The organism is Bacillus sp. VA15 (assembly GCF_055721145.1).
Genome location: NZ_JBVQPQ010000001.1, coordinates 744945 through 856427 on the forward strand (window position 1 = coordinate 744945; position 111483 = coordinate 856427).

132 protein-coding genes, 1 other RNA gene, 1 pseudogene and 1 riboswitch (2 of these 135 running past the window's edge) are annotated in these 111483 nt (G+C 43.1%); of the genes and pseudogenes, 101 read left to right on the top strand and 33 right to left on the bottom strand.

Annotation, left to right across the window (positions count from 1 at the left end; translation table 11 throughout):
• The 11 genes from panB to AC0DBE_RS04115 all read left to right on the top strand — a co-directional run.
• A protein-coding gene (panB, locus tag AC0DBE_RS04065; RefSeq protein WP_472961159.1) for a 3-methyl-2-oxobutanoate hydroxymethyltransferase crosses the window boundary here: on the top strand, nucleotides 1–804 show its 3' portion. Its footprint begins 30 nt before the window's first position; the window shows 804 of its 834 coding nt (coding positions 31–834); its start codon lies beyond the left edge, outside the window; the stop codon is at nucleotides 802–804.
• 1 nt (nucleotide 805) lies between these two features.
• Complete coding sequence (gene panC / locus AC0DBE_RS04070) at nucleotides 806–1666, top strand: pantoate--beta-alanine ligase (protein ID WP_072566473.1); 861 nt, start codon at nucleotides 806–808, stop codon at nucleotides 1664–1666.
• Between the two features lies 1 nt (nucleotide 1667).
• A complete protein-coding gene (gene panD / locus AC0DBE_RS04075) occupies nucleotides 1668–2051 on the top strand; it encodes an aspartate 1-decarboxylase (protein ID WP_423397066.1) in 384 nt (127 codons plus the stop codon).
• A 125-nt stretch (nucleotides 2052–2176) separates the two neighbouring features.
• Entirely contained in the window at nucleotides 2177–4972 is a 2796-nt protein-coding gene (gene dinG, locus AC0DBE_RS04080) for an ATP-dependent DNA helicase DinG (RefSeq protein ID WP_472961161.1), read from the top strand.
• Between the two features lie 141 nt (nucleotides 4973–5113).
• Nucleotides 5114–5284, top strand: a complete 171-nt coding sequence (locus AC0DBE_RS04085; protein WP_003225588.1) for a YpmA family protein — start codon at nucleotides 5114–5116, stop codon at nucleotides 5282–5284.
• A gap of 8 nt (nucleotides 5285–5292) precedes the next feature.
• A complete protein-coding gene (gene tseB / locus AC0DBE_RS04090; RefSeq protein ID WP_014114185.1) occupies nucleotides 5293–5778 on the top strand; it encodes a cell wall elongation/penicillin-binding protein regulator TseB in 486 nt (161 codons plus the stop codon).
• Between the two features lie 22 nt (nucleotides 5779–5800).
• Nucleotides 5801–6982 carry an aspartate transaminase AspB gene (gene aspB, locus AC0DBE_RS04095; RefSeq protein ID WP_014114184.1) on the top strand — a complete coding sequence of 394 codons (1182 nt, stop codon included), beginning with the start codon at nucleotides 5801–5803 and terminating at the stop codon, nucleotides 6980–6982.
• A gap of 141 nt (nucleotides 6983–7123) precedes the next feature.
• Nucleotides 7124–8416: an asparagine--tRNA ligase gene (gene asnS / locus AC0DBE_RS04100; RefSeq protein WP_472961164.1), complete on the top strand. Its 1293-nt coding sequence runs from the start codon at nucleotides 7124–7126 to the stop codon at nucleotides 8414–8416.
• 94 nt (nucleotides 8417–8510) lie between these two features.
• Nucleotides 8511–9209, top strand: coding sequence for a DNA replication protein DnaD (gene dnaD, locus AC0DBE_RS04105; RefSeq protein WP_003225592.1), 699 nt, complete (start codon nucleotides 8511–8513; stop codon nucleotides 9207–9209).
• A gap of 18 nt (nucleotides 9210–9227) precedes the next feature.
• Nucleotides 9228–9887, top strand: a complete 660-nt coding sequence (gene nth, locus AC0DBE_RS04110) for an endonuclease III (protein ID WP_472961166.1) — start codon at nucleotides 9228–9230, stop codon at nucleotides 9885–9887.
• Nucleotides 9884–10378: a YpoC family protein gene (locus AC0DBE_RS04115; protein ID WP_079287895.1), complete on the top strand. Its 495-nt coding sequence runs from the start codon at nucleotides 9884–9886 to the stop codon at nucleotides 10376–10378. Before nth ends, AC0DBE_RS04115 begins: the two co-directional genes overlap by 4 nt.
• A 73-nt stretch (nucleotides 10379–10451) precedes the next feature.
• Here the strand turns inward: AC0DBE_RS04115 and AC0DBE_RS04120 are convergent, their stop codons facing one another.
• Nucleotides 10452–13193 carry a transglycosylase domain-containing protein gene (locus AC0DBE_RS04120; protein ID WP_472961168.1) on the bottom strand — a complete coding sequence of 914 codons (2742 nt, stop codon included), beginning with the start codon at nucleotides 13191–13193 and terminating at the stop codon, nucleotides 10452–10454.
• A 21-nt stretch (nucleotides 13194–13214) separates the two neighbouring features.
• Entirely contained in the window at nucleotides 13215–13835 is a 621-nt protein-coding gene (gene recU / locus AC0DBE_RS04125) for a Holliday junction resolvase RecU (RefSeq protein WP_014114180.1), read from the bottom strand.
• A 40-nt stretch (nucleotides 13836–13875) separates the two neighbouring features.
• On the opposite strand from recU, the gene AC0DBE_RS04130 reads away from it, so the two are divergent.
• Nucleotides 13876–14838 carry a DUF2515 domain-containing protein gene (locus tag AC0DBE_RS04130; RefSeq protein WP_014114179.1) on the top strand — a complete coding sequence of 321 codons (963 nt, stop codon included), beginning with the start codon at nucleotides 13876–13878 and terminating at the stop codon, nucleotides 14836–14838.
• Nucleotides 14839–14862: 24 nt separating this feature from the next.
• On the opposite strand, the gene sspM is transcribed toward AC0DBE_RS04130, so the two are convergent.
• A complete protein-coding gene (gene sspM, locus AC0DBE_RS04135; RefSeq protein WP_003225606.1) occupies nucleotides 14863–14967 on the bottom strand; it encodes an acid-soluble spore protein SspM in 105 nt (34 codons plus the stop codon).
• 198 nt (nucleotides 14968–15165) lie between these two features.
• On the opposite strand from sspM, the gene AC0DBE_RS04140 reads away from it, so the two are divergent.
• Nucleotides 15166–15411 (top strand): DUF5446 family protein, encoded by a 246-nt coding sequence (locus tag AC0DBE_RS04140; protein ID WP_061187652.1) that lies wholly within the window; start codon nucleotides 15166–15168, stop codon nucleotides 15409–15411.
• A 45-nt stretch (nucleotides 15412–15456) separates the two neighbouring features.
• A complete protein-coding gene (locus AC0DBE_RS04145) occupies nucleotides 15457–15828 on the top strand; it encodes a YppE family protein (protein ID WP_003225610.1) in 372 nt (123 codons plus the stop codon).
• Between the two features lie 39 nt (nucleotides 15829–15867).
• Here the strand turns inward: AC0DBE_RS04145 and AC0DBE_RS04150 are convergent, their stop codons facing one another.
• Nucleotides 15868–16056 (bottom strand): YppF family protein, encoded by a 189-nt coding sequence (locus tag AC0DBE_RS04150; protein ID WP_003225611.1) that lies wholly within the window; start codon nucleotides 16054–16056, stop codon nucleotides 15868–15870.
• A 186-nt stretch (nucleotides 16057–16242) separates the two neighbouring features.
• Here AC0DBE_RS04150 and AC0DBE_RS04155 point away from each other — a divergent pair, with 186 nt between their 5' ends.
• Entirely contained in the window at nucleotides 16243–16611 is a 369-nt protein-coding gene (locus AC0DBE_RS04155; RefSeq protein ID WP_014114177.1) for a YppG family protein, read from the top strand.
• Between the two features lie 20 nt (nucleotides 16612–16631).
• Here the strand turns inward: AC0DBE_RS04155 and AC0DBE_RS04160 are convergent, their stop codons facing one another.
• Nucleotides 16632–17051, bottom strand: a complete 420-nt coding sequence (locus AC0DBE_RS04160; RefSeq protein WP_072566467.1) for an Hsp20/alpha crystallin family protein — start codon at nucleotides 17049–17051, stop codon at nucleotides 16632–16634.
• A gap of 137 nt (nucleotides 17052–17188) precedes the next feature.
• Between AC0DBE_RS04160 and AC0DBE_RS04165 the strand changes: the two genes are divergently transcribed.
• The 9 genes from AC0DBE_RS04165 to AC0DBE_RS04205 all read left to right on the top strand — a co-directional run bounded on the left by AC0DBE_RS04165 (nucleotide 17189) and on the right by AC0DBE_RS04205 (nucleotide 24560).
• Nucleotides 17189–17695, top strand: a complete 507-nt coding sequence (locus AC0DBE_RS04165) for a PTS sugar transporter subunit IIA (RefSeq protein ID WP_061187822.1) — start codon at nucleotides 17189–17191, stop codon at nucleotides 17693–17695.
• Between the two features lie 102 nt (nucleotides 17696–17797).
• Nucleotides 17798–20047, top strand: coding sequence for an ATP-dependent helicase MrfA (gene mrfA, locus AC0DBE_RS04170; RefSeq protein ID WP_072566466.1), 2250 nt, complete (start codon nucleotides 17798–17800; stop codon nucleotides 20045–20047).
• Between the two features lie 15 nt (nucleotides 20048–20062).
• Nucleotides 20063–21313 (top strand): ribonuclease H-like domain-containing protein, encoded by a 1251-nt coding sequence (locus tag AC0DBE_RS04175; RefSeq protein WP_072566465.1) that lies wholly within the window; start codon nucleotides 20063–20065, stop codon nucleotides 21311–21313.
• A gap of 99 nt (nucleotides 21314–21412) precedes the next feature.
• Nucleotides 21413–21541 carry a hypothetical protein gene (locus AC0DBE_RS04180; protein ID WP_014114173.1) on the top strand — a complete coding sequence of 43 codons (129 nt, stop codon included), beginning with the start codon at nucleotides 21413–21415 and terminating at the stop codon, nucleotides 21539–21541.
• A gap of 83 nt (nucleotides 21542–21624) precedes the next feature.
• A complete protein-coding gene (gene cotD / locus AC0DBE_RS04185; protein WP_003225625.1) occupies nucleotides 21625–21849 on the top strand; it encodes a spore coat protein CotD in 225 nt (74 codons plus the stop codon).
• A gap of 88 nt (nucleotides 21850–21937) precedes the next feature.
• Nucleotides 21938–22483, top strand: coding sequence for an SLOG family protein (locus AC0DBE_RS04190; protein WP_003225627.1), 546 nt, complete (start codon nucleotides 21938–21940; stop codon nucleotides 22481–22483).
• 75 nt (nucleotides 22484–22558) lie between these two features.
• Nucleotides 22559–22855, top strand: a complete 297-nt coding sequence (gene gpsB / locus AC0DBE_RS04195) for a cell division regulator GpsB (protein ID WP_003225629.1) — start codon at nucleotides 22559–22561, stop codon at nucleotides 22853–22855.
• 65 nt (nucleotides 22856–22920) lie between these two features.
• Nucleotides 22921–23302, top strand: an RNA gene (gene rnpB, locus AC0DBE_RS04200) — RNase P RNA component class B.
• Between the two features lie 100 nt (nucleotides 23303–23402).
• Nucleotides 23403–24560 (top strand): THUMP domain-containing class I SAM-dependent RNA methyltransferase, encoded by a 1158-nt coding sequence (locus AC0DBE_RS04205; RefSeq protein WP_242733880.1) that lies wholly within the window; start codon nucleotides 23403–23405, stop codon nucleotides 24558–24560.
• 54 nt (nucleotides 24561–24614) lie between these two features.
• Here the strand turns inward: AC0DBE_RS04205 and AC0DBE_RS04210 are convergent, their stop codons facing one another.
• Nucleotides 24615–24767: a YpzG family protein gene (locus AC0DBE_RS04210; RefSeq protein ID WP_010327933.1), complete on the bottom strand. Its 153-nt coding sequence runs from the start codon at nucleotides 24765–24767 to the stop codon at nucleotides 24615–24617.
• Between the two features lie 162 nt (nucleotides 24768–24929).
• On the opposite strand from AC0DBE_RS04210, the gene AC0DBE_RS04215 reads away from it, so the two are divergent.
• Complete coding sequence (locus AC0DBE_RS04215; protein ID WP_014114171.1) at nucleotides 24930–25121, top strand: hypothetical protein; 192 nt, start codon at nucleotides 24930–24932, stop codon at nucleotides 25119–25121.
• Between the two features lie 103 nt (nucleotides 25122–25224).
• Entirely contained in the window at nucleotides 25225–27150 is a 1926-nt protein-coding gene (locus tag AC0DBE_RS04220; protein ID WP_061187659.1) for an ATP-dependent DNA helicase, read from the top strand.
• Nucleotides 27151–27192: 42 nt separating this feature from the next.
• On the opposite strand, the gene kduD is transcribed toward AC0DBE_RS04220, so the two are convergent.
• Together kduD and kduI are read right to left on the bottom strand one after the other, a co-directional pair.
• Complete coding sequence (kduD, locus tag AC0DBE_RS04225) at nucleotides 27193–27957, bottom strand: 2-dehydro-3-deoxy-D-gluconate 5-dehydrogenase KduD (protein ID WP_061187660.1); 765 nt, start codon at nucleotides 27955–27957, stop codon at nucleotides 27193–27195.
• Nucleotide 27958: 1 nt separating this feature from the next.
• Nucleotides 27959–28786, bottom strand: coding sequence for a 5-dehydro-4-deoxy-D-glucuronate isomerase (gene kduI / locus AC0DBE_RS04230; RefSeq protein ID WP_079287889.1), 828 nt, complete (start codon nucleotides 28784–28786; stop codon nucleotides 27959–27961).
• 221 nt (nucleotides 28787–29007) lie between these two features.
• On the opposite strand from kduI, the gene kdgR reads away from it, so the two are divergent.
• The 14 genes from kdgR to exnP all read left to right on the top strand — a co-directional run bounded on the left by kdgR (nucleotide 29008) and on the right by exnP (nucleotide 43647).
• Nucleotides 29008–30027 carry a pectin utilization transcriptional regulator KdgR gene (kdgR, locus tag AC0DBE_RS04235; protein ID WP_072566461.1) on the top strand — a complete coding sequence of 340 codons (1020 nt, stop codon included), beginning with the start codon at nucleotides 29008–29010 and terminating at the stop codon, nucleotides 30025–30027.
• Between the two features lie 37 nt (nucleotides 30028–30064).
• A complete protein-coding gene (gene kdgK, locus AC0DBE_RS04240) occupies nucleotides 30065–31039 on the top strand; it encodes a 2-dehydro-3-deoxygluconokinase (RefSeq protein ID WP_472961175.1) in 975 nt (324 codons plus the stop codon).
• A gap of 1 nt (nucleotide 31040) precedes the next feature.
• Nucleotides 31041–31631 carry a bifunctional 4-hydroxy-2-oxoglutarate aldolase/2-dehydro-3-deoxy-phosphogluconate aldolase gene (eda, locus tag AC0DBE_RS04245; protein WP_061187663.1) on the top strand — a complete coding sequence of 197 codons (591 nt, stop codon included), beginning with the start codon at nucleotides 31041–31043 and terminating at the stop codon, nucleotides 31629–31631.
• A 43-nt stretch (nucleotides 31632–31674) separates the two neighbouring features.
• On the top strand, nucleotides 31675–32667 hold the full coding sequence (kdgT, locus tag AC0DBE_RS04250; protein WP_472961177.1) for a 2-keto-3-deoxygluconate transporter: 993 nt from the start codon (nucleotides 31675–31677) through the stop codon (nucleotides 32665–32667).
• A 112-nt stretch (nucleotides 32668–32779) separates the two neighbouring features.
• Nucleotides 32780–34285, top strand: a complete 1506-nt coding sequence (gene ypwA, locus AC0DBE_RS04255) for a carboxypeptidase (protein ID WP_472961179.1) — start codon at nucleotides 32780–32782, stop codon at nucleotides 34283–34285.
• A gap of 142 nt (nucleotides 34286–34427) precedes the next feature.
• Nucleotides 34428–34527, top strand: a riboswitch (purine riboswitch).
• A gap of 89 nt (nucleotides 34528–34616) precedes the next feature.
• Nucleotides 34617–35201, top strand: coding sequence for a xanthine phosphoribosyltransferase (gene xpt, locus AC0DBE_RS04260; protein WP_268391547.1), 585 nt, complete (start codon nucleotides 34617–34619; stop codon nucleotides 35199–35201).
• The gene (pbuX, locus tag AC0DBE_RS04265) at nucleotides 35198–36514 is read left to right on the top strand and encodes a xanthine permease PbuX (protein WP_472961181.1); all 1317 of its coding nucleotides are present in this window, start codon (nucleotides 35198–35200) and stop codon (nucleotides 36512–36514) included. The genes xpt and pbuX overlap by 4 nt, the downstream gene beginning before the upstream one ends.
• Nucleotides 36515–36586: 72 nt before the next feature.
• The gene (locus AC0DBE_RS04270; protein ID WP_236827497.1) at nucleotides 36587–37684 is read left to right on the top strand and encodes a type III polyketide synthase; all 1098 of its coding nucleotides are present in this window, start codon (nucleotides 36587–36589) and stop codon (nucleotides 37682–37684) included.
• 3 nt (nucleotides 37685–37687) lie between these two features.
• Nucleotides 37688–38194, top strand: a complete 507-nt coding sequence (locus AC0DBE_RS04275) for an isoprenylcysteine carboxyl methyltransferase family protein (protein ID WP_061187668.1) — start codon at nucleotides 37688–37690, stop codon at nucleotides 38192–38194.
• A 70-nt stretch (nucleotides 38195–38264) separates the two neighbouring features.
• Nucleotides 38265–38354 (top strand): Fur-regulated basic protein FbpC, encoded by a 90-nt coding sequence (gene fbpC / locus AC0DBE_RS04280; RefSeq protein WP_109491777.1) that lies wholly within the window; start codon nucleotides 38265–38267, stop codon nucleotides 38352–38354.
• 177 nt (nucleotides 38355–38531) lie between these two features.
• Complete coding sequence (gene dynA / locus AC0DBE_RS04285; RefSeq protein WP_472961184.1) at nucleotides 38532–42113, top strand: dynamin GTPase; 3582 nt, start codon at nucleotides 38532–38534, stop codon at nucleotides 42111–42113.
• A 64-nt stretch (nucleotides 42114–42177) separates the two neighbouring features.
• On the top strand, nucleotides 42178–42435 hold the full coding sequence (locus AC0DBE_RS04290) for a YpbS family protein (protein WP_003218262.1): 258 nt from the start codon (nucleotides 42178–42180) through the stop codon (nucleotides 42433–42435).
• 74 nt (nucleotides 42436–42509) lie between these two features.
• Entirely contained in the window at nucleotides 42510–42656 is a 147-nt protein-coding gene (locus tag AC0DBE_RS04295) for a hypothetical protein (protein ID WP_003230761.1), read from the top strand.
• A gap of 100 nt (nucleotides 42657–42756) precedes the next feature.
• Nucleotides 42757–43647, top strand: coding sequence for a 5'-3' exonuclease ExnP (gene exnP / locus AC0DBE_RS04300; protein WP_061187824.1), 891 nt, complete (start codon nucleotides 42757–42759; stop codon nucleotides 43645–43647).
• Between the two features lie 5 nt (nucleotides 43648–43652).
• Here exnP and sspL read toward each other — a convergent pair whose 3' ends face one another.
• From sspL to AC0DBE_RS04315, 3 genes are read right to left on the bottom strand one after another with little or no spacing between them, the layout of a single operon-like run.
• A complete protein-coding gene (sspL, locus tag AC0DBE_RS04305) occupies nucleotides 43653–43781 on the bottom strand; it encodes a small, acid-soluble spore protein L (RefSeq protein WP_003218255.1) in 129 nt (42 codons plus the stop codon).
• Complete coding sequence (locus tag AC0DBE_RS04310; protein ID WP_003218254.1) at nucleotides 43765–44220, bottom strand: reverse transcriptase-like protein; 456 nt, start codon at nucleotides 44218–44220, stop codon at nucleotides 43765–43767. Before AC0DBE_RS04310 ends, sspL begins: the two co-directional genes overlap by 17 nt.
• Nucleotides 44220–44909 carry a queuosine precursor transporter gene (locus AC0DBE_RS04315; protein WP_003218253.1) on the bottom strand — a complete coding sequence of 230 codons (690 nt, stop codon included), beginning with the start codon at nucleotides 44907–44909 and terminating at the stop codon, nucleotides 44220–44222. The genes AC0DBE_RS04310 and AC0DBE_RS04315 overlap by 1 nt, the downstream gene beginning before the upstream one ends.
• 82 nt (nucleotides 44910–44991) lie before the next feature.
• Here AC0DBE_RS04315 and AC0DBE_RS04320 point away from each other — a divergent pair, with 82 nt between their 5' ends.
• Entirely contained in the window at nucleotides 44992–45672 is a 681-nt protein-coding gene (locus tag AC0DBE_RS04320; RefSeq protein WP_061187671.1) for a ribonuclease H family protein, read from the top strand.
• Nucleotides 45665–45847: a zinc-finger domain-containing protein gene (locus AC0DBE_RS04325; RefSeq protein ID WP_004397944.1), complete on the top strand. Its 183-nt coding sequence runs from the start codon at nucleotides 45665–45667 to the stop codon at nucleotides 45845–45847. The genes AC0DBE_RS04320 and AC0DBE_RS04325 overlap by 8 nt, the downstream gene beginning before the upstream one ends.
• Before the next feature lie 28 nt (nucleotides 45848–45875).
• Here the strand turns inward: AC0DBE_RS04325 and AC0DBE_RS04330 are convergent, their stop codons facing one another.
• Nucleotides 45876–46145: a DUF2564 family protein gene (locus AC0DBE_RS04330; protein WP_072182324.1), complete on the bottom strand. Its 270-nt coding sequence runs from the start codon at nucleotides 46143–46145 to the stop codon at nucleotides 45876–45878.
• Nucleotides 46146–46300: 155 nt separating this feature from the next.
• On the opposite strand from AC0DBE_RS04330, the gene degR reads away from it, so the two are divergent.
• Nucleotides 46301–46483 carry a transcriptional regulator DegR gene (degR, locus tag AC0DBE_RS04335; protein WP_003218247.1) on the top strand — a complete coding sequence of 61 codons (183 nt, stop codon included), beginning with the start codon at nucleotides 46301–46303 and terminating at the stop codon, nucleotides 46481–46483.
• A 51-nt stretch (nucleotides 46484–46534) separates the two neighbouring features.
• Here degR and cspD read toward each other — a convergent pair whose 3' ends face one another.
• From cspD to metA, 4 genes are all read right to left on the bottom strand, one after another.
• Nucleotides 46535–46735 (bottom strand): cold-shock protein CspD, encoded by a 201-nt coding sequence (cspD, locus tag AC0DBE_RS04340; protein ID WP_003153604.1) that lies wholly within the window; start codon nucleotides 46733–46735, stop codon nucleotides 46535–46537.
• Nucleotides 46736–46750: 15 nt separating this feature from the next.
• On the bottom strand, nucleotides 46751–46897 hold the full coding sequence (locus tag AC0DBE_RS04345) for a hypothetical protein (RefSeq protein WP_120698826.1): 147 nt from the start codon (nucleotides 46895–46897) through the stop codon (nucleotides 46751–46753).
• An 80-nt stretch (nucleotides 46898–46977) separates the two neighbouring features.
• The gene (locus tag AC0DBE_RS04350) at nucleotides 46978–48126 is read right to left on the bottom strand and encodes a diglucosyl diacylglycerol synthase (protein ID WP_014114151.1); all 1149 of its coding nucleotides are present in this window, start codon (nucleotides 48124–48126) and stop codon (nucleotides 46978–46980) included.
• A gap of 230 nt (nucleotides 48127–48356) precedes the next feature.
• Nucleotides 48357–49262, bottom strand: a complete 906-nt coding sequence (gene metA / locus AC0DBE_RS04355; RefSeq protein ID WP_041520985.1) for a homoserine O-acetyltransferase MetA — start codon at nucleotides 49260–49262, stop codon at nucleotides 48357–48359.
• 355 nt (nucleotides 49263–49617) lie between these two features.
• Here metA and AC0DBE_RS04360 point away from each other — a divergent pair, with 355 nt between their 5' ends.
• The 11 genes from AC0DBE_RS04360 to AC0DBE_RS04410 all read left to right on the top strand — a co-directional run bounded on the left by AC0DBE_RS04360 (nucleotide 49618) and on the right by AC0DBE_RS04410 (nucleotide 58684).
• Nucleotides 49618–50100 carry a glutathione peroxidase gene (locus AC0DBE_RS04360; RefSeq protein WP_014114149.1) on the top strand — a complete coding sequence of 161 codons (483 nt, stop codon included), beginning with the start codon at nucleotides 49618–49620 and terminating at the stop codon, nucleotides 50098–50100.
• 12 nt (nucleotides 50101–50112) lie between these two features.
• Nucleotides 50113–50730 carry an HD domain-containing protein gene (locus AC0DBE_RS04365; protein WP_014114148.1) on the top strand — a complete coding sequence of 206 codons (618 nt, stop codon included), beginning with the start codon at nucleotides 50113–50115 and terminating at the stop codon, nucleotides 50728–50730.
• A 59-nt stretch (nucleotides 50731–50789) separates the two neighbouring features.
• The gene (locus tag AC0DBE_RS04370; RefSeq protein ID WP_472961190.1) at nucleotides 50790–51923 is read left to right on the top strand and encodes a conserved virulence factor C family protein; all 1134 of its coding nucleotides are present in this window, start codon (nucleotides 50790–50792) and stop codon (nucleotides 51921–51923) included.
• Between the two features lie 290 nt (nucleotides 51924–52213).
• Complete coding sequence (gene ilvD, locus AC0DBE_RS04375; RefSeq protein WP_014114146.1) at nucleotides 52214–53890, top strand: dihydroxy-acid dehydratase; 1677 nt, start codon at nucleotides 52214–52216, stop codon at nucleotides 53888–53890.
• Nucleotides 53891–53995: 105 nt separating this feature from the next.
• Nucleotides 53996–54430, top strand: a complete 435-nt coding sequence (gene brxA, locus AC0DBE_RS04380; protein WP_472961192.1) for a bacilliredoxin BrxA — start codon at nucleotides 53996–53998, stop codon at nucleotides 54428–54430.
• 41 nt (nucleotides 54431–54471) lie between these two features.
• Nucleotides 54472–55257: a class I SAM-dependent methyltransferase gene (locus tag AC0DBE_RS04385; RefSeq protein WP_472961194.1), complete on the top strand. Its 786-nt coding sequence runs from the start codon at nucleotides 54472–54474 to the stop codon at nucleotides 55255–55257.
• Nucleotides 55258–55516: 259 nt separating this feature from the next.
• Complete coding sequence (locus AC0DBE_RS04390; protein WP_041520984.1) at nucleotides 55517–56131, top strand: YpjP family protein; 615 nt, start codon at nucleotides 55517–55519, stop codon at nucleotides 56129–56131.
• Nucleotides 56132–56148: 17 nt separating this feature from the next.
• A complete protein-coding gene (locus AC0DBE_RS04395) occupies nucleotides 56149–56682 on the top strand; it encodes a phosphatidylglycerophosphatase A family protein (protein ID WP_472961197.1) in 534 nt (177 codons plus the stop codon).
• A gap of 83 nt (nucleotides 56683–56765) precedes the next feature.
• Nucleotides 56766–57560 carry a thymidylate synthase gene (locus AC0DBE_RS04400; protein ID WP_014114142.1) on the top strand — a complete coding sequence of 265 codons (795 nt, stop codon included), beginning with the start codon at nucleotides 56766–56768 and terminating at the stop codon, nucleotides 57558–57560.
• A complete protein-coding gene (dfrA, locus tag AC0DBE_RS04405; RefSeq protein WP_061187677.1) occupies nucleotides 57557–58063 on the top strand; it encodes a dihydrofolate reductase DfrA in 507 nt (168 codons plus the stop codon). Before AC0DBE_RS04400 ends, dfrA begins: the two co-directional genes overlap by 4 nt.
• Nucleotides 58064–58684, top strand: coding sequence for a 1-acyl-sn-glycerol-3-phosphate acyltransferase (locus AC0DBE_RS04410; protein WP_472961200.1), 621 nt, complete (start codon nucleotides 58064–58066; stop codon nucleotides 58682–58684).
• Between the two features lie 33 nt (nucleotides 58685–58717).
• On the opposite strand, the gene trhA is transcribed toward AC0DBE_RS04410, so the two are convergent.
• Both trhA and AC0DBE_RS04420 read right to left on the bottom strand, forming a co-directional pair.
• Nucleotides 58718–59359, bottom strand: a complete 642-nt coding sequence (gene trhA / locus AC0DBE_RS04415; RefSeq protein WP_014114139.1) for a PAQR family membrane homeostasis protein TrhA — start codon at nucleotides 59357–59359, stop codon at nucleotides 58718–58720.
• 20 nt (nucleotides 59360–59379) lie between these two features.
• On the bottom strand, nucleotides 59380–60375 hold the full coding sequence (locus tag AC0DBE_RS04420; protein WP_061187678.1) for a sigma 54-interacting transcriptional regulator: 996 nt from the start codon (nucleotides 60373–60375) through the stop codon (nucleotides 59380–59382).
• A 247-nt stretch (nucleotides 60376–60622) separates the two neighbouring features.
• On the opposite strand from AC0DBE_RS04420, the gene ilvA reads away from it, so the two are divergent.
• The 7 genes from ilvA to AC0DBE_RS04455 all read left to right on the top strand — a co-directional run bounded on the left by ilvA (nucleotide 60623) and on the right by AC0DBE_RS04455 (nucleotide 65997).
• The gene (ilvA, locus tag AC0DBE_RS04425) at nucleotides 60623–61891 is read left to right on the top strand and encodes a threonine ammonia-lyase IlvA (protein WP_014114137.1); all 1269 of its coding nucleotides are present in this window, start codon (nucleotides 60623–60625) and stop codon (nucleotides 61889–61891) included.
• 86 nt (nucleotides 61892–61977) lie between these two features.
• Nucleotides 61978–62229: a DUF2535 family protein gene (locus AC0DBE_RS04430; protein WP_472961203.1), complete on the top strand. Its 252-nt coding sequence runs from the start codon at nucleotides 61978–61980 to the stop codon at nucleotides 62227–62229.
• A gap of 151 nt (nucleotides 62230–62380) precedes the next feature.
• Nucleotides 62381–62962, top strand: a complete 582-nt coding sequence (gene scuA / locus AC0DBE_RS04435; protein ID WP_327816363.1) for a cytochrome c oxidase assembly accessory protein ScuA — start codon at nucleotides 62381–62383, stop codon at nucleotides 62960–62962.
• Between the two features lie 77 nt (nucleotides 62963–63039).
• On the top strand, nucleotides 63040–63807 hold the full coding sequence (locus tag AC0DBE_RS04440) for an SGNH/GDSL hydrolase family protein (protein ID WP_472961205.1): 768 nt from the start codon (nucleotides 63040–63042) through the stop codon (nucleotides 63805–63807).
• 9 nt (nucleotides 63808–63816) lie between these two features.
• Complete coding sequence (locus tag AC0DBE_RS04445) at nucleotides 63817–64380, top strand: YpmS family protein (RefSeq protein WP_014114134.1); 564 nt, start codon at nucleotides 63817–63819, stop codon at nucleotides 64378–64380.
• Between the two features lie 12 nt (nucleotides 64381–64392).
• Nucleotides 64393–64587, top strand: a complete 195-nt coding sequence (gene ypmT, locus AC0DBE_RS04450) for a protein YpmT (RefSeq protein ID WP_003218204.1) — start codon at nucleotides 64393–64395, stop codon at nucleotides 64585–64587.
• Between the two features lie 72 nt (nucleotides 64588–64659).
• Nucleotides 64660–65997, top strand: a complete 1338-nt coding sequence (locus AC0DBE_RS04455) for an MATE family efflux transporter (RefSeq protein ID WP_472961207.1) — start codon at nucleotides 64660–64662, stop codon at nucleotides 65995–65997.
• A gap of 51 nt (nucleotides 65998–66048) precedes the next feature.
• Here the strand turns inward: AC0DBE_RS04455 and AC0DBE_RS04460 are convergent, their stop codons facing one another.
• Nucleotides 66049–66474, bottom strand: a complete 426-nt coding sequence (locus AC0DBE_RS04460; RefSeq protein WP_003241533.1) for a MarR family transcriptional regulator — start codon at nucleotides 66472–66474, stop codon at nucleotides 66049–66051.
• A 131-nt stretch (nucleotides 66475–66605) separates the two neighbouring features.
• On the opposite strand from AC0DBE_RS04460, the gene msrA reads away from it, so the two are divergent.
• Both msrA and msrB read left to right on the top strand, forming a co-directional pair.
• Nucleotides 66606–67139 carry a peptide-methionine (S)-S-oxide reductase MsrA gene (gene msrA, locus AC0DBE_RS04465; RefSeq protein ID WP_014114131.1) on the top strand — a complete coding sequence of 178 codons (534 nt, stop codon included), beginning with the start codon at nucleotides 66606–66608 and terminating at the stop codon, nucleotides 67137–67139.
• Nucleotides 67140–67574 carry a peptide-methionine (R)-S-oxide reductase MsrB gene (gene msrB / locus AC0DBE_RS04470; protein ID WP_472961209.1) on the top strand — a complete coding sequence of 145 codons (435 nt, stop codon included), beginning with the start codon at nucleotides 67140–67142 and terminating at the stop codon, nucleotides 67572–67574. It begins immediately after the preceding gene.
• Between the two features lie 43 nt (nucleotides 67575–67617).
• Here the strand turns inward: msrB and AC0DBE_RS04475 are convergent, their stop codons facing one another.
• Nucleotides 67618–68643, bottom strand: a complete 1026-nt coding sequence (locus tag AC0DBE_RS04475) for an SDR family NAD(P)-dependent oxidoreductase (protein ID WP_014114129.1) — start codon at nucleotides 68641–68643, stop codon at nucleotides 67618–67620.
• Between the two features lie 368 nt (nucleotides 68644–69011).
• Here AC0DBE_RS04475 and AC0DBE_RS04480 point away from each other — a divergent pair, with 368 nt between their 5' ends.
• A complete protein-coding gene (locus AC0DBE_RS04480) occupies nucleotides 69012–70160 on the top strand; it encodes a phytase (protein WP_014114128.1) in 1149 nt (382 codons plus the stop codon).
• 69 nt (nucleotides 70161–70229) lie between these two features.
• Here AC0DBE_RS04480 and AC0DBE_RS04485 read toward each other — a convergent pair whose 3' ends face one another.
• Together AC0DBE_RS04485 and cgeA are read right to left on the bottom strand one after the other, a co-directional pair.
• Entirely contained in the window at nucleotides 70230–71183 is a 954-nt protein-coding gene (locus tag AC0DBE_RS04485; protein ID WP_014114127.1) for a CgeB family protein, read from the bottom strand.
• 6 nt (nucleotides 71184–71189) lie between these two features.
• A complete protein-coding gene (gene cgeA, locus AC0DBE_RS04490; RefSeq protein WP_014114126.1) occupies nucleotides 71190–71582 on the bottom strand; it encodes a spore crust protein CgeA in 393 nt (130 codons plus the stop codon).
• Nucleotides 71583–71788: 206 nt separating this feature from the next.
• Here cgeA and cgeC point away from each other — a divergent pair, with 206 nt between their 5' ends.
• From cgeC to AC0DBE_RS04560, 14 genes are all read left to right on the top strand, one after another.
• On the top strand, nucleotides 71789–72094 hold the full coding sequence (gene cgeC, locus AC0DBE_RS04495; RefSeq protein ID WP_061188126.1) for a spore maturation protein CgeC: 306 nt from the start codon (nucleotides 71789–71791) through the stop codon (nucleotides 72092–72094).
• 65 nt (nucleotides 72095–72159) lie between these two features.
• Nucleotides 72160–73440, top strand: coding sequence for a glycosyltransferase family 2 protein (locus AC0DBE_RS04500; protein ID WP_087986967.1), 1281 nt, complete (start codon nucleotides 72160–72162; stop codon nucleotides 73438–73440).
• Nucleotides 73441–73468: 28 nt separating this feature from the next.
• Entirely contained in the window at nucleotides 73469–74248 is a 780-nt protein-coding gene (gene cgeE / locus AC0DBE_RS04505; protein ID WP_087986968.1) for a spore maturation N-acetyltransferase CgeE, read from the top strand.
• A 43-nt stretch (nucleotides 74249–74291) separates the two neighbouring features.
• Nucleotides 74292–74441 (top strand): YjcZ family sporulation protein, encoded by a 150-nt coding sequence (locus AC0DBE_RS04510; RefSeq protein WP_371864098.1) that lies wholly within the window; start codon nucleotides 74292–74294, stop codon nucleotides 74439–74441.
• On the top strand, nucleotides 74416–74589 hold the full coding sequence (locus tag AC0DBE_RS04515) for a hypothetical protein (RefSeq protein ID WP_152024366.1): 174 nt from the start codon (nucleotides 74416–74418) through the stop codon (nucleotides 74587–74589). Before AC0DBE_RS04510 ends, AC0DBE_RS04515 begins: the two co-directional genes overlap by 26 nt.
• On the top strand, nucleotides 74570–75904 hold the full coding sequence (locus AC0DBE_RS04520; RefSeq protein ID WP_461718903.1) for an aspartate aminotransferase family protein: 1335 nt from the start codon (nucleotides 74570–74572) through the stop codon (nucleotides 75902–75904). Before AC0DBE_RS04515 ends, AC0DBE_RS04520 begins: the two co-directional genes overlap by 20 nt.
• A gap of 6 nt (nucleotides 75905–75910) precedes the next feature.
• Nucleotides 75911–76600, top strand: coding sequence for a CoA transferase subunit A (locus tag AC0DBE_RS04525; protein WP_014114121.1), 690 nt, complete (start codon nucleotides 75911–75913; stop codon nucleotides 76598–76600).
• Entirely contained in the window at nucleotides 76585–77238 is a 654-nt protein-coding gene (locus AC0DBE_RS04530) for a 3-oxoacid CoA-transferase subunit B (RefSeq protein WP_014114120.1), read from the top strand. Before AC0DBE_RS04525 ends, AC0DBE_RS04530 begins: the two co-directional genes overlap by 16 nt.
• 8 nt (nucleotides 77239–77246) lie before the next feature.
• Nucleotides 77247–78557, top strand: coding sequence for a peptidase (locus tag AC0DBE_RS04535; protein ID WP_114150443.1), 1311 nt, complete (start codon nucleotides 77247–77249; stop codon nucleotides 78555–78557).
• Entirely contained in the window at nucleotides 78535–79362 is an 828-nt protein-coding gene (gene ablB, locus AC0DBE_RS04540) for a putative beta-lysine N-acetyltransferase (RefSeq protein WP_326229783.1), read from the top strand. The genes AC0DBE_RS04535 and ablB overlap by 23 nt, the downstream gene beginning before the upstream one ends.
• 29 nt (nucleotides 79363–79391) lie before the next feature.
• Nucleotides 79392–80807: a lysine 2,3-aminomutase gene (gene kamA / locus AC0DBE_RS04545; RefSeq protein WP_472961214.1), complete on the top strand. Its 1416-nt coding sequence runs from the start codon at nucleotides 79392–79394 to the stop codon at nucleotides 80805–80807.
• Nucleotides 80804–81082 carry a YokU family protein gene (locus AC0DBE_RS04550; protein ID WP_014114116.1) on the top strand — a complete coding sequence of 93 codons (279 nt, stop codon included), beginning with the start codon at nucleotides 80804–80806 and terminating at the stop codon, nucleotides 81080–81082. The genes kamA and AC0DBE_RS04550 overlap by 4 nt, the downstream gene beginning before the upstream one ends.
• An 86-nt stretch (nucleotides 81083–81168) precedes the next feature.
• Complete coding sequence (locus AC0DBE_RS04555; protein ID WP_014114115.1) at nucleotides 81169–81393, top strand: YozE family protein; 225 nt, start codon at nucleotides 81169–81171, stop codon at nucleotides 81391–81393.
• A 150-nt stretch (nucleotides 81394–81543) separates the two neighbouring features.
• On the top strand, nucleotides 81544–82224 hold the full coding sequence (locus AC0DBE_RS04560) for a hypothetical protein (protein WP_014114114.1): 681 nt from the start codon (nucleotides 81544–81546) through the stop codon (nucleotides 82222–82224).
• Here AC0DBE_RS04560 and AC0DBE_RS04565 read toward each other — a convergent pair.
• The gene (locus tag AC0DBE_RS04565; protein WP_268393499.1) at nucleotides 82221–82364 is read right to left on the bottom strand and encodes a hypothetical protein; all 144 of its coding nucleotides are present in this window, start codon (nucleotides 82362–82364) and stop codon (nucleotides 82221–82223) included. The two genes, AC0DBE_RS04560 and AC0DBE_RS04565, sit on opposite strands and share 4 nt — an antisense overlap.
• 121 nt (nucleotides 82365–82485) lie before the next feature.
• Between AC0DBE_RS04565 and AC0DBE_RS04570 the strand changes: the two genes are divergently transcribed.
• The 3 genes from AC0DBE_RS04570 (at nucleotide 82486) to yodL (ending at nucleotide 83728) form a co-directional block, all read left to right on the top strand.
• Nucleotides 82486–82662: a YozD family protein gene (locus AC0DBE_RS04570; protein ID WP_003241581.1), complete on the top strand. Its 177-nt coding sequence runs from the start codon at nucleotides 82486–82488 to the stop codon at nucleotides 82660–82662.
• A gap of 79 nt (nucleotides 82663–82741) precedes the next feature.
• Nucleotides 82742–83353 carry a phosphatase PAP2 family protein gene (locus tag AC0DBE_RS04575; RefSeq protein ID WP_472961217.1) on the top strand — a complete coding sequence of 204 codons (612 nt, stop codon included), beginning with the start codon at nucleotides 82742–82744 and terminating at the stop codon, nucleotides 83351–83353.
• Between the two features lie 60 nt (nucleotides 83354–83413).
• Nucleotides 83414–83728, top strand: coding sequence for a shape determination protein YodL (yodL, locus tag AC0DBE_RS04580; protein ID WP_003218144.1), 315 nt, complete (start codon nucleotides 83414–83416; stop codon nucleotides 83726–83728).
• A 38-nt stretch (nucleotides 83729–83766) separates the two neighbouring features.
• On the opposite strand, the gene AC0DBE_RS04585 is transcribed toward yodL, so the two are convergent.
• Nucleotides 83767–83892 carry a hypothetical protein gene (locus AC0DBE_RS04585; protein WP_003218142.1) on the bottom strand — a complete coding sequence of 42 codons (126 nt, stop codon included), beginning with the start codon at nucleotides 83890–83892 and terminating at the stop codon, nucleotides 83767–83769.
• Nucleotides 83893–84094: 202 nt separating this feature from the next.
• Between AC0DBE_RS04585 and deoD the strand changes: the two genes are divergently transcribed.
• Entirely contained in the window at nucleotides 84095–84796 is a 702-nt protein-coding gene (gene deoD, locus AC0DBE_RS04590) for a purine-nucleoside phosphorylase (protein WP_003241589.1), read from the top strand.
• Between the two features lie 82 nt (nucleotides 84797–84878).
• The gene (ldcB, locus tag AC0DBE_RS04595) at nucleotides 84879–85700 is read left to right on the top strand and encodes an LD-carboxypeptidase LdcB (protein WP_072183147.1); all 822 of its coding nucleotides are present in this window, start codon (nucleotides 84879–84881) and stop codon (nucleotides 85698–85700) included.
• Nucleotides 85701–85782: 82 nt separating this feature from the next.
• Here ldcB and AC0DBE_RS04600 read toward each other — a convergent pair whose 3' ends face one another.
• Nucleotides 85783–86034 carry a KOW domain-containing RNA-binding protein gene (locus AC0DBE_RS04600; RefSeq protein ID WP_014114110.1) on the bottom strand — a complete coding sequence of 84 codons (252 nt, stop codon included), beginning with the start codon at nucleotides 86032–86034 and terminating at the stop codon, nucleotides 85783–85785.
• Between the two features lie 87 nt (nucleotides 86035–86121).
• A complete protein-coding gene (locus AC0DBE_RS04605; RefSeq protein ID WP_472961221.1) occupies nucleotides 86122–86823 on the bottom strand; it encodes a class I SAM-dependent methyltransferase in 702 nt (233 codons plus the stop codon).
• A gap of 152 nt (nucleotides 86824–86975) precedes the next feature.
• On the opposite strand from AC0DBE_RS04605, the gene ctpA reads away from it, so the two are divergent.
• On the top strand, nucleotides 86976–88376 hold the full coding sequence (gene ctpA, locus AC0DBE_RS04610) for a carboxy-terminal processing protease CtpA (protein WP_072566437.1): 1401 nt from the start codon (nucleotides 86976–86978) through the stop codon (nucleotides 88374–88376).
• A gap of 33 nt (nucleotides 88377–88409) precedes the next feature.
• Here the strand turns inward: ctpA and AC0DBE_RS04615 are convergent, their stop codons facing one another.
• Both AC0DBE_RS04615 and AC0DBE_RS04620 read right to left on the bottom strand, forming a co-directional pair.
• Nucleotides 88410–89900 carry a sodium:solute symporter family protein gene (locus tag AC0DBE_RS04615; protein WP_003220083.1) on the bottom strand — a complete coding sequence of 497 codons (1491 nt, stop codon included), beginning with the start codon at nucleotides 89898–89900 and terminating at the stop codon, nucleotides 88410–88412.
• Nucleotides 89900–90100: a DUF3311 domain-containing protein gene (locus AC0DBE_RS04620; protein WP_014114107.1), complete on the bottom strand. Its 201-nt coding sequence runs from the start codon at nucleotides 90098–90100 to the stop codon at nucleotides 89900–89902. Before AC0DBE_RS04620 ends, AC0DBE_RS04615 begins: the two co-directional genes overlap by 1 nt.
• Nucleotides 90101–90283: 183 nt before the next feature.
• Between AC0DBE_RS04620 and AC0DBE_RS04625 the strand changes: the two genes are divergently transcribed.
• Nucleotides 90284–91195, top strand: coding sequence for a ring-cleaving dioxygenase (locus AC0DBE_RS04625; RefSeq protein ID WP_114150448.1), 912 nt, complete (start codon nucleotides 90284–90286; stop codon nucleotides 91193–91195).
• A 15-nt stretch (nucleotides 91196–91210) separates the two neighbouring features.
• The gene (locus AC0DBE_RS04630; protein ID WP_061188141.1) at nucleotides 91211–91813 is read left to right on the top strand and encodes an alpha/beta hydrolase; all 603 of its coding nucleotides are present in this window, start codon (nucleotides 91211–91213) and stop codon (nucleotides 91811–91813) included.
• A gap of 43 nt (nucleotides 91814–91856) precedes the next feature.
• On the opposite strand, the gene AC0DBE_RS04635 is transcribed toward AC0DBE_RS04630, so the two are convergent.
• Nucleotides 91857–92465, bottom strand: a complete 609-nt coding sequence (locus AC0DBE_RS04635; RefSeq protein ID WP_472961225.1) for a nitroreductase family protein — start codon at nucleotides 92463–92465, stop codon at nucleotides 91857–91859.
• 129 nt (nucleotides 92466–92594) lie between these two features.
• Here AC0DBE_RS04635 and yodB point away from each other — a divergent pair, with 129 nt between their 5' ends.
• Nucleotides 92595–92933 (top strand): transcriptional regulator YodB, encoded by a 339-nt coding sequence (gene yodB, locus AC0DBE_RS04640; RefSeq protein WP_004399427.1) that lies wholly within the window; start codon nucleotides 92595–92597, stop codon nucleotides 92931–92933.
• Between the two features lie 328 nt (nucleotides 92934–93261).
• Here yodB and AC0DBE_RS04645 read toward each other — a convergent pair whose 3' ends face one another.
• Entirely contained in the window at nucleotides 93262–93651 is a 390-nt protein-coding gene (locus AC0DBE_RS04645) for a tautomerase family protein (protein WP_061188142.1), read from the bottom strand.
• Nucleotides 93652–94004: 353 nt separating this feature from the next.
• Here AC0DBE_RS04645 and AC0DBE_RS04650 point away from each other — a divergent pair.
• Together AC0DBE_RS04650 and AC0DBE_RS04655 are read left to right on the top strand one after the other, a co-directional pair.
• Nucleotides 94005–95339, top strand: a pseudogene (locus tag AC0DBE_RS04650) (gluconate:H+ symporter).
• Nucleotides 95340–95424: 85 nt separating this feature from the next.
• Nucleotides 95425–95661, top strand: coding sequence for a hypothetical protein (locus AC0DBE_RS04655; protein WP_014114099.1), 237 nt, complete (start codon nucleotides 95425–95427; stop codon nucleotides 95659–95661).
• 32 nt (nucleotides 95662–95693) lie between these two features.
• On the opposite strand, the gene AC0DBE_RS04660 is transcribed toward AC0DBE_RS04655, so the two are convergent.
• Entirely contained in the window at nucleotides 95694–96155 is a 462-nt protein-coding gene (locus tag AC0DBE_RS04660) for an Hsp20/alpha crystallin family protein (protein ID WP_014114098.1), read from the bottom strand.
• A 98-nt stretch (nucleotides 96156–96253) separates the two neighbouring features.
• On the opposite strand from AC0DBE_RS04660, the gene rarD reads away from it, so the two are divergent.
• From rarD to bshB2, 4 genes are all read left to right on the top strand, one after another.
• On the top strand, nucleotides 96254–97150 hold the full coding sequence (rarD, locus tag AC0DBE_RS04665; RefSeq protein WP_014114097.1) for an EamA family transporter RarD: 897 nt from the start codon (nucleotides 96254–96256) through the stop codon (nucleotides 97148–97150).
• Nucleotides 97151–97225: 75 nt separating this feature from the next.
• Nucleotides 97226–97504, top strand: a complete 279-nt coding sequence (locus AC0DBE_RS04670; protein ID WP_003220095.1) for a hypothetical protein — start codon at nucleotides 97226–97228, stop codon at nucleotides 97502–97504.
• Complete coding sequence (locus AC0DBE_RS04675; RefSeq protein WP_014114096.1) at nucleotides 97501–97851, top strand: YojF family protein; 351 nt, start codon at nucleotides 97501–97503, stop codon at nucleotides 97849–97851. The genes AC0DBE_RS04670 and AC0DBE_RS04675 overlap by 4 nt, the downstream gene beginning before the upstream one ends.
• Nucleotides 97852–97869: 18 nt before the next feature.
• Nucleotides 97870–98535 carry a bacillithiol biosynthesis deacetylase BshB2 gene (bshB2, locus tag AC0DBE_RS04680; protein WP_003220099.1) on the top strand — a complete coding sequence of 222 codons (666 nt, stop codon included), beginning with the start codon at nucleotides 97870–97872 and terminating at the stop codon, nucleotides 98533–98535.
• Between the two features lie 25 nt (nucleotides 98536–98560).
• Here bshB2 and rsbRC read toward each other — a convergent pair whose 3' ends face one another.
• Together rsbRC and AC0DBE_RS04690 are read right to left on the bottom strand one after the other, a co-directional pair.
• Complete coding sequence (gene rsbRC / locus AC0DBE_RS04685) at nucleotides 98561–99409, bottom strand: RsbT co-antagonist RsbRC (RefSeq protein ID WP_014114095.1); 849 nt, start codon at nucleotides 99407–99409, stop codon at nucleotides 98561–98563.
• A 15-nt stretch (nucleotides 99410–99424) separates the two neighbouring features.
• Entirely contained in the window at nucleotides 99425–100783 is a 1359-nt protein-coding gene (locus AC0DBE_RS04690) for an MATE family efflux transporter (RefSeq protein ID WP_014114094.1), read from the bottom strand.
• 265 nt (nucleotides 100784–101048) lie between these two features.
• Between AC0DBE_RS04690 and cdaS the strand changes: the two genes are divergently transcribed.
• From cdaS to odhB, 8 genes are all read left to right on the top strand, one after another.
• Nucleotides 101049–101672 carry a cyclic di-AMP synthase CdaS gene (cdaS, locus tag AC0DBE_RS04695; protein ID WP_072183469.1) on the top strand — a complete coding sequence of 208 codons (624 nt, stop codon included), beginning with the start codon at nucleotides 101049–101051 and terminating at the stop codon, nucleotides 101670–101672.
• Between the two features lie 234 nt (nucleotides 101673–101906).
• Nucleotides 101907–103124, top strand: a complete 1218-nt coding sequence (locus AC0DBE_RS04700) for a macrolide family glycosyltransferase (RefSeq protein ID WP_014114093.1) — start codon at nucleotides 101907–101909, stop codon at nucleotides 103122–103124.
• A 381-nt stretch (nucleotides 103125–103505) separates the two neighbouring features.
• Entirely contained in the window at nucleotides 103506–104741 is a 1236-nt protein-coding gene (cwlS, locus tag AC0DBE_RS04705; RefSeq protein WP_014114092.1) for a D-gamma-glutamyl-meso-diaminopimelic acid endopeptidase CwlS, read from the top strand.
• Between the two features lie 93 nt (nucleotides 104742–104834).
• On the top strand, nucleotides 104835–105425 hold the full coding sequence (locus AC0DBE_RS04710) for a superoxide dismutase family protein (protein ID WP_472961231.1): 591 nt from the start codon (nucleotides 104835–104837) through the stop codon (nucleotides 105423–105425).
• Nucleotides 105426–105512: 87 nt separating this feature from the next.
• Nucleotides 105513–106403: an AAA family ATPase gene (locus AC0DBE_RS04715; RefSeq protein WP_003220117.1), complete on the top strand. Its 891-nt coding sequence runs from the start codon at nucleotides 105513–105515 to the stop codon at nucleotides 106401–106403.
• A 10-nt stretch (nucleotides 106404–106413) separates the two neighbouring features.
• The gene (locus AC0DBE_RS04720; RefSeq protein ID WP_014114090.1) at nucleotides 106414–108330 is read left to right on the top strand and encodes a vWA domain-containing protein; all 1917 of its coding nucleotides are present in this window, start codon (nucleotides 106414–106416) and stop codon (nucleotides 108328–108330) included.
• A gap of 228 nt (nucleotides 108331–108558) precedes the next feature.
• The gene (sucA, locus tag AC0DBE_RS04725) at nucleotides 108559–111393 is read left to right on the top strand and encodes a 2-oxoglutarate dehydrogenase E1 component (protein ID WP_061188149.1); all 2835 of its coding nucleotides are present in this window, start codon (nucleotides 108559–108561) and stop codon (nucleotides 111391–111393) included.
• A gap of 15 nt (nucleotides 111394–111408) precedes the next feature.
• Nucleotides 111409–111483, top strand: partial view of a 2-oxoglutarate dehydrogenase complex dihydrolipoyllysine-residue succinyltransferase gene (gene odhB / locus AC0DBE_RS04730; RefSeq protein WP_019714643.1) — the beginning only. The gene runs 1179 nt beyond the window's last position; the window shows 75 of its 1254 coding nt (coding positions 1–75); the start codon lies at nucleotides 111409–111411; the stop codon falls past the right edge of the window.

Consider the following 111483-nt stretch of genomic DNA (forward strand, 5'->3'; position numbering starts at 1 on the left):
AAGGAGAATGAAGAACCGATTGTGATGCTGACCGCTTATGATTATCCGGCAGCTAAGCTTGCTGAACAAGCGGGAGTTGACATGATTTTAGTCGGTGATTCACTCGGAATGGTCGTCCTCGGCCTTGATTCAACTGTCGGTGTGACAGTTGCGGACATGATCCATCATACAAAAGCTGTTAAAAGAGGCGCGCCGAATACTTTTATTGTGACAGACATGCCGTTTATGTCTTATCACCTGTCCAAGGAGGATACGCTGAAAAATGCAGCGGCTATCGTTCAGGAAAGCGGAGCTGACGCACTGAAGCTTGAGGGCGGAGAAGGCGTGTTTGAATCCATTCGCGCATTGACGCTTGGGGGCATTCCGGTAGTCAGTCACTTAGGCCTGACACCGCAGTCAGTCGGTGTATTAGGTGGGTATAAAGTACAGGGCAAAGACGAACAAAGCGCCAAAAAATTAATAGAAGACAGTATAAAATGCGAAGAAGCAGGAGCTATGATGCTTGTGCTGGAATGTGTGCCTGCAGAACTTACAGCCAAAATTGCCGAGATGCTAAGCATTCCGGTCATCGGAATCGGGGCTGGTGTGAAAGCAGACGGGCAAGTTCTCGTTTATCATGATATTATCGGCCACGGTGTTGAGAGAATACCTAAATTTGTAAAGCAATATACGCGAATTGACGAAACAATCGAAACAGCAATCAGCGGATATGTCCAGGATGTAAGACATCGTGCTTTCCCTGAACAAAAGCATTCCTTTCAAATGAATCAGACAGTGCTGGACGGCTTGTACGGAGGAAAATAAGATGAGACAGATTACAGATATTTCACAGCTAAAAGAAGCCATAAGACAATATCAGTCAGAGGGGAAGTCAATCGGATTTGTTCCGACGATGGGATTTCTGCATGAGGGGCATTTAACCTTGGCAGACAAAGCAAGACAAGAAAATGACGCCGTCGTTATGAGTATTTTTGTGAATCCTGCGCAATTTGGTCCTAATGAAGATTTTGAGGCATATCCGCGAGATATTGAGCGGGATGCGGCTCTTGCAGAAAACGCCGGAGTCGATATTCTTTTTACGCCTGATGCTCATGATATGTATCCCGGTGAAAAGAATGTCACGATTCATGTCGAAAGACGCACAGGCGTTTTATGCGGACGCTCAAGAGAAGGACATTTTGACGGTGTTGCAATTGTACTGACGAAGCTGTTCAATCTTGTGCAGCCGACCCGCGCCTATTTCGGTTTAAAGGATGCACAGCAGGTAGCAGTTGTTGATGGCTTAATCAGCGATTTCTTCATGGATATTGAATTGGTTGCTGTCGATACGGTCAGAGAGGAAGACGGCTTAGCCAAAAGTTCCCGTAATGTATATTTAACAGCTGAGGAAAGAAAAGAAGCGCCTAAGCTGTATCGGGCCCTTCAAACAAGTGCGGAGCTGATCAGAGCCGGCGAAAGAGACCCTGAAGCGGTAATAAAAGCTGCGAAAGAAATCATTGATACGACAAGCGGCACCATTGACTATGTGGAGCTTTATTCCTATCCGGAACTCGAGCCTGTGAACAAAATTGAAGGAAAGATCATTCTGGCTGTAGCAGTTGCTTTTTCAAAAGCGCGTTTAATAGATAATATCATTATTGATATTCGAGAAATGGAGAGAATATAATATGTATCGCACGATGATGAGCGGCAAGCTTCACAGGGCAACCGTTACGGAAGCAAATCTGAATTATGTGGGGAGCATTACAATTGATGAAGATCTCATTGATGCGGTGGGAATGCTTCCTAATGAAAAAGTGCAAATTGTGAATAATAATAATGGAGCACGTCTGGAAACGTATATTATTCCTGGTAAACGCGGAAGCGGCGTCATCTGCTTAAACGGTGCAGCCGCACGCCTTGTGCAGGAGGGAGATAAGGTCATCATTATTTCCTACAAAATGATGTCTGATCAAGAAGCGGCAAGCTACGAGCCGAAAGTGGCTGTTTTGAACGATCAAAACAAAATTGAACAAATGCTGGGGAACGAACCAGCTCGTACAATTTTGTAGAAGAAAAGCCCCCTTTATCGGGGGTTTTCTTTTAAGATTTTGGGAGTAAAACGGTTTTGCCGCTCCATTTCCGTACAAAACGTGTTACACTTTTGTCGTATGCAAGAATTGAGGTGTCCATTTTAATGAATAAGCAACGGTTCGTTGTTATAGATGTAGAAACAACAGGGAATTCGCCGAAGAAAGGCGATAAAATCATACAAATCGCAGCGGTTGTAATCGAAAATGGACAAATTACTGAGCGGTTTTCAAAATATATTAATCCAAATAAATCCATTCCTGCTTTTATTGAGCAGCTTACTGGAATCTCTAATCAAATGGTAGAGCATGAACAGCCGTTTGAGGCTGTCGCTGAAGAAGTGTTCCATTTGCTTGACGGCGCTTATTTTGTCGCCCACAATATCCATTTTGACCTTGGGTTTGTCAAGTATGAGTTACATAAGGCGGGCTTTCATCTCCCAGATTGTGAAGTGCTGGATACTGTCGAGCTCTCCCGTATTGTTTTTCCGGGATTTGAGGGATATAAGCTGACCGAATTAAGCGAGGAGCTTCAACTGCGGCATGATCAGCCGCATCGGGCTGACAGCGACGCTGAAGTGACAGGGCTTATTTTTTTGGAAATCCTTGAAAAGCTGCGGCAGCTTCCTTATCCGACATTAAAGCAGTTAAGAAGGCTTTCGCAGCATTTTATCAGTGATCTGACGCATTTGTTGGATATGTTCATTTATGAAAACAGACATACCGAAATACCGGGTTATGCGCGCTTTTCCTCTTTTTCTGTCAGAGAACCCCAATCAATCGATGAACGTGTTAATGAAGAGGGGAACTTCTCATTTGAGATCGAAAATTGGGAAGCGGGAAATGAAAAAGCGCTGTCAGAGTTAATGCCTGGGTATGAAAAAAGAGAAGGCCAAATGATGATGATGAAAGAGGTAGCAGAAGCGTTTGCCAATCGTGAGCATGCGCTGATTGAAGCTCCTCCGGGAATCGGAAAAACGATTGGCTATCTTATTCCGGCTGCGCTTTTTGCCAAGAAATCAAAAAAGCCGGTCATTATCAGTACGTATTCAACGCTTTTGCAGCAGCAGATTCTGACAAAGGATTTGCCGGTTGTCCAAGATCTGTTTCCATTTCCGGTAACAGCGGCGATTTTAAAAGGGCAATCGCATTATTTATGCCTTTATAAATTCGAGCAGGTGCTTCATGAAGACGATGATAATTATGATGCCGTACTGACAAAGGCACAGCTCCTCGTTTGGCTGACAGAGACTAACACAGGAGATGTAGCTGAACTGAATTTGCCTTCAGGAGGAAAATTGCTGTGGGACAGATTGGCTTATGACGATGAATCCTATAAAAGAAGTCTCAATGAGAATGTGACCGGCTTTTATGAGCGGGCCAAACAGATTGCTATGCGTTCCGATTTGGTGATCACCAACCATTCTCTTTTGCTGACCGATGAAGGCAGCCAGAAAAAAAGGCTCCCTGAAAGCGGCACATTTATTATCGATGAAGCACATCATTTTGAACGTGCGGCAAGCGAACATTTAGGAAAAAGAGCCACGTACATAGAATTGCATACTAAATTGAGCAGAATCGGCACTTTGAAGGAGCAGGGACTTCTAAAAAAGATGAGACAGCTATTCCAGCGAAACAGCCTGCCGGTTGATTCCTTCTTCGAATTGGAAGAGTGGATTCAGCACATTCAAGCAGAAAGTGATGCTTTCTTCAGCTCAGTGCATTCTTTTGTTAAACGAAGAAAACCTAAAGAAGACTTAAACCGTCTAGTTTTTAAGGTGAACAAAGAAAGCCAAGATAAAAGCTGGTCGATTTTAACGGATGGAGCGGAGAGGCTTTGTTCTATGCTGACACATTTGCAGCAGCTGTTTGAGGCACAGTCGGCCCTGATGGAAAAACATCTGACGAGTATGAAGAGCAAAACCGTCTTTTTAGCGGATGAATATCAAAGAAGCATGAAAGGCTTGCAGCAGTACTGTCAGACGTTGCAGAAACTGTTCTTTGAGTCTCAAGACGATGAAGCCGTTTGGATTGAAATAGACGCAAAGGGAGCGAAAAATGCGGTGGCCATTTACGCACAGCCGCTTGAACCTGGTGAACTTCTGGCTGATCAGTTTTTCGCGCGCAAAAACAGTGTGGTGCTTACATCTGCAACCCTTACAGTCGAAGATTCTTTTCAATTTATGATTGAACGACTGGGGCTGGGTGACTTTTTCCCGCGGACAATGAGAATTGAGTCGCCTTTTTCTTACGATGAGCGCATGCGGGTGTTGATTCCAAAAGAAATGAAATCAATCCAAGATACGGGGCAAGCTGAATTTATACAGGATACTGCCCGTTATATTGAACTGATGGCAAAGGAAAAACAGCCTAAAATCCTTGTGCTGTTAACATCCCATGATATGCTGAAAAAGGTTCATCAGGAACTTAAGCACGTGATGAGCGCTTCCGGCATTCAGCTCTTAGCGCAAGGAATTACAGGCGGAAGTCCTGGAAAACTGATGAAGACTTTTAAAACCTCTAATCAGGCGATCCTGCTTGGTACGAATCACTTTTGGGAAGGCGTTGATTTCCCTGGTGATGAGCTGACAACGGTAATGATCGTGAGGCTTCCATTCCGGTCCCCTGATCATCCGCTTCATGCTGCAAAATGTGAGCTTGCCCGCAAAAAAGGGCGGAACCCGTTTCAAACAGTATCACTTCCGGAAGCTGTGCTGACCTTCAGACAAGGAATCGGCCGCTTGCTGCGGACAGCCGGAGACAAAGGGACGATTGTCATATTGGACCGACGGATTAAAACGGCTGGTTACGGCCGGCTGTTTCTTGATGCCTTGCCGACAACCTCCGTATCTGAAATGACTGACAGCGAGCTTGAGGCTTACGTTGCCGGGGAAAATGAATAAAAGCCGCATAAAGCGGCTTTCCGGTGTGGGAGTAGGATGGTGTTTTATTTAAAAGCGGTTTTGCCGCTCTGTGATACTAGTATGGCGTGTCCTGAAATGGAGTATGACTAACAATATTTGTTCAAACTGGAGGATGAAAAAATGGAAAGCAAAATCGAAATTCTTTCAACAATTAACGTAGAGCATTCTGATGACTTGTATAAAATTGTAGACACACTGAATCGGACACTGAAGAGAGACAATCTGATGTTCGGCCTTGCGCTGGATGAAGAAAACAAAAACCAAGCCGTTTTTACTATTTATCGTACGTAGGTGAGAAGATGAGAAAAAAAGCATTAATATTTACCGCCATTTTTGGTATTATTTTTTTAGCAGTACTTCTTGTCTCGGCAAGTATTTATAAATCAGCCATGGCACAAAAGGAAGAGGGGCACGAAGCAGCAGCTGCTGAAGCTAAAAAAGAAACCGATCTCGCCAACGTTGATCAAGTCGAAACATTTGTCGGAAAAGAAAAATATTATATCGTAAAGGGAACGGACAAAAAAGGCACTACATTATATGTCTGGGTTCCTGCTGATAAAAAAGCAAAAATTCTCTCAAAAGAAGCAAAAGAGGGTATCTCGGAAGACAAAGCGGCAAAAATCATACAGGATGAAGGGCTGGTTTCAAAGCAAAAAGAGGTTCACCTGGCAAGAGAAGGAAATGTCCTGCTTTGGGAAGTGACGTACTTAGACAAAGAAGGTCAATACAGTTTAAGTTATGTGGACTTTACAACTGGAAAGATTCTCAAAAATATCACGCCTTAAGACGAATTAGGGGGAGTTCAAGTTGAAACTGGCAAAAAGAGTATCCGCATTAACACCATCTACCACACTGGCAATCACAGCGAAAGCGAAAGAACTGAAAGCGGCGGGCCATGATGTCATCGGCTTAGGAGCAGGCGAACCTGACTTCAATACACCGCAGCACATTATTGATGCCGCTGTACGTTCAATGAACGAAGGCCATACGAAATATACGCCTTCAGGTGGTCTGGCTGAACTGAAAAACAGCATTGCAGAGAAATTTAAACGTGACCAGAATATTGAATACAAACCGTCTCAAATTATTGTCTGCACTGGTGCCAAACATGCTCTGTACACCCTTTTCCAAGTGATTTTGGATGAAGGAGATGAAGTCATTATTCCAACGCCTTACTGGGTAAGCTATCCGGAGCAGGTGAAACTCGCTGGCGGAAAGCCTGTTTATGTAGAAGGGCTTGAGGAAAATCATTTCAAGATTTCTCCTGAACAGCTGAAAAATGCGATCACGGATAAAACAAAAGCGATCGTCATCAACTCTCCAAGCAACCCGACTGGTGTCATGTATACGGAAGAAGAATTGGCAGCGCTTGGTGAAGTGTGCCTTGAACATGACATCCTGATTGTGTCTGATGAAATTTATGAAAAACTTACATACGGCGGAAAGAAACACGTTTCCATTGCACAGCTGTCTGACAGTCTGAAAGAGCAGACGATTATTATTAACGGCGTGTCGAAGTCACACAGCATGACGGGCTGGAGAATCGGTTATGCAGCTGGGTCTGAAGACATTATTAAAGCGATGACGAACCTTGCAAGCCACAGTACGTCAAATCCGACATCAATCGCACAGTACGGAGCAATTGCTGCTTATAACGGGCCTTCTGAGCCATTGGAGGAAATGAGAGAAGCATTTGAACATAGATTACATACAATCTATGCAAAGCTCGTAGAAATCCCTGGGTTCAGCTGTGTGAAGCCAGAAGGTGCTTTTTACTTGTTCCCGAATGCAAGAGAAGCAGCCCAATCTTGCGGATTCAAAGATGTAGATGAATTTGTTAAAGCGCTTCTTGAGGAGGAAAAAGTTGCGATTGTTCCTGGATCTGGCTTTGGCTCTCCTGATAATGTCCGTCTGTCTTACGCAACATCGTTAGAGCTTCTTGAAAAAGCGGTTGAAAGAATCAAGCGTTTTGTCGAAAAACATAGCTAACAGATTAAAAAGCGGCTGAAAGAAAAGCCGCTTTTTATCTGCATTGACCCGGTTAGTTAAGAGCGGGTATAATAAAGTGATGATAATAGAGTTCGGGGCAATGGGCTTCCGAATGTCTTTCTTGTTTTGGAGGGAAATATGTTGAAAACAACAATCAACCAAGTGTACAAGCACGTAGGTGAGGAAGTAATGATCGGAGCTTGGGTCGCTAATAAGCGTTCAAGCGGGAAAATCGCGTTTTTACAGCTGCGGGACGGTACCGGATTTATTCAAGGTGTCGTAGTAAAAGCGGAAGTGGAAGAAAGCATTTTCCAAACAGCTAAATCAGTGACGCAGGAAACGTCACTCTATATAAAAGGGATTGTCAAAGAGGACGAGCGTTCTCCGCTTGGGTATGAACTAGCTGTGACAGGTATTGAAGTCATTCACGAAGCGACTGATTATCCAATTACGCCAAAAGAACACGGCACGGAATTCTTGATGGATCACAGACATTTATGGCTGCGTTCAAAACGCCAGCATGCGATCATGAAAATCCGTAATGAAATCATTCGCGCGACTTACGAATTCTTTAATAATGAAGGCTTCGTAAAAGTCGATCCGCCGATTCTGACTGGAAGCGCACCTGAAGGAACAACAGAGCTCTTTGCGACAAAGTACTTTGATGAAGATGCTTACCTGTCTCAAAGCGGTCAGCTTTACATGGAAGCTGCGGCAATGGCTTTAGGAAAAGTATTCTCCTTCGGACCGACATTCAGAGCGGAAAAGTCTAAAACAAAGCGCCACTTGATCGAATTCTGGATGATCGAACCGGAAATGGCGTTTGTAGAATTTGAAGAAAACCTTCAAGTACAGGAAAATTACGTTTCATTCATTGTGCAATCAGTTCTTAAGAATTGCAAAATTGAATTAAACACATTAGGAAGAGACATGTCAAAACTTGAGCAAATCAAAGCTCCGTTCCCAAGAATCACGTATGACGAAGCGATTGATTTTCTGAAAGAAAAAGGCTTTGATGATATCGAGTGGGGAGATGACTTCGGAGCGCCTCATGAAACAGCGATTGCCGAACACTATGACAAACCGGTTTTCATCACCCGCTACCCGACGTCCTTAAAACCATTCTATATGCAACCTGCCTCTGACCGTGATGATGTCGTGCTTTGCGCTGACTTGATTGCGCCGGAAGGCTATGGAGAAATCATCGGCGGATCTGAACGGATTCACGATATGGAACTTTTGGAAGCTCGTCTTAAAGAACATGGACTGGATTCTGACGCATATAAATGGTATGCTGAACTTAGAAAATATGGATCAGTTCCTCATTCCGGCTTCGGCCTTGGATTAGAGCGGACAGTAGCTTGGATCAGCGGAGCGCCTCACGTTCGTGAAACCATTCCGTTCCCAAGACTATTAAACCGCCTGTATCCATAATACATTCAAATGAAACAAGAAAAAGAGTCTCCTGCAAGGGAGACTTTTTACAGTAAAGGGGAATTCGTGATCCTTTACAGTAAGAGGTGTGACAATGAAAAAACATCAATTTATTGACATGCAGGAGCAGGGAACGTCAACAATCCCTAATCTTCTGCTCACGCATTATAAACAGCTCGGGCTTAATGAAACAGAACTTATCCTGCTGTTAAAAATCAAAATGCATTTAGAAAAAGGCTCTTATTTTCCTACACCGAATCAGCTGCAGGAAGGGATGTCAATTTCTGTTGAGGAATGTACAAACAGATTGCGGATGTTCATTCAAAAAGGTTTTCTGTTTATTGAAGAATGCGAAGACCAAAACGGCATCAAATTTGAAAAATACTCTCTTCAGCCTTTATGGGGCAAGCTGTACGAGTATATACAGCTTGCACAGACTCAAACACAGGAAAGAAAAGCAGAAGGGGAACAAAAAAGCCTTTATACCATTTTTGAGGAAGAGTTCGCCAGACCCTTATCACCTTTGGAGTGTGAAACACTGGCCATTTGGCAGGACCAAGATCAGCACGACGCACAGCTGATCAAACACGCGTTAAAAGAGGCTGTACTCTCAGGGAAACTCAGCTTCCGCTACATTGACCGGATTTTGTTTGAGTGGAAGAAAAACGGGCTGAAAACTGTAGAACAGGCTAAAATCCACAGCCAAAAATTCCGGAAGGTACAAGCAAAGCAGAATGAACCGCAAAAAGAGTATAAAAGGCAGGTTCCTTTTTACAATTGGCTTGAACAATAAAGTGAAAAGGTGACAATCGTGTTAAATCTAAAACAAATTAAATTCTGTTTAGACAAGATAGGCGACATGTTTCCCCACGCAGAGTGTGAATTGGTTCATTCCAATCCTTTTGAATTAGTGGTGGCAGTCGCTTTATCTGCGCAATGTACAGATGCACTTGTAAACAGAGTGACCAAAACATTATTTCAAAAATATAAACGGCCGGAAGACTATTTGGCTGTTTCGCTGGAAGAGCTTCAGCAGGATATTAAATCAATCGGTTTGTATCGCAATAAAGCGAAAAACATCCAAAAACTAAGCAAAATGATTATTGAAGATTACGGCGGGGAAGTGCCGCGAGACCGTGATGAGCTTGTCAAACTGCCAGGTGTCGGAAGAAAGACCGCTAACGTCGTGGTATCCGTTGCCTTTGGCGTGCCGGCCATCGCCGTAGATACCCATGTGGAGAGAGTCAGCAAGCGTTTGGGAATCTGCCGTTGGAAGGACTCGGTGCTGGAAGTGGAAAAGACGTTGATGCGCAAGGTTCCGAAAGAAGACTGGTCCGTTACGCATCACCGGCTTATTTTCTTCGGCAGATATCATTGTAAGGCCCAGTCACCGCGCTGTGCGGAATGCCCGCTGCTTTCTCTGTGTAGAGAAGGGCAGAAGAGAGATAAAAAAGGACTGGTGAAACGATGACGCAAGCGAAAGAAGTGCTGGCTTCCTATGAGCAATACTTGCGCAGTCTTGGCCAGATGAGCTCCTCGGATATGAAAGAAGCCTTGCAGATCAACCCAGTGTATTTTGATTTCTGCACGGAATCTCAAGGCATTTTGCCATGGGAGGACAGCGGTAAGTATGTTCCGCTATTATTTAATGTGTGGGAAGACATTAAAGCATCACTTCTCCCTGTTTTTCAAACACGAAAATCGAGATGCGACCAAAACGATATGCTGAAGGGCATTGTGTGTTTGCTGGCTTCGCTTCACTGGACAGCAGGTGAGCGGGTGAAATCGCTTGATTGGGCAGAACTGACGGAGAAATCATTCCCCGCCAAGCCGATCAATTGGGCTGAACGAGTAGAATTTATTCTTCTAAAGCCGACCCAATACCATTGCTTTATTCAGCTTGATGAGCTGTTTACTGAAATGAAAAAGCATTTTTATAAATACCATGCGATGAATCGATAAAACCTCTCCATAAAAGGAGAGGTTTTTTATTATGAAGAGAAAAGCCATCACCCAAAAGGTGATGGCTTTTTGTTTAATTTGTTTTTTCAGTTGTTGATGATGAGTTCGTTTGTGTTTCTGTTTTGTTTTTATTTGTATCAGAGCCTGATGAATCATTCGTATCTGAGTTCGTATCACCATCCGACGTATCTTGGTTGTTGCTGTTGTTGTTATTGTTGTTGTTATTGTTAGGTTGGTCTTGGTTATTGTTGTCGGGCGGATTGGTGTTCGTGTTGTCTTGTTTTTTGTCTTGGTCGTTTGTTGAATCATCTGTCTTATCTTTATCTGTCTGACTGTCATCTGTTTGAGAATCATCAGTTTGTGTGTCATCCTGAGTCTTCTCATCATCTTTATTTTCATCATCCGTTTGTTGCTGATCTTCTTTATCTTCATCATCTTCAGCTTTTGGTACTTCATAGGATGTGGAAGCTGTACTTTTGCCATCATCACTGACGGCTGTTACTTCGAATTTGTATACAGATCCTGGCTGCACGCCCGAAATGACTGCCTCTTTTGCAGAGCTGTTTTGAATTTCTGAGTAGCTGCCGCCATCAACAGATTGCTTAACAGCAAAGGTCGCATCTCCATCGTAATTCCAGCTTAATGTCAAAGATTGATTGTCTTTATCATATTTCACGTTTAAACCAGACAGTTTTTCTGTTTCTTCTTTTTCTTCTTTCTCATATGTTTTAGAAACAGTAGAAGGAGCTGTGCCATTTACAAAGTACTCTGTGAGCTTTTTATCGCTCGGCGTATTTGGTCCTGCCAGTTTTGCCGGGTTAGAGCCTTTTTCTACAGTGGCTTCCACTACGCTGTCAGGCTTCTCAAATGATCCGCTTCCGTCATCGACGTCGGCAATGAGTTGGGCGAAAATGCGCTTTGCAACTTTTTGCTCTTCAGCTGAAAGAGATTTCTTTCCAGCTTCGTTTTCTCCCATACCTGTCCAGACTGCTGCTGTATATTGCGGTGTGTAGCCGACAAACCAAGAATCTCGGGCACCGCCGCTTGCGATATTGTACCTTTGGACTTCATTTTCATCAAAGTTTGTTGTCCCTGTTTTTCCTGCTACTTCCACACCGGGTACTTGTGCAAGCTGTCCAGTTCCTGTCTTAACAGCTGTTTTCAGCATATCTGTAATCATAAACGCAGTATAATCGCTCATTGCTGATTTTGATTTCGGTGTTAAGTCAAGCTTCGTGCCATCGTTAAATTCAATAGACTTTACAAAATGTGGTGCATTATACGTTCCGTTATTTCCAAACGCGCTGTATGCGCCTGCCATTTTTAGAGGAGAAACACCATCGTCTCCACCAAAACCGCCAATTGAATAGGCCTCTGATACATTATCTTTTGTTAATCCAAGTCCAAGTCCATTTGCAAAGTCTACAGCAGTATCTTTACCGACTGCCTGGAATGCTTTTAAAGCTGGGATATTTCTTGATTGTGCAAGAGCGTAACGCATAGAGATAGACCCTAGATATTTACGGTCCCAATCACGGATTGGTTTTCCATTCGAATACGTATAAGCTGAGTCATCAATTTGTTCGTACGTGGACCATTTTTTGTTTTCGATAACTGGGCCGTAGTCCAAAATCGGCTTTATGGTTGAACCAGGCTGTGCCTCAGTTTGAGTTGCATAGTTAAAGCCTCCGACAGGCTGATTGCGTCCTGCACCAATCGCGCTTACTTCTCCAGTTTTTGTATCGAGAAGCGTAACGCCGCCCTGCATGCCTTCAGTAAATCCGACGGTGTCTCCGTTCATTAATTCATCTAGTTTGTCTTGTGCTTTTGTATCTAATGTCGTATAAATTTTTAATCCGTCAGTACCTGGGTTGACATCAGATTTTTCTTCAATTTCTTTCATGACTTCTTCAATAAACGCGCTGTATTTATTTGAATTTGTTTTTTCATATTCCTTCTGTGACACAACGCCTTCGTCTTTCACTGCCACTTTTTTCGCTTTGTTATATTCAGAATCAGAAATAAATCCTTGCTTTTTCATCAGACTGAGTACAATATTCCGCCGTTTTTCCGCTTTATCCGGGTTTTTAACGGGATTGTACGCTGTCGGGCTTTGCGGCATACCCGCAAGTGTCGCAGCTTGTTCCACAGTCAATTTGCTTAAATCTGTGACGCCGAAAAATTCTTCCGCCGCTTTTCCGATTCCGTATGCTCTAGGAGAAAAATAAATCCGGTTTAAATACATTTCTAAAATTTCATCTTTAGAGTAATTGCGTTCAAGCTGAATCGATAGCCAAACTTCCTGCACTTTCCGTTTCAGCGTCTTCTGATGAGAAAGAAGGGAGTTCTTGACGACCTGCTGTGTGATTGTACTTCCGCCTTCAGCCCCGAAGCCATCTGTAAAGTTGGCGACTAAGGCGCCTCCGATACGGACAGGGTCAATCCCGTGGTGCTCATAAAAACGGGCGTCCTCTGTCGCAATAAAGGCTTCTTTTACAACATCGGGAATTTCATCTATCGAGACGTAGGTCCGCTTTTCGGAGCCGTATTCAGCGATTTCTTTTCCGTTTTTATCATAAATTGTCGATGAATAAGGCGTCTTTAATTTGTTTTCATCCAATGATGGAGCATCTGAAACCATGACGGCAAATGTTACCGCACCGCCGACTACGCCTAAAACAAACAGAATGAGTAAAGTAAAAAGGGTCTTTTTAAACAATCCGCCTTTTTTTCGTTTCTTGCCTTTTTTCGGTGAAGGACTCGATTTGCTGTTCGCTTTTCGTCGAGCTTCACGGCTGTTAAATTGATCTGACATAACATCTCAACCTTTCGTTAATCAACCTTTCGCACTAGAAGATGGCGAAAAATAAAGCTGTTCAATAATACTAATATAATCAATTCTAGGTGCGTATCCAAGAGAAATCGGATATGCTGATTCCTCTAACTCATCTTTTCGAATTGATTTTCTGCCGTTTTTTTCTTTTCTGTCCCAGAAAAAAAACAGCTTATCGGCTTCCAAAAAATAAACCTGGTCGAAAGCGGATATAATAACAAAACAAATACCGTCTTGAGCCTTTACCTGCTTCATATGCTCGATTTGATGGTCATGGAAATTCTGCAGGGGGAAAGAGGTCTTGTTTTTCGTTTCTTTCGCCTCAAAATCAATATACCGCCCTTTGTAAATCCCGTTATAATCTGTTGTCGATGATTGTTTAAAGTAAGCTTCTTTAATCACTGCGGCGCTTCTTTTTGGATAATGGACATTTACAATTTGAACTGGTGTCGGCTTTTTGTGTATGACGGCAATTTGGTTTGTCAGATAATACTTATTCGTTTCGTTTAAGTCATCTTCGAGGGTCATCCCGCGATTACTGTAAGACGGGGCCCTTTTCTGACTGTTTTGGGATGAAACCGAATGTTTCGGCTGGAACGTTTTTCCGTTAGGATAACGAATCACTTTCTCATCCTCCTTATTAAACTATTCATGACGGAAGTGAATGAACGTGCAAGAACAACAGACCATCAGAAAGCTTCTGTGCCGGATTGAGCGGCAGACAAAATCAAAAAACGCAGATAACATTTCAAGAACGAACGCATATAAAGCGTTTTATGACCGTCATCCGGAAATTAAATGGTCGCTTTTGGCATCCTTCGTTTCTCGCAATGCCGGCTGGTCAATGACTGACTTAAAAGGCAGTCTGTTTCAGCTTGGACTCCGTGAGAGACAGCAAAAGTGGTTCTTTTTAGCCTATGAAAGAGCGAACTGGCTTATTTTTTCGGATGCCTATCCGCAGCTTCTTTTGTACCACTGGTCAAAAAAAATCGGGAAACCGCTGTTCCATCACCTGCATGTGTTTGGGGTCTCGCAATTTATGACGGAAGAATGGGCCCGTTTTTGGCATGAGCGAAACACGGAGCGGCTGATGTATGCCCTCATTATAAATGAACAAAACACTATCCAAACACCTATTATACAAAATCCTTCGTTTAAAAAGAATGTTTTTGACACGATTCCTTTTTATTTAAGTGATTGGTTTCATTTTAACACGGTTATTTTTCCTTCTTCAGACGGGTTTCTTTACGGCATTTCAGTGAAACGCTTTTCAAAGACAGAGGAAAGGGTAAGGCTGGGAAAGCAGCTGTCTCAATTGCTGTTCAGTCCGGAATTGTTCTCCTCTTTTTATCACTTTTTGCATACAGTGCCGCACACAGGCTCCCGTTTTGATATGGAAAAAATGATCGGGATCACAAAAAGAACATCTCCTATGTTAAGGACATGCTATCCTGAGGTAATCCACTCATTAGACGGAGAGAAGACAGATTGGTTTCATGGAAAGATCAAGAAAGCGTTCTTTAGGCGTGAGGAATTGCCGAAGCAGATTGAATTGACAGACTGGTATTTACATAAAAAACGCCAGCTTCATGCGCTTTTTGCGTTGGAGCATTGGCTGAAAAAATAAAGAAGCAAGGAATTTCCTTGCTTCTTACGTAGAAGGGCGGTTCGGGCCGCCTAGTTTTTTATCTAAAGAATCGATTGCTTTTGATTCCGTCTTTTTTTGCTGGCCGGCTTTTTTCGGTCTTGTTTTCATACGGCACCTCCTCACAAGTATCGTTTGCATTAAGGGAGAGGATCATACAATTTTTGCGGGTCTTTTTGTCGAAAACTTCAGCTTTTCGTGGAATGCCTGTTTGTTTGGCGATTTGCTTCTAGTTTTGTCATGAGGAAGGAAAGAGCCTGAAGAGCAAAGAATGTTAACCGGGAGAGACGAGGAAAGGGAGGTACACGAATGTCCGGTTATGTAAGCAAAACAGATATTCTCCGTATGCTTTCTGATATAGAAGATGAATTAATCCGAGCTGAGCAAAGCCTGAATCATTCTGTAATTGCCTTTGAGGCTGAGATGCGGGAAACGGAAAACGATCGCCTGAGTGTGCTGGAAGAAGAACTCATGGACCTTCATATTTGTATAAACGAGCTTTGTCAATCGCCTCAACACAGGTATGCGTTTGAAAAGGTATACCGTATCGGCTGAATTTGCGAGTGAAATTTGGTACGATATGCATTGAGGTGAAGGGTATTGCAATCACAAACGTTGCTGGAAATGACCGAGCAAATGATTGAAGCTGCTGAAAAAGGTGCTGATCGATATCAGGAAGGAAAAGACAGTGATCTTTCTTATGATTTTTTTGAGACGATAAAGCCTGCAGTTGAAGAGAATGATGATCTGGCGGCTCGCTGGGCGCAAGGGGCGCTTGAATTGATAAAAGCCCGCCGTCCGAAATATGTGCATAAAGAGCAAATCGAGACCGTAAAGGATAATTTTCTGGAATTGGTCCTTCAATCATATGTTCATCATATTCATAAAAAACGATTCAAGGACATCACTGAGTCAGTCCTTTATACATTGCACGCAGTAAAGGATGAAATTGCAAGAGAAGACAGCCGGTAAAGGCTGTCTTCTTTTAAGTTTGTTATAGGGGGCCGGACGTTAATTCAACTCATATGCCGGGCTTTCTGCTCCATTTGCTTCGAGAACCTTCATACTGTTACGAAACTCAGTTGTGCTGAGATGTCCTTGAATATAGAGGAACTTGGCAAAGTCCATCAGTTTATTCATACAGTCTGTTTCATATTTCTTCATTTCTGCAAAACGTTTGCTTAAGTATGATACGTTCATTATGGTGCATCCCCTCTCATCTGTATTGAAAATATGGTACCATAATGATTCGACTTTTTTCTGTTTTTAAAAAATTTAAACTTTCGACACAATTTGACAAACGCGAATCAGGACCTGTGACACAAACAATAGTTTTCGTTCATACATATATAGAAGAGAAACATGTAGAGTTTAGGGGGAATCGCAATGAACAGGAGTTCTCAGAGCTATCCTCGGCAAATGGGCTATTATTATCCACAGCAAATGCAGGGATATTATCAGCAGGTTTCACCTGGGCAATACTTCCCGCAGCAGCATTATGGGCAGCAGGAATATTATCAGCCGTATGTTCCGAACCAGTCTATGCCTATGCAGCCGCCTGTATTTTCCAACCCTTATCCAATCCCAAGGCCTAATCAACAGCAGCCCTCACAATTCCAAAATATTATGTCGCAGTTCAAAAAAGCCAACGGGCAGTTTGATTTTAATAAAATGATGGATACGACAGGTCAAGTGATGAGTGCAATGAATCAGGTCGGATCTTTAATAAAGGGATTTACCAGCTTTTTTAAATGATAGAAGCATGAATGAGTCGTTCATTCATGCTTATTTTTTGGAAAGAAAAGTGTCATTGTCTGCTCGTTCCAAGATGTTTCCATATCTTCTTGGAGTACTTCATAAGGCAGCTGAACCGTTCTCGTTATGCTTGTAAAAGTGGCCTCATTTTGTTGTTTCTGTTTCTCTTGGAGTGTTACATGCAGATACCTCGATTTAATATCAACGACGATCTCGCCATCACGAAACGTCGCTGGAATTGTAATATCGACATACAGCCCAGTATCTCTTTCTCTGACATGTATGGTCGTCTGTACATCCTTTACACTCGAGTTGATCAGGTTTTGAAATCCGTTTAATAGGTTGCCGAATGCTGAGGATTGAAACAGATGATCCATTGCCTCCGTGATGATTTCTTCTTTCTTTTGCAGTTCCTTCTTTTTGTCATCATTGAATTCCAAATCTGCCACCGCCTTTTTTATCCAGATTATGCGCCTATGCCAGATGTTGTTATAAATTGAAGCAAAATTGAAAGTGTGGTTAAATAGTGGTGAATGAAGGGATAACGGTTGAAGCGAATGAGAAGGGAGAAAACACATTGCTGAAAAAATTATTCGGAATGGGCAAAACTCAGGAAAAAGTGACAGAAGAGGTTATTTATTCTCCGGCAGACGGTACGGTAATGGACCTGACAGATGTGCCGGACCCTGTTTTTTCACAGAAAATGATGGGGGAAGGAATAGCGGTGGAACCGTCTAACGGTGAAATCGTTTCACCTGTTGAAGGTGAAGTGATTCAGATTTTCCACACCAAACACGCCGTTGGCATTCGGACTCGCTCAGGAATTGAACTGTTAATTCATGTCGGGCTGGAAACGGTCAATATGAACGGAGAAGGGTTTACTGCCCACATCAAAGAAGGAGACAAAGTGAAGGTCGGTGACCCGCTGATTACGTGTGATTTGGAATTAATCAAAGAAAAAGCGAGCAGTACCGTCATCCCCATCGTTATTATGAATGGTGAGGCTGTAGGATCAATTGTGCCGGCAGGGGAAAAGGCTGCTAACAAAGGTAAAACAAAGCTCCTTACAATAAAAGCGAAATAAGCAGGGCGTATGCCTTGCTTTTTTTGTTCGATTGTATAAAATTTGCACCTAGCCATGCAAACAAATATTCGGTAAACTGTACTTGACAAAGAGGTGTAAAGAATGAAAAAGAAATCACTGACTGAGCTCATTTCTGAGTTAAAAGGAAATGAAAACGTTGTGAATTGGCATGAAATTGAGCCTCGTGAAGCAAGAACAAGGCCGATGCCTGAAAGTATAGATGAAAGAATAAAAGCAGCCCTTTCGAAAAGGGGCATTGATGAACTATATACCCACCAATTTTCCGCTTTTCAATATGTGCAAAAAGGAGAAAGCATCGTTACCGTAACGCCAACCGCATCAGGAAAAACGTTATGCTATAATCTCCCAGTCCTGCAGTCCATCGCCCAAGACGAAACAAACCGGGCGCTATATTTATTTCCGACTAAAGCGCTGGCACAAGACCAAAAGAGCGAGCTAAATGAAATCATTGATGAAATGGGCATTGATATTAAAAGCTTTACATATGACGGGGATACGTCTCCGGCAATCAGACAAAAGGTGAGAAAAGCAGGTCATATTGTCATTACAAACCCCGATATGCTGCATTCTGCCATTCTTCCGCATCATACGAAATGGGTCAGTTTGTTTGAAAACCTTAAGTATATCGTCATTGATGAGCTTCATACGTATCGCGGCGTTTTCGGGAGCCATGTGGCGAATGTGATCCGGCGGCTGAAGCGGATCTGCCGGTTTTATGGAAGTGATCCGGTTTTTATTTGTACTTCCGCAACAATTGCCAACCCGAAGGAATTGGGAGAGCAGCTGACGGGCAAACCGATGCGGCTGGTCGATGACAACGGTGCCCCGAGCGGACGGAAGCACTTCGTGTTTTATAATCCGCCAATTGTGAACAAACCGTTGAATATTAGAAAGAGCGCAACAGCAGAAGTGAATGAACTGGCGAAAGAGTTCCTGAAAAACAAAGTGCAGACCATTGTTTTTGCCAGAAGCAGAGTCCGGGTGGAGATTATTTTAAGCCATATTCAAGAGCTTGTGAAAAAAGAGATTGGGACAAAGTCAATCAGAGGCTATCGGGGAGGCTATCTTCCGAAAGAGCGAAGAGAAATCGAAAGAGGTCTGAGAGAAGGCGAAATTTTAGGAGTGGTCAGTACGAATGCCTTAGAGCTTGGTGTTGATATCGGCCAGCTGCAAGTGTGTGTGATGACGGGGTATCCTGGAAGTGTGGCAAGTGCATGGCAGCAGGCGGGGCGAGCCGGCAGAAGACACGGTGAGTCTTTGATTATTATGGTCGCCAATTCAACGCCGATCGATCAATATATTGTGCGGCATCCCGAATATTTCTTTAACCGTTCGCCGGAATCTGCAAGAATCAATCCGGAGAATTTGATTATTTTAGTAGACCACTTAAAGTGTGCGGCTTATGAGCTTCCTTTTAGAGCTGATGAAGAGTTTGGGCCGATGGATGTAAGTGATATTCTTGAGTACCTTCAGGAAGAGGCCGTTCTTCACCGGAATGGCGAACGGTATCATTGGGCAAGTGAATCATTTCCTGCATCAAATATCAGTTTGCGTTCCGCATCACAGGAAAATGTCGTTATTGTTGATCAATCGGACATTGCAAATGTAAGGATTATCGGAGAAATGGATCGTTTTAGCGCGATGACGCTTTTGCATGATGAAGCGATTTATTTGCATGAAGGGGTTCAATATCAAGTAGAGAAGCTCGATTGGGACCATAAAAAGGCTTATGTCAGAAAAGTCGATGTCGAATATTACACGGATGCCAACCTGGCAGTTCAGCTAAAAGTATTAGAAATTGATAAAACGAAGGAAAAATGCCGTACGTCATTGCACTATGGTGACGTCACTGTCAATGCCCTGCCGACCATTTTTAAAAAAATTAAAATGACCACTTTTGAAAATATCGGGTCTGGTCCTATTCATTTGCCGGAAGAAGAACTGCATACAAGTGCAGCTTGGCTCGAAATCAAAACAGCAGATGAAGACATCGGGGAAAAGACGTTGGAACAGCTGCTTCTTGGCATCTCAAATGTGCTGCAGCATATTGTCCCTGTGTATATTATGTGTGACCGAAACGATGTTCATGTCATTTCTCAAATCAAAGCAGCCCATACCGGATTGCCGACGATCTTTTTGTACGATCATTATCCGGGCGGCATCGGTTTGGCTGAGGAAGTCTTCAAACGTTTTTCAGACATTAATGAAGCGGCAAAACAGCTCATTAAACAATGTCCTTGTCATGACGGCTGTCCGTCTTGTATAGGTACCGAAATAGAAGGGATAAAAGCAAAGGAAAGAATTTTGCAGCTGTTGGATCAAATGGCGTAAGGAGGGAGGTCAGATATGTCATTAAAAGGGAAACTCCAGCGAATGAAAAAGCATATGGTGCTCGACGAGGGAGAACATAAAATAGAAGCAGGCCAACGAGAAAACAATTTTGCTGAAATCCCGTTTTTAGAAGAGTGGGAGGCTTTTGGCATGAAGCCTTTTTTCTTCGAAGATGAATACTGCCTTATTAGAGAAGTAGAATATCCGCTTTCTCACCGCCATGGGTTATACCGTTTTTCTGAGCTTGATGAAGTGATTACACTGTGGAATCAAAGCAGCCTGTCGCATACTTTGTCAGCAAAAGGGTATAACAAAAACAGTCTCTTTTTCTTTGATACAGAAACAACTGGTCTTGGAGGCGGAGCCGGAAATACCATTTTTTTGCTTGGCCATGCGAGAGTATATGAAGACCGAGTGACAGTCAAACAGCATCTTTTGCCCAAACCGGGGAATGAAGTCGCCTTGTATCAAAGCTTTTTAAGTGAGGTTGACATTACATCACTTGTAACCTACAACGGAAAAGCCTTTGATTGGCCGCAGGTGAAAACAAGGCACACATTGATCCGTGACAGACTTCCGAAGCTCCCGGAGTTCGGTCACTTTGACCTTCTGCATGGAGCAAGACGCCTGTGGAAACACAAAATGGACCGCGTATCACTTGGCACGGTTGAAAAAGAGGAGCTCGGCATTCACAGACAAGAAGACACACCGGGCTACTTGGCGCCAATGCTTTACTTTCATTTTATCAAGGCGCAAGAGCCTGATCTTTTAAAAGGTGTCCTGCATCATAATGAAATGGATGTGCTATCGCTCATTTCATTGTACATTCATATGTCTAAAAAAATTCTGTCAGCATCTTATGCGCCAAAAGAGCACATTGAGCACAGTGAAGCTTATGCCATGGCGAAATGGTTTATGGCCCATAAAGAAACGGATCAAGCGGTCAAACAGCTGGAAAGGCTTAAAGAAAAGTCGTTTGAGGATCAGGACAGAGCACGGCTGGATTTATCGCTCCTGTACAAAAAACAAAACCGGTTGGAAGAAGCAGTGCCGCTTTGGGAAAAGCTGTCCCGCTCCCAAAATCAGAAGTGCAGATACACTGCTGTGATAGAGCTCGCGAAATATTTTGAGCATAAGAAAAAAGAGTTTGGCAAAGCATTGTATATAGCAGAACAATTACTTAGTGATGCGGCATTCTTATCAGAAAAAGAATCAGAAAAACTGCAAGTAAGAATTGCCCGGCTGAAGAGGAAATATTCCTCTTGAATATTCCCCGGGAAAGCGCAAAAGACGACTTGTTTCGCCATGAATTTTTTTGCTGAATTCACATTGATTTTGTTGTAGAATAGCGGCGAATCCTGTAAAATGACGGTAGTTATTTTTAAAGGGAGAGTTGGTATGTATAAGGGTGTTTTTTACTTGTTCTTTGTTGTGGTATTTTTGATTGCTTTTGTGTTTTCAAACTTTAAAGACAGTTTAATTGTACACTTTTAAAATAGGTCTTTGCATTAGAACATGTACCCCTTATTTTTCATAACTTAGTATTGTAATAAAGTTTATGGAAAGGGGATTTAAACATGCATCACTGCAGACCGCACATGATGGCGCCGATTGTCCATCCTACTCATTGCTGTGAACACCATACGTTTTCAAATACTATCGTGCCGCATATTCACCCACAGCACACAACAAACGTAAATCACCAGCATTTTCAGCACGTTCACTACTTTCCACATACTTTCTCAAATGTTGATCCGGCAACGCATCAGCATTTTCAAGCAGGAAAACCTTGCTGCGACTAGTATGGAAACGTGCAGCTTGATGGTGTAAACAAACAGCACATCAAAATGGGGCCCAATGGGAGCCCCATTTTTTAAAGCAGGTGAAGTAATGAAAGTATTGGCAGTAACAGGATACAAGCCATTTGAACTCGGGATTTTTAAACAGGATGATAAGGCACTGTATTACATAAAAAAAGCGATCAAAAACCGGTTGATCGGACTTTTAGATGAGGGCTTAGAATGGATTTTAATATCGGGCCAGCTTGGAGCGGAACTGTGGGCGGCTGAAGCTGCATATGATCTGCAGGAGGAATACCCTGATTTAAAGGTAGCTGTGATTACTCCTTTTTACGATCAGGAAAAGAACTGGAAAGAGCCTAATAAAGAGCTTTATGAAGCTGTTCTGGCACAGGCTGACTATGAAGAAAGCCTGACTCACAGGCCGTATGAAAGCCCGCTACAATTTAAACAAAAAAATCAGTTCTTCATAGAAAAGTCAGATGCGCTGATGCTTTTATATGATCCTGAGAGGGAAGGATCTCCAAGGTACATGCTTGAGACGGCTGAAAAGAGACGCGAACAGGATGGCTATCCCATTTACTTTATCACAATGGATGACTTGAGAGTGACAGTAGAGGAAGACAGCTACTCATAGCAATAAGAGAAATTTGACAACCGTACAGATTTCTGAAAAAATATATGTAATGATTCACGATACGAGGTGAAAAAGATGCTTGCTGATAAAGTAAAGCTTTCTGCGAAAGAAATTTTGGAAAAAGAATTTAAAACAGGCGTTAGAGGCTACAAGCAAGAAGACGTTGACAAATTTTTAGATATGATTATTAAGGATTATGAAACCTTCCACCAAGAAATTGAAGAACTGCAGCAGGAAAATCTGCAGCTGAAAAAACAGCTTGAAGAAGCCAGCAAAAAACAGCCTGTGCAATCTAACACAACGAATTTTGATATTTTAAAACGGCTGTCCAACTTAGAAAAACACGTTTTTGGCAGCAAGCTTTATGATTGATCGCGCTTGAAAAAAATGGCGCTTGTAAATTGCAATCAGTTGTTATATAATAATTCATGTTCTTAACGTTCGGGTAATCGCTGCAGATCTTGAATCTGTAGAGGAAAGTCCATGCTCGCACGGTGCTGAGATGCCCGTAGTGTTCGTGCCTAGCGAAGTCATAAGCTAGGGCAGCCTTGATAGGCTGACGGCAGGAAAAAAGCCTACGTCCTTTGGATATGGCTGAGTATCCTTGAAAGTGCCACAGTGACGAAGTCTCACTAGAAATGGTGAGAGTGGAACGCGGTAAACCCCTCGAGCGAGAAACCCAAATTTTGGTAGGGGAACCTTCTTGACGGAATTCAACGGAGAGAAGGACAGAAAGCTTTCTGTAGATAGATGATTGCCGCCCGAGTACGAGGTGATGAGCCGTTTGCAGTACGACGGAACAAAACATGGCTTACAGAACGTTAGATCACTTACATTTAAAATGATGAAAACAAGCTCTCCCGTATAAGGAGAGCTTTTATCTTGAAAAGAGAAAAGTTTTAAAAGACAGGGTGATACGATGAAGAAGTATACACTAATTGCAACGGCGCCGATGGGCATTGAAGCTGTTGTCGCAAAGGAAGTACGAGATTTAGGATACGAATGCAAGGTTGATAACGGAAAAGTTATTTTCGAAGGTGATGCGCTTGCCATTTGCCGTGCGAACCTTTGGCTTAGAACAGCCGACCGCATAAAGGTTCAGGTTGCTTCTTTTAAAGCGAAAACATTTGATGAACTGTTTGAAAAAACGAAAGCGATTAACTGGCGCTCATTTATACCTGAGAATGGGAAATTCCCTGTCATCGGGAAATCGGTAAAATCAACACTTGCAAGCGTTCCTGACTGTCAGCGGATCGTCAAAAAAGCAATTGTCGAAAAGCTCAAGCTGCAGTCCGGCAAAGCCAATGACTGGATTGAAGAAACAGGTGCCGAGTATAAGGTGGAAATTTCTTTATTGAAAGATCAAGCGGTTATTACGCTGGATTCGTCAGGGACAGGGCTCCATAAACGAGGATACCGTGTCGACCAGGGCGGCGCGCCGATTAAAGAAACACTTGCTGCCGCTTTAGTGCAATTAACCAATTGGACCCCGGACCGTCCATTTGTCGATCCTTTCTGCGGTTCCGGAACGATCGCGATTGAAGCCGCGTTAATCGGCCAAAACATCGCCCCGGGATTTAACCGCGATTTTGTCTCAGAGGATTGGGAATGGATCGGTAAAGATCGGTGGGACAAAGCACGGCTTGAAGTCGAAGAAAAGGCGAACTATGACCAGCCGCTTACGATTTTCGCAAGCGACATAGACCACCGCATGGTTCAAATCGCAAAAGAGAATGCAGAGGAAGCAGGCTTGGGGGATTTAATCCAATTTAAGCAGATGCAGGTCAAAGACTTCACGACAAATCTGGAGTTTGGCGTAATTGTCGGCAATCCGCCTTACGGAGAACGTCTCGGCGAGAAAAAAGCCGTTGAGCACATGTACAAAGAAATGGGACAGGCGTTCGAACCGCTTGATACCTGGTCTGTGTATATGCTGACATCAAATGAGAATTTTGAGGAAGCATACGGCAGAAAAGCGACGAAGAAACGAAAGCTCTTTAACGGATTTATTAAAACGGATTATTATCAATACTGGTCAAAAGTAAGGCCGCAGCGCAAGAAAACAAAAAACGCATAAAAAGAAGACGCTCTGCATGCGCGTCTTCTTTCATCTTTCAGCCATATTCTATCGTTACCAACGGTGGGCTTTCGCGTTGCTTCTCAATATAATGTTGGTTTGGGACATTTCAGTGTGACCGTTTACTTGAGACTTAGAACGTTTAGGCCGCGTCCAATTGTGATGAAACAGTTCAGAATGCTGATCTAATCGATTTCTATAACTCATGTCAACATCACTCCCTGATAGAATATTGTTGATAAGACGGATATTCCGGGTACGGAATATCGAGTGTAGTTTGTGCATATTTCGGCGATAACATGCGGAAAGCATGTATATAAAATGAAAAGTCCGCATACAATGATGATTATTTCCATCAGAGGTGATCTCATGCTGAACAGCGAACATTTTAATCTCATTCAAAGGGCGCTTGACGCAACAGCCAACGAGCTGAAGGAGCACGGGGCTGATTCGTCTCCGTCTGTGATGTCGCATGCACTAAATGATTTAGAAAAAGCGGTGGAACATATTTATTCAACAGACCATCCTTTTTTATCGGCGCATGTGATCAATCGAAAGTAAGTTGTAAAAAAACTTGGCATTGCCAAGTTTTTTTATTGTATTCATCAGTAGGAAATGATATTATTGGTGGTCTGAATGTCGAATAGTTGGGGGTTGAAACTAGGTGACAACATCACGTTTGCCTTTTTCTTTAACGAAAACAAAGAATTTTTATGAAGAATTGAACAATTGGATTGGTGACGTGTTTTACGATATCCTTCCCGAAAAAGGGTTTGATCTTCGGGATGAGCAAGTATTTATGGCTTTTCAGCTGGAGCGGGCGTTTAAAGAGAAAAAAGTCATGTTTGCCGAAGCTGGAGTGGGAACGGGGAAAACGCTGGTTTATCTTCTTTTCGCGATCAGCTATGCAAGATATGTCGGCAAACCTGCCATTATCGCTTGTGCTGATGAAACATTAATCGAACAGCTAGTGAAAAAAGAGGGCGATATTTCAAAGCTGGCTGAGCATTTGGATCTGAAAATTGATACAAGGCTGTCGAAGTCACATGAGCAATATTTATGCTTGAAGAAGCTTGAAAAAACGATGCAGCGATCTGATGATGATAAATGGCTGGATCTTTATGAGTCATTACCGTCATTTGTTCATGAATCACAGGCGATGCAGCGCTTTTATCCGTATGGCGACCGTAAGCAGTACGCAAATCTATCAAATGAAGAGTGGTCTGAAGTAAGCTACGACTCGTTTCAGGATTGTCTGACTTGTGATATGAGACATAGATGCGGTTTGACACTTTCCAGAGATTATTACCGCAAGTCAACGGACTTGATCATTTGTTCCCATGATTTTTATATGGAGCATGTGTGGACGGAAGAATCGCGCAAACGAGAGGGCCAGCTGCCGCTCTTGCCTGATCATAGTGCTGTTGTATTTGATGAAGGACATCTGTTAGAGTTTGCTGCACAAAAAGCGTTAACCTACAGAGTGAAGCAGTCTACTCTTGAATTGTTTTTAGAACGTTTGCTTCAAAATGACATCAGAGAAGAGTTTGCTGAACTGATAGAAGATGCGCTTGCTGCAAACGATGAATTTTTCTATGTTCTTTCTGAAGAATCAAAAGAAGTAGCCGGTTCACACCGTTTAGAAATAAAAAATGACCAGCGTGTCAAAAAGGCGGCGGACGAGCTTTGCCGTTTGCTTGATAAAATCGGTGAGGCTCTTGTGTTCGAGTCTGAGATGTACACGATTGATCAATACGAGCTGTCAGTTGTGGAGGAATATGTTGAACAAATGGCGTATTCATTATCTCTATATCAAAAGGATGCGATCAGCTGGCTTGAGAAAAAGGAAGCAGAATCAACCTTTGTTGTGATGCCAAGAACGGTAGCGGAAGTGCTTGGCGAAAAAGTGTTTTCTAAGAAAATTCCTTATATCTTTTCTTCTGCCACGCTGTCAGAAGGCGGTTCGTTTGATTATATTGCCGACAGTCTCGGGATTCACGATTATTTATCATTAACCGTTGATTCTCCTTATGATTATGACGAGCAAATGACCGTTAATCTATATGCAAAAACAGATATGGCTGCTGAACAAAAAACGGCTGAAACGATTGAAACAATCAAACGTTATAAAGGCAGAACGCTGGTGCTTTTCCCTTCTTTTGAAGAATTAAACGAGTTTAAGCAGCTGTCGGCGGCTTGGGAGCTGCCGTATCCGATTTTCTTTGAAGGTGATGAGGAAATCAGCAGCTTAGTGGAGAAATTCCAAGAGGAAGAGGAAACAGTACTTTGTTCGGTTCACTTATGGGAAGGACTCGATATTCCTGGTGACGCATTGAAGAATGTTACCATTTGGTCATTGCCATTCCCGCCTCATGATCCTGTATTTACAGCGAAACGCAACGGGGCGAAAAAAGATCCGTTCGAAGAAGTTGATCTGCCATATATGTTATTACGCGTACGGCAGGGCATCGGGCGCCTGATTCGTTCGAATCAAGACAGCGGCTCGATTCACATTTACGCTGGCGGAGAAAATGGACGCATCATTGATGAAGTCAAAAAGGTCTTGCCTGTTGAACCGCATATGATGTAATAGAAAAAGCTGACGATCGTGTTCGTCAGCTTTTTTAATGTGTCAGCGGGATAGCCAGCCGCCGTCAACTGCTAAAATATGCCCATTTACATAATCTGAAGCACGTGATGCCAAAAAGACTGCAGTTCCCCCGATATCATCTGCTTTGCCCCAGCGACCGGCAGGGATTCTTTTTAAAATGTCCTCATTTCGCTTTTCATCATCCCGAATAGGCTGGGTATTCGCGGTAGAAATATAGCCCGGGGCGATTGCGTTGACCTGAACACCGGACGCCGCCCACTCATTTGCAAATGATTTTGTCAAACCGGCAACCGCGTGTTTGCTCGCTGTGTAAGCGGGAACGAGGATACCGCCTTGAAAAGATAGGAGAGAGGCGATATTAATAATTTTTCCATAACCTCTTTTCAGCATGTAGCTGCCTGCCAGCTGTGTCAGAATAAACAAGCTGTTTAGATTGACATTCAGTACATGCTGCCAGTTCTCTTCTGCAAAATGCTCCGCTTTTTCTCGGTGAATAATGCCGGCATTATTGACAAGGATGTCGATCTGCCGGCTTTCGAACAGCTCAGCTGCAGAATCCTTTATCGCTTCTGGCTTGCTCATGTCCAATGTAAAAGACGTAAACGTTCGGCCTTCTTGTTCCACAAGCTGCTGTGTTTCAGACAGGCTGCTTTTATGTGATGTGCCGATAATATCAGCGCCGGCCCCGGCCAGCGCTTTGGCAATTCCTTGACCGATTCCCGTTCCCGGTCCTGTTACCAGCGCTGTTTTTCCTTCTAATGAAAAGGCGTCATGTAGATAACTCATCTTATTTCAGCCCATCCATCGGAACGACATCCATGTCCGTGAATGTGTAGTTTTCTCCAGCCATTGCCCACACAAAGCTGTAGTTTGATGTTCCTGCGCCAGAGTGAATAGACCAAGCAGGAGAAAGGACAGCCTGCTCATTTCCGACAACTAGGTGGCGGGTTTCGTCCGGCTGGCCCATGAAGTGAAACACCTTCGAATCCTTCTCAAGATCAAGGTAAAGATAAGCCTCCATCCGGCGGTCATGGACGTGTGCCGGCATAGTATTCCAATTGTTGTTTTGATCTAACATCGTAATTCCCATCATAAGCTGACAGCTTTTAATGCCATCTTGATGAATGACTTTGTACAGGCTTCTGACGTTAGACGCTGCATCATCGCCAAGCCGGTCCGGTGTCAGTTCAGAAAGAGCGGCTTTTTGCGTCGGATAGCTTTGATGGGCACAAGCGGAGACGAAGTAAAACTTAGCTTGTTCTCCGTTCAGGCTTGTGAATGCTACATCCTGATTGCCCATTCCGATATAGAGAAAATCCTTTGTTTGAAGCACATATTCATCATCACCAACCCTGACAGCGCCAGGCTGGCCGACATTAATAATCCCGATTTCACGCCGTTCTAAAAAGAAATCTGTTTTAAGGAAATCCCCGGCATCAAGCTTCAGGTCACTTTGCCCAGGAGCGGCGCCGCCGATGACAACCCGGTCTTCATGTGAGTAAAACATCGTAAGTTTGTTTTCCGTAAATAAAGTATCCATTAAGAAATGACTGCGAAGCTCCTCAGTTGTAAAGCGTTTTACTTGTTCAGGGTGTACAGAATAACGGTTTTCCATTGTATTTCCCCCTTGGTTAGGATTTCGGCATCACTTGAATGAAAATATTTTGGTAACGGTTTCAAAGAAAATTTTAGGATAAATAGCGAAAAGAGTCAACGGGAAAATTGTGAATAAGCACATTATTAAAAAAACTCTTTCCAAATTTTAAAAATATGGTATTCTTTTGTTGTAACGGTTTTGAAATCGGTTTCAAATATATGAGATACAGGAGCACTTGAATGAAAAAGAAAACAACTGGCCATACGACCATCAAAGACGTAGCTGAATATGCAGGAGTTTCGAAATCGACAGTTTCCCGCTATATCAACGGAAAAATTGATGCGATTTCTCCTGAAAAAGTGAAAAACATTAAAAAGGCAATTGCAGAATTGAATTATCGACCAAGTAAAATGGCACAAGGTTTGAAAATAAAAAAAAGCAAATTAATCGGATTTGTTGTAGCTGACATTACAAATCCTTTTTCGGTCGCGGCTTTCAGGGGAGTCGAAGAGGTTTGTGATCAATATGGCTACAGCATTATGGTGTGCAACACAGATAACAGTCCTGAAAAAGAGCGGGAAATGCTCTTAAAGCTTGAAGCCCATTCGGTTGAAGGGCTGATTTTAAACGCAACCGGAGAAAACAAGGATGTGCTGCACGCCTTTGCCGAACAGCAAATTCCAACGATATTAATTGACCGGAAACTTCCGGATCTGAAACTGGATACGGTAACGACTGACAACAGAAGGATCACAAAAGAGATTCTTCAGAAGATTTACAGCAAAGGGTACACTGATGTCGCGCTGTTTACCGAACCGATTTCATCAATCAGCCCTCGTGCAGAAAGAGCAGCTGTGTATCAGGAAATGGCTTCGGCCCAAAATGCGAACGGGCTTGTCAGAATGTATGAAATTGACGTGAAAAACAAGGAGCAGCTTAAGGTGGCGCTTCGTTCTTTTCACAAGGAGATGCCGGAGCAAAAAAAAGCGATTCTGGCTTTGAACGGCTTAATTATGCTGAAAATCATCAGCTGTATGGAAGAGCTTGGCCTGCGCATCCCTCAAGATATAGGGATTGCTGGGTTTGATGATACGGAATGGTATAAACTGATTGGTCCGGGCATTACAACGATCGCCCAGCCGTCACATGATATGGGCAGGACGGCGATGGAACGTGTATTAAAAAGGATTGAAGGTGACAAGGGAGCGCCTCAAACCATTGAATTAGAGGCAGAAGTCATCATGAGACAGTCACTTTAATCCTAGGTGCCCTCAACTAAGAGGAGGTTGGGAAGAGATGAAGCTTGATGCGGTGACATTCGGGGAATCGATGGCCATGTTTTACGCAAATGAGTATGGAGGCCTTCATGAAGTATCCACTTTTTCTAAAGGGCTGGCCGGAGCGGAAAGCAATGTCGCTTGCGGCCTGGCCAGACTCGGATTTCAGATGGGCTGGATGAGCAAGGTAGGCAATGATCAGCTCGGAACATTTATTTTACAGGAGCTTAAAAAAGAGGGAGTGGATGTGTCCCGCGTGATCCGCTCGCAGGACGGAAATCCCACTGGTCTGCTGCTGAAGTCAAAAGTGAAAGAAGGCGATCCGCAAGTTACCTATTACAGGAAAAACTCAGCTGCAAGCACATTAACTTCTGCTGAATATCCGAGAGATTATTTTCAATCCGCAGACCATTTGCATGTAACAGGTATTCCGCCTGCCTTATCAGCCGATATGAAAGACTTCACGTATCATGTTATGAACGACATGAGAAACGCCGGGAAGACGATTTCGCTCGACCCCAATTTGAGAGCTTCACTTTGGCCTGATCAAGCAACAATGGTATACACAATCAATGATTTGGCTGGGCTTGCAGACTGGTTTTTCCCGGGGATCGCAGAGGGAGAGCTATTGACCGGAGAAAAAACACCTGAAGGCATTGCAGACTATTATCTGAAAAAAGGTGTAAGCTTTGTCGCTATTAAACTCGGAAAAGAAGGCGCTTACTTTAAAACGAAGACAAGTGAAGGATTTGCAGAAGGCTTCCGGGTCGACCGGGTGGTTGATACAGTCGGTGCCGGAGACGGATTTGCAGTCGGTGTGATCAGTGGTATCCTCGACGGTTTGTCGTACAAGGATGCGGTGCAAAGGGGAAATGCGATTGGCGCTTTGCAAGTGCAGGCACCGGGGGATATGGACGGCCTGCCGACCAGGGAGAAATTAGCCGCGTATTTATCTGCTCAAAGAACGGTTTACCAAAAGAAAGGGGATTATTAATATGGAGTCTAAAATCGTTGAAAACCGTCTGAAAGAAGCAAGGCTGATTGCAGTCATCCGCTCAAATGATAAACAGGAGGCTAGTCAGCAGATTGAGAGTTTACTAGATAAAGGGATTCGTGCGGTTGAAGTGACTTATACGACGCCTGGGGCTTCAGATATTATCGATTCCTTCCGTAATAGAGAAGATATCTTAATCGGCGCGGGCACGGTCATCACTGCACAGCAAGCGGGAGAAGCTGCCGAGGCTGGCGCGCAGTTTATTGTCAGTCCGGGTTTTTCAGCTGACCTTGCTGAACACCTTTCTTTTTTAAAGACACATTATATCCCTGGCGTATTGACTCCGAGCGAAATCATGCAAGCGCTGACATGTGGTTTTACTACATTGAAGCTATTCCCAAGCGGTGTGTTTGGCATCCCATTTATGAAAAATTTAGCGGGCCCTTTCCCGCAGGTGACCTTTATTCCGACAGGCGGGATACATCCGTCTGAAGTGCCGAATTGGCTCAAAGCTGGAGCTGGCGCCGTCGGTGTCGGAAGCCAGCTGGGCAGCTGTTCAAAAGATGATTTGCAGGCTGTTTTCCAAGTGTAAGTGAGATTGTTTTTTCATAACCGGAGGATGGGAGAATCCACATATGAAAATCAAAGCGACAATTGAACGGGTACCTGGCGGAATGATGATTATTCCGCTGTTTCTGGGAGCAGCGCTCAATACGTTTGCGCCTGGAACAGCGGAGTTCTTTGGAGGGTTTACGGGTGCTTTGATTACCGGAACGCTGCCGATACTGGGTGTTTTTATTTTTTGTGTAGGAGCGACGATTGATTTTCGTTCTTCAGGCTATATCGCAAGGAAAGGAATCACATTATTATTGGGGAAGGTCGGATTTGCGGCGCTGCTTGGCGTGATCGCAGCGCAATTTATACCTGATGAAGGCATACAATCCGGCTTCTTTGCAGGTCTTTCTGTTTTAGCAATTGTCGCAGTGATGAATGAAACGAACGGCGGCCTGTATTTGGCGCTCATGAATCATATGGGAAGAAAAGAGGATGCTGGCGCTTTCGCGTTTATTAGTACAGAATCAGGGCCTTTTATGACCATGGTGACGTTTGGTGTGACGGGACTTGCCGCATTTCCGTGGGAAACGCTGGCAGCGACAGTCATCCCGTTTTTACTCGGGTGTATACTTGGAAATCTTGATCATGACCTCAGAGACTTATTCAGCAAGGTTGTGCCGGCGATCATCCCGTTTTTTGCCTTTTCCCTCGGAAACACCTTGAATTTTGGAATGCTGATCCAATCAGGGCTTCTCGGCATTTTTATCGGTGTTTCTGTCGTCATTTTATCGGGAAGCTCCTTGTTTTTGCTTGATCGTTTTGTCGCGCGGGGAGATGGTGTCGCGGGAGTGGCGGCTTCTTCTACGGCGGGGGCGGCTGTAGCCGTGCCATACGCATTAGCAGAAGCGAATGCTTCGTTTGCGCCAGTTGCCGAATCAGCAACCGCAATCATAGCGACAAGCGTTATCGTCACCTCGCTGTTAACCCCGCTGGCAACAGTATGGGTGGATAAAAAAATCAATGAGAAAAAACGGAAAACACCGCCGCCAAATAATCAAATGACAATCAACTGAACAAAGAAGGCTGCCGCCAAAAATGCCGGCAGCCTCTTATACAAACAAGTTGACTTTCATACCCCCTTCCATTAGCCTGTAATGGAACGGCTAGAATAGGGAGGGAATGGATATGGAGATACATACATATGAAAAGGAATTTTTTGATCTTTTAAAAAGAATCTCACATTACAGCGAAGCAGTTGCGTTAATGCATTGGGACTCCAGAACAGGCGCGCCCAAAAACGGCTCAGAGGACCGTGCCGAAAGCATCGGACAGCTTTCAACAGATATATTCAATATCCAGACATCAGATCGGATGAAGGAGCTAATCGATGCCCTGTATGAACGATTTGATGACTTGTCTGAAGATACGAAAAAGGCAGTAGAGCTGGCGAAAAAAGAGTATGAAGAGAATAAAAAAATCCCTGAGGCTGAATACAAGGAATACGTGATTCTGTGTTCAAAGGCAGAAACTGCGTGGGAAGAAGCGAAAGGAAAATCTGATTTCAGCTTGTTTTCCCCTTATTTAGAGCAGCTGATTGAATGCAATAAACGTTTTATTACGTATTGGGGTTATCAAGAGCATCCTTATGATGCATTGCTTGATTTGTTTGAGCCGGGTGTCACGGTAAAGGTGCTTGATCAGCTGTTTTCCGAGCTTAAGGAAGCGATTATTCCTCTTGTTAAACAGGTGACAGCTTCCGGAAATAAACCAGATACAAGCTTTATCACAAAAGCGTTCCCTAAAGAAAAGCAAAAAGAGCTCAGCTTGTATTTTTTACAGGAGCTTGGCTACGATTTTGATGGTGGACGGCTTGATGAAACTGTTCATCCGTTTGCGACCACGATGAACCGCGGAGACGTTCGCGTCACGACGAGATACGACGAAAAAGATTTTCGTACGGCGATCTTTGGCACCATTCATGAGTGTGGCCACGCGGTATACGAGCAAAATATTGACGAAGCACTGAGCGGCACGAACTTATCAGACGGTGCATCAATGGGAATCCATGAATCTCAATCATTATTTTACGAGAATTTTATCGGCCGCAACAAGCATTTTTGGACACCATACTATAAGAAGATTCAACAAGCATCACCTGAACAGTTCAAGGACATCTCTCTGGATGATTTTGTCCGGGCAATCAATGAATCAAAACCTTCATTTATCAGGGTTGAAGCGGATGAATTAACGTATCCTCTTCATATTATCATCCGATATGAAATTGAAAAGGCGATTTTTAGCAATGAAGTGTCAGTGAAAGAACTGCCGTCGCTTTGGAATCAAAAATACCAGGATTATTTAGGGATTACACCGCAGACGGACGCAGAGGGAATTTTACAGGACGTCCATTGGGCAGGAGGAGATTTCGGCTATTTCCCATCCTATGCGCTCGGTTACATGTATGCGGCTCAGCTGAAACAAAAAATGCTTGAGGATATTCCAGAATTTGATACTCTCTTGGAAAGAGGGGAATTTCATCCGATAAAGCAATGGCTGACGGAAAAGGTGCACATTCACGGAAAACGGAAAAAGCCGTTAGACATTATTAAAGATGCAACAGGAGAAGAGCTGAATGTACGCTATTTAATTGAATATTTGTCAAACAAATATTCAAATCTTTATCTGTCGTAATCAAAAGCCTGGCGGCACGGCCGTCAGGCTCTTTTGTGATCGGAATTCCTTGAAAGACGAATGATATTTCAGAAAATGAAAATAAAGTTCGGGAATTTTTATTTTTCGTCTATGCAAGAGATTAGAATCTTGATATAATTTATTACAATATCATAGGAACACTCATATAATCGCGTGGATATGGCACGCAAGTTTCTACCGGGCACCGTAAATGTCCGACTATGAGTGAGCAATGAAACCGCATGTGTACGGTTTTTTGTTATATCAGCATTGCTTGCTCTTTTTTTGAGCGGGCAATGCTTTTTTTATTCTCATAACGGAGGTAAGCAGGATGGAAGCACTGAAAAGGAAAATAGAGGAAGAAGGCGTCGTATTATCTGATCAGGTATTGAAAGTGGATTCTTTTTTGAATCACCAAATTGATCCGCTGCTTATGCAGAAAATCGGTGACGAATTTGCCGCCAGATTTGCTAAAGACGGTATTACTAAAATTGTGACAATCGAATCATCCGGAATCGCTCCCGCTGTAATGACAGGCTTGAAGCTTGGTGTGCCGGTTGTCTTCGCGAGAAAACATAAATCATTAACACTCACCGACAACTTGCTGACAGCGTCTGTTTATTCCTTTACAAAGCAAACAGAAAGCCAAATCGCAGTCTCAGGAACCCACCTGTCGGATCAGGATCATGTGCTGATTATCGATGATTTTTTGGCAAATGGGCAAGCAGCGCACGGGCTCGTGTCGATTGTGAAGCAGGCAGGAGCTTCTATTGCGGGACTTGGCATTGTCATTGAAAAGTCATTTCAGCCGGGAAGAGATGAACTTGTGACCTTAGGCTACCGAGTGGAATCTTTGGCAAGAATTCAATCATTGGAAGAAGGAAAAGTGTCCTTCGTACAGGAGGTTCATTCATGAAAAATGGATTTGGCAAAACGCTGTCTTTAGGGATACAGCATGTGCTCGCCATGTATGCTGGTGCCATTGTCGTTCCTCTCATAGTTGGAAAAGCAATGGGCCTGACTGTCGAACAGCTGACCTACTTAGTATCGATTGATATTTTTATGTGCGGTGTGGCTACACTTCTGCAAGTGTGGAGCAACCGATTTTTCGGGATCGGGCTTCCGGTAGTGCTTGGCTGTACATTTACAGCTGTATCGCCGATGATTGCGATTGGATCTGAATACGGGGTTTCAGCGGTTTACGGAAGCATTATCGCTTCAGGTATTCTCGTCATTCTGATTTCATTTTTCTTTGGAAAGCTCGTATCATTTTTTCCGCCGGTCGTGACAGGATCAGTTGTTACGATAATCGGCATTACACTTATGCCGGTAGCCATGAATAACATGGCCGGCGGTGAAGGAAGTGTAGATTTCGGAGACCTTTCCAATCTTGCTCTCGCCTTTATCGTTTTGAGTATCATTGTGCTTCTATACCGTTTTACGAAAGGCTTTATCAAATCCATCTCGATTTTGATCGGTATTTTAATTGGTACTTTCATCGCTTATTTTATGGGAAAAGTCCAATTTGATAACGTTTCGGACGCGGCAGTTGTTCAAATGATTCAGCCATTTTACTTCGGAGCGCCGTCTTTTCATGCAGCGCCTATTATTACGATGTCCATCGTTGCGATTGTCAGCCTTGTAGAATCAACTGGTGTTTACTTTGCCTTAGGTGACCTGACGAACCGCCGTCTGACAGAGAAAGATTTGTCAAAAGGCTATCGCGCTGAAGGGCTGGCTGTGCTGCTGGGCGGTATTTTTAACGCTTTTCCTTACACGGCATTCTCTCAAAATGTCGGGCTTGTACAGCTCACAGGAATTAAGAAAAATGCCGTAATTGTTGTCACGGGTGTAATCTTAATGGCATTTGGGCTGTTTCCGAAGATCGCTGCTTTCACAACCATTATTCCACCTGCTGTTTTGGGAGGTGCGATGGTGGCGATGTTTGGAATGGTGATCGCTTACGGAATCAAAATGCTCAGCCGCATTGATTTTGCAAAACAGGAAAATCTGTTGATTGTTGCCTGCTCAGTCGGTCTGGGTCTCGGTGTAACAGTTGTGCCGGATATTTTTAAGCAGCTTCCGAGTGCCTTAACGCTTCTTACAACAAACGGCATTGTCGCAGGCAGCTTCACTGCAGTAGTTTTAAATATTATATATAACGTATTTTTTAAAACCAAAAAAACTGAACAAAAAGCTGACATCACTGAGCAAAAAACAGCAGTCTAAACTCCGCCGCGGCGGAGTTTTTTGCATATAAAAAAGATCGTTGCGGCACAATGTATGCAAAGAGGTGATCGCATGGCGTTTATTCTATCCATCGGAACAAGTCTTCCTGCGTACGATGTAAACCAAGAGAGAGCGACTGAGTTCGCCCGCTATATGTTTCAGCATTCCTTTAAAGATATTGACCGGCTGTTAACCTCATTTAAAAATGGGCAAATCCACTCAAGACAATTTGTCAAGCCGATTGAATGGTATAAAGAGGGTCACAGCTTCGAAGAAAAAAATCAAATATACATAGAAGAAACACTTAAGCACAGTAGTGAGGCTGTTCGCGAGTGCCTCTCTCATCCTGAGTTTTTTCAAGAAGCCATCCCTTATGAGAAAGTGGATGCTGTTTTTTTCGTCTCCAGCACGGGCCTTTCCACACCGAGCATCGATGCGCGGCTCATGAATGAACTCCCGTTTTCTCCATATACGAAGCGGATTCCGCTTTGGGGGCTCGGCTGTGCAGGAGGAGCCAGCGGACTCGCGCGTGCAGCCGAATACTGCAAAGCGTATCCTGAGGCTTTCGTGCTTGTCATTGCTGCTGAGCTGTGCAGTCTGACATTCCAGCCGGAAGATAAAACGAAAAGCAATCTTATCGGCACTTCGCTTTTTGGCGACGGCATTGCCGCAGCATTATTATGCGGAGAGAAGGCGGACCGCAGGACATCAAAACTGAAGCTTGTACCGAAGATAACAGATTCTCAATCTGTGTTGATGAAACAATCAGAAGATGTTATGGGCTGGGACTTTACTGATCAAGGATTCAAAGTCATTTTCTCAAGAGATATTCCGACTTTGGTGGAAAAATGGCTCAAAACGAATGTACAGGTTTTTTTAGACAAACATCAGCTGTCATTCAGAGATATCAGTGTTTTTTTGGCACATCCAGGCGGAAAGAAAGTGATCGATGCATACATCAAAAGTCTTGAGCTGTCATCAGAAAAGCTTTTATCTGCACAAAGCATATTGCAAATGCACGGAAATATGTCTTCAGCCACAATATTGTATGTGATCAAAGAGCATCTGCTGAACGGACATAAAAAAGAAGCAGAACGGGGACTGATTGGCGCACTAGGGCCGGGATTTTCATCAGAGCTGCTGTTATTCAGCTGGGAAAAGGGGGCTTGATTCATGTTTTGGTTGTTAATCGCCATTCTCATTGCTCAACGAGCAGCTGAAATGGCAGTAGCCAGACAAAACGAACAAAAGGTAAAGAAACAAGGGGCGATCGAATTCGGCGAGAGCCACTATCCGTATATCATCATCATGCATATCCTTTTTTTCCTGTCTTTAATTGCGGAAGTGCTGCTGATGAACAAACAGCCGTCAAGCTGGTGGATCTGTATCGCTGCGGCTATTTTAAGCGTGCAGGCAGTACGGTATTGGGCACTTTGTTCCTTAGGAGCATATTGGAATACGAAAATCCTTGTCGTTCCAGGTGCGGAGCTTGTAAAAAAAGGCCCTTATAAATGGATGAAGCATCCAAACTATACCGTTGTTATATTAGAAATCTTATTGATTCCGCTGCTGTACCAAGCGTACGTCACCATGTGTCTGTTTTCCATTGTCAACGCCGTGTTGTTAACCGTCAGGATACGTACAGAAGACAAAGCATTAGAGGAATACAGTATAAAATAGAGATTGAAAATCATTCTCATCCATGTTAAAATGAATTTGAAAAAGATTCTCAATCAGGATGGTGAAGCAAATGACAATGCTGTTTTTGCTTGGGGCGGTTTGTACATATAGTATATTAATTGGTTTTGTATTAAAAGGAATCTCTAATAAATCTGTTTAAAATGAATCTGGAACTTGTCAAAGTTGCAGATTTTCTTTTATAGAAGCTGCCGTAATGGCAGCTTTTTTCTATTCTCTTAAAGAAATTTGGCTCATTCTTGTGTAAAATGAAAGAGGAATGTATTCAGATCTTTCGAAAAAGATTCACAATTGAAACGGCACAAAGGGGTTCAGATTTATGACAGAACATAACAGAAAAGAGCTTTTGCACAAAACAGGGGAACTTTATAAGCAATTCATCGAGAATCAAGATGAAGAAAGAGCTACTAAACTGGCTGCAGTCATGAAAAAAGCGGTAGATGGAGAGGTTTATATTGCGTTTACCGGGCATTATTCAGCGGGCAAATCGTCACTGCTGAACTGCCTGTTAATGGAGAATATTTTGCCGACAAGCCCGATCCCGACAAGCGCTAACCTTGTTGTGATCAGAAACGGGGAAAAGCGTGTTCGGCTTCATACAACAGACGGAGCGTGTGCTGAGCTGGAGGGGGCTTACCAGAAAGACAAGGTGCAGCAATATTGCAAAGATGGGGAGCAGATTGAAAGCGTTGAAATTTTTGACCGGTATACTGAGATCGATTCTGGGGTTGCGTATATTGATACCCCTGGGATTGATTCAACAGATGATGCCCATTTTCTATCAGCGGCGTCTATTCTTCATCAGGCGGATGCGTTGTTTTACGTCGTTCACTATAATCACGTGCACTCTGAGGAAAATGTAAAGTTTCTCAGGTCGATAAAAGAAAGCATTCAGAATGTGTATTTTATCGTCAATCAAATTGACCGCCACGATGAGGCGGAGACACACTTCGGAGACTATAAAGCACAGGTAGAGGAGATGCTTTGCAATGAAGGCATTTCAAAGGAATCACTTTATTTTACGTCAGTGACAGAACTGAACCACCCGTTCAATCAGATTGGGGTCCTGAGAGAAGAATTAAGAAGAATAGAACAGCAAACAAAAAGCAATTTGCAGGCTTTAACAGAACAAAAAGTCCGTAATCTGCTGAAGGAACATACGGAAATCCTTTTGAAAGACGAAACAGACGGTCCAACCTTTGCTGAACAGCTTGATACACAAACTGATCTGGTCCAATCGCTGCGTGATCAATTGGATGAGGCGGCAAAACAAGCGACTGAGGCAGAAAACAGGATGCAGGAAGAAGTCAATCGCATTTTAAAAAACGCCAACCTGACCCCCTTTGACATGCGTGAGCTGGCAGCTGCATTCCTAGAATCGCGAGAGCCTTCTTTTAAAACCGGTTTTTTCTTTTCTAAAGCAAAAACTGCACAGGAAAGAGATAGAAGAAGGAATGCTTTTTTCTCTGATGTGAAAAAACGAACAGAGGCCGAAGCGGATTGGCACATAATAGACACGTTCCATAAACTCGCCAAGTCATTTGATGTTCATACAGCTAAAAGTGAAAAGCTGATTCAGGCCTATCGCACTCCGCTTGAAATTGACATCATTGAGCGCGCGGTCAAGCAAGGTGCAGCTCTTTCCTCTGAATATGTATTGCAATATACAAAAGACTTGGCAGAGCTCATCCGCAAAGAGGCGAAAAGAAAAGCGGCAGACATCATAAAGGAGCTTACCGCGATGGTGAAAGAGCGTGTTTCCAAAGACTTGCAAACCATCAATGGCCGTCTCATCCAGGAATCAGAGAAACTCTCCCACCTCCAAGAACAGGCCCGTTTAGAGAATAATGCCCGCGAGAAAGCTGATTGCATGTGGGCCATTTGGGAAGAGAAGTCCGTATACCCGATGCACATAGACACCGACTGGTTTAAAACGAAGAAAAAAATAGTAGCGGCTCCAAAACAGAAACGAAGCCAAGACCGGCAGACGCAGCAGTCGATGCAGAAACCAGAAATCAAAATGGAGCAAGAGCTGCCGCTTCAAGACCAAATCAAACGCTTTCACATCTTGTCTGACCTTTTAGGCGAATACAGCATGTTATCAAAGCAAACTTCAGCCTTTCGGGAAAGAATTAAAAGGCTTGAAGAACGGAAATTTACACTTGCGCTTTTTGGAGGCTTCAGCTCGGGGAAATCATCATTTGCCAATGCGCTTGTCGGCGAAAGGGTGCTGCCATCCTCACCAACGCCAACCACAGCGACAATTAACAAAATTACAAAACCAACCAATGGAAATATAAACAAGACGGCGGATGTGGTGTTTAAGACGGAAGATGACATAACGGCTGAAATTTTACAGCTCACCGGAATAAAAGAAGAACCAGCAGGCCGTTCTTTCACAGAGAAATGGGAAAAGGCAGTCAAAAAAAGCCAGCTGCCGGAAGAACATATCAAATTGATCAGCAATTTCCTGCTTGCATACGAAAAGGTTCAGCAATATATACAGGAACAAAAAAAATTAACAATTCCGCTGTCTGAATTAAAACCCTATGTGGCAGAGGAGACAACGGCCTGCGCTGTGAAAGAGGTAACAGTCTATTATACATGTCCGCTGACTGAAAAAGGGATTACGATCGTTGATACGCCCGGCGCGAGCAGCATGAATAAACGGCATACAGAGCTGGCGTTCCAATATATTAAAGATGCCGATGCGTTTTTTTATATGACATATTATCAGCATTCCTTCTCGAAAGGAGACCGTTCATTTTTGCGAAAGCTCGGGCTGGTAAAAGAATCGCTCAGTATGGATAAAATGTTTTTCGTCATTAATGCGGCAGACCTTGCGAAAGATAAAACAGAGCTCGAAACAGTGACCGATTATGTCAGCGCAGAGCTTGTAAAAGAGGGGATTCAAGAACCGCAGCTCTTTACTGTATCAAGTAAAGAGGAACTGCTCGGCAAACCGGAATCATTTTATAACCAGTTCCCGAAAGTAAGAAAACACTTAGACCGATTTATTGAAGTGGATGTAAAAAAAGCGTCAGCTGCACAGCTCAGTTCGGAAGCAGACAAACTATGCGAAACTGTTTTCCAGCTTTACCAATCCCAGCATCAGTCCAGGGAGGAAAAGGAAGCACAGAAACAGCGCCTTATGCTGTCATTTGAGCGGACTGCAGCCGAGATCGAGAAACGGCGGAACTCAGAAACCATTATTGAGAAAGTAAAAAAAGACACAAAAGAGCAGCTTTATCACATTACACAGCGATTATCCTTTTTTGCAAATGATTTATTAAAATCGGCATTTCATCCCGGGCTTCAGAACGGAGATTGGAAAAAGAACGTCAGCAAGGCGATGACAACCGCCTTACATGAATATCAGTTTGAATATGTTCAAGAAATCAAAACGCTTGATGTACGCATGAGCGGTTTCATCGAGCGGCATATTGCCGAAGAGTGGCTGGAAAGCTTTCAAAAAACATTAAACGAGGATGGTTATTTTTCCATTTATGCGTGCCATCAGCATTCGAACGGCATACAGCTTAAGGAAGTTGAACCTGAATTAGACGAACGTGCCTTTGAGCAGGAACAAAAAGAGATCAAATCACCGAAGCAGTTTTTTGAACAGAAAGGAAAAGCGGCCTTCATCGAAGCTGTTCGGATGAAACTCACGAAAATCACAGAGGCTTGGGTGAAAAACGAAGAAGAAAGCCTTATCTCTCATTACACAGATCATCTCAGACGTTTACAGGAGGATATGGCTGAAAAAGCAATGGAACAAATAAAGGATCAAAAAGACACGTATTTAGGTGGATATGGGGAAGGGGAACATGCGAAAGAGATTGAAAAGGCATACCAAGCATGCATCTCCTGGCAAAGATCAGACCATACAATAAAAATGTAAAATTCAGTTGGCTTGTATTTCAAGTCATGATAGACTAAATAGAAAAAAGCGAGATGAACGATTCATGTCAGAGGTACATAAAGCAATTTCAGCACATTCATCAAAACAGCACGAGCATATCAAAGCATTTATGCGTCTTGAAAACATGCGTGAAATGGCCATTGAAGAAGCGGTTTCAAAATGCAAAAACGATGAGCCTTTTACTACAGATGCAATTAATGAAATTACTGAGCAGATCAATCAGCTCGCCAAAAAAGGCATCGTCCCTACAAGACGCCTTGTATCAAAAGAAATGGTCAGAGAATACGTAAGCCGTATGTAAGCTGGATGATCCTGTCGCGAGTGAATCTCCTGCCGGAAGCATATACTATATGTATCCGACGTAAGGGGGGATTCATGTTGGGCAGAACAAAACTGGGAAACAGAAATGCACAGGCGAATAACAATGCCAAAAAGAAAAACGGATTTCAAACCCATTTTGACTCTTACGCAGGACGCGAAGCTGAAAAGCTGATCGCCAGCAACAAAAGACACAACGACTGATGATATTAAAACAGTATCTCTAACTGAAGAGATGCTGTTTTTTATTTTTGCGCCGCTTTATGGTAAAATAGAAAGGATGAAAAAAAAGGGAGTATATCTTATGAATAATAATAAACTATTGCTAGTTGACGGCATGGCTCTTTTATTCCGGGCGTTTTTTGCCACGGCCGTGCATCGCAACTTTATGATAAATGACAGCGGGGTGCCGACGAACGGCGTCAACGGATTTTTAAAGCATTTGATCACAGCTGTTGAAACGTTCCAGCCGACACACGTCGTCTGCTGCTGGGACATGGGAAGCAAAACGTACCGAAATGACCTGTTCCAAGATTATAAGGCGAACCGCAGTGCACCGCCTGTGGAGCTCATCCCGCAGTTTGATTTGGCAAAGGAAGCGGCCGCTGAGCTTGGTATCATGAATATCGGTTTTGCTGGGTATGAAGCGGATGATTGTATCGGAACTCTTGCCGCTTTGTTTGCGAATGAAGCTGACATTACGATCGTAACAGGGGACAGAGATTTACTTCAGCTGTTAACGGATAAAGTAAGCGTGGCTCTGCTCCAAAAAGGAATAGGAAATTATAAAGTCTATACAAAAGAGACCTTTTATGAAGAAACAGGCGTTCTGCCGAAGGCTTTGATTGATATTAAAGCGCTTATGGGTGATTCCAGTGATAACTATCCTGGCGTCAAAGGGATCGGAGAAAAAACAGCCTACAAACTGATTCGTGAATATGAAACAATTGACCGCTTATTAGAAAATCTTTCTCTTCTTCCGAAGGGACAGCAGGGGAAAATTCAGCAAGGTTTAAGCGATTTGGAGATGTCGAGGAAGCTTGCGGAAATTCATTGCTCTGTTCCGCTGGTCTGCACACTGAAAGACGCTTTATTTACCCTGCAAATGGAGCAGGCGGCTGACATGCTTCGCCGCCACCAAATCAAAGGAATTGAGCGCATGCTTGAAAAGCTGAACGCTAGAGAGATCGTGTAGATCTTCTAGCGTTTTGTATTGCTTTTTTTGGCTCTTTCCTCAAGCTCTGTTTTAGGGTCATTATGTGTATTGCCTTCCAGATCGCCTTGCGGAGTAACACCGCCGGTCAGCCGGCCTTTATCTTTCTTTTTCATGTTTGTTCACCTCGTCATTAGGATGACCATTGATCGAGATTTCATTCTTGTCATTCAGCCGGATCGCTTCTTTTGCCAGATGATCGGCTTTTTGGTTTTGCTTGCCCGGTATCCATTTGATGAAAAAAAGAGGGAAGGCCGCTTTTAATCGGATGATTTCTTCCACATACGGGTGAAACGTTTTATTTTTAACCATTTCAAACTCAGCGGCCCGTTCCACAATATCTGAATCGGTTCGAAAGGAAACAGATTGATACCCGCGCTTTGCACATAACTTCATCCCTTCAATTAATGCAAGAAATTCCGCTTCCTGGTTTGTATGCATTCCGATTGGAATAGAGAAAGATTCTGCTTTTCCTTCATGTTTGATAAAAATGCCGATGCCGGAAAGTCCGGGATTACCGGCGCTTGCGCCATCTACATATATTTCTGTAGGCATTAGGAACTCCTTTCATCATTCGGTATCATTTTTTTTGCTGCATAGGCATAAGGCAATGAAATCAAAGATACCGCAAACTTAATCAAATATGTAGAAATAAAAATATGAAGCCAAACGCCTGCAGGATAAATGCCGAAAAAAGCGACACCAGTAAATATAAATGTATCAAACAGCTGGCTGACTGCTGTACTGCCGCCGTTTCTGAGCCATAAAAGCCGATCAGAAGGAAATATCCTTCTAATTGCCGAATATACATAAACATCCAGCGTTTGGCTGAAGATAAAGGCAAGCAGACTTCCTAACGCGACTCGTGGAAGGAATCCGAAAATCGTTTCCAGTGCTGTTTGTGATATGTCGCTGGAAGCCGGTTCGAAAAGCAGCACGCCTTGCATGACAAATGTCAGCGTCAGGAGCGTTGAGAATCCGAGCCATACCGCTTTTTTGGCTTCAGCCGGTCCGTATTTTTCATTCAGCACATCTGTCGCAAAAAAGATTGTGCCGTACATCACATTCCCGAGCGTTGCTGTTAAGCCAAACAGTTCGACTGTTTTTACGACTTGAAGGTTGGCGCAGACTGTCGCAAAACCGATCCAAACAAATAGTCCCATTTTGCCAAATCCTTTATAAAATAAAAGAACAATGATAAAATGAATGATCGCAAAAATGATCCAAAACGAATTATTAAACAAAATGAAAATGCTTCCTTTCCGGGGTATGATTGGTTTGATTATAGCACAAGCCCGGCAACTAATGAATGGTAAGGTGATTGTAATGAAGCTCAGACCGCATATGAAAATAGAAGCAAAAGGGACGGGATCCGTCTCATTTTTGGGCGAAGACTGGCTGACAGCACAGCAAGCACGTATGCTCGCAAGAGAACTTGGCCGTTATCCATACATGAAAGAACTCGAGTTCGAAGACGAGAAAGGCGGCAGCTGGTCGCTGAAGGAATTGGAAAAGCTGACAGAGGAGCTTGCTCAAGAGCCTGATGACATTACTGTTTATTTTGATGGCAGTTTCGATAAGGAGAGCGAACTGGCCGGACTCGGAATCGTCATTTATTATTCATTGGGAGGAATCCGGCATCGTTTGAGAAAAAATAAAAGCTTCCGGCTGAAAACCAATAATGAAGCTGAATACGCGGCGCTTTATGAAGCAATAAGAGAAGTAAGAGAGCTTGGGGCAAGCAGAAATTCAATTACGATCAAAGGGGACTCGCTTGTGGTGCTGAATCAGCTTGACGGCAGCTGGCCTTGCTATGATCCGTCTCATAATGAATGGCTGGACAAAATAGAAGCACTCCTTGAATCGATGAAGCTTACTCCAACCTACGAAACCATACAGCGGAAAGACAACCAGGAAGCTGACGGGCTCGCTAAAAAAATTCTATCCCATCAATTCGTAGAAAGCCACACGAAATTAGACCGTAACGGAGATGACGATCTTGGATAAGAAAATGATCTTTAAAGAACTGACAGAACTGCACGATGAATATTGCAAGGACTGTTTTATTAAGAAGCAGTTTCGCAAAGAATTTGGCAAAACCTATGCGCATTCATTTTGTATTAATAAATGTACGGTTGGTGAAAAGCTGAAAGCATACGGAGATGTCTTAACCAATCACTAAAAAATAAAAACCGCAGAAGCTGCGGTTTTTATTCTTTAAATTCATCAAGCTGATGCTGGCTGTCATCCAGCAGCTGCTGTTGCTGCTTTACAAATTCAGGATCATCGAGAGCTGCCAGCTCTTCAGATTGTGACAGTTCTCTTGCATCCTCAATGGCTTGGTATGCGGAATCGACTAATGTTGTGCTTTGGCCTCTCGTCGCAGCTCCTGTCGTTTTCTGCGCTGTTTCCACCGCCAGTTCCAGCTGCCGCTTATCCGTAAAGCCAGTCTGATCCTCATCATGAAATTCTGAAGTCACAACAAACACCTCCGCAATTATTTTGCAGAGTTTTTTTAAAATTTATGTACTAAAATAGAAAATAAAATGAAAATAAGCCGATATAACTATTGAACCAGAATAAATAGGACTGTTTTACTATTTGAGGTATCTTGGCAGAGAAGGGGAACGCAGCTATGGATGATAAAGACTTGAAGTCGATCCTTCACAAAACATTTATAGAAATATACAGTGATTTAGAAGAACTGGCGGATATCGCGAAAAAAGGGAAGCCGTCAATGGAAAAACATGTTGAAGAGATTGAACAGAGGTGCAAACAAAATATTTTGGCGATTGAGATCCAGATGAAAATCAAATAGGAGAGGCAAATGCCTCTCCTATATTTGTCATCTCATCATCATGTATTGAGTTTAGAGTTTTACAACATTAGAAGCTTGAGGTCCACGATTACCTTCGACAATTTCAAAAGAAACTTCTTGTCCTTCTTCTAATGATTTGTATCCTTCTCCTTCGATAGCTGTGAAGTGAACAAATACATCGTCTCCGCCTTCAACTTCAATGAAGCCGAATCCTTTTTCGTTGTTGAACCATTTTACTTTACCGTTTTGCATATTGCTTAATTCCTCCTAGTACTGTAGCACCCGTGTGCTAAAAAAAATTTTGTCACCATTTAACGTTGATTCATTGTTAAATGATGGTTCAACTATACACCATCTGGGAGCACCCGTCAAGTTTCGAAACTGCTTATTTTTCAAAAGAAGAGCTAGTTTCACAAAAAAATGTAACCGCTTTTATAAATGAATGAATATAAATAAAAAGAGCACACGATTTTCGTGTGCTCTCCAAAACATCATCAAGATAGCGCTCTGGTTTTTTGTTTGGCCGTCATCATTTCTGATTCCTTCAGGATATCCTCTAAAATCACTTCAGATGAGTTTGCTAAATGAAGGTCTTTAATGTTTTTCTTCATGCGCTGTAAAGTATCTTCATCTGCGAGAAGGGAAGTGACTGACTCGAGAATCTCTTCATGACGGTTCACGACGATCGCAGCTCCGCGATCTTCAAAGAAGTTTGCATTTTCTTTTTCCTGGCCAGGCACGGGTTTGTACAGAATGACAGGCACACCGATGGCAGTTGCTTCTGTCAAAGTAATGCCTCCAGGTTTTGTAATCATGCAATCTGTGATCCGGAACAGCTCATCAATGCGCTCCACATAGCCAAGAACTTTTAATTTGTCACCGTTTTCTGCTTCAAGCGCACTTAAAGATTCTTTTAAAGCCGTGTTTTTTCCGCACACGACAACCACCTGCACATGATCATCTTTGACAAGGTTTTCGCACAGCTCTTTTACGTTCTTTAATACACCGTGGGCGCCTGCCATGATTAGAAGCACTTTTTTATTTGGTGAAAGATTATACTTTTTATATATCGGCTCCACTGGCATGGATTCTTCAAATTGTGGCCTGATTGGGATTCCGGTGATTTTTACATTGCTTGGATGAGTACCGATCTCCAGCAATTTTTCCTTCACATAATCTGTCGCCACATAATATTTATCCACGTTCTCGTGAACCCAAATTTTATGAAGGCAAAAATCAGTCATAACGTTGAAGGTAGGGATGACCCTGCCTGTTCGGCGTCTGTATTCCGGCACGACGATCATCGGAAATGTATTAATAATAATATCAGGCTGATGTTCATCGACAAGTTCGCCCAATCGTTTATTACCCATTTTAAAGTAAATATTGAATTTACGTTTATTATAGATTTTGTCAACTCCGTAATAAAACAAACGATAAAACTGTTTCCCGATTGAGAAGCTTTTTAAATAAAGGTACTGAGTTACCTCTGAAACAATCGGATTTGACTCTTGGTACAAATTAGAAACTGTTACATGCTGAAAGCCGAGACGTACACATTGCTCATAAAGCGTTTTGGCTACCTGCACATGTCCATTTCCGTAATTTGCAGTCAAAATTAATACTCTTTTATTGGTATTCAAGTAAATTCACCTCAATGTAATCAACAACAAGCAAGCTTCATGCATCGTAAGGAGTTATTGTCTATACATAAACATAACACAAATACATAATCAAATTATTAATGCAGTGAAAAAATTAAGCTAATTTTAAAAGATTTGGATTCCATTATTTTAAATTTTTGTTATACGCATACTGAATCAGATGTATTTTATCATATTTTTTGCTCAGCGTATCACTAAAAAAAGAAAAATTAGTCCCATTCATAAGGAGTTTCTTGGTAAACGTAATAATTCAGCCAGTTCATAAACAATAATGTCGCATGCGCTTTCCAGCGATTCACCGGCTGCTTGCTGTCTTCTGCAAAATAATGTTTAGGCGCCTCGACAGTAGAAAGGTTTCGTTCAAGATCTCTTTCATACTCTTGAAGAAGCGTATTTGTATCATATTCAGGGTGCCCTGTTAAAAAGACTTGTTTTTCGTCTTTAGACACAATTAAGCAAACCCCAGCTTCCTTCGATGCGGTAAGAATATTTAACTCGGGCACTGCTTGAAGCTGTTCCATATTTATATCTGTATGCCGGGAATGCGGCACATAGTATAGCTCGTCAAAACCTCTTACCAATCTTTCGTGTTTTGAAAGAACTGAATGTTCGAACACACCGAAGATTTTTTTCGGCATTTGAATTTTTTCCACACCGTAATGGTAATACAAACCTGCTTGAGCGCCCCAGCAAATATGCAAGGTTGAAGTGACATTTGTTTTGCTCCACTCCATGATCTCTTTGAGCTCTTCCCAATATGAAACATCTTCAAACGCCAAATGCTCGATCGGCGCACCGGTGATAATCATGCCGTCAAACTTCTTGTGACGGATATTGGAAAAAGTCGTGTAAAATTCGTCAAGGTGTTCTCTTGCAGTATTTTTCGGCGTGTGTGTGCTTGGGATTAAAAATGTAAAATGAACCTGTAAAGGTGAATTTCCAAGCAATCTGAGAAGCTGAGTCTCTGTTTGGATTTTTTTCGGCATCAAATTCAATATGATAATTTTTTGCGGCCGGATATCCTGATGAAATGCTCTGCTTTCATCCATTACAAATATATGTTCACTCTCAAGCACCTGTTTTGCCGGCAGGTGTGTTGGTATATTAATAGGCAACGTGCCACCTCCATCATTTCCCCGTTTGATTTTCTTCATTATAGGAATTTTCACGCCAATTTTCAATCTATCTATAAGTGTTGAGGGAGAAACAACAGAAAACTCTTTAAATAAAACGCATAGATACATCATTTGGTTTCACAGTAAAATGATTTTCCATGATGTATCTCAGAAGGGAATTGTATTGTTTTATAGAATGATAAGTAAAAATATGAGCCACATGAATTTATAATGAGCAGATGCTCACCACTTATTTGATTCATTTCTTAAGAGTTCTGATAAATGGTGTTTGCATTTTGAATTGAGATAGAAAAAAGGTAAAATAATCAGCAGCAGGGACATAGGAGGGACTTACATGTCTATATATGATATGAAGGTACGTACAATAACAGGGAAAGACATGACACTTCAGCCTTTTGCCGGAAAGGTATTGATGATCGTGAATACAGCGAGTAAATGCGGCTTTACTCCCCAATTGAAGCAGCTTCAGGAGTTATATGATACATATCAGCAGGAGGGCCTGGAGATCTTAGGGTTCCCCTGCAATCAATTTATGAACCAAGAGCCTGGTGACGAGGCAGACATACAGGATTTTTGCGAAACAAATTACGGTGTTACGTTTCCTATGTTTTCAAAAGTAGAAGTAAATGGAAAAAACGCCCACCCGCTGTTTGTGTATTTGACGGAGCACGCGAAAGGGATGCTGGGAACTAAGGCGATCAAGTGGAATTTCACGAAGTTTATAGTGGACAGAAACGGAGAAATCGTTGGCCGATATTCACCAAATACAAATCCGAAAGAGCTGGAAGACGTTATCATGAAGCTATTAGGGCAATAAAGAGGTGTTTTTATGAAGGAATTGAAGCAGGCTGAGCAAATCAGGACATGGGTGCAATCTGTCCTAACAGGCGAAAGTTCTGGACATGATTGGCTTCATGTATCAAGAGTTGCAGATCTTGCTTTGTATATTGGGGAAAAGGAAAACGCGGATTTGTTCATCGTTGAAACAGCGGCGTTGGTTCATGATTTAATTGATGTCAAACTTCCTGATACGGTCAGGCTTTCTGTGAGCGAAGTATATGATCAGCTCGTTATTTTCGGAATTGGAAAAGAGGATGCTGACAGAGTGATTCACATTATCACAAGGATGTCCTTTCGGGACAGGGAAAAGTTTGAGGGGGAGCCGCTCTCCATTGAGGGAAAGGCCGTACAGGACGCTGACAGGCTTGATGCGATTGGTGCTGTCGGCATTGCGAGAGCTTTCATGTTTGCGGGCGCAAAAGGGCACGGCCTTTATGGAGATGATCAAAGTGCCTACGCTCATTTTTTTCATAAGCTGCTGCGGCTGAAAGATATGATGAATACAGACACCGCACGGGAACTGGCAGAAGAAAGACACGATTTTATGCTTCAGTTTGTCCGTCAATTAGAAAAAGATATACCCGGGATTGATGCCAAAACGTCGTAATAGAAGGCTTGGGGCGACTATGATAGAATAAGTCACAGATATGCTATAGGAGGACGATCATGAAGATAAAATCAATTGAACCTACGCCAAGCCCGAATACAATGAAGGTCATCTTAACGGAAGAGCTTCCGGCGGGCAAAAGCAATAACTATAAACCGGATCAAGCAGAAGGCGCACCGCCTGTTATAGCGGAAATCCTTAAAATAGAAGGGATTAAAGGGGTTTATCACGTCGCTGATTTTCTTGCTGTTGAACGAAATGCAAGATACGACTGGAAAGACATTTTACCGCAAGTCCGCACTGCATTTGGGATGGAAAGTGCTGAAAGCGCAGAAGAAAACCGCTCTGATCAAGAGTCTTTTGGAGAGGTGAAAGTTTTTGTACAGATGTTCAGCGGCATTCCTATGCAGGTCAAATTGACGGATGGGGAGCGGGAAGAGCGCTTCGGCTTACCTGAACGCTTTCAGCAGGCGATCTTAAAACTCAGATCTGAAGCCTCAAATGTTGTGTTTGAGCGGGCCTGGAAAGAACAAGGCGTTAGATTCGGCGACTTTAATGAAATCGGTCATGACGTGACAGAAGAGCTTCAGGCCGCATACAGTGATGATCGGCTGAAACGGCTGACAGAAGCAGCCGCTCAAGGAAAGGGCGAAGCAAAACAAGCAGTACAGCGCAAAGCGTATAAAGTAACGCTCGACATGCTGGATGATGAGGACTGGAAAAAGCGTTATGCACATCTGGAACAGATGGATCCGACAGAGGAGGATATCCCGGTTTTACAAAAGGCATTGGATGATCCCAAGGTGTCCATCAGAAGACAGGCTGTTGTGTACTTAGGAATGATTGAAACACCTGATGTTCTTCCTCTATTGTATAAAGCACTTGAGGACAAAGCTGTCTCAGTCAGAAGAACGGCCGGAGACTGCCTATCTGATATCGGCGACCCTCAAGCTATTCCTGCTATGATCAAGTCGTTAAGCGACTCCAGCAAGCTTGTCCGCTGGCGTGCGGCTATGTTCCTGTACGAAGTAGGCGATGAAAGTGCAATTGAAGCTTTGCGCGCTGCCGAAGATGATCCCGAATTTGAGGTCAGCCTTCAAGTGAAAATGGCGCTTGAGCGTATTGAGCATGGAGAAGAAGCAAAAGGTTCTGTTTGGAAACAAATGACAGAGAGTAGAAAGAAAGGTGAATAAAAGAAAGAAAAGGGTGCAGATCATGCACCTTTTTTATATGAATTCACTTTTTATAAAAATTATTTCGAATATTGTTGAAAAATACCCGAAAACTATTTATAGTAAGTAACAATATTAATAGTTGGAGGGTTCACATCGATAGAAAGCTATATAAATATAAAAACATGAAGGAAATAATCAAGGCGAGGGCGGCCTGTATTTTATCTTTTTGCAAAAACAGCCCAAAAATAAACTGAAAATTGTTAAAATAAAATCCAATCTAACAATTGAAAGAATTTAGGGGGATCACCATGGCAGAATTACGCAGTAACATGATCACACAAGGAATCGATAGAGCTCCGCACCGCAGTTTGCTTCGTGCAGCAGGCGTAAAAGAAGAGGATTTTGGCAAGCCGTTTATTGCGGTTTGTAATTCATACATTGATATCGTTCCTGGTCATGTTCACTTGCAGGAGTTTGGAAAAATCGTAAAAGAAGCAATCAGAGAAGCTGGGGGCGTACCGTTTGAATTTAATACCATCGGAGTAGATGACGGCATCGCGATGGGACATATCGGTATGAGATATTCGCTGCCGAGCCGTGAAATCATCGCTGACTCTGTGGAAACAGTTGTATCCGCACACTGGTTTGACGGAATGGTCTGTATTCCGAACTGCGACAAAATCACGCCGGGAATGCTCATGGCGGCAATGCGCATCAACATTCCGACGATTTTTGTCAGCGGAGGGCCGATGGCGGCAGGAAGAACAAGTGACGGACGGAAAATCTCCCTTTCCTCAGTATTCGAAGGGGTAGGCGCTTACCAAGCCGGAAAAATCAATGAAAACGAACTTCAAGAATTAGAGCAGTTCGGATGTCCAACATGTGGGTCTTGCTCTGGGATGTTTACGGCGAACTCAATGAACTGCCTGTCCGAAGCACTTGGACTTGCTTTGCCGGGTAACGGAACCATTCTCGCGACATCCCCGGAACGCAAAGAGTTTGTCAGAAAGTCGGCTGCGCAATTAATGGAAACCATTCGCAAAGATATCAAACCGCGTGATATCGTCACTGTAAAAGCGATTGATAACGCGTTTGCACTCGATATGGCGCTTGGCGGTTCAACAAATACCGTTCTTCATACGCTTGCCCTTGCAAACGAAGCCGGCGTTGAATACTCTTTAGAACGCATTAACGAAGTCGCTGAGCGCGTGCCGCACTTGGCCAAGCTGGCTCCTGCATCTGATGTGTTTATTGAAGATCTTCATGAAGCGGGCGGTGTGTCAGCAGCGCTGAATGAGCTTTCCAAGAAAGAAGGCGCGCTTCATTTGGACGCGCTGACTGTTACAGGAAAAACACTTGGAGAAACCATTGCTGGACATGAAGTAAAGGATTATGACATCATCCATCCGCTGGATCAACCATTCACTGAAAAGGGCGGCCTTGCTGTTTTATTCGGTAATCTGGCTCCAGACGGCGCTATCATTAAAACAGGCGGCGTACAAAACGGTATCACGAGACACGAAGGGCCGGCTGTCGTATTTGATTCTCAGGATGAGGCGCTTGACGGCATTATCAACCGAAAAGTAAAAGAAGGCGACGTTGTCATCATCCGATACGAAGGGCCAAAAGGCGGACCTGGCATGCCGGAAATGCTTGCGCCTACATCTCAAATCGTTGGAATGGGACTCGGACCAAAAGTGGCATTGATTACAGACGGACGTTTTTCCGGAGCCTCCCGAGGACTCTCAATCGGTCACGTATCACCAGAGGCCGCAGAGGGAGGACCGCTTGCCTTTGTTGAAAACGGAGACCATATCATCGTTGATATTGAAAAACGTATCTTGGATGTACAAGTGCCAGAGGAAGAATGGGAAAAACGGAAAGCCAACTGGAAAGGGTTTGAACCGAAAGTGAAAACCGGCTACTTGGCACGTTATTCTAAACTTGTGACAAGCGCCAACACCGGCGGTATCATGAAAATCTAGACAGCGGGGAACTCTTTCTTCTATTTTAAGGCGTGAACATTTGAAATCCGGCCCTCTCTATAGTATCCTTACTTCAGATGAAGGATAATAGAGGGGGCTTTTTTTATGTCAATGGCTTATGAAGAATACATGCGCCAGCTTGTCGTACCGATGCGCCGCGAGCTGACTGGTGCAGGTTTTGATGAATTAACAACAGCGGAAGAAGTAGAAAACTTTATGGAAAAGGCAGAGGGCACAACACTTGTAGTCGTTAACTCTGTGTGCGGCTGTGCGGCAGGTCTCGCGCGTCCTGCAGCAACACAGGCAGTCCTCCAGCATGACAAAACACCTGACAATACGGTGACTGTATTTGCGGGTCAAGATAAAGAAGCTACTGCAAAAATGCGTGAGTATTTTACTGGCCAGGAGCCTTCTTCACCGTCAATGGCTCTTTTGAAAGGCAAAGAAGTCGTACATTTTATTCCACGTCATGAAATTGAAGGACACGATATGGAAGAGATTAAGAAAAATTTGACCGCTGCCTTTGATGCACACTGCTAAATGCCCGTTTTCCGGGCATTTTCTTTTTGGGAGTACTGAAGATGATAACAACAAGCTATAGACCGTCTGAACACACCATAAAAACCGCAAAGCAGCTTTCCAAAGAGCTGAATATGCCATATTGCGGCCGAAATAAACAAACGGTTGAAAACCTGCTGAAGTCAGCTGAACGTGATGTGCTTGTGGTAGGCAAAGAGCGGTTTGAACTTTATACGAAACAAGGTGCCAAATTCTTTTTTCATCCGAATACAGCGATGTTCAGAGCTAAACGCTTCATACGGGGGGAGCAGGAGCCGATGCTTCGGGCAGCTGGTTTATCGGAAGGGGACACGTTTTTAGATTGCACACTAGGGCTGGGTTCGGATGCCATTATCGCAAGTATGGCAGTAGGCGAAACGGGTTCTGTGATTGGGATTGAAAAAAAACATCTTGTGTCCGTTCTCGTGAGGGCGGGACTGCATTCATGGGAAACGGGCATAGAAGAGCTTCAGGCAGCAATGAGAAGAATCCAAGTGAAGAATGGGGATTGCTTTGAATACATCAAGCAGCTTCCTGACAACTCTGTTGATGTGGTTTATTTCGATCCAATGTTTCATGAGCCTGTAGAGACGTCTGACGGCATCGCGCCTTTACGGGATTTGGCAGAGGATTCAGTTTTGCACGAAGGGTGTATCAAAGAAGCGGTGCGCGCTGCCAGAAAAAGCGTTGTGCTAAAAGACCACTGGAAAAGCCCGCGATTTGAACAGTTTGGTTTTAACGTCATGAAAAGAAAAACAGCATTGTTCCATTATGGCGTTATTCAAGTCGCAAGCAAAACAAGCCCGTGATTGATATCACGGGCTTTCTGTTAATCGGTGACTTCCATGACGACAAAGTATAACAATGTTAAGAGTGAAACTGTGGCAAACAGGGCGTCAATCATGCGGAAAGCCTCCTTTCACATAATATTGTAAGCGTTTTTACACAAACCGCAAAGCAACAAATCTCCTAATTTGCATATCAGTTTCATATCATACATGACTTGCATGTTTCGGGTGTGCTAAAATAAGAGAAACATGACAATAAAATAGAGAGGAATAAGCAGTCATGAAATTGTGGATGAGAAAGACTCTTGTAGTTTTATTTACCATCGTAACATTCGGGCTCGTATCTCCTCCGGCTGCTCTTATGGCGGACAAGCCCTCCGGACAGCCGAGCAGTCTTGAGCAGAATGATTACACCGCTTTTTATGATGAGCATGATCTGTACGATGATGATGAGTCGGAAGACAGGCAAGACCCTGAACTGCTTTTTCAATCCTACAAGGAACAGCTCTTTGACAGTGCTGAGGATCAGTCCTTTTTGAAATTCGGCAGCAAAATCGCTCCGGTCATTGAGGATGACTATCGGAAAGAGATCCTGCCGCAAATTGAAAACGTGATTAGTGATTATTTAGCAACATTGCAAGATGATGAGGCGTATCAGGATGTTGTGATTTCAAGCATGCCTTCAGCGGGCAAAACGGAAAAAATTTTCAACGTTTACAATCGGACGACTGGAGAAGATCTCCTCAGATTTCATGTGCGAAGAGACCACCCGCCTCACGACGGCTACTGGTTTAATTTTCACTATCATACAGCAGAAGATGGATTTCAATCACATCATGAGCTTGGGAGCATTTACTGGGACCGCAACACGCCTCCCAACTGGATGAGTGCGTAAAGGAGATGCCATTAGACATGAAAAAGTACACAATGAATGAAATGGTCGATATAACAAAAGATATGCTAAATAAACGGGGCGTTATGATAGAAGATATTGCGCGGATTGTTCAAAAACTTCAGGAAAAATACAATCCAAATCTGCCGCTCAGTGTGTGCATGGAGAATGTAAATAAAGTGCTGAACAAACGTGAAATTATTCATGCTGTTTTAACAGGTCTTGCGCTTGATCAGCTCGCTGAGCAGAAACTTCTTCCGGAACCGCTGCAGCACCTTGTTGAAACGGATGAACCGCTTTACGGCATAGATGAAATTATCCCTCTTTCAATCGTTAATGTGTACGGATCGATCGGCTTGACCAACTTCGGTTATTTGGATAAAGAGAAGATTGGAATCATTAAGGAACTTGATGAAAGTCCAGACGGTATTCATACCTTTTTGGATGATATTGTGGCAGCCCTTGCGGCATCAGCGGCGAGCAGAATTGCTCATACGCATCAGGATCTTCAAGATGAAGAAAAAGAACAGGATGAAAAACCTGTCATCAGCTGACTATAAAAAAATCATTTCTGGGTTCAGAAATGATTTTTTATTGTGTTACACTACTAGAAGACTACTTTTAAAGGATGAAAAAAATGAAACAGTATAAGGATTTATGCAGACATGTATTAGAGCATGGCAAAAAAAAAGGAGACCGGACAGGGACCGGAACAATCAGCACCTTCGGGTATCAAATGAGATTTAATTTACAGGAAGGCTTTCCAATGCTGACCACAAAAAAACTCCACTTTACATCAATTGCGCATGAGCTGCTGTGGTTTTTAAAAGGGGATACCAATGTACGCTATCTGCAGGAAAACGGAGTGCGGATCTGGAATGAGTGGGCTGATGAAAACGGGGAACTCGGACCTGTATACGGTTCACAATGGCGTTCTTGGCGGGGAGCTGACGGGGAAACCGTTGATCAAATTTCCCGACTTATTGAAGATATTAAGACAAATCCGAACTCCAGACGCTTAATCGTGAGCGCATGGAATGTTGGTGAAATTGATAAAATGGCGTTGCCGCCGTGCCATTGCCTGTTCCAATTCTACGTGTCTGACGGCAAGCTGTCCTGTCAGCTGTATCAACGCTCTGCTGATGTTTTCCTCGGTGTGCCGTTTAATATTGCTTCTTATGCCCTGTTAACCATGATGATTGCTCATGTGACTGGGCTTGAACCGGGCGAGTTTATTCATACATTTGGCGATGCTCATATTTATCAAAATCATATTGAACAGGTCAATTTGCAGCTGACAAGAGACGTTCGCCCGCTGCCGAAGCTTCGTTTCGCCAGAGAGATTGATTCTATTTTCAACTTTGCATTTGAGGATTTTATCATCGAGGATTATGATCCGCATCCTCATATTAAAGGAGCGGTCAGCGTATGATTTCGTTCATTTTTGCGATGGATGCCAACAGGCTGATCGGCAAAGACAATGATTTGCCGTGGCATTTGCCCAATGATCTTGCGTACTTTAAAAAAGTAACATCGGGCCATTCAATCATTATGGGCCGGAAAACATATGAATCGATTGGACGTCCGCTTCCAAACCGGAAAAATATTGTCGTCACATCAGCGCCGGCTTCAGAATTTCCGGGATGCACGGTTGTCAGTTCGTTAATGGATGTATTGGACATTTGTTCAGGCTCTGAGGAATGCTTTGTGATCGGAGGGGCTCAGCTCTATACAGCACTGTTCCCTTATGCGGACAGACTGTATATGACGAAAATTCATCACGAGTTTGAGGGTGACCGCCACTTCCCCGAATTTGATGAAACCAATTGGAAGCTGGTGTCTTCTGAGCGGGGGATCAAGGACGAAAAAAACCCGTACGATTATGAATTTCTGGTGTTTGAAAAAAAGAATTCTTCTGAAGTGGGAGGATTTTAATTGGTTCGCTACAGCTTGCTAGTGGTTTATATTGTGTATATGCTGTTAAAAAATATGAAACAATTATTTAATCAAAGGATGCTTGATCCCCGTCTGTCATACAAAAAACAGATGACTCTTGTCTACGAGCAGCCAAAGGCGTTTTTGGAAGGCTGTATCGGCATCACCGGTTCAGTTGTGACGATCCATCAGCCTGAGCCAATACCGCGCGGTCCTGTTTTGTATGTGCATCCTCGTTTGCGTTTGGCTGAACTGGCCTTAATTGCTGGATATATTGAAGAACCGGCCGGTTTTATTGCCAATCCAAAAGTATTTCGCTTGCCTTTTATCGGGCAATGGCTAGATCGGATGGATGTGATTTCAGACGGTGATTCAGAAAAGGTATATGAAGATGTGACGAAACAGCTGGAAAAAGGACAAAGCCTGATTCTTTCATTAGATGGTCCTATAGATCCTGTAGAGCTTGCAATCCGCTATCATCTTCCGTTGGTGATGGCGGAAACGAAAGGAACAGATGACCTGCAAAAGGGATCGTTTTTTAAACGTTTAAAACCAGCAGACATTGAATTGTCCTTTTCAAAAGCTTATATACCTGCAAATGAAAAACAATTACGTGCATGAAAAAAGCGCAGTCTTTAAGACTGCGCTTTTCTGTTACGAAATAAACGGCACCTTCACACAATAAAACAGCACACAGAAAAACATCGCAGCGCTTCCGCCTAATACAAAGCTGTGCCAAATGGCGTGATGGAAGGGGATCTTTTTCCAAATATAAAAGATGGTTCCGACAGAGTATAAAATGCCGCCGAGAAAAAGAAGGCTGAATCCAGCTCCGCTCAGCGAAGCGTATAAAGGTTTAACCGCGATAATCATCAGCCATCCCATAATCAAATACACTAAGGTCGACAATAGGATAAAGCGTTTCACGAAGAAAATTTTAAAAACGATTCCGCCTAGGGCAAGAGACCAAACGATAATCAAAAGGGTGTAGCCGAGTGTGCCTTTCAGCGGCCCCAGCAAAAAAGGCGTATAGGTTCCGGCGATGAGTACGTAAATGGCGCTATGGTCAATAATCTCCAAAATATCCTTCGTCTTTTTATGTGTGATACTGTGAAGCAGTGTGGAGCTCAAATATAACAGCAGCATAGAGACGCCGAATATTGTAAAGCTGACAATGTCCCATGCAGACCCGTAATGAGCCGAAAATATGATCAAAAACACTAATGCTGGTATGGATAAGAGCACACCGATGCCGTGTGTTATCGCATTGGCAATCTCTTCTTTGATTGTAAACAAGTGCATTCTCCTTTCGATCGCTAGATCATTTGATTTTTCAGTGTTTCTAAAAAGTTCAAACCCTCTAACGTAATTTTAGTGCCGGCGCGTCCGCGGCTTTTTGTGACATAATCTTTTTTCTCCAAATAATCGAGACGGCTTCTGACCTGCTGCGGGGATAACGAGGTTTGGGTGTTTTTGCTGTGTTCCGAGATGATCCGTCTGCTGGCTGGTTCTCCTTTTTCGTTTAACGCTTTTATTGTTTCCAAAATAAACAAAAACTCGGCTTTTTCCATTAAAGTCAACAGCTTCGCTTTTTTCTTCGACGCTTTTTCGTCTATTGTGCCCCTAATATATGGAGGCAGGTCATATGGATGAATCGTTCCCCCGTTTGCGACTGCCGCCATATAATCTGCGGCGTTTTTTAACTCCCTGACATTGCCTTCAAATGTGTGTTGCTCAAGCATCGAAAAGACTGAGGGATCAATTAACAATTGCTGACCGGAATGTGAGAGAAAATATTGTGTCAAAAGCGGTATATCGCTTTTGCGTTCAGACAATTCGGGCAGTGTGAGCGTTAAAATATTCAGTCTGTAAAATAAGTCTTGCCTGAATGTATGTTCCGCGCATCCATCTGCGGAAGCACAGATGATTCGCGGTTTCTCCGTGTCTGAATCTAGCACTTTTAGCAGCTGAGCTTGTACAGAGGCAGGCATGCGCCATACTTCATCAAGAAAAAGGGTTCCTCGAGCCGTTTTTTGAAACACACCTGAGTTTCCGTTAGGGCCAAAAAGCTCACGCATAAGGCTTTCTTCCGAATGGGTGCTGCAATTGACGCTAATAAAGGGTTCGCTGTATCTCGAAGATCCCTGGTGTATTGCTTGTGCGAAATGATCTTTTCCTGTTCCGATTTTTCCTGTTATCAGGACAGGAAGCTCTGATAGTGAGAATTGCTTGGCGATTCGCTTCGCTTCCAGGAATGTTTGATGTTCTCCGATGAGATGTTGAAATGTGCTAGGTATTGTTGCGGTATTCATCAATTGGCTCCTTTTGGTTCTAATTGGTTTTATTATATCATGCCTGTTGGCTGAAAACACGTTTTATTTACGATCATCTTTTTTCTTAGGACTCCCAGGATATTGGTGAAGCAAGTTTTACACAAGATGTGATAAACATAGTCAGTATTTTTTAAATTATTAAATAAAAATAATTGTCTTATTTTTTGAATATTCGTGTTATAATGGCATATTAAATAGGGATTTAAAACAAGAAAGGAATCTGTACATGAAACCGTTGCTTAAAGAAAACTCTCTCATCCAAGTGAAAGACATTTTGAAGGCTCATCAAAACGTGAAGGACATTGTCATTCACACACCTTTGCAAAGGAATGACAGACTTTCTGAGAGATATGAATGCAATATCTATTTGAAACGTGAAGACTTGCAAGTTGTCAGATCTTTTAAGCTCAGAGGGGCTTATCATAAAATGAAACAGCTTTCCAGCGAGCAGACTGAGAACGGAGTTGTATGTGCGAGTGCCGGAAACCATGCTCAAGGTGTGGCGTTCTCGTGTAAACATCTTGGCATTCACGGGAAAATTTTTATGCCGTCTACAACACCGAGACAAAAAGTATCTCAAGTTGAACTATTCGGTAAAGGGTTTATCGATATTATTTTGACAGGTGATACGTTTGACGATGCGTATAAAAGCGCTGTTGAATGCTGTGAGGCGGAATCCCGGACGTTTATCCACCCGTTCGATGATCCGGATGTGATGGCCGGACAGGGAACGTTGGCAGTCGAGATTTTAAACGACATTGATACAGAACCGCATTTTCTTTTTGCAAGTGTCGGAGGAGGCGGCCTTCTCTCAGGAGTAGGTACATATTTAAAAAATGTGTCTCCTGATACAAAGGTAATTGCTGTTGAGCCGGCGGGAGCGGCATCCTATTTTGAATCAAACAAAGCTGGACATGTCGTCACACTTGATAAAATTGATAAGTTTGTAGATGGAGCAGCTGTTAAAAAAATTGGGGAGGAAACGTTCCAAACGCTGGAATCTGTCGTTGATGACATTCTCCTTGTGCCTGAAGGAAAAGTATGTACATCCATTCTTGAATTATATAACGAATGTGCGATTGTTGCTGAACCGGCTGGAGCTCTTTCTGTCGCAGCGCTTGATTTGTACAAGAATGAAATTAAAGGCAAAAATGTGGTATGTGTGGTCAGCGGGGGCAATAACGATATCGGAAGAATGCAGGAAATGAAGGAGCGGTCCTTGATTTTTGAAGGACTTCAGCATTATTTTATCGTCAATTTTCCGCAAAGAGCGGGGGCGCTCCGCGAATTTCTTGACGAAGTTCTCGGGCCTAATGATGACATTACAAGATTTGAATATACGAAGAAAAATAATAAAAGTAACGGACCTGCTCTTGTCGGCATCGAGCTGCAGAACAAGGCCGACTATGGGCCGCTGATTGAACGGATGAACAGAAAACCGTTTCATTATGTAGAGGTGAATAAGGATGAGGACTTGTTCCATTTGCTGATCTAATTTTTTTACACAACCGCGCAAAATGACAGACAGCCCGGCTGGCATTGTATATAATAGAAGAAAAACAAAAAAAGAGGATTGATAGCTTGTTACTCAAAAGCCTAGAGTTCAAACGCAGTGACGGGATTCAGGTGAAAGTGACAGAAATACCTGTATTAAAGGAAGATGAGCACTATTTCTTTATGTTACATCACCATTTGCAATTCTACTTAAAAGAAGTGTTTTCATCAAACAGAAGGGCAAAAGTGTATTCTTTCCGACATTATATGAAGCGCCGGATGAAATGGGCAGATTATCAGGCTGTTTTTCATCAAGAGGTGTTAAAGCACAACGCGTAATATGACGTTTATACCTGTATGTCTCCCTCTGTAATCAGTGATTGGGAGGCATGCAGGATTTTTTTGCCCAGTATCGAATACAAACATGGGACGCAGCAGGTAAGGACGATTTTAGAAAGCGCTTTTATGCTGGCTGGAAAGGGTGAATGTCATGAAGGTTATCAAGGGTTTAACGGCAGGGCTGTTTTTTCTGCTTTTGTGTGCCTGCGGGGGACAACAGATTAAAGATCCGCTCAATTACGAAGTGGAGCCTTTTACATTTCAAAACCAAGACGGCAAGAACGTTTCTTTAGAGAGTTTAAAAGGAGAAGTATGGCTGGCGGATTTTATTTTCACCAATTGTGAAACTGTATGTCCGCCGATGACCGCTCATATGACTGATCTGCAAAAAAAACTGAAAGCCGAGAAGATAGATATCCGCATCGTATCGTTTAGTGTTGATCCAGAAAACGATAAGCCGAAACAGCTGAAGAAATTCGCCGCAAATTATCCATTATCTTTTGATAATTGGGATTTCCTCACGGGATACAGCCAGAGTGATATTGAGGCGTTCGCGCTTAAGAGCTTTAAAGCGATTGTGAAGAAACCGGAGGGAGAGGACCAAGTTATTCATCAATCTTCTTTTTATTTGGTAGGCCCGGACGGCAAGGTGCTGAAAGATTACAATGGAGTGGAAAATACACCGTACGATGATATTATCGCCGATGTGAAGTCAGCCAGTACACTCAAGTAAGCTAGAAGACTAGGCATTTGCAAATCTTCTAAAACATGATACACTTTCCACTAGTAGAATGGGAAGGAGCAACAAGATTGAAGCTGCGCATTTTTTCACTCATGGCCAGTTTGATTTTGCTTCTTACTGCTTGTACGAGTATACGTACAGCATCTGAGGGAAAGCAAAAAGCTCATGAACCGAAAACGAAAGAGGACATTGTCATTGCTGCTGTCGGAGATTCGCTGACAGAAGGAGTCGGAGATCCCGACGGAAAGGGATATGTCGGCAAGGTGGCGGATTCCATCCGTTCAGATAAGCAAGTCAAAACGGTAGACGTAAAAAATTATGCCGTGAAAGGGAACCGTTCGGATGATTTATTAGAGAAACTAAAAGATAAAAAGGTTCAAAAAGGCATAAAGGACGCAGATTATGTCTTTTTTACCATTGGCGGTAATGATTTGATGAAAGTCCTTCGCCAAAACTTTCTTCAATTAACCGTTGAACCGTTTGAGGAAGCGGAAAAGCCGTTTGAAAAGCGTTTTGAAAAAATTATTTCTGAAATTCGAGAGCTGAATGATCACGCTGAGCTGATTTATGTCAGCATGTATAATCCGTTTACGTTTACGTTATCTGAATTAAATGAAATAAACGGAGTTGTCACTGATTGGAACCATATTGCTGAAAAAGAGCTGAAAAAAGATAAACATGCAAAAATCATTCATATCGACGACTTGTTTAATGAAAAAAGTGACAGCAGCCGAATTTCTGAGGAAGATGATTTTCATCCTAATGGTACGGGTTATTCCCTTATCGCGAAGCGCGTCTATCAAGCCATTAAACAAGAAGGATTACCGAAAGAGTAGGGTGACATCATGAATAAGTGGAAACGACTGTTTTTTATATTGCTTGCAATCAATATTATCCTTGCTGTTGGTTTTATGGCACTTGTTATGCTGCCGGGAGAACAAGCTCAGGTGAAGGATTCATCTGAGAGCGAGTATGGATTTCAAGTGACAAGCACAAAAGAATCATTAGCTGCGTTTGTCAACTCATATTTAAACGATAAAGCATCAAACAAGCTTGATTATAAAGTAGAGATAGATGATGATGTTCATGTCGCAGGGAAAATCAAGGCTTTTTCCACGTCCATTGATGCGTTTGTCGCTTTTGAACCGACCGTGAAAAAAAATGGCGATGTGGAGTTGAATGTTACGAAATTTTCGTTAGGGAAATTGAGTATACCGATTAGCTTTGTGTTAAATTATATGGACAGCTTTTACGAATTGCCGTCATTTGTCCACGTTCATCCCGGCGATAAAAGCATTGAAGTGCGCCTGTCAGAAATGCCTTTAACGAATGGAATGTATGTCAAAGCGGATAAAATAAATTTAGAAAAAGATGAAATTGAGTTTTCCTATTACCATCCTAAACAATAGAGGTGACTGAAAATGAAACGGATTTACCAGTATTTCAGTTTATTATCCTTTACATTTTCCCTGTATTTCGGCTGGCTTGCTTATCATCATCTAGCCGCTGAAGATATGGACCAAATGTACTTGAACATTTCCTATTGTGCCTTGTTCCTAAGTGTGATGGTGTTTACATTCGGTATGAGAGACCGGAAAAAAACCGATAAATCATGAAAAAAAGAGACATGAAACAACGTCTCTTTTTTCGTGCGGTCTGACGAAAATTTGAGAACACAAGGAGAAAAAATGAAAGCATATGATTTTACACAGGGGAACGTGCTGAAACAGCTTGTGCTATTTTCAACGCCTATTATGCTTGGAAACGCATTGCAGGTTTCCTTTCAATTTATAGACAGTTTGTGGATCGGCAATTTACTGGGGGCAAAGGCTCTAGGGGCAGCAGCAGTATCAAGCACGATTGTTTTAACCGTGCTTTCTTTTATTTTGGGCCTTAACAATGCGACGTTAACCATTTTGTCACAGCAAAAGGGAAAAGATGATGAAAAAGGAATGGCGTCGTATATTAACGCTTTTGTCGTTTTATTAACAGGTCTAAGCATCGGATTCGGCGCGGCCGGTTTTTTTCTGTCAGAGCACTTGCTTCGTCTTCTAAAAACGCCGGAGTCAATGATACCGCTTGCTGAAACCTATTTACAGATTCAATTTATCGGCATTTTATTTTTGTTTGGTTATAACTTTATCAGTACTGTGCTTCGGGCGCTCGGCGACAGCAAGACACCTCTCCGGTTTATTGCGTTTGCCGTTGTGCTGAATACAGTGTTGGCACCGCTCTTTATTTCTGTGTTCCGCATGGGAATAGCGGGAGCTGCTTATTCGACGATTTTGTCACAGGGCATTGCGTTTCTGTATGGATTGTTCTATGTCATCAAACACAAGCTTGTGCCGTTCTCAATTCCGCGAGTGCCCAAGTGGGAAGAGTCCGCGCTGATTATGAAACTCGGGATTCCAGCCGGTCTGCAGATGATGGTGATCACAGGCGGAATGATGGCGATTATGAGTGTTGTCAACTCATACGGGGAGCACGTGGTATCAGGCTTCGGCGCGGTACAGCGGCTCGACAGCATCATCACGCTTCCAGCAATGGCTGCCGGTACGGCGGTCAACAGTATGGCAGGGCAAAATATCGGAATCGGAAACTATAAAAGAGTGGGAACGATTGCAAGGCTAGGTGTGATGGCTGTTATTTCTTGCATGCTGGTGATTGCAGTTATGATTTGGGTATTTGGTAAATACCTCATGAGGTTATTTATCAGTGAGCCAGATGCTGTTGCGTTTGGTGAACAATATTTGCGGTGGATCGCGTTTTTCTATCCTTTTATTGGGGTTAATTTCGTACTGAACGGAATCGTCAGAGCTGCGGGAGCGATGCTGCAGGTTCTGGTTTTAAATTTGATTTCGTTTTGGGTTTTGAGATATCCTTTCACAGCTCTATTTTCAGCTTGGCTTGGACAGAAAGGGATCGGGCTCGGAATCGGAATGAGTTTTTTATTAAGCAGCTGTGCGGCGTTTTTGTATTACAGATACGGCCGCTGGAAAACAATGAAACTGTTCACTGAAAAATAAGTGAGGCGCTGAGAAAAGCACATACCCATATATAGCGGTATGTGCTTTTTTTCACCGTTTTTTATCTAGTTTGCTGAAGAGCTCGATTAGTGAGGCAAGTTCGGCGTCACTGTAGCAGTCAAAACGTTTAAAGAAATATTCCGTTTTTTTCTCGTTGAAATGCTGAAGGACTTTTTCGCCCGCTTCAGTGATATGAATGCGGATGATGCGTCTGTCTTCCTTCGATCTGATTCTCGTAATCCATTCCTTTTCTACCAGCGCATCAGTCACAGCCGTAATGTGGCTTGCCGATACCTCTAAAATAGGCGCAAATTCGGTGACTTTTTTAGGCCCTTGTTCACTGAGGATTCGCAGAATGGTGAATTCATTCCGTGACAGCTCTTTATCTAGAATCTCATTGATTTCATTGCGTATTTGTTTAAAGACTTTACGGAGTAAAGTTTCCATATCGTACATCATCTGTGTTCTTACTTTCAAATTTGTGAACCTCCATTACATAAGCATATTGCTTAAAACCTATAGATTTTATTGAAAAGCAGAATCATTTTCATTCTATTTTTACATGCTATAATATAATAATACCACGTATTAACAAAGGAGGCACCAGTATGTCTGAAAAAAAAGAAATCGCCACATTTGCTGGAGGCTGTTTTTGGTGTATGGTTAAACCCTTTGACGAACAGCCGGGAATTGAAAAAGTGGTGTCCGGGTATACAGGCGGCCATACTGAAAACCCTACGTATGAAGAGGTGTGCAGTGAAACGACAGGACATCGTGAAGCCGTTCAAATCACGTTTAATCCTGATGTGTTCCCTTATGAAAAACTGCTTGAATTATTTTGGCAGCAAATTGACCCGACAGATGCCGGCGGCCAGTTTGCCGATCGCGGCAGTTCCTACCGTGCAGCCATTTTTTATCATAACGATAAACAAAAGGAGCTTGCGGAGGCTTCCAAGCAACGCCTGGCGAAAAGCGGAATATTTAAAGATCCGATTGTAACGGATATTTTAAAAGCTGAACCTTTCTATGAAGCGGAAGGCTATCATCAGCATTTTTATAAAAAGAATCCAGGACATTATCAGCGCTACCGGACAGGTTCTGGACGTGCCGGATTTATCAGCGAGCATTGGGGGGCGAAATAAATGGCGAACAATAAAGAAGAAAAAATTCAGTCACTAAACCGCATACAATATGAGGTGACGCAAAATAATGGCACGGAGCCGCCGTTTCAAAATGAATATTGGAATCATAAGGAAGAAGGGCTGTATGTAGACATTGTGTCAGGCAAGCCGTTGTTTACATCCAAGGATAAATTTGATTCCCACTGCGGCTGGCCAAGCTTTACAGAGCCGATTGAAGAAGAAGAGGTGGAAGAAAAACTAGACACGAGCCACGGCATGATTCGCACAGAAGTGAGAAGCCGTACTGCGGATTCTCACCTTGGCCATGTATTTAATGATGGACCGGGGCCAAGCGGGCTTCGTTACTGCATAAATTCAGCGGCGCTGCGGTTTGTGCCGAAAGATAAGCTGAAAGAAGAAGGATACGAAAGCTATCTGCATCTCTTTCATAAATAAAACACAAAAAACAAGCCTGCCTAATGGATAGACAGGCTTGTTTTTATGCCTTTTTTTCTTGATGCAATTCTTCGATAATCTGGGCAATTCTGTCTTTTGTAATGAGAGGGGCTTGATCTGATTGATACCCGGGCAGATTGACTTTGCGAAAATCAGGATGCTTTTCCGGCTCTGGAAGGATCGCATAAAGATTGCCCCATTCATACAGTGATTCAATTTCATGAGGGGATGTTAATTCTTCGTGAAGCTTTTCACCTGGACGTTTGCCGACTTCTACTGCAGCCGGCCGCGGGAGCCCGTGCTGCGATGCATATTCTTCAAACCCGTGAATCAGTTCTTCAAGTTTCAGTGATTCCATTTTAAAAATAAAGGTTTCTCCGCCTTTTGTAATAGCAGCTGATTGCAGTGTCAGTGTAGCCGCATCGTCTATTGACATGAAAAATCTGGTCATGTTCTTGTCTGTGATGGTCAGCGGTTCACCCTCCATCATTTGTTCAAATAAAATAGGGATGACCGAACCCCTTGAGCCGAGAACATTTCCGAAGCGGACCGAACAAAACACGGTTCCTCTGTTTTGAACGTGGCGGTTTGCTTGATGAAACAGCTTTTCAGATAACAGCTTGGTGGCACCCATTGTGTTCACAGGAGATACAGCTTTATCTGTACTGATATTGATGACATGCTGCACTCGGTGTGAAAGGGCAGCTTCCACCACATTCTGTCCGCCGATGAGATTGGTCTGGATCGCTTCAAATGGATGTTCTTCACAGGTCGGAACCTGTTTCAGCGCAGCAGCGTGAAAGACGATATCGACGCCTTTCATCACCTGATTCACCCTTCTGTAATCGCGCACATCTCCGAGTACAAATAAAAGCCGCTTATCCTCCGCATACTTTTGGCTCATGACATACTGTTTACTGTCGTCTTTGCTGAATACAATCACCTGTTTCGGAGTAAGCAGCAAAAGGCGTTTGACAATTTGACTCCCGATTGAACCCGTTCCGCCAGTGACTAAAACTGTTTTGTTATGGAAAAATGGTTTTAGTTCTGCTGTTTGCTGTTTAGGCATGGCTTATCCTCCAACTCTCGTTTCTCTACCATGCATCATATGTTCAACTTTTTAATCGAGTTAATGAAAGCAACCAATAAAACAAAATTTAGGGGAATGATCATGTCACAAAGTGTTCTATTTTAATAGAAAATGGAAAAATAGACGCAGCCGGGGAATAGAATAACTAAATAAACAATGTACTAAATATTCATTATAATTTTATTTCGCGCCGCAAAAGCAAATCTTACAGAGCCATTTCACGTACCTCGTAGGCACAAGTGGTTTATGAGTCAGAAACACTATCAAAAAAGGTTCATTTTCCTCACAGTTAAATACCTGTATATATTTTACAATAGAAGTGATAGTAATAAAGAGGAGGGTACCAAATGAAGGTTTCAAAAACAATACTGCTAAGCACTGCCGCGGGTTTATTGCTTAGCCTGACAGCAAACTCGGTGTCGGCTCATCATGTGAATGCGGAACATCATTTTAAAGTTACAGCGCAAATGGAGACAGATCCTGTCGCTTCTAGCGATGACGCAGCAGATGACCCGGCCATTTGGGTTCATGAAAAGCATCCGGAAAAAAGCAAACTGATCACGACAAATAAGAAGTCAGGGCTCGTCGTGTATGATTTAGACGGCAAACAGCTTCATTCTTACGAGTTTGGCAAGCTCAATAATGTCGATCTGCGTTATGATTTTCCATTTAACGGCGAAAAAATTGATATTGCTGCCGCCTCCAATCGGTCTGAAGGAAAGAATACAATCGAAGTATATGCAATTGACGGGGATAAAGGGAAATTGAAAAGCATTACAGACCCGAAACATCCTATTTCCACTGATATTTCTGAAGTTTACGGATTCAGCCTGTATCACAGCCAGAAAACAGGAGCATTTTACGCACTAGTGACAGGCAAGCAAGGCGAATTTGAGCAGTATGACATTGTTGATAATGGAAAGGGTTATGTAACAGGGAAAAAAGTGCGTGAATTTAAATTGAATTCTCAAACTGAAGGCCTTGTTGCGGATGATGAGTACGGGCACCTGTATATAGCAGAGGAAGATGAGGCCATCTGGAAATTTCATGCTGAGCCAGACGGAGGATCAAAGGGGCAGGTTGTCGACCGTGCGACAGGAGAACATGTGACAGCTGATATTGAAGGACTGACGATCTACTATGCGCCAGACGGCAAAGGTTATCTCATGGCCTCAAGTCAGGGAAATAACAGCTATGCAATGTATGAACGGCAGGGAAGCAATCGCTATGTAGCCAACTTTGACATCACAGATGGCGAGAAGATAGACGGTACTAGTGACACAGACGGTATTGATGTTCTCGGTTTCGGACTTGGCCCAAAATATCCGTACGGGATTTTTGTGGCGCAGGACGGCGAAAATATCGACAATGGACAAGCCGTCAATCAAAACTTCAAAATTGTGTCATGGGAACAGATTGCACAGCATCTTGGCGGAAAGCCTGATCTTCATAAACAGGTGAATCCGCGGAAGCTGAAGGACCGTTCTGACGGCTAGAAAAAAAGCAGCTTGCTCAGCTGCTTTTTTCTGTGAATGAAAAAATCGTTCATATCAATGAACGATCTTTTAAGAAAGCGCCAGGTAAATCGCCTTTAGTTTTTCAGGAAGCTCATCATACGTATTTGCGGGTATGGTCTCTTTGTAATTGGATGCTGCAGCTTTATGCCGTTCCTCAGGATGGTTGATATAATAAGCGGCTTTTTCCTTAAAGTCGTTGATGCTGTAATAAGAAATAAAGGATGAAAAAGGATGGGCTGCGGGTAAATCTGTTAATTGAAATGCTTCGCATGCAGCGATATCAAACGTTCGGTTATTAAAACTGGCATTTTTGATGCGGATATGATTTTTGTTGAAAGCAAAATGATAAGGCCGATGCGCATTGATCACAATGTCTGCCCCGTTATAATAATGAACGGCCTGTTCGGGTGGAATCCATGTGCTGACGACATCGATATGCGGCTGTTTGAGCACTTTTTTAGGCAGATATTTTCTCCATTCCTTTCCGATTACTCGAACCGTGAAAGGCAGATGTACCGCTTCTTTCATAAGCTGAACCCGATTAGGGTAAGGATAGCCGATGATAAGCAGATTTGAATGAAAGGAATGTTCGGTGTCCATTTTTTTAAACAGCCGATGATTAACTGGAATCGGAACATAATAGACGTGCTGGAAGCCAAGCTCCTGATAATAGAGAACGGCATTTTGTTCAATCGTTAATATGGCGTCAGCGTGCTTAATCACCTGAAGACTGATATCAATATAAAATGGGTCTTCGGTCAGCCAAACATACACGGGTATACCCTTACCCTTTAACCAGGTCAGCCAGTCGTGAGGAACGGCATCTCCAACCATCATAAGTGCGAAGGCCGGCTGAAACGCTTCGATCTTCACCAGAGATTCTGCTTCCGGTATATCTGCAGACATATACTCTGTATGAGTGATCCGAAAACATTCTTCAACCCAGCGATCAAAATAACTGTAAATTCCTCCGTATCCCGACTGGATATACAAGACTTTCATCAGATGTTATGAAAAGAACGTAACGCTTTCTACTTTGTCTACATCAATTAATGTTGTAGCTTGACCTGCCGGAGTGACGGAACTTTCCTGTGTTACAAATACGATACCATGAACTTGATCGAAAGCAACGAACACAACCGGCCCGATCATATCACCAGAATCAGTCACAATGCTGATTGTCGTGCCTGGCGTAACTCTGGCAAAAATCCATCTTGCCGGAAGGGAAGTAGATTCAGCTGTAATCATTTCACTTTCATCTACTTTTTGATCGATCGCAGCTTCAAGCAAGTCTTTAAGATGATTCTCCACGTTATCTCCTCCTTCTGTTGCAGTTGGGAATAAAGGACTTAAAAGGGTTTTAATCAAATCCTTTTTTAACTGTGCTTTTTCAGAGCTCATTACACACACCTCCTATCCAATAGTGAACTCACGTTAATCATATTCTTCTGATTGCCAATCGGTATGAGTCGAACGCCGTACCTGATCTATTTTTCATACATTTAAGGAAAATGCTGATTTTTTAAAAGAGTGGACATAGCCTATACCACAAATCAAAGTCAGTTCATATTGTGAAACAGAGTATAAGGATAAGGGAGAGGGATTGTTTGGATTTAGAGAAACACGTGAATCAAGAAGAAAATCAAGATGAACTGCATTTTATTCTGCTTTTGCTGATTCTGCTCATACGTCAATCATCTTCTGAAGGAAATCCATCTGATCTCAGACGGCAGCTTGTATTTGCAAAAGAGCTTGGCGTACCTGTTTCAACAGTTCATCTGTCGAATGGAGATACGCTTCAAAACGTCATCGTAAAAGAGGTTCTGACTGATTTGGTTATTTTTCAAAACCCGTTAAATCACACGAGATCGAATGTCGCACTCTCAAGTATTGTAAGCTGGGGTGCTTTTTAAATGAAGACAGAGGCTCTGCTTGCTGCGGAGCCGTTTTTATGTTTGACGATAGGGGGGTTGTATAGATGGGAGAGAAAGTGTCTATTATTTTAACAAGTTACAACAAACCTGATTATCTGCAAAAAGCGATTGAAAGTGTCATGAAGCAAACGCATGATCTCTGGGAGCTTTTTATCATGGATGATCATTCTAATGAAGAAACAACTGCGGTGATTCACAAGTACCTTCATGACCAACGCATTCGTTATGAAAATAGTTTCATACATCCTGCAGAACGATTAAAAACAACCCGTTATGCCACATTAATTAACGCAGCGCTCCCATTTGCTGACGGCGATTACATTTCCTATCTCACCGATGACACTGTTTATCATCCTGAGCGGCTGAGCCGTATGGTGCAGACGTTTTTAGATAAGCCTGAAGCACAGGCTGTCTATTCAAAACAAAAAGTTGTACATGTAAACGAACGGGGAGAGGAAATCTCGCATTTCTATAGAAATGCCAATGCAGTGCTAGATCAGGCCGCTTTTCAAGTCGATCATTGCTCAGTTATGCATCGCCGTTCGTTACTTGATCGTATTCAACATAAATATGGAAGCTATTGGGATGATGATATGCAGCATTGGAATCATGGTGACTCAATTTTTTGGGCAAGGATCAACAACTTTGCCCCATTTCTGCCGATAAATGAAGTATTAGATACAACCTATAAAACCCCCGATTCATTTCAAAATGCATATCGGTTTCTGCCCGCCGATTTGATTGACGGCTCTTTTGTAAAAGGATCAGATCAAAATGTGTATTTTCTTGATCAGGGTGTAAGACATCCTGTCGGGGAAAGGTGGAGTTCTTTGTATCTAAATCGGACTGTGGCTGTTCCAGACCCGTATTTATTCCAATATAGGATTGAAAAAATTTTAAACATTCCGAATTACATTTTAGTAAAGGAAGCTGACCATCCTGCAATATTTTATATCGAAGCCGGAAAAAAAAGACGGATTGTGGATCAGTATGCTTTTCAATTTTATCAATTTAAAAGAAAAGACATCCTGACAATTGAAAAAGAAGAACTGAAGGCGCTGCCGGAAGGGCTGCCGATTACGCGGGAACGATCTGGATGGATCGAAAATCCGCCTGGGCGAAGGCTGTTTTTTATAGATCGCGAGCCGTTTTTGTTTCTAAACGGCGTCTTTCATCCGATTAGTGAACAAGTAACAAGGAAGTTCTTTTTACATCAGAAGCCAATATCCGCTTCTTTCCGAAATATTCAGCAATTTCCAATTGGAAAGCCGTTTTATCCGGTGTACGATGAGATTATAAAGAAATTGAATATTGCAACTGAATAAAGGTATAGGTCATAAAAAGGAGACGTACATGACAGGACATTATTCAAAAACGGAACATCAATATATATTGTTAACGTCTGAATCGGCATCGTTTGATCATTACAGTGTTTACAGAGATCCGAAGCTTCCGCAAATTTTTTCTCATAACTTTGTTCAGCTCCATGATACGTTTCCGTTGGAACGGTTACTGGACTTTTTGCCCTCCGTACCAAAGCTGCTTGAAGCGAATTATCTCCATTTAAAAGCGTCGCCGCAGCATGTTTTTCCGCTCGGTTTGAAGCAATCACTTGTCAAAAGCGGGTTTGTCGTCGAGGATGAGCTGTTATATGACATGAAGCTTAGTGACTGGAAGGGGCAGATGGGACATCCGTTAACGGCATGGGGAACGGCAAAAAGCCTTAGCGATGGCTCTTCTATCATGAAAATTTATGATTCCATTTATATTGGAGAAGCGATCGCTGAACAAAAATTAAAAAGAAAATATCGTTTTTACGAATCGGGTACGATCATCCTTGTTGTTTGTTACAGCGACCAGGCACAGAAGATTCCTATTGGGTGCGGGGAGCTGTTCATTCATCCGCAAGAGAAAACGGCTAAAATTGAAGAAGTGGCAATTTTGGATCAGTTTCAAAGGAGGGGCTATGGCAGTATCTTAGTCAAAGAAATGCTGTCCATCGCCAAATCATTAGGAATGGAAGCAGCCTATTTAGTGGCTACAAGCACTGACGGCGCAACCCATTTTTACGAAAAGCTGACATTTAAAAAATATGAGCGGGTGCATACTGTTTTTCATTATTTCCTTACGTGAAATAGGCGTTTGCACAAACCATTTGGGACTTGGCCCGCATAAAATGCCGTATATCGTGATAAGAAAGGATGAAAACAACATGTATGGATACTCTGGATACGGTTACGGATTTGGTTGCGGGACCAATACGTTTGTATTGATTGTTGTCTTGTTCATTTTATTAATTATTGTCGGAGCCGCTTTCATTTGCTAAATGTAGAAATTCAAAGGAGCCTTTCCGTTCAGGAAGGCTCTTTTTGTGTGAAAAAGTTTTTGCGAGGAACGTCATGCCCCAATTTGGACACTCATACAATATATCAAAAGGGTTTTTGAGGTGGGAGCATGAGCAGTTATTTGATTAAGCCGGAGCTTAGTTCGGCCTATCCGGTGGTTAGCTATGCAAAGGGTTCATATGTTTATGATCAGACCGGAAAAAGATATCTTGACGGCTCATCAGGTGCAGTGACATGCAATATCGGACACGGGGTTCGTGATGTGACTGAGAAGCTGAAAGACCAGCTTGATCAAGTGTCTTTTGCTTACCGCTCACAGTTTACGAGCGAGCCTGCCGAGCAATTAGCCGCTCTCTTGGCGCAGGAGCTTCCGGGAAATGTGAATTGGTCTTTTTTTGTCAACAGCGGATCAGAAGCGATAGAAACAGCTATGAAAATCGCCATTCAGTACTGGCAGGAAAAAAAGCAAACACAAAAATCCATCTTTTTGTCTCGGTGGAGCAGTTACCACGGAATAACTTTGGGAGCGCTTTCATTATCTGGTTTCTATGAAAGGAGATATCGATTCACCCATCTCGTTGAGCGATATCCCGCTATTTCAGCTCCTCATGTTTATCGGCGGAATCATGCGACGGAAGAAAACTTTGTTCAGACTGCCGCTGATGAACTGGAAACTGCGATCAAAAGAATCGGAAGCCAATTTATCGCCGGCTTTGTGGCTGAGCCTATTATTGGTGCCGCAGGAGCAGCGATTACTCCGCCTCCGGGATATTATGAGAGATTAAGTGAGGTATGCCGCACACACGAAGTGCTCTTTATTGCAGATGAAGTGATGACAGGGCTTGGAAGAACAGGAAGGATGCTCGCGACAGAGCATTGGCACACCGTTCCTGATATTGCTGTACTGGGAAAGGGTCTCGGTGCCGGGTATGCGCCTATTGCCGCTGCCGTTGTATCTGATTCTATTATTGAAACGATAAAACAAGGCTCCGGTGTGATTATGAGCGGCCACACATATAGTGCACATCCCTATTCAGCCAAAGCCGCTCTTGAAGTTTTGCGATATGTATTAAAGCACGACTTGATCAAGCAATCAGAGAAAAAGGGGGCTGTACTGAAAAAGAAGCTTGTTGAGGCAGCATCTCAAAGCGAGATCATTGGTGATGTGCGCGGAAAAGGACTGCTATTAGGCGTTGAATTTGTAGCAGACAAGAATACGAAGAACGTTTTCCCTCAAGAGCAGGCGGTTACCCAGCGCATTGTAGGCGAGGCGAAAAAACGCGGGCTGATTGTCTATCCTGCCAAAGCGGGAATAGACAGCGGGGAAGGAGATGCTATCATTATTGCTCCTCCTTTTACCATTTCAGACGGTGAAGTTGAAGAGCTGATATCTATTTTTTCAGAAACAGTTGGAGCGGTCGAAAAAATACTGAAAAAGGATTGAAATCAAATGGCGCCATTTCAAAAAACAATCAGCATCGAAACAGCAATTGCAGATGTTCAGGACGGATCGGTCCTGATGTTTGGCGGTTTTGGGGGAGTCGGCTCGCCTCCTTCATTGATTGAAGCTATATTGGACAGCGGTGTAACGGATTTAACCGTCATTTGCAATGATGCCGGGTTCCCGGAAATAGGGGTCGGCCCGCTTATTGTCAATCAACGAGTCAAAACTCTGATCGCATCGCATATCGGTTCCAATCCTGTAGCCGGAAAACAGATGACAGACGGGACGTTAGAGGTTCAATTTTCACCGCAGGGAACGCTTGCGGAACGGATTCGCGCCGGCGGATCGGGACTCGGCGGCATTTTAACCGACGTCGGTATTGATAATCAAATGGTTTGTGAAGAAAAGGACATCGTGTCTGTGGCTGGAAAGCGATATTTGGTTGAAGAGGCGCTGACGGCTGATTTTGCTTTCATCAATGCGCACATTGCCGATGAATTCGGCAATTTAACGTATGACAAAACAGCGCGCAATATGAATCCGCTTATGGCAATGGCTGCCAGGAGAACCTTTGCCGAAGCTGAGCGGATCGTCCCGATGGGAGAGATTTCTGAAGAAATGATTGTCACACCGGGGGTTTTTGTCGAGGGGGTTGTGAGTAGCGAAGGAGTGAAGTGGAAATGGGCTTGGGAGTAGCAGAGAGAGAACAGATCGCAAAACGGGCCGCCTCTGAAATCAAGCCGGGCATGATTGTGAATCTCGGTATCGGCATCCCATCCTTGGTGCCGAACTTTTTGCCGCCTGACATGCAGGTCATGCTGCAGGCGGAAAACGGTGTGCTCGGCATTGGTGAAAGCCCTGAAAAGGGTGAAGAGGATGAACATTTGTGCAACGCCGCGGGGTATCCTGTCCGCGCTGTAAAAGGGGCGTCTTATTTTGATACAACGATGTCTTTTGCGATGATCAGAAGAGGCAAAATTGACATTACGATTTTAGGCGCCCTACAGGTGAGTCAGTCAGGCGATTTGGCAAATTGGCTTGTCCCGGGAAAAAAGGTGCCGGGCATGGGCGGTGCGATGGAACTGGCCCAAAAAGCGAAAAAAGTGGTTGTCGTCATGAGTCATACAGATCAAAAGGGAAGGCCTAAATTAACGGAAACATGCACGCTTCCATTAACCGCAGCAGGCTGTGTAGATATGATCATTACTGAAAAAGCCGTTCTTGAGGTCAATGGACGTCATTTTATTTTAAAAGAGCTGATGAATGGCTCGACTATCGACGAGGTGACGAGGCTGACTGAAGCTGAAATCAAAATAGATATGCCTTTTTCTTAAAAGGGGGAATGAGGATGCAAGACATTGAGAGAAAAGTAATCGGGTGGCTTGATCAGCATTCGGCCAAAGCCATTCGTCTTCTCAAAAGACTGGTTGGAGAAAAAAGCACTTTGGGCGCAGAATTTAACGCCCAAGCTGTTGTGCTTGAAAAGCTGCGGCAATTTCATATGGACATTGACGTGTGGGAGCCAAGCCTAAAGCAATTAAAACAGCATCCCTACTTTAAATCAGACCGCTCCGATTTTCATGAGAGCCCGAACATCGTTGCAAAAAAAACGGGAGCGGGCGGGGGCAGGTCGCTGATTTTAAACGGTCATATCGATGTTGTGCCTGAAGGAAGCGTAAAGGATTGGAAGTATGAACCGTTTCAAGCTGTAGAAGAAAACGGTAAAATATACGGCCGCGGCTCAACGGATATGAAGGGAGGCAATACAGCCCTTCTTTTTGCTTTAGAAGCCCTGCACGCCTGCGATGTTAAATTAAAGGGAGATGTATTGTTTCAAAGTGTTGTAGATGAAGAGTGCGGCGGCGCGGGAACACTGTCTGCCATCATGAGAGGGTATCGTGCGGACGGTGCGCTGATTCCGGAACCGACGAATATGAAACTTTTTATAAAGCAGCAGGGGTCGATGTGGTTTCGAATCACAGTGAAGGGGCTAGCGGCACATGGAGGCACACGCTATGAGGGAGTAAGCGCAATTGAAAAAAGCGTGCACGTGATCACAGCGATACAAGAGCTGGAGAAAGTGCGCAATGCCAGAATTTCGGATCCGCTGTATGACAATGTCCCAATACCGGTACCAGTGAATATCGGCACCATCTCAGGGGGAGCATGGCCTTCGTCAGTTGCAGACCGTGTCGTCATAGAAGGGAGATGCGGAATTGCTCCCCATGAAAAACCAGAAGCAGTAAAACTTGAATTGGAAAACTGGCTGAAGGATTTAGAATACCGTGACGAATGGTTTAAACGCCATCCTGTAACAGTAGAATGGTTCGGCGCTCAATGGCTGCCGAATGATTTACCTGATGACCACCCTTTAATTTCAGTGCTGCAATCAGCCTATGAAAAAACGAAACAGACAGAGCCAATCATCGAAGCTTCGCCATGGGGAACGGACGGAGGGCTTTTATACCATGCAGGAGATACGCCAGTGATTGTCTTCGGTCCTGGGGAAACAAAAACGGCTCATCAGGCAAATGAATACATTGAGATTGAAGCCATGATAGAATCTGCTAAAATTATTGCACTTTTTGTTATGGATTGGTGCGGGCTTCATACAGACGAGGAGGATGCGGATGCTCAAGTCCATAAAGAGTAACGGTGTTACAGCAGTTCTGGACCATGACGGCTTTAATAAACGAATCAGAGTGGTCCGTTATGACGGAGCCATTGAGAAGGCTCTGCCTGATATCGTGGCAGCGGCAAAAGAAGAGGATGTGGAAAAAATCATCGTCTATACGAAACAGCATGATGAGGCCGTGCTTGCCCAACAATTGTTTGTGCCGGAGGGTTTTCTTAAGGGCTATTATCTCGGCCACCCGGCTTGTGTCATGGTCCGTTACCTCACAGAAAACCGGAGACGAACACATTCTTATATAGAGGAACAGGAAATGATCGAAGCTTTATATCGCATAGCACCTCGCCTCCGCAGTGATAATACACCCGCCTTTACGATGAGAAAAGCGGAAACAAACGACATGTACCAGCTATCGATGCTGTATAAAAAAGTATTTCGCACGTACCCGACCCCGGTATTTGACCCTGCTTATATTGAAAAGACGATGAATACAAATACGATGTATTATGTCATGCTTGACCATGACCGCCTGATCAGCGCAGCAAGCGCAGAAATCAACCCAGAGCTCGGGCATGCAGAAATAACCGACTGCGCTGTGCTTCCGGAATATCGAGGCCATTCGCTGACAAGCTTTTTAATCGAGGCATTAGAAAAAGAAATGGCTGAAGAGAATATCTTTCATGTATTTTCTCTCGCCCGCGCTGCGTCTTTTGGGATGAATGCTGTGTTGTACCATTCCGGTTATCAGTACGGAGGAAGGCTGATCAATAATTGCTATATAGCGGAAGGTCTTGAAAACATGAATATTTGGTGCAAGCACCTGTAAGTCAAAATGATGCACGAGGAGGAATTCATTTGGAAAGCAAATGGTATAAACCGAAACGGCATTGGAAGGAGATAGAGTTATGGAAGGACGTTCCGGAAGAGAAATGGAACGATTGGCTTTGGCAGCTTACACATACGGTAAGAACGTTAGATGATTTGAAAAAAGTCATCAATTTGACCGAGGATGAAGAGGAAGGCGTCAGAATCTCAACCAAAACGATCCCCTTAAATATTACACCTTACTATGCTTCTTTAATGGACCCCGATAACCCGAGATGCCCGATCCGCATGCAGTCTGTACCGCTTTCTGAAGAGATGCACAAAACAAAATACGATCTGGAAGACCCCCTCCATGAGGATGAAGATTCACCGGTACCCGGTTTGACACACCGCTATCCCGACCGTGTGCTGTTTCTTGTCACCAATCAATGTTCCATGTACTGCCGCTACTGCACAAGAAGGCGTTTTTCCGGACAAATCGGAATGGGAGTCCCTAAAAAACAGCTTGATGCTGCAATTGCTTATATCCGGGAAACACCCGAAATCCGCGATTGTTTAATTTCAGGCGGTGACGGACTGCTAATCAATGACCAAATTTTAGAATACATTTTAAAAGAGCTGCGCAGCATTCCGCATCTGGAAGTAATCAGAATCGGAACAAGGGCGCCGGTCGTCTTTCCGCAGCGCATCACCGATCAGCTATGCGAGATTTTGAAAAAATATCATCCGGTCTGGCTGAACACCCATTTCAACACTAGCATCGAAATGACAGAGGAATCCGTTGAGGCCTGTGAAAAACTGGTGAACGCAGGAGTGCCGGTCGGAAATCAGGCCGTCGTGTTAGCCGGTATTAATGATTCCGTTCCCATCATGAAAAAGCTCATGCACGACTTGGTAAAAATCAGAGTCCGTCCGTATTATATTTATCAATGTGATCTGTCAGAGGGCATCGGGCATTTCAGAGCTCCTGTTTCCAAAGGTTTGGAGATTATTGAAGGGCTGCGAGGCCATACCTCAGGCTATGCAGTTCCTACCTTTGTCGTTGACGCACCAGGCGGCGGGGGGAAAATCGCCCTGCAGCCAAACTATGTACTGTCGCAAAGCCCTGACAAAGTCATCTTAAGAAATTTTGAAGGTGTGATTACGTCATATCCGGAACCGGAGAATTATATCCCTAACCAGGCCGACGCCTATTTTGAGTCCGTTTTCCCTGAAATCGCTGACAAAAAGGAGCCGATCGGGCTCAGTGCTATTTTTGCTGACAAAGAGGTATCATTTACACCGGAAAATGTAGCCAGAATCAAAAGGAGAGAGGCTTACACATCGAATCCGGAGCATGAAACATTAAAAGACCGGCGTGAGAAAAGAGACCAGCTAAAAGAAAAGAAATTTTTGGCGCAGCAGAAAAAACAGAAAGAGGCTGAAATGGGAGGCGATTCTTCTTGAAAGCATGCGAATGGTGCGGCGAGCTTGAAGCGGTATCTGGCAGGAACACGGTGTACTGGGAGCTCCCTGACGGAACAAGAGCTATAGAACTGACAGACACCCCCGCCATGGTGTGTGCTTCCTGCGGAATGACCTATCAAGAGGAAGCCACGATTAAGGAGATTGAGGATCAGCTGCTTTTGATTCAAACAAAAAAACTGCCTGAAAGCCTGACGTATCAGCAGCTCATGGAGACAGAAAGGATTCTGAAACGCAACTATTTTGACTTCTCCTGAATGATGTTTCGTTATTCTTTTGTTGTAATTTTACACTTGAACTGTATAATAGAACAACAAAAGACAGACACCAGGAGGGGAAACCCATGAAATCCTTTTATCATTACTTATTGAAATATAGACACCCGAAGCCGAAGGACGACATCAGTGAATTTGCCAATCAGGCGTATGAGGATCACAGCTTCCCGAAAACCTCAACCGATTATCATGAAATCAGTTCATATTTGGAGCTGAACGCTGATTATCTTCACACGATGGCGACGTTTGATGAAGCTTGGGATCAATACGAGGCTGAAGTGCACGGCAGATAATAGCTGTTTCATCCGCAGATTACTGCGGATTTTTTTATGTCCTCACCCATACCATAATTGGATATTTCCTTTGGTTTTCATGCCCATGCGAATTGGCGTCACCCGGCATACGATAGCGTATGAGAAATGTTGCGGCGAGGGGGAGACACCATGAAGCAAAATAAACCGAAATTCCAAGTAGGGGATATCGTAGTCGTCATTATGTATGGAACAGTCGGCACCATCACAAAAGTACACCAAATTGATAAACACTATCTTTATGAAGTGAATCATAATGAAGTCTTATACTTTGAATCGTCCATTCAGCTTTATAAAGATTATGAGGGTGTCATTGTCGACATGGAAAAGCTTGATATAGAGTATGAATTCCTTATTGGGGACGTCGTTTATGTAAAAGATTATGGAAAAGAACTCTTTCGCATTATCGGCCACAGAACAGAAATTTGGAGATATTTAGAAGATGGCTGGGAAGATATCATTTATGAGCTGACCCGTTTAAAGGATGGAGAGTGGCTTGAAACGGAGGAAGAGGATCTCACACTGGTGCTGAGAAAATATGAAATGGACCAGTTTGTCCACCAGCTTTTGTTTGTCCACTATGTCGGAGAAACTGGCCATGAGATCGGCGAAGATATCGCATCGTCTGCTCTTCTTCAGTTTGAAGGCGATGATGAAGATCAAGATACCCTTCACATCCTTGCTGTATCAATTGTTGATGAACTTCTGGATATTTATAATGATTACAAAATTCTGTACGAAATGTTTCGAGATGAAGAATATAAAGATATGATGATGTTTGTTCTGGAAAGTTTAAAAGAGCATTTCAGTTAGTTTGTGAACATACGGAACAAGACATATAAAAAATAAGGAAGACAGCCCCAAATCATCACATGCGTCATTCCTTTGAGCGTTTTTTCCATTATGATATCAAATCTTTCTCCGTCCAGTGCTTCCATCATTTTAGCAATCATTGTGTCAGCCTCCCATGGCTAGTTTTTTTATTCAATGTATATGACTGAAAGAATTGTTTAGAACACCGGGTATAATTCAGCCTGTTTTTTCATAAAACATAAAAAAGGAGGCGGTACGGAGATGAAAGAAATAGATCTTGTGATTGATACGGAAGAAATCGCTGAATTTTTTTACAGAGAGCTTGCAAGACGGGGCTACATACCGAGTGAGGATGAGCTGTTTGAAATCGCTGATATTACCTTTGATTATTTGATAGAAAAATGTATGATAGATGAAGAGCTGGATGAAGATGATTGAGGTTTAAAACCGGAGCGATCAGCTCCGGTTTTATTATTCGTGATCTATGACTTCTGTGAAAATCGAGGTGGTTAAATTGTTGTACAAGCCCGTTAGTCTGTTTCTTTTCTTTCTTTTTCTAGCTGTGGCCATTCATACAAATGCTGTTCAATCAGCGGATGAAGCGATAAGCAAGGCAGCTGTTTTGATCCGTCAGCCATGGCTTAATGATGTCATGACAGGGATAACACAGCTTGGTGCTTCTTCTATTCTGCTCCCTCTTATCGTGATCATTGGAGCGGGTCTGTTTTTTTACAGAAAAACATGGGACGGCCTTTTCATGCTCTTGGTATTCGGTGCGGATCGGCTGTTAAACAAAGTCTTAAAAGAATGGATCGAACGAGTGAGGCCTGATTTTGCACCACTGGTTCATGAATCATCCTTCAGCTTTCCGAGCGGCCATTCCATGAATGCTGCCTGTGTCTATCCTGTCATTGCCTACTTTTTAGTGAAACACCTCCCATTTTTGTCCAAACATAAAAAAATAGTATATACCATAGCCGGTTTAATTACAGTTTTGGTCGGCATAAGCAGAGTCTATCTTGGGGTTCATTTTGCAACCGACGTGTTAGGAGGCTTTAGTCTTGGTTTGCTGCTGTTTTTCCTAGTAAAAGGTTTTGACGAAAAGATGGAGCGGTTTCGACAAAAATAGAGAGAGGAAAACGTGACAAAAACGCCAATATGTTAAAGAAATAAAAGGGAGGGGATCTTGATGATGTTATCCGTGTTTAAAAAGAAGTCTTGTTCCTATGACGTGACAATATTTCAGACACCCCGGTTTGGCGAAAAAAAGGGCTACAGAGCCGTCTATCGAACTGAACTCAACGGGAGCGATCATCAAGACGTACTGAAAAGAGCATTCTCTTTATTTAATGTATTTGACACCGTTCCAAGTGATTATGATGCGAGATTTATGGCCACAGGGGACGTGATTTTGATTGATGAAGGCAGAAAAGGGAAAACATATTACAAGCTGCTTCCTGCCGGATGGAGGAAAATTAATCGTCTAATTGTACAAACGACATAATGAAAAGAAAACTGCGGATTTCCGCAGTTTTCTGCAGTTTAAGGCTTGCGTTTGGCCGCGGAATACTCTTTCCCGTGCGCCTCTTCAGCTGCAATTACATCTTTTGCGGGTATATGATTGTTCTTTTTTTGGCCGGTGATCCGGTTGCGCTGTTTTTTACCCATGTCTCATCCCTCCTTCCTGCGGTTAGGTTTTCAAATAAACACCTCGATTATCCCGTTTTTCTCAGGAAGTGCCCAAACGGCCTTGGAACATTTCTTTTTTCGCCAGATTCCTTTATAATCAATGCTGAAGTTTGTCACACCATGACATTCGTTGTAAAATGAACGGACTGGATGATAATTTAGATTTACAGGAGGATATGAGATGAGTGTACATATAGGTGCTGAAAAAGGACAGATTGCGGACACAGTGCTTTTGCCGGGAGATCCTCTCAGAGCAAAATTTATTGCTGAAACGTATCTTGAAAATGTAGAATGCTACAATGAAGTCAGAGGCATGTATGGATTTACGGGTACATATAAAGGCAAAAAAATCTCCGTGCAAGGCACGGGAATGGGCGTTCCGTCTATTTCAATTTATGTGAATGAATTAATTCAAAGCTATGACGTGCAAAATCTAATAAGAGTAGGTTCTTGCGGCGCTATCCGTAAAGATGTCAAAGTGCGAGACGTCATTTTGGCGATGACCTCCTCAACTGATTCACAAATGAACAGAGTCGCTTTCGGAAGCATTGATTTTGCGCCTTGCGCAGATTTCGAGCTTTTAAAAAATGCCTATGATGCTGCAAAAGATAAAGGCGTCCCGGTGACGGTAGGAAGCGTATTTACAGCTGACCAGTTCTACAACGACGATTCGCAAATCGAAAAGCTTGCAAAATACGGTGTGCTGGGCGTTGAAATGGAAACAACTGCATTGTATACATTAGCAGCGAAGCACGGAAGAAAAGCGCTGTCAATCCTCACTGTTAGTGATCACGTATTAACAGGAGAAGAAACAACAGCGGAAGAGCGTCAAACTACTTTTCATGATATGATAGAAGTGGCTTTGCATTCCGTATCACAATAAAATAAATCAAGAGGCGTGCTGGGTGCCGGCAGCCTCTTCTTTGTGAATGCGGAAACGATTGATAAAAGGAAGGTAATGTAATATGAAAAAGTCCGGTAAATGGTTCTCACTGGCTGCCGCTCTGAGTGTAACGGCAATAGTCGGAGCCGGCTGCAGCATGTCGAATGGAGATGCTCAAAAGGATACGAAAACCACAGCAGAAACAAAGCAAACAGAACAAAAAACAACTGACAGCAAAAAAACAAACACTCAAGACAGTGAGTTTTCATTGGAAAGCAAATATTTCAATGATACTAAAAAAGTAGACGGTCTGGAAACCATTCAAAATCCAGAAAATATACTCGCGCTTGTCAATAAACAATACGCACTGCCCGGAAACTATGAACCTAGCGATCTAGTCATACCTGATGTAGAGTTTTCTTTTGAAGAAAAGATTCAAAAACGTTACATCAGAAAGGAAGCGGCCGACGCATTAAAAACGATGTTCGATGCTGCGAAAAAGGAAGGCTATGAACTGGCAGCTGTCTCGGGGTACCGTTCGTACGATAGACAGAAAGTCATTTTTGACAATGAAGTAAGCCTAAAAGGGGAAAAGAAGGCAAAGGAAGCGGTCGCTTACCCGGGTGAAAGCGAGCACCAAACAGGCCTTGCGATGGACATTTCGAGCCGGAGCAATGGCTTTGAGCTAAATGAAGCGTTCGGAAGCACGGCCGACGGAAAATGGGTACAGGACAATGCTTATAAATATGGCTTTATCATTCGCTATCCGAAAAATAAAGAGGATATCACGAAATATGAATATGAGCCATGGCACCTGCGTTATGTAGGCAAAAAGGCCGCAAAGGTCATGCAAGATAATGATTTAACGCTCGAAGAATACTTTGAAAAAGTGAAGAAAATCTAAAAGAGAAAGCCCGCTTACAATTGATAAGCGGGCTTCATTGTGTCTGGTGAATCTAGCAATTGATCAGATATTTATTCTACGCTTACCAGAAGAATAAACCAGCCAGAGCCACTCCTGCAATTAAACCGAGGGAAATACCGTAAGCTGCTCCATATCCCCAATAACCGCCCCAATATCCGTAACCGAAGCCTCTTGGCCCTGCGCCGGTCGGAGCTATATAAACTTTGTCTCTTGTGACACGGGTAATTCTGCCGACGTGAACTCTTCCGCCTCTCTCTGTAATTCTGACGACTTTACCTTGATGGTTTCGGCAAAGATGGTAATATCTCTCCAATATTGTTTCCCTCCTAAACTGACTTTCTATCAGCATATGATAGATAGGGAAAAAAGGTTGGACGAAAACAGGGGGCGATACGCCGTTTTACTTATACGCGATAAAGATACAATGACCCATATACTCACTATATATCTGCATGAGTTCATAATGTGTTTGAAGCGTATCGTAATAAATAGGAGCAATCGTTTGCGATAAATCCATTTCTGTCGTTGGCTCAAATTCCATGTCATCCGGAAGTAGTGTTATCGCTTTAGTACTTTGAAAGCCATAAGACTTCAGGGTTTTATGCCACTCGGTTTCTTCATGTAAACAAGTAAAGCCGTAGAAATCCATCATTTGCTGTTTTTTTGCGGGGGGCATCGGTTTTTTTAAAGCTGCTTCTATACCAATCAGCATCCCGCCGGGCTTCAATACTCTTGAAATTTCTTGAAGTGAGGATGTCAGATGGGAAAAACTGAGGACCGATTCTGACAGGACGCAGGAAAAGGACTCAGAAGAAAACGGGAGGTGTTCCAGCTCCGCCTGATATGCAGGGATGGCAAGCCCTTCATTTGCAAATCTTTTTTTTGCTTTCTCAAGCATGATAGGGTCTTTATCAACGACTGTTACAGGATACAGCAAATGTCCTAAATAAGCCGCAGTTTGGCCTGTTCCGCATCCGGCATCAAGAATCGGCTGATTCGGGGAGGGCGTAGCCTTTTGCAAGACCGCTTTTGAAAAAGCGAGCCCACCTGGATGTGCTCCTGCGACACCGAATAAGGACAGCATTTCTAAATATCGGCTCAATATCAAATCCTCCTTTTTCTTTATCATATGTCGTATAGAGACATAGGTTTATGAAAAGCGAAAGAAGGGCGTTTCTCTTTCATTTCTGCTCCGAGTTGACGAATCAGTATTCGTCCATGATAATATTGTAAGAAGAAAAAGGTGGTGTTTAATTGAAACGGCAATTAAAACTGTTTTTTATTGTGCTGATCACTGCGGTTGTCGCTTCGGCGCTTACTTTATTTATTACGGGCAATTCCAGCATCCTAGGCCAAACATCAGCAAGCATGGGAGACAGCAAGTTCGACAAATTAAATAAAGCGTATGAGCAAATCAAAAGTGATTATTACCAAAAAACAGATGATGACAAATTAGTAGACGGAGCAATTAAAGGAATGATTCAGTCTCTGGATGATCCGTATTCCACATATATGGATCAAGAGGCAGCAAAATCATTCGACGAGACGATTTCTGCATCCTTTGAAGGAATCGGAGCCCAAGTAGAGGAGAAAGACGGAGAAATCCTTATTGTGTCGCCAATTAAAGGTTCACCTGCTGAAAAAGCCGGAATCAAACCGAAGGACCAAATCCTAAAGGTGAACGGAAAAAGCGTTAAAGGCATGAATGTAAATGAAGCCGTCGCTTTAATCCGAGGCAAAAAGGGCACAAAAGTGAAGCTTGAGCTGAACAGAGCGGGAGTTGGAAATATCGATCTTTCCATTAAGCGCGATACCATTCCTGTAGAAACCGTCTATTCCGAGATGAAAGACAACAACATCGGCGAAATCCAAATCACTTCTTTCTCTGAAACAACTGCTAAAGAGCTGACAGATGCGATTGACAGTTTAGAGAAAAAAGGCGCCAAAGGCTATATTTTAGACTTGAGGGGCAACCCGGGCGGCTTAATGGACCAGGCGATTACGATGAGCAACCTGTTTATTGATAAAGGGAAAAACATCATGCAGGTTGAATACAAAAACGGTTCAAAAGAAGTCATGAAGGCCGAAAAAGATCGAAAAGTGACCAAGCCGACTGTTGTTTTAGTAAATGACGGCACAGCCAGCGCCGCGGAAATTATGGCCGCTGCCCTTCATGAATCGTCAGGCATACCGTTAATCGGCGAAACGACATTTGGCAAAGGCACGGTTCAAACAGCAAAAGAATATGATGATGGCTCTACCGTCAAACTGACAGTCGCCAAATGGCTGACTGCCGACGGTGAATGGATTCACAAAAAAGGCATCAAGCCTCAAGTGAAAGCAGAGCTGCCTGATTACGCGAAGCTGCCGTATTTGGACGCGGATAAAACGTACAAATCAGGTGATTCAGGCACAAACGTCAAAGTAGCTCAGAAAATGTTCAAAGCACTTGGCTACAAGGTAAAGGTTAACAGTACGTATGACCAGGATTTTGTATCTGTGGTTAAACAGTTCCAGAAAAAAGAGAAGCTGAAAGAAACAGGTGTACTGACTGGTGATACAACAACGAAATTAATGACAGAACTTCAAAAGAAGCTCGCAAATAATGATACGCAAATGGAGAAGGCAATTGAAACACTGAAAAAAGAAATGTAAAAAAACCATACGCGGCTACCGCGTATGGTTTTTTTATGCACCCTTTTGATTCGGGTCAGCGTCTTGTTTTTTACCAAATAAACCTTCAATGACAGGATTGGATCCTGCCTTCTTGACGAACAGCGGATTCAGAATAACCACAGCGATGATGTTGGCGGCCAATCCCCAGAACCCTTCATAAATGCCATGTGCGGATTGAGTGGTATACACAATAAACGTTACTGCAAGGCCGACTAATAATCCGATAACCGTCGCTTCTTTCGTTTGATGCTTCCAGAATAGGCTGACAGCAATTGCCGGGAAGATTTGCACCATGCCGGATACACCTAATAGCTGAAGTGTCACTAAGGCAGTCGGGAACAGCATTCCAAACAGAAGCGCAAGGCCGATGACAACAAACACCATTGAACGTGTGATAAGGGTCAGCTTGCTTTGAGACACATTCGGATGAATCAAATCGCGGTACAAGTTATTGGCGAACAAATTTGATGCCCCGATTGCCATGATGGAACAAGGAATCAAAGAAGCAAGAGCGATCGTGGCATATGCAAAACCTTGTGCCACGCCGCCGTATGATGTTTGAATCAAATGCAGCAGCGCCAGTCTTGGGTTTGTATCTTCCGGCAGGACAAGAAAGGCGATAAAGCCAAGAAAAATGACCAAAATTAACACAATGTTATAAAGCGGCAAAAACATGCTGTTTTTTCTTACTGCATCGGCGCTTTTCGCTGTGAAAACTCCTGTAGCGGCATGTGCCCACATAAAAAGCGCCAGGGCGGAAACAATAGATGCTGTGATAAACCAAGGAATGCCTTTTGGCCCTTCTGCCGGTATCGTCAGCATTTGCGGCGCTTCCTTCACTAACGTGTCAATCATTGGTGTCCAGCCGTTAAAATGAATGAGAGGGAGGGACACCACCATAAACAGCATAATAACCCATACTAAAATGTCTTTAATGATGGCTGTAAAGGTAGGCCCTTTAATCCCGCTGAAAAACGTGTAAAGAGCAACAAGAATAAATGAGATGATGACAACGAATTTTACGTTAATATACCCGGTGCCGGCAACTTGGAGCGTATCTTGAATGCCGCTCAGCTGAAGGCATATGTACGGAATAAGCATGAGCACACCGACGATGGCAACAAGGCTTGCTAAAAGCTTACTGTCAAAACGTTCCCGTGCGTAATCTGCGAGTGTTGTTAATTTGTGAATTTTCGCAACTTTCCAAAGTTTCGGCAGGAAGAAGTAGGCGATAAAGTAGGCCAAGACAGAATAAGGAATGGCGAAAAATGCAACACTTCCGCCTGTAAAAGCAGTACTGGTTAACCCTAAGAAAGTATAGGCCGTATAGAGGTCGGCGCCTACTAAAAACCAGACGAGAAGACCGCCGAAGCGTCTGCCGCCGACAGACCATTCTTCCACCGAAGTGCGTGAGGATTTGTCTCTTCCGGCGAGAAACCCGATACAGACAACGGTTAAAACGATAATAGCTGTAATGAGAAGTGCAGTCAGATTCCCTTGCATTATTCAAGTCCTCCATCTTTTTTTTGCATCTGGTAAATGCCAAACGAGCATAACGGCGTAATGATAATCCACAGCAGCAGCCAAAAGTGGAAAAACGGAAGGCCGAAAATAATCGGTTCAATTCGATTCACAAGCGGCAATAGCGCAAGCTGAACGAATGGCAAAAGAATGAGAATAACAATAAGTGCTTTTTTAACCATTTACTTTCCTCCTGAATCATGATAATGCTCACTATAATAGCAGTTGTAAGAAAAGATCACAAGATAATTATTAGAAAAAAATGATTTTTTCAATTATTTAATCAAAACACATGGTTTGCATCCTCTTTAATAAAGGTTTAAAATAATAAATATCTTGAAATCGAGATAAATAGGAGTGGGAAAATGAAAACAGAAGGATTGCACCATGTCACAGCATTTGCCAGAGATCCGCAAGAAAACTTGCGATTTTATACAGAAGTGCTCGGGCTGCGGCTTGTTAAAAAAACAGTAAACTTTGATGATCCCGGAACGTATCATTTTTACTTCGGGAATCAAAATGGAGATCCCGGTACAATTATGACCTTTTTTCCGTTCCAAGGAAGCGGACAGGGAACGGTAGGCAAAGGCCAAGCGGGCCGGGTGTACTTTTCAGTTCCTAAGGGCTCCCTGACTTTTTGGAAGGAACGTCTTGAGAAAAACGGGTTGAACTTAGAGGAGAAAACGTTATTCGGTGAAAAGGGTCTTATTTTTGATGATACGGAAGACCTTCCGCTAGCGATTATGGAGGATGCGAAAAGCGGGAAAAGCGAGTGGACGCCTGACGGCATTTCACAATATGAAGCGATTACGGGAATGAAAGGCGTGCTGCTGTATTCCTATGACCCGCAGGCGACCATTCAATTGTTAACGGAAAGCTTTGGATACACCAAAGCGGCGGAAGAAGGCCAGATTGTCAGATTGACATCCTCAGCGACCATTGGTGGCGTCATTGACGTGCATCTACACCCTGAAAAAAGAGGGGTAGGAGGTTATGGCACGGTACACCATGTAGCGTTTCGGACAACAAAAGAGGAACAGGCTAATTGGCTGCCGATTATTGCGGAAAACCATCTTCCTTCGTCAGAAATCCTTGACAGAGAATACTTTACATCCATTTATTTCAGGGAAAAAGGCGGTATCTTATTTGAAATCGCCACAGATGAACCTGGCTTTATGACAGATGAAACGTTTGATGAGCTGGGAACCTCATTAAAACTGCCTGAATGGCTGGAGAAACATAGACAACAAATTACAGACATTTTGCCTGAACTTTAGAAAGGGGATTTTACAATGAAGTATATTTATGAAAAAGGGACATCTGACAATGTGCTTTTGCTGTTACATGGCACTGGCGGAAATGAACACGATCTGCTTTCATTAGGACGGTTTATAGACCCTCATGCCCATTTGCTTGGTGTTAGAGGATCGGTGCTTGAAAATGGAATGCCGCGATTTTTCAAACGCCTGAGTGAAGGTGTCTTTGATGAAAAGGATCTCGTGGAGCGCACAAGGGAATTGAAAAATTTTATCGATGAGGCTGCAGAAACGCATCAATTTGACCGCGGCCGAGTGATTGCGGTCGGTTATTCAAACGGCGCAAATATTGCGGCAAGCCTTCTTTTCCATTATAAAGATGTTTTAAAAGGGGCTATTCTGCATCATCCGATGGTTCCGATTCGCGGTATCAAGCTACCTGATATGACTGGACTCCCTGTTTTTATCGGTGCCGGGAAATACGACCCTCTCTGCACGAAGGAAGAATCAGAAGAGCTTCACCGCTATTTACGTGACAGCGGGGCATCAGCCTCCGTTTACTGGCAGGATGGGGGCCATCAGCTGACTCAGCATGAAGCTGAACAGGCTCGTGAATGGTACAAAGATGCGATTGTTTAAAAAAACCTTAGTCCGTAATTCGGACTAAGGTTTTTTCATATCCTTACAGCCAAGTTGACACTTTTGAAAGCGGTAAGCGATTGCTTTGATGAGCAGGTTTCACTGCTTTTCCGATTGAAATAAGCATAACCGGTACATAGCGCTCACTGATATCAAATTGCTTTTGGAACTGCTCTTTGTTAAATCCGCCGATTGCGCAAGTGTCATAACCTTTTGCTTTTGCGGCAATCATAAGCTGCATAGCTGCTAAAGAAGCATTTAAGAAAGCGGAATCACGTGCGAATTGCTCGCTTTGGTAGGCACCGTTGATTTGGCCGAGCAATGTTTGTTTGATTTCATCTGTAATATAGCCTTGGCTTGCTAATTCAGCGTAAACTTCTTCACCGTTTTCATTTGCTTTTAAATCGCCTAAAATGGCAACAACAGCAGAAGACTCAACGATTTGTTTTTGATTATACGCTATAGGAAGAAGCGTTGCTTTTGATTCATCGCTGTGAAATACAGTGAAATGCCAATGCTGAAGGTTCCAAGCTGAAGGCGCTTTAACGGCAAGGTCCAATAGCTCGGTAAGCTCCTCTGTAGAGATCGGGGCATTTGTATCATATTCCTTTACAGATGCACGTGCTTTCAAAACATCCAGAGTATTCGTCATAGTGTTTCCTCCTTCGGATAAACGTGGTATGATAATAGAAAAGTTAGAAGCTTACTAAATGTAACTTGAAAGATTATTGTAATGGATCATTGAATACATGTCAATCAATAGATGAAGGGATGAGGACTTGTGGGAAATACAATGTGCCCTAAAATGGAATCCGCTTTCTCATTGTTGGGAAAACGATGGAACGGTCTGATCATCCATGTGCTTATGGATGGGCCGAAACGGTTTAAAGAGATAACGGAAACAATTCCGATGATCAGCCAAAAAATGCTCGCAGAGCGCCTTAAGGAGCTTGAACAAAACGAGATCGTCGAACGGCAGGTTCTCCCTGAAACGCCGGTCAAAGTCATCTACACGCTGACTGAAAAAGGAACAGCGCTTCAAGCTGTATTCCAAGAGATGCAGGCATGGGCCGACCAATTTTGCGAGCCCGGTGACACAGTGTGCGAAGAAGAGAAATAAGGAAAGGGCTCGGGGAACGAGCCTTTGTTTCAATGATAAAGTCATGTAAGGGGTGGTTCATACCGTTTACATGACTTTTTATATTTGTCAGAATGAATTCTGAAATTTTATATTTAAACCCGGTCAGCTTCCATTGGAATTACATTGGCATCGAAACTGGATGTAAAAAAGGAGATCTAGGCTCTATCCACCAAATTTGGATCACTCCGTTATACCTCGTCTTGCTGGCTGTTTTCGTTCTGATGATTTCCGCTTTTGTCAAAAAGAAATGAGAGAATAAAAGAGAGAGCCTCTGCTGAAGCTCTCTCTTTTACTATGTTTCATTATTTTATAGTTTTCCATTCAAAAATTGCGCCTCACCGAGTCCGAAACTCCAGTCTGCGTCACCATTCTCGGTAATGGAAACCATTAGGTCTTCTGGGGAAATACCGCATTCTGCTTCTAGCTTTTCAGCCAGCAGGGCATACAATTTTTCCTTTTGGCTTTCTGTTCTTGTTTTGCTTGTCATACTGATGATGACTAGATCTTTGCTTCTTTGAAACCCTAATCCTGTATCCTGGATAATAAGCTCATTTTCAGGATGCTGATGGACAATTTGATAACGGTCTCTTTCCGGAACACCAAACGCTTCGACCATTGCTTGGTGGGCTGTATCTAATAATAATTGCAGTGATTTTTCGTCACGGCCTTCAATTAAATCAAAACGTAATAATGGCATGTGAATTCCTCCTCTTGTGAAGTTGTAATCCGTTTGTTTTCACATTGTGATTTGCTTTCAGACAATAAATAGATTTAGATTGGCTGCTTACTTGATAAAAAACATAACACATAACCAAAAGTTAATCAACATATAACTAAAAATATTTAGACAGGCGATAGGTAATCGAGAAAAACTCATAAAACAATTGACAGTCCTAGATTAGGAGATTAGTATGAATATACTAGTTAACCAAAATATTACAATTATATAACCAAGACGTTTTTTTAGTTGTTGGCGAAAGCGTTTTCTTTTTAAAGTGCCGAAACATTGTCATGATATTCATTTTAAAACACATTTGGTGGAGGGGTACCATGCCGATTTTAATTGTTGCTGTCGGAGTGCTGATTCTGTTATTTCTCATTATTAAAGTAAAATGAAATACCTTTGTCTCACTTATTGTTGTTTCTTTTTTAGTAGCCATCGGACTTGGGATGGATATCAATAAAATTGTTCTTTCAATTGAAGCGGGAATCGGCGGGCAGCTGGGGCATTTAGCTTTAGTGTTTGGACTTGGCGCGATGCTCGGGAGGCTTGTCTCAGACGCTGGGGGCGGCTATCGGATTGCCATTACGCTGATTGACAAATTCGGGAGGAAACGAATACAGGCGGCGGTGGTTATTGCCTCGTTTATCATCGGCATTGCCTTGTTTTTTGAAGTCGGTCTTGTACTGTTGATTCCGATTGTGTATGCAATTGCAAAAGAATTAAAAATGCCTTTTCTCTATCTGGGAATCCCGATGGCAGCCGCCTTAAATGTTACCCACGGATTTTTGCCTCCGCACCCTGCGCCAACTGCCATCTCAGTTGCATACGGCGCCCATATTGGCCAGGTGCTGCTTTTGGGAATCATCATCGCTGTTCCGACGACTGTCATCGCCGGGCCTTTATTCAATAAATTTGCGATGAAGCGATTTCCCGGTGCGTATCAAAAACGCGGAAACTTATCAGCATTAGGGCCGCGGAAAGAATTTCAGCTGGATGAAACACCAGGCTTTTTAATCAGTGTTGCCACTTCTTTATTTCCGGTTATCTTTATGGCGATTGCGACTGTTTTTTCTTTATTATTGAAAGAACATTCAAAAGAAAAAGATATCATAGAATTTATCGGTACACCGGGAACGGCAATGCTTATTTCGCTTATACTTGCGCTCTATACGATGGGATATGCGCGTAAAATATCTATGAAGGAGATCAGCAAATCATTATCGGAATCAATTTCACAAATCGCGATGATGCTGCTCATCATAGGTGGGGGAGGGGCGTTTAAACAGGTGCTGATTGACGGCGGGGTCGGTGATTATGTTGCTGATCTTTTCAGTCAAACAAATATGTCGCCGCTGCTCGTTGCATGGATCATTGCTGCGGTTCTGCGCCTGTGTTTGGGCTCTGCTACCGTGGCTGCGCTTACCACTGCGGGAATGGCAGCTCCGCTTATGCAGGCGGGCAGTGTAAACCCGGCATTAATGGTACTGGCAACCGGAGCGGGAAGTGTCATCGCTTGTCATGTAAATGATGCAGGATTTTGGATGGTAAAGGAATTTTTCGGCTTGAGCATGAAAGAAACATTTCAAACTTGGACGCTGCTTACAACAGTTCTCTCAGTAACCGGGCTCGGCTGTGTGTTATTGGCAGGGCTTGTGATGTAACACCCATAGATTCAGTTCATAGCCCAATCGTTTTTCTTCCTTGTTGAATACCTTATGTATAGGCAGTCATAAAGGAGGAAAAATCATGTACCCTCACCATTCGTATTATCGCGGGAACCCAGATCCAGTCGGATACCCGGCGCGTAATCCTTTCTTGTTTGGAGCTCCTTTAGTTGGTGGTTTATTAGGTGGTTTTCTCGGGAGTGCGCTGTTTAACTATCCTCGTCCCTATGCTTATCCGCCTGGTCCTTACGGATACGGAGGCGCACCGTACGGTTTTGGTGCCGGCGCGCCATACGGGGGTTACCCCGGCTTCTATTAATAAAAACGGCCTGCATCGGTGCAGGCCGTTTTTTATCGGATGATTTCTACCTCGGACATATTGTAGTCTTGCTGCTTCTGAAACATGACTTCCAGAAGGCCATCCTTATAGACGGCTTTTGTTCCTTTGCGTTTGACTAAACAAGGAAGGTTTACTTTTTTTGGATGCTCTGAACTAGGAAAGTTTTCTAACAATAATTCGTGAGATGTGTGTTTGATTCTCACCTGTTCCAGTAGGCCTTCGCTGATTGGCACCTTTACAAACACATGGTCTGCTGTTTCGAATATATCAATATCAGGTTTGGCATCCGGTTTGGCGGGCTGTTCTTTTTTTGGGAGGGGATCGCGGAAAGGAAATTGAGCTGCATAATCACTGCCGAACACACTTTCCATCACACGATTTACATATGTTTCAACTTCTTTTGGATCTGCTTTTTTTAATGCTTCCTTGGAAAATTGATTGTGGAAAGGAAAGTACTTGTTCCATTCAAACATCGTCGTCACACCCTTTCTTCATGGACAAAATAGTATATGCCCGGCAGATCTTTCACGTGATATAATATAAGATGCTCTAAAGAAAGGCAGGGATTTACATGCAATATTCAGAAACAAAAAAAGGCGTTCTTTATACAGCCGTTTCCTTTATCATGTGGGGGCTGTTTCCGCTCTATTGGAAGCTTCTCGAACAGCTGCCAGCTCTTGATATTTTGGCTCACCGTATTATATGGTCTTTTGTTTTTATGTGTATCGTGCTTTTTTTCTTGCGGCAATGGAAAACAGGGTGGCAGGAGCTGCGCTCTTTGAAAAAAAACGGAGGCATCCTTTCTTTATTTCTCGCTTCTATCCTGATTTCGATTAACTGGTTTGTATACATATGGGCTGTCAACCATGGGTTTTTGCTTGAGGCTAGTCTTGGCTATTACATTAACCCGCTTGTGTCAGTGCTCCTTGGAATTTTATTTTTAAAGGAAAAACTGAATCGCCTGCAACTGGTGGCGGTTTCGATTGCTGCGGCCGGCGTCATCATCTCAGCGTTCCAGTACGGCTCCATTCCGTATGTTGCGCTTCTGCTCGCATTCAGCTTCGGTCTGTACGGGTTAAGCAAAAAAAGAACAAGTCTGCCGAGCGCCATCGGTTTAACGCTGGAAACATTCATGATTATGCCGATTGCATTGGGGTATTTGCTGCTAAGCGGCCATGTTCAGCCAGCTGGTGCAGAAAGCGGGGGCACGTGGATGCTTCTCTTTTTTGCTGGTGTGTTTACTGCTTTGCCGCTATTATTGTTTGCGGAAGGGGCGAAACGGCTGCCGCTGTATCAAGTCGGAATCTTGCAATATATTGCACCGACCATTACCTTGCTGATCGGGCTGTTTGTTTACCATGAGCCATTTTCAAGCTCGAAGGCTTTTACATTCAGCTGTATATGGGCTGCGCTGCTGTTGTTTACGTTTTCACAAGTAAAGTGGAAACGGGCGTCAAAAAGCCATTGAGGCCTTTGGCTTTTCAGCTGAAGCATATATTATGTATAATCATTTCATGTATGTAAGACATAAAGGAGCAAGACGATGGACAATGATAAAGAGATAGTGAAAGCCTACGCTTCACTTTGGAACAACAGATCTCTCACTAGTGATGACGCAGAAGCGGTAGCAGAGGCGATTGATCTTGAGCTCTTGGATAAACGAACACATCCGAGACTCCGGAAACCGATGCTGGAAAAATATTTTGCCGCGATTCAGCGCATTGTGAATTCACAGCTCGAACCGGCTGTGAAATATCAGCTGGTCAAATTACATACAGAACGTGCAGAGCATTTAAAAGAAGAAAGAGGGGAGCAATCATGAAAGCAATCATAAAGGAAGATGTGCAAGCATCTTTAGAACGATATGCGGACCGCCCTGTATATATCCATTTGGAAACCACAACCGGTTCTTATTCAGCGCACTTAAATGAAAAAAACATGACGGTTGTTGCATATATCCGCAATGCAAAAGTCACCTATCATCAGGCAAAAATCAAAGGAAGCGGACCTTACCGTGTTGGCTTAAAAACAGAAGAAGGCTGGATTTATGCTGAAGGCTTGACTGAATACACGATAGATGAAGATAACCGTTTATTAATGGCGGGACACCTGCCGGGCGGTAAACTGGCTATTTCTCTACAAATCAGTGAAAAACCGTTCACAGTTTAAAGAAAAGGGTGAAAAATAATGAAAGAACACGTACTTGTAATCCTGCCTCACCCTGATGACGAATCATACGGAGTGGCAGGCCTGATCGCCTTAAACAGAAAAAAAGACATACCCGTTACGTACGCCTGTGCCACTTTAGGTGAAATGGGCAGAAATATGGGCGATCCATTTTTCGCAAATCGGGAAACATTGCCGCTGCTAAGAAAACAAGAGCTCATTAACGCTTGCAAAGAAATGGATATCAATGATCTTCGGATGCTGGGGCTCCGTGACAAAACGCTCGAATTTGAAGACGATGAGTATTTAGCTGATATCATGGAAGAGATCATAGATGATGTAAAACCAAGTTTAATTGTCACATTTTATCCTGGACACGGTGTGCACCCCGACCATGATGCATGCGGGGAAGCGGTTATTCGTGCATTGTACCGCAAAAAGAAAGAAGACCGTCCGCGCACGCTCTGCATGGCTATTACACGCAACAGAGAAGAGGTTCTTGGCGAAGCTGATGTCGTACTCGATATCAAAGAAGTAGCTGATATTAAGATGAATGCGTTAAGAGCTCACCGCACTCAAACAGAAGGCATGCTCAGAGAGCTTGAAGAAAAATTGAAAAACAATGAACCTGTTATGGCAACATGGTTTGAAGAAGAAGTATATTGGACGTATCAATGGAATGATTAATCAAAAAGGTATAAGGCCTTAAGCCTTATACCTTTTTTAATTTTAAGTCAGATGCAATCGCCGAAGCGAGGGTGGATCTCAAGGAAATATCTTCGAAAGACAAGCCTAGCTGAACCGCGGTTTGCGCGATTTCCGGGCGGATTCCCGACAATGTGGATGAAACGCCGATTAAACGGAGCGCTTCAATCAGACTGAACAGCTGGTGGGCAACCATTGTATCAATAACAGCTACTCCTGACAAATCAATATACAGCTGTGTCACCTTTTTCTCCGCACATTGATGCAGGGTGTTTTCCATAATAAGTTTGGCGCGTACTGTATCAATATCTCCGATTAAAGGCAACAGTCCGACGCTGTGAAACAGCACAATAACCGGTGCGCTTAATTCAGTAATCATATCTTTTTGAGCCTGAAGCTGAAGGCTTGTGTTTTTGTACATTTCTTCTATAAAAATATGAATCACAAGATCGAACGCTTTTATAAGGGAGTGATACAAATCTTCGGCTTCTTCGCCTTTCACAGTGTCCTGATTGTGATGGACAAATTCTTTCAAATAGGAAACATATAAATCTCTCACTCTAACAAACTCCCGGATAATATAGTGGATAGGAGTCTTTAAATGCTCTTGATCCTGTGTCACTTCAAAAGCCCATTCTTTCAGTATAGGCAGGTATACCTCCTCATCATCTATAAAAATACGGTTTATCTTATAGTTGAAGGCGAGATTCTGGCTCTTTAAATTGTGAATGACAGCAGTGTCTGTTGATGCATAAATGGAATTCGGATCAGTCTCCTCGATTGTTTCGTACCATGTTGAACTGATCGTCTCCGCATGCTGAGAAAGATATTCGTATAATTTCTTATTTTTTGCCATGATTGATCACCTCTTTTAAATGTATTGTTTTTGCGAATAACGTTTTTGCAGTTTAGCCAGCCTGAAAAACAGTCCAACTGCTCCTGCGGCGAGTCCTGTAATTAATCCGATCCAATAGCCAAACGCGCCGAGGCTTGTAAACGTACCGACCGCATAACCGACCGGAAGGCCAATGACCCAATAAGAGACAAATGCGGCCGCAAGCGTATAGTTCACATCTTTGTACCCTCGGAGCGCTCCCTGGATCGGTGCTGCAACAGCATCAGAAAGCTGAAAAAACAGGGCATAAATTAAAAAGTGCTGTGTCAGCAGGAGCACATCGGGGTCAGAAGTGTACATGCCGGCAATTTGCTCTCTGAATAAAAGGATACAGGCTGCTGTCAACAAAGAAAAACCGATCGCCATCATGATGCCGATCAAGCTATATGAGCGCGCATCCTTAAAACGGGCTGCACCGGCTTCAAAACCGACAACAATTGTTAATGCCATGGACACGCTGAGCGGCAGCATATATAAAAGTGAAGCAAAGTTCATGGCTGCCTGGTGGGACGCGATAGTCACTGTATTAAAATGGCTCATCAGAAGCGTGACAGCTGCGAAAATGCTCGTTTCAAAAAACACGGCGAACCCAATAGGCAGCCCGATTTTGAGCATATTTTTGCATGCTTTCCAAGAGAATTTATACATTGTAAGGAAAATCCCGTATTCGGAAAACGGTGCGGATTTATGAATAATGAAAAAACTGATGATGCAGATACACCAATATGTAAGCGCGGACGCTAGCCCGGCGCCGACGCCGCCAAGTGCCGGCATTCCGAATTTCCCGAAAATGAATACGTAATTCAATACAAAATTGATCGGAAGAGAACTGAGTGTAATCATCATTGTGACTCTCGTTTTCCCTAATGAATCAATGAATGATCTCAAAACAGTGTAAACAAATAAAGGGAAAATTCCGAGCGATAAAAAGCCTAAAAAGTGTTTGGCAATCTGATGGACATGAGTTTCAAGATTTAATCGGCCAAGAATAAGGTCAACTACAGCATATCCAATCGCTAAAACGGCGATGCTAAGAAGCGCGGCCACGTATACAGCTTGTAAAACAGTAAAGGGAATTTGCTGTTTTTTTTCAGCGCCTAAAAACTGGGCGACAATCGGGGTGACTGCCATTAATATACCTGCAAGTCCTGTATAAACAGGTGTCCAAAGGCTTGAGCCAATAGCGACACCAGCTAAATCAGCGGGGCTGACTTTCCCTGACATCACCGTATCTAAAAAGGTCATAAGAGAAAGCCCCGCCTGGGTAATTAATATCGGAATTAAAATGTGCAAAAGCTGTTTGATCTTTTGACGGGCGTTTCGAGTTTCTTTCATACATTGATCTCCGTTTCTTTTTCATAACGAGAGAAATTATAACATTTTATGTATAAAAAGCAATGAACGCCGGACCTATTCTTTTTTTGTCGGTTTCGTTTTTCTAAACATTTGGGCATAAATAAAAGAAAGCGAAATCACGCCTAAAAAGGTGCAAACATACTGAATGATTCTTTCGATTTCCATTCTTTACATCCCTCCTTTACCAATAGAATGTGCATCAATAAGATTAGCATGCGTGAAAAGTTGGAAATTTGAAAAGGAGATGAGGTCTATGCGTTATGAACAGATATCAGAAAATGCATTTAAGGGAAAAATACAAGTGTATTTAGAGCAAATATTAGGTGATGCGTCGCTAATCTTGAAAACGCTACACGAAAAAGACCAGTGCCTTCTTTGTGAATTAGATGAATTGGGCCACATTTTTCAGGACATGCAGGGCATCGCATCATCCTTTTATTTGCAAACATACATTGAGCAATTTACACCGGCATTTATCGAACTGGCCAAGGCGATTAAAGCCCTATCGGAGCATAAGCATGGTGCTTTAATTGTGATTGAAAGAGCGGACCCTGTTGAGCATTTTATTCAAAAAGGAACCTCCCTGCATGCGGAGATCAGCGCATCATTAATTGAAAGCATCTTTTTCCCCGGAAATCCTCTACATGACGGCGCTTTATTGGTGAGGGAAAATAAACTTGTCTCAGCAGCCAATGTCCTCCCGCTGACAACAAAGGAAGTGGATGTCCATTTGGGAACAAGGCATCGCGCGGCTCTTGGTATGTCGGGGTATACGGATGCGCTTGTGCTCGTTGTTTCAGAGGAGACAGGGAAGATGTCGTTTGCCAAAGATGGTGTATTATATCCGTTAATTTCGCCAAGAACGTAAAAATAAATAAAAGGGCCTGATTAGGAATCCTATCATGAGACAAAATGACTGAATTCGGGTCTTTTTTAAAGCATTCACTTTAAGCTGAATGCTTTTTGTCTTGAAAGCAGGAAATATAAACCGGTAGAAAAGTTACATTACGTTAATATTAATTAAGTTAAATACTTTACCTGATTTTGTATTTGTAGTACCGTATAAAATATTACATAAATTTTAAAGGAAGGGTGCTGCCGCATGGCTAATGTATTAATGATCGGTTTTCCCGGTGAAGGGCATATTAATCCGTCTATCGGTGTAATGAAGGAGCTGAAATCACGGGGAGAACATATTACTTACTACGCAGTGAAGGAATACAAAGAAAAAATTGCAGCTCTTGATATTGGGTTTCGTGAGTATCATGATTTTCGAGAAGACTACTTCGGAAAAAACGCAACAGGAGATGAAGAAAGAGATTTCACAGAAATGATCTGCGCCTTTTTGAAAGGCTGTAAGGATATTGCGACTCATATATATGATGAAGTCAAACATGAATCGTATGATTATGTCATATATGATCACCATTTACTGGCCGGTAAAATCATTGCCAACTTGCTGAAGCTGCCGAGATTTTCATTGTGTACTACCTTTGCAATGAATGAGGAATTTCTAAAGGAAATGATGGGTTCTTACATGAAAGGGTCAATTGAAGAATCGCCTCATTATGAATCATACCAGCAGCTTGTAGAAACATTAAATGCTGATTTTCAAACAGAGATCAAGAAGCCTTTTGACGTTTTTTCTTCAGATGGGGACTTGACAATTGTCTTCACATCAAGGGAATTTCAGCCAATGGCTGAGCAATTCGGCGATCGATATGTATTTGTCGGCCCTTCCATTACAGAAAGAGCCGGGAACAATGATTTCCCATTTGATCAGATTGACAATGAAAACGTGCTGTTTATTTCAATGGGGACCATTTTTAACAATCAAAAACAGTTTTTTAATCAATGTCTCGAGGTATGTAAAGACTTTGATGGTAAAGTTGTGCTTTCCATAGGCAAACATATTAAAGCAAATGAGTTAAACGACATTCCGGAGAATTTCATTGTACGCCCGTATGTCCCTCAGCTTGAGATCCTGAAAAGAGCCAGTTTATTTGTAACACACGGGGGAATGAACAGCACAAGTGAAGGTTTGTATTTTGAAACCCCGCTGGTAGTCATTCCGATGGGAGCTGACCAATTTGCTGTAGGAAATCAAGTGGAAAAAATAGGCGCAGGAAAAGTGCTGAAAAAAGAACAATTATCTGAAAGCCTTCTGAAAGAAACGATTCAAGAAGTGATGAACAATCCTGTGTATGCTAAAAAGGCGAAAGACATTGGACAATCATTGAAAGCGGCAGGCGGCTCTAAAAAAGCGGCCGACAGCATTCTAGAAGTTGTGAAACTCAAAACTCAATCAGCCAACGCATAATATAAATGCCTGTTCTTATCAAAAGAACAGGCATTTTGGCATTTTCGTAAGAAAGCAGAGGAAGGGATTTGACACATCGATAGAGAATTGATTAGAAAAACAGACAAGAAAGGAGGAAAATCTGCTCCATTCATCAATAGAAAACCATCATTTTTACCCCCGCTTAATTAGTTCCTTAGACTTTCGAAAAACATATGCAGCTTATGTAAAATGTTAGGTGTTTATTTGAAGATTTAAAGGTCGAAAGATGCTGAAATCGCAGCCAAATGTTTGAAAAGGATGTAACTTGCTGAAAAAGTGACGATAAAACTGATGTGTGCCATTTTTGGAAACAAAATACTAACTGTTTTTGTGCTATAAACAGTTTAGGAGGTTGAATGAATGAAAAAAAAGATTGTAGCCGGCTTGGCTGTTTCCGCAGTTGTCGGGTCATCGATGGCCGCAGCCCCCGTGGAAGCAAAAACGATAAAAGTAAAAAGCGGTGACTCTCTTTGGAAGCTTTCCCGTCAATATGATACGACAATATCAGCTTTGAAATCCGAAAACAAATTGAAATCAACAGTGCTTTATGTCGGACAAAGCCTTAAAATTCCTGAAAGCAGCAAAAAAAACACGACATCCTCATCAAGCTCAAGCAAAACATCAACATACACAGTTGCATATGGTGATTCGCTATGGATGATTGCTAAAAATCATAAAATGAGTGTTTCTGAGCTTAAAAGCTTAAACAGCCTGACCAGCGACCTGATTCGTCCCGGGCAAAAGCTTAAGATCAAAGGGACAAGCAGTTCAAGCGGCTCAAACGGATCGAAGAAAAACAGCGGTTCCAATTCTTCAGGCTCTTCGAAAAGTACATATACGGTTAAGCTTGGTGACTCACTGTGGAAAATCGCAAACAGCTTAAATATGACTGTAGCTGAATTGAAAACCTTAAATGGCTTAACATCAGATACCCTTTACCCTAAGCAGGTACTCAAAATAAAAGGGAACAGTTCACCTAAGAGCGGAAACAGCGGTTCCAAGAAGCCGTCAAACTCCAATTCCTCAAAAACAACTACATATAGGGTAAAAGCAGGCGATTCGCTGTGGAAAATCGCGAATCAGCTCGGAGTCACTGTGCAAAGTATCCGCGATAAAAACAATTTGTCATCTGATGTCTTGCAAATTGGACAGGTTCTGACCATCTCGGGAACAACAAAGTCTAACAATTCAAATCAAACAAAGCCAAAAGACAACTCAGGATCAAACATTCAAATAGGTTCGAAGATTGACAGAATGATAACAGAAGCGAAAAAATATGTCGGGGTGCCATACCGCTGGGGTGGAAACACGCCTGCAGGTTTTGATTGCAGCGGCTTCATTTATTACCTCATTAATAATGTATCATCGATATCGAGATTGAGTACGGCAGGATATTGGAATGTCATGCAAAAAGTCAGCCAGCCGTCAGTCGGAGACTTTGTCTTCTTTACCACATATAAATCTGGCCCGTCTCACATGGGGATTTATCTAGGCGGCGGAGACTTTATTCATGCAAGCTCATCAGGCGTCGACATTTCCAATCTCAGCAATTCATATTGGAAACAGCGCTACTTGGGCGCAAGAAGCTATTTTTAAAAATGAGTATGACAAAAAGCCTTTTTATAGGCTTTTTTGTTTATATCAGAAAATGATTGACCACACTGTTAGAAAAAACAAGGGGGAGACAGTATGTACCGTCTCTTGCTGTTGATGATGGTGACGGCACTGGGAGTTGCGGGATGCGGACAAAAAAAACCTCATGACCCTCCTAAGCGGGTACCGGAAAAAGAAGTGATTGAAACGTCAGCGTTTGGTCATCATGTCCAGCTGGTTAATCGTGAAGGCAAAGCAGTCGGTTTTATAGAAATCAAAGAATCAGAAGACGAAGGACTCGACATTCATATTTCCGCAAACAGCCTGCGCCCCGGCGCTTCTCTCGGTTTTCATATCCATGAGAAAGGTTCATGTGTCAGGCCGGATTTTGAATCAGCGGGAGGCCACTTTAATCCGCTGAACAAAGAACACGGCTTCAATAATCCGATGGGACATCATGCCGGAGATCTGCCGAACCTTGAAGTCGGTGCTGATGGAAAAGTAGATGTCATTATGAATGCGCCGGACACCTCACTGAAAAAAGGAAGTAAACTAAATTTTCTCGACCAGGACGGAAGTGCGTTTATTATTCATGAGCATGCCGACGATTATTTGACAAATCCAAGCGGCAATTCAGGTGCGCGTATCGTCTGCGGAGCCCTTTCCGGCAATAACGAGAAGCAGTAATATCATCCAAGCCCTTTTGTATTGAGCATACAGGGGCTTTTTTAGTATACTCGTTAATGGAATACGAATAGGAAAGGGAACCTGTCTATGACAACTCAATTACAGCACTTAACATTGCCGGAAGATATACAACAAAAGCTATTATCATATAAAGATCAGCCGATTTCCCCAGAGTTTCAGTCGCTCATCGGGACATCAGGCTATGAGGCGGACGATGAAGCGATTTTATTCGACGCCATTATCGCATTAGCCATGGGAAAAAATGTCCTGCTGAAAGGGCCTACAGGCTCAGGAAAAACAAAGCTGGCAGAAACATTGTCCAGCTATTTTCATAAACCGATGCACAGTGTCAACTGTTCAGTTGACTTGGACGCAGAAGCCTTGGTCGGCTACAAAACGATTGAAAATCAATCTGGCCAGGCGACGATCGAGTTTGTTTCAGGGCCTGTCACAAAAGCCATGAAAGAAGGCCATTTTCTTTATATAGATGAAATCAATATGGCAAAGCCGGAAACACTGCCCATTTTAAACGGCGTATTAGATTACAGAAAAATGATGACAAATCCGTTTACAGGCGAGGTCATTCGGGCTAAAGAAGGCTTCGGAGTCATTGCAGCCATCAATGAAGGCTATGTCGGTACTGTTCCGCTGAATGAAGCATTGAAAAACCGTTTTGTCATCATTGATGTGCCTTATATTAAAGGCGAGCTGCTGAAACAAGTTCTCATGTCTCAGTCAGCCCTGCAAGATGAGAAATTGATTGACCGGTTTATCACGCTTTCCTCTGACCTGATCGTTCAGGCCAATAACGGACAGGTGTCTGAAGAAGCGGCATCCATTAGAGCGTTAATTGATACATGTGATTTAGCCGCTTATATTCCGCCGCGTCGTGCCATTGAGCGGGGAATTGTAGAGAAGCTTGATGATGACCGGGAAAAGGCGGCCGTTCGAAATATCGCAGAAACTCTGTTTGAATGAGGGAGCTGCGATGAAATTTATCAAATTTAACGACAGCACAATAGATTCGTTTTTATTTATGATGCTCACTGATTTGGCCAAAACACTCACCAAGAGTGAAGCGGTAGAAGTGGAATATGGCGTTCAGTCCTATTACAATCCATTTGAAAAGAAAATCTATATGAGCCACTTTTGGAAAGACAGGGCAGCGGAGGACATGGAAGCGGGTCTGAAAAGCGACGTCTACCTGCGTTCGGTCGGAACGAGATATAGCTCGCTGCACGAGTTTGCAAACTTTTTGAATGATATCCATCAGCATCTTACGTTCAAAAGCTTTGCCAAGCAGCTGTTTATGCTGCTTGAGGACATCAGGATTGAGGAATGTATCAAACACGAGCGCCCCGGTACGAAACATGTATTTGCGAAGCGAAAAGACATGTACAGAAAACATTTCTCCACCCAGCTGACTTTAAATTTAGAGCGAAGCATTTTTACGGATGCCCTCTTTTGCGCGATCTATGTCAAGCTAACAACGGAATCGCCGCTCGAGACCCTTCCGTCTATGCGTGAAGATATCGATCTGATGCGCCCGTTTATTGAGCAGCAGCTCCTGCGCGTGTATGAAGCAGATTCGACACGGCAGGTTCTTAAAATTGTTGAAGACCTTATGGACGGACTTGAAGAGGTGCTTGATAAAGACATGTTGAACACCTACTTCTTTTTGCCTGAGCTTGACTACGCAAAAGCTGCAGAACAACCGTTATTTGAAGAAGAGAAAAAAGCGCCGAAGCTGAGTGATGACATCACGCTTCCAAAAAAATCAGACGGTGATGAGGATATCCATGAAGAAGAAATGCCGACATGGCACAGGGAAACAGAAGCACCGTCTAAAAGCTTCCTTCAATTTGATATTGAACACGGAGCAAAATCAGATTTAGGAAAAGACGCTTCAAGGGAAGGCGACGATGGAGATCAAGCCCTTGGCTCTGTCCAAGGATCAGCCAGACAAACAAAACGGAAAGACTATTCCAAGCTGGAAGCGATGGAGTCCCAAAAAGACCAGCCGAACGGTGCGGGTATGGCTGACGGCAAAGAAAATAAATACGCATTTCCGATTTATAAAGAACCGCAGCCGGCAACGAGTGAAGAAGTGCTTTCTTATAAACAGCAGGCAAAAACGATTGAATCGTATCAAAAGCGTTTAAAACAAATGATTCAAAAAACGCTGGAGCATAAAAAAACATTGCCTAGAACAGACCTTCATGCCGGACGGCTGAACAATAAGCTTCTTCGTTACTTCACTGAGCGAAATCCGCGTCTTTTCTACAAAAAACAAGAACCATCATCAGAAATTGACGCGGTTTTTACATTGCTGGTCGATTGTTCTGCCAGCATGTTCGACAAAATGGATGAAACAAAGCGGGGAATCGTGCTGTTTCACGAAGCGTTGAAATCGGTAGCGGTTCCGCATCAGATTGTCGGCTTTTGGGAGGACACAAACGATGCGACCGAAACAAGCCAGCCAAACTATTTCAATACGGTTATTCCCTTCCAATCATCATTAAGACAAGAGGCTGGACCGGCAATTATGCAGCTTGAGCCTGAGGAAGATAACCGTGACGGCTATGCGATCCGGCAGATGACGAAAAAAATGCTGCAGCGCAGCGAAGCACAAAAGTTCTTGATCGTTTTTTCAGATGGAGAGCCGGCCGCGTTTGGCTATGAACAAAACGGGATTGTTGATACAAGTGAAGCGGTTATTGAAGCCCGAAAGAGAGGAATAGAAGTGATAAATGTTTTTCTCTCCAACTCAGAAATAGAAGAATCGCAAATGAAGACCATTCAGGATATGTACGGAAAATTCAGTATATTTGTCCCGGATGTTGATCAGCTCCCGGATGTTCTGTATCCGCTGCTGAAAAAACTGCTCCATAAAAGCATAGGATAGTCCTTTATCCTATGCTTTTTGGCGTTTCTTTTTTCAAATGATTAAATTTTTTGTTTTTTATAAAGGTTTTTTACTATTTTGTGAACAATCAAGGTAGAATCAAATTGCAAACAGTGGTAAAATATCGTTGGAAGCGTTTTTATTACATAATTTTGGACACAGCGTTCGAAAGTTATTTTAAGATAGTGAATCATTCACTTGATTATCTAAGTTGGGGGTAATATTCAAATGTTTCAAAATAGTATGAAACAACGAATGAATTGGGAAGATTTTTACGGTCCGAACCTCGGCTATGCGCTGGAGCTTTACGATCAGTATACCCAGGATCCGAACAGCATTGATCCGGATCTAAAGGAAATGTTCGACGAGCTCGGTGCTCCGCCAAGCGATATAAAAGAGGCCTCGGGAACAAAAGAAAAGGGACGTGTTACAGCCGATCTGATACAAAAGATCGCATCCGCAGTCAGACTTGCAGAAGATATCCGAACCTATGGCCATTTAAACGCTTCCGTCAATCCGCTCAGAAAGGATGGGAAAAAGAGCGAACTCTTTCCACTATCCGATTACGGGCTAACTGAAGAAGAAATAAAAGCAATACCTGCGTCAGTGATTTGCAAAGACGCTCCTAAAAACATTACGAACGGTTTAGAAGCCATTCAGTATTTACGAAATACGTATAAAAGAACCATCTCATTTGAATTTGACCATGTGCATGACTTCAAAGAGCGCGAGTGGCTGACAAAGATGATTGAATCCGGCGAGCTGTTCCAGAAGAACTCATCTGAAAAGCTGTCGGCTGTTCTGGAAAGACTGACAGAAGTAGAGGGCTTCGAGCAGTTTTTGCACCGCACATTCGTTGGACAGAAGCGCTTTTCCATCGAGGGGCTGGACGCACTTGTTCCAGTGCTTGATGACATTATTGCACAATCTGTCAAATCTGGCACGACGAGTGTCAACATCGGGATGGCACACAGGGGGCGCCTGAATGTCTTGGCACACGTGCTCGGCAAACCGTATGAAATTATTTTCTCCGAATTCCAGCATGCGCCGAACAAAGATCTTGTCCCGTCTGAGGGATCAATCGGAATCAGCTACGGATGGACAGGGGATGTCAAATACCATCTGGGGGCGAATCGGGAGCTTCAAGACGCTGAAACAAAATCAGCGCGCATTACGTTAGCAAACAACCCGAGCCACTTGGAATTTATCAATCCGATTGTTGAAGGCAGCACGAGAGCGGCACAGGAAACGAGAACACAAAGCGGATACCCGGTGCAGGATGAAACAAAATCGCTTGCCATTTTAATTCATGGAGACGCTGCATTCCCTGGGGAAGGAATCGTCGCTGAAACATTGAATTTAAGTTCTTTAAAAGGGTATCAAGTAGGCGGTGCGATTCATATTATCGCCAATAACATGATCGGATTTACAACAGAAAGCGCTGAATCAAGATCGACAAACTATGCCAGTGACCTGGCGAAGGGCTATGAAATTCCGATTGTTCACGTAAATGCGGATGATCCTGAAGCCTGTCTTTCAGCTGTTAAGTTTGCGGTCGAATACAGAAAAACATTTAACAAGGACTTTCTGATTGACTTGATCGGGTACAGACGCTACGGACACAACGAAATGGATGAGCCGTCTACTACTCAGCCGATGCTGTATGAGGCTGTCAGAAAGCATCCGACCGTCAAACAAATTTTCGCTGAAAAGCTCGTAAATGAAGGCGTGCTTACCGAAGAAGTTGTTCAAAACATCGAAAAATCGGTAACGAAGCGCATTGAGGATGCTTATCAGAAAGTGCCGGCTAAAAAGGAACATACCGCCTGTGAAATTGAACTTCCAGAGCCTGTTTCAAACGGTTTCCCTGATGTGGACACATCCATTGATTTTGATGTGCTCCGTAAGCTGAATGGCGAATTAATCAACTGGCCGGAGTCATTTAACGTTTTCGGCAAGCTTAAGCGTATTTTAGAAAGACGCGCCAAGGCATTCGATGACGATAGAAAAGTGGAATGGTCTTTGGCTGAATCACTTGCGTTTGCTTCTATTTTGAAAGACGGAACACCGATTCGTTTAACTGGACAGGATTCCGAGCGCGGAACGTTTGCCCAAAGAAACCTTGTGCTTCATGACAGTGAGACGGGCGAAGAATTTGTGCCGCTGCATCACTTATCTGACTGTGACACATCTTTCGCTGTTCATAACAGCCCGCTGTCTGAAGGATCGGTTCTCGGCTTTGAATACGGCTATAACGTGCATTCACCGGAAACGCTTGTCATGTGGGAGGCGCAGTACGGAGATTTTGCCAACGCTGCTCAAGTGTATTTTGACCAATTCATTTCTGCCGGACGCGCCAAATGGGGCCAAAAATCCGGATTAGTCATGCTTCTTCCGCACGGTTACGAGGGACAGGGGCCCGAGCACTCAAGCGGAAGAATCGAGCGGTTCCTGCAGCTTGCCGCGGAAAACAACTGGACGGTTGCCAACCTGACAAGCGCTGCACAATATTTTCATATTTTAAGAAGACAGGCCAAAATGCTGCTTCGTGAAGAAATCAGGCCGCTCGTCATTATGACGCCGAAGAGCCTTCTTCGTAATCCGAATACGGTTTCGGAAGTGCAGGAGCTCAGCGAAAGCCGCTTCCAGCCTGTATACGAACAGTCCGGACTTTCTCATGACTATGAAAAAGTAACCAGACTTGTATTATCCAGCGGTAAAGTGTCCATTGACATCAGCGACCATTTCAATAAGCTAGAAGACGGTAAAGAGTGGCTTCATATTGCGAGAATTGAACAGCTGTATCCATTCCCGGCAAAAGGAGTCAAAGAATTATTTGCAAAACTTCCGAACCTGAAAGAAATCGTTTGGGTACAGGAAGAGCCGCAGAACATGGGGGCCTGGAGTTATATCAGCCCATATTTGACAGAGATTGCACCACAGGGAGTAAGCGTTCAATATATTGGACGAAGAAGACGATCCAGCCCTGCAGAGGGAGATCCGACAGTTCATAAAAAAGAACAGGAACGTATTGTATCTGATAGCTTGACTCGCAAAAACTAAGGGGGAAATGAAAAAATGGCGGAAATTAAGGTACCTGAATTAGCAGAATCAATCTCAGAAGGAACAATAGCCCAATGGTTGAAGCAGCCT

What these genes read in the sequence shown, in the direction of transcription:
- panC (WP_072566473.1), top strand. Translation starts at nt 806, where the DNA reads ATGAGACAGATTACAGATATTTCACAGCTAAAAGAAGCCATAAGACAA.
- panD (WP_423397066.1), top strand. Translation starts at nt 1,668, where the DNA reads ATGTATCGCACGATGATGAGCGGCAAGCTTCACAGGGCAACCGTTACG.
- dinG (WP_472961161.1), top strand. Translation starts at nt 2,177, where the DNA reads ATGAATAAGCAACGGTTCGTTGTTATAGATGTAGAAACAACAGGGAAT.
- AC0DBE_RS04085 (WP_003225588.1), top strand. Translation starts at nt 5,114, where the DNA reads ATGGAAAGCAAAATCGAAATTCTTTCAACAATTAACGTAGAGCATTCT.
- tseB (WP_014114185.1), top strand. Translation starts at nt 5,293, where the DNA reads ATGAGAAAAAAAGCATTAATATTTACCGCCATTTTTGGTATTATTTTT.
- dnaD (WP_003225592.1), top strand. Translation starts at nt 8,511, where the DNA reads ATGAAAAAACATCAATTTATTGACATGCAGGAGCAGGGAACGTCAACA.
- AC0DBE_RS04115 (WP_079287895.1), top strand. Translation starts at nt 9,884, where the DNA reads ATGACGCAAGCGAAAGAAGTGCTGGCTTCCTATGAGCAATACTTGCGC.
- AC0DBE_RS04120 (WP_472961168.1), bottom strand. Translation starts at nt 13,193, where the DNA reads ATGTCAGATCAATTTAACAGCCGTGAAGCTCGACGAAAAGCGAACAGC.
- AC0DBE_RS04130 (WP_014114179.1), top strand. Translation starts at nt 13,876, where the DNA reads ATGAACGTGCAAGAACAACAGACCATCAGAAAGCTTCTGTGCCGGATT.
- sspM (WP_003225606.1), bottom strand. Translation starts at nt 14,967, where the DNA reads ATGAAAACAAGACCGAAAAAAGCCGGCCAGCAAAAAAAGACGGAATCA.
- AC0DBE_RS04140 (WP_061187652.1), top strand. Translation starts at nt 15,166, where the DNA reads ATGTCCGGTTATGTAAGCAAAACAGATATTCTCCGTATGCTTTCTGAT.
- AC0DBE_RS04150 (WP_003225611.1), bottom strand. Translation starts at nt 16,056, where the DNA reads ATGAACGTATCATACTTAAGCAAACGTTTTGCAGAAATGAAGAAATAT.
- AC0DBE_RS04155 (WP_014114177.1), top strand. Translation starts at nt 16,243, where the DNA reads ATGAACAGGAGTTCTCAGAGCTATCCTCGGCAAATGGGCTATTATTAT.
- mrfA (WP_072566466.1), top strand. Translation starts at nt 17,798, where the DNA reads ATGAAAAAGAAATCACTGACTGAGCTCATTTCTGAGTTAAAAGGAAAT.
- AC0DBE_RS04175 (WP_072566465.1), top strand. Translation starts at nt 20,063, where the DNA reads ATGTCATTAAAAGGGAAACTCCAGCGAATGAAAAAGCATATGGTGCTC.
- AC0DBE_RS04180 (WP_014114173.1), top strand. Translation starts at nt 21,413, where the DNA reads ATGACGGTAGTTATTTTTAAAGGGAGAGTTGGTATGTATAAGGGTGTT.
- cotD (WP_003225625.1), top strand. Translation starts at nt 21,625, where the DNA reads ATGCATCACTGCAGACCGCACATGATGGCGCCGATTGTCCATCCTACT.
- AC0DBE_RS04190 (WP_003225627.1), top strand. Translation starts at nt 21,938, where the DNA reads ATGAAAGTATTGGCAGTAACAGGATACAAGCCATTTGAACTCGGGATT.
- gpsB (WP_003225629.1), top strand. Translation starts at nt 22,559, where the DNA reads ATGCTTGCTGATAAAGTAAAGCTTTCTGCGAAAGAAATTTTGGAAAAA.
- AC0DBE_RS04205 (WP_242733880.1), top strand. Translation starts at nt 23,403, where the DNA reads ATGAAGAAGTATACACTAATTGCAACGGCGCCGATGGGCATTGAAGCT.
- AC0DBE_RS04210 (WP_010327933.1), bottom strand. Translation starts at nt 24,767, where the DNA reads ATGAGTTATAGAAATCGATTAGATCAGCATTCTGAACTGTTTCATCAC.
- AC0DBE_RS04215 (WP_014114171.1), top strand. Translation starts at nt 24,930, where the DNA reads ATGCTGAACAGCGAACATTTTAATCTCATTCAAAGGGCGCTTGACGCA.
- kduD (WP_061187660.1), bottom strand. Translation starts at nt 27,957, where the DNA reads ATGAGTTATCTACATGACGCCTTTTCATTAGAAGGAAAAACAGCGCTG.
- kduI (WP_079287889.1), bottom strand. Translation starts at nt 28,786, where the DNA reads ATGGAAAACCGTTATTCTGTACACCCTGAACAAGTAAAACGCTTTACA.
- kdgR (WP_072566461.1), top strand. Translation starts at nt 29,008, where the DNA reads ATGAAAAAGAAAACAACTGGCCATACGACCATCAAAGACGTAGCTGAA.
- kdgK (WP_472961175.1), top strand. Translation starts at nt 30,065, where the DNA reads ATGAAGCTTGATGCGGTGACATTCGGGGAATCGATGGCCATGTTTTAC.
- eda (WP_061187663.1), top strand. Translation starts at nt 31,041, where the DNA reads ATGGAGTCTAAAATCGTTGAAAACCGTCTGAAAGAAGCAAGGCTGATT.
- kdgT (WP_472961177.1), top strand. Translation starts at nt 31,675, where the DNA reads ATGAAAATCAAAGCGACAATTGAACGGGTACCTGGCGGAATGATGATT.
- ypwA (WP_472961179.1), top strand. Translation starts at nt 32,780, where the DNA reads ATGGAGATACATACATATGAAAAGGAATTTTTTGATCTTTTAAAAAGA.
- xpt (WP_268391547.1), top strand. Translation starts at nt 34,617, where the DNA reads ATGGAAGCACTGAAAAGGAAAATAGAGGAAGAAGGCGTCGTATTATCT.
- pbuX (WP_472961181.1), top strand. Translation starts at nt 35,198, where the DNA reads ATGAAAAATGGATTTGGCAAAACGCTGTCTTTAGGGATACAGCATGTG.
- AC0DBE_RS04270 (WP_236827497.1), top strand. Translation starts at nt 36,587, where the DNA reads ATGGCGTTTATTCTATCCATCGGAACAAGTCTTCCTGCGTACGATGTA.
- AC0DBE_RS04275 (WP_061187668.1), top strand. Translation starts at nt 37,688, where the DNA reads ATGTTTTGGTTGTTAATCGCCATTCTCATTGCTCAACGAGCAGCTGAA.
- fbpC (WP_109491777.1), top strand. Translation starts at nt 38,265, where the DNA reads ATGACAATGCTGTTTTTGCTTGGGGCGGTTTGTACATATAGTATATTA.
- dynA (WP_472961184.1), top strand. Translation starts at nt 38,532, where the DNA reads ATGACAGAACATAACAGAAAAGAGCTTTTGCACAAAACAGGGGAACTT.
- AC0DBE_RS04290 (WP_003218262.1), top strand. Translation starts at nt 42,178, where the DNA reads ATGTCAGAGGTACATAAAGCAATTTCAGCACATTCATCAAAACAGCAC.
- AC0DBE_RS04295 (WP_003230761.1), top strand. Translation starts at nt 42,510, where the DNA reads ATGTTGGGCAGAACAAAACTGGGAAACAGAAATGCACAGGCGAATAAC.
- exnP (WP_061187824.1), top strand. Translation starts at nt 42,757, where the DNA reads ATGAATAATAATAAACTATTGCTAGTTGACGGCATGGCTCTTTTATTC.
- sspL (WP_003218255.1), bottom strand. Translation starts at nt 43,781, where the DNA reads ATGAAAAAGAAAGATAAAGGCCGGCTGACCGGCGGTGTTACTCCGCAA.
- AC0DBE_RS04310 (WP_003218254.1), bottom strand. Translation starts at nt 44,220, where the DNA reads ATGCCTACAGAAATATATGTAGATGGCGCAAGCGCCGGTAATCCCGGA.
- AC0DBE_RS04320 (WP_061187671.1), top strand. Translation starts at nt 44,992, where the DNA reads ATGAAGCTCAGACCGCATATGAAAATAGAAGCAAAAGGGACGGGATCC.
- degR (WP_003218247.1), top strand. Translation starts at nt 46,301, where the DNA reads ATGGATGATAAAGACTTGAAGTCGATCCTTCACAAAACATTTATAGAA.
- cspD (WP_003153604.1), bottom strand. Translation starts at nt 46,735, where the DNA reads ATGCAAAACGGTAAAGTAAAATGGTTCAACAACGAAAAAGGATTCGGC.
- AC0DBE_RS04360 (WP_014114149.1), top strand. Translation starts at nt 49,618, where the DNA reads ATGTCTATATATGATATGAAGGTACGTACAATAACAGGGAAAGACATG.
- AC0DBE_RS04365 (WP_014114148.1), top strand. Translation starts at nt 50,113, where the DNA reads ATGAAGGAATTGAAGCAGGCTGAGCAAATCAGGACATGGGTGCAATCT.
- AC0DBE_RS04370 (WP_472961190.1), top strand. Translation starts at nt 50,790, where the DNA reads ATGAAGATAAAATCAATTGAACCTACGCCAAGCCCGAATACAATGAAG.
- ilvD (WP_014114146.1), top strand. Translation starts at nt 52,214, where the DNA reads ATGGCAGAATTACGCAGTAACATGATCACACAAGGAATCGATAGAGCT.
- brxA (WP_472961192.1), top strand. Translation starts at nt 53,996, where the DNA reads ATGTCAATGGCTTATGAAGAATACATGCGCCAGCTTGTCGTACCGATG.
- AC0DBE_RS04385 (WP_472961194.1), top strand. Translation starts at nt 54,472, where the DNA reads ATGATAACAACAAGCTATAGACCGTCTGAACACACCATAAAAACCGCA.
- AC0DBE_RS04390 (WP_041520984.1), top strand. Translation starts at nt 55,517, where the DNA reads ATGAAATTGTGGATGAGAAAGACTCTTGTAGTTTTATTTACCATCGTA.
- AC0DBE_RS04395 (WP_472961197.1), top strand. Translation starts at nt 56,149, where the DNA reads ATGAAAAAGTACACAATGAATGAAATGGTCGATATAACAAAAGATATG.
- AC0DBE_RS04400 (WP_014114142.1), top strand. Translation starts at nt 56,766, where the DNA reads ATGAAACAGTATAAGGATTTATGCAGACATGTATTAGAGCATGGCAAA.
- dfrA (WP_061187677.1), top strand. Translation starts at nt 57,557, where the DNA reads ATGATTTCGTTCATTTTTGCGATGGATGCCAACAGGCTGATCGGCAAA.
- AC0DBE_RS04420 (WP_061187678.1), bottom strand. Translation starts at nt 60,375, where the DNA reads ATGAATACCGCAACAATACCTAGCACATTTCAACATCTCATCGGAGAA.
- ilvA (WP_014114137.1), top strand. Translation starts at nt 60,623, where the DNA reads ATGAAACCGTTGCTTAAAGAAAACTCTCTCATCCAAGTGAAAGACATT.
- scuA (WP_327816363.1), top strand. Translation starts at nt 62,381, where the DNA reads ATGAAGGTTATCAAGGGTTTAACGGCAGGGCTGTTTTTTCTGCTTTTG.
- AC0DBE_RS04445 (WP_014114134.1), top strand. Translation starts at nt 63,817, where the DNA reads ATGAATAAGTGGAAACGACTGTTTTTTATATTGCTTGCAATCAATATT.
- ypmT (WP_003218204.1), top strand. Translation starts at nt 64,393, where the DNA reads ATGAAACGGATTTACCAGTATTTCAGTTTATTATCCTTTACATTTTCC.
- AC0DBE_RS04455 (WP_472961207.1), top strand. Translation starts at nt 64,660, where the DNA reads ATGAAAGCATATGATTTTACACAGGGGAACGTGCTGAAACAGCTTGTG.
- msrA (WP_014114131.1), top strand. Translation starts at nt 66,606, where the DNA reads ATGTCTGAAAAAAAAGAAATCGCCACATTTGCTGGAGGCTGTTTTTGG.
- msrB (WP_472961209.1), top strand. Translation starts at nt 67,140, where the DNA reads ATGGCGAACAATAAAGAAGAAAAAATTCAGTCACTAAACCGCATACAA.
- AC0DBE_RS04475 (WP_014114129.1), bottom strand. Translation starts at nt 68,643, where the DNA reads ATGCCTAAACAGCAAACAGCAGAACTAAAACCATTTTTCCATAACAAA.
- AC0DBE_RS04480 (WP_014114128.1), top strand. Translation starts at nt 69,012, where the DNA reads ATGAAGGTTTCAAAAACAATACTGCTAAGCACTGCCGCGGGTTTATTG.
- AC0DBE_RS04485 (WP_014114127.1), bottom strand. Translation starts at nt 71,183, where the DNA reads ATGAAAGTCTTGTATATCCAGTCGGGATACGGAGGAATTTACAGTTAT.
- cgeA (WP_014114126.1), bottom strand. Translation starts at nt 71,582, where the DNA reads ATGAGCTCTGAAAAAGCACAGTTAAAAAAGGATTTGATTAAAACCCTT.
- AC0DBE_RS04500 (WP_087986967.1), top strand. Translation starts at nt 72,160, where the DNA reads ATGGGAGAGAAAGTGTCTATTATTTTAACAAGTTACAACAAACCTGAT.
- cgeE (WP_087986968.1), top strand. Translation starts at nt 73,469, where the DNA reads ATGACAGGACATTATTCAAAAACGGAACATCAATATATATTGTTAACG.
- AC0DBE_RS04510 (WP_371864098.1), top strand. Translation starts at nt 74,292, where the DNA reads ATGCCGTATATCGTGATAAGAAAGGATGAAAACAACATGTATGGATAC.
- AC0DBE_RS04520 (WP_461718903.1), top strand. Translation starts at nt 74,570, where the DNA reads ATGAGCAGTTATTTGATTAAGCCGGAGCTTAGTTCGGCCTATCCGGTG.
- AC0DBE_RS04525 (WP_014114121.1), top strand. Translation starts at nt 75,911, where the DNA reads ATGGCGCCATTTCAAAAAACAATCAGCATCGAAACAGCAATTGCAGAT.
- AC0DBE_RS04530 (WP_014114120.1), top strand. Translation starts at nt 76,585, where the DNA reads ATGGGCTTGGGAGTAGCAGAGAGAGAACAGATCGCAAAACGGGCCGCC.
- AC0DBE_RS04535 (WP_114150443.1), top strand. Translation starts at nt 77,247, where the DNA reads ATGAGGATGCAAGACATTGAGAGAAAAGTAATCGGGTGGCTTGATCAG.
- ablB (WP_326229783.1), top strand. Translation starts at nt 78,535, where the DNA reads ATGCTCAAGTCCATAAAGAGTAACGGTGTTACAGCAGTTCTGGACCAT.
- AC0DBE_RS04555 (WP_014114115.1), top strand. Translation starts at nt 81,169, where the DNA reads ATGAAATCCTTTTATCATTACTTATTGAAATATAGACACCCGAAGCCG.
- AC0DBE_RS04560 (WP_014114114.1), top strand. Translation starts at nt 81,544, where the DNA reads ATGAAGCAAAATAAACCGAAATTCCAAGTAGGGGATATCGTAGTCGTC.
- AC0DBE_RS04565 (WP_268393499.1), bottom strand. Translation starts at nt 82,364, where the DNA reads ATGATTGCTAAAATGATGGAAGCACTGGACGGAGAAAGATTTGATATC.
- AC0DBE_RS04570 (WP_003241581.1), top strand. Translation starts at nt 82,486, where the DNA reads ATGAAAGAAATAGATCTTGTGATTGATACGGAAGAAATCGCTGAATTT.
- yodL (WP_003218144.1), top strand. Translation starts at nt 83,414, where the DNA reads ATGATGTTATCCGTGTTTAAAAAGAAGTCTTGTTCCTATGACGTGACA.
- AC0DBE_RS04585 (WP_003218142.1), bottom strand. Translation starts at nt 83,892, where the DNA reads ATGGGTAAAAAACAGCGCAACCGGATCACCGGCCAAAAAAAGAACAAT.
- deoD (WP_003241589.1), top strand. Translation starts at nt 84,095, where the DNA reads ATGAGTGTACATATAGGTGCTGAAAAAGGACAGATTGCGGACACAGTG.
- ldcB (WP_072183147.1), top strand. Translation starts at nt 84,879, where the DNA reads ATGAAAAAGTCCGGTAAATGGTTCTCACTGGCTGCCGCTCTGAGTGTA.
- AC0DBE_RS04615 (WP_003220083.1), bottom strand. Translation starts at nt 89,900, where the DNA reads ATGCAAGGGAATCTGACTGCACTTCTCATTACAGCTATTATCGTTTTA.
- AC0DBE_RS04620 (WP_014114107.1), bottom strand. Translation starts at nt 90,100, where the DNA reads ATGGTTAAAAAAGCACTTATTGTTATTCTCATTCTTTTGCCATTCGTT.
- AC0DBE_RS04625 (WP_114150448.1), top strand. Translation starts at nt 90,284, where the DNA reads ATGAAAACAGAAGGATTGCACCATGTCACAGCATTTGCCAGAGATCCG.
- AC0DBE_RS04630 (WP_061188141.1), top strand. Translation starts at nt 91,211, where the DNA reads ATGAAGTATATTTATGAAAAAGGGACATCTGACAATGTGCTTTTGCTG.
- AC0DBE_RS04635 (WP_472961225.1), bottom strand. Translation starts at nt 92,465, where the DNA reads ATGACGAATACTCTGGATGTTTTGAAAGCACGTGCATCTGTAAAGGAA.
- AC0DBE_RS04645 (WP_061188142.1), bottom strand. Translation starts at nt 93,651, where the DNA reads ATGCCATTATTACGTTTTGATTTAATTGAAGGCCGTGACGAAAAATCA.
- AC0DBE_RS04655 (WP_014114099.1), top strand. Translation starts at nt 95,425, where the DNA reads ATGTACCCTCACCATTCGTATTATCGCGGGAACCCAGATCCAGTCGGA.
- AC0DBE_RS04660 (WP_014114098.1), bottom strand. Translation starts at nt 96,155, where the DNA reads ATGTTTGAATGGAACAAGTACTTTCCTTTCCACAATCAATTTTCCAAG.
- rarD (WP_014114097.1), top strand. Translation starts at nt 96,254, where the DNA reads ATGCAATATTCAGAAACAAAAAAAGGCGTTCTTTATACAGCCGTTTCC.
- AC0DBE_RS04670 (WP_003220095.1), top strand. Translation starts at nt 97,226, where the DNA reads ATGGACAATGATAAAGAGATAGTGAAAGCCTACGCTTCACTTTGGAAC.
- AC0DBE_RS04675 (WP_014114096.1), top strand. Translation starts at nt 97,501, where the DNA reads ATGAAAGCAATCATAAAGGAAGATGTGCAAGCATCTTTAGAACGATAT.
- bshB2 (WP_003220099.1), top strand. Translation starts at nt 97,870, where the DNA reads ATGAAAGAACACGTACTTGTAATCCTGCCTCACCCTGATGACGAATCA.
- rsbRC (WP_014114095.1), bottom strand. Translation starts at nt 99,409, where the DNA reads ATGGCAAAAAATAAGAAATTATACGAATATCTTTCTCAGCATGCGGAG.
- AC0DBE_RS04690 (WP_014114094.1), bottom strand. Translation starts at nt 100,783, where the DNA reads ATGAAAGAAACTCGAAACGCCCGTCAAAAGATCAAACAGCTTTTGCAC.
- cdaS (WP_072183469.1), top strand. Translation starts at nt 101,049, where the DNA reads ATGAGGTCTATGCGTTATGAACAGATATCAGAAAATGCATTTAAGGGA.
- AC0DBE_RS04700 (WP_014114093.1), top strand. Translation starts at nt 101,907, where the DNA reads ATGGCTAATGTATTAATGATCGGTTTTCCCGGTGAAGGGCATATTAAT.
- cwlS (WP_014114092.1), top strand. Translation starts at nt 103,506, where the DNA reads ATGAAAAAAAAGATTGTAGCCGGCTTGGCTGTTTCCGCAGTTGTCGGG.
- AC0DBE_RS04710 (WP_472961231.1), top strand. Translation starts at nt 104,835, where the DNA reads ATGTACCGTCTCTTGCTGTTGATGATGGTGACGGCACTGGGAGTTGCG.
- AC0DBE_RS04715 (WP_003220117.1), top strand. Translation starts at nt 105,513, where the DNA reads ATGACAACTCAATTACAGCACTTAACATTGCCGGAAGATATACAACAA.
- AC0DBE_RS04720 (WP_014114090.1), top strand. Translation starts at nt 106,414, where the DNA reads ATGAAATTTATCAAATTTAACGACAGCACAATAGATTCGTTTTTATTT.
- sucA (WP_061188149.1), top strand. Translation starts at nt 108,559, where the DNA reads ATGTTTCAAAATAGTATGAAACAACGAATGAATTGGGAAGATTTTTAC.